Source organism: Ilumatobacter coccineus YM16-304, from assembly GCF_000348785.1.
Classification (GTDB): domain Bacteria; phylum Actinomycetota; class Acidimicrobiia; order Acidimicrobiales; family Ilumatobacteraceae; genus Ilumatobacter_A; species Ilumatobacter_A coccineus.
The window spans coordinates 3,335,849-3,451,191 of record NC_020520.1 but is presented as its reverse complement, the minus strand read 5'-3'; the positions used below and the strand labels follow the sequence as shown (position 1 = coordinate 3,451,191).

Here is a 115,343-nt window from a genome sequence, read left to right as displayed (position 1 = left end):
CGAATGGGCAGACGGTGGTCACAACGGCGGCGACGGGAGACGGGTTCGTTACCCTCGCGCGTGATGGTTGCGGAGCGGGTGGCGTCCCCGAGACGTTCGGCGTCTGGCCGACGGGGAGGAGCGGCACGAGCGCGCGCTGCGCTCGTCGCCGGACTCGTGTTCGCGAGCGTCGGAGTCGCCGCCCACACCAACCCGACGATCGAAGCTGCCGGGATCGTCTTCGTCGTCGACTCGACCGCCGATGACGTCGACGCGGCGCCAGGCGATGGCATCTGTGACACCGGAACCGGTGGGGCGACGCCGGTGTGCACCTTGCGTGCGGCGCTCGACGAGGCCGACGCCCGGCCCGGGCACGACACGATCGAGTTCGCGATCCCCGGGCCTGGCCCGCACCGTCTCGACCCGGCGTCGATGTATCCGCGCATCGACGACCCGGCAGGGGTGACCATCGACGGGTACAGCCAGCCGGGCGCATCGCCCAACACGCTTGCCACGGGCACCGACGCCGTGCTCATGATCGAGATACGCGGCCGAGGGCCCGATGCGATCGACGGGTTCGACATCCGATCGGCGAACAACGTCATCACCGGCGTCTCGATGTTCGACTTCGTCCGCCACATCCGCATTTTCGGTTCGGCGGCGCACGACAACCGGGTCGTCGGCAACTTCCTCGGCACCGACGCGTCGGCGACGTTCGGTCAGGTCGCCCGCCAGACCAACGCCAACGCCGTGCACATCGAGCGCGGCGCCTCGGCGAACCGCATCGGGATGCCCGGCGCTGCCAACCGCAACCTGTTCGCCGGCAACGCCGACAAGGGCGTCGCCATGTTCGACTCGGGTACGCAGTTCAACCTCGTGCAGAACAACCTCTTCGGGCTCACCCCCGACGGATCGGCTCGCCTGACCAACTGGGGTCACGGCATCGACATCAACTTCAACGCCAGCTACAACGTGGTCGGCGGCTGGAACCCCGGCGAAGGCAACGTGGTCGCCGGCAGCGAACTCTCCGGCATCGAGATCTCGCACAACGTGGGCACCGGGGTCACGACCGGCAACCAGGTCGTCAACAACCTGATCGGCACCGTGCCCGACGGTTCGGCGGCACCGATCTATGCCGGCAACCGCGAGTTCGGGATCAACTTCGAAGGCAAGCCGCGCTGTGCCGATTCGTGCCCGGTCGACATCTCGGGCAACCTCGCTGCCGGCAATGTCGTCGTCGGCTCGAACGCCGACGTCATGTTCTGGAAGGGTGCGAACGACAACCTCGTCGTCGACAACATCATCGGTGTCCTCGCCGACGGGTCGCCTGCCGAGTCGTCGGCCGCCACCACGTGGGGCGTGCTGATCCAGGCCGGAGCGTTCGACAATCGGGTCGAACGCAACACGATCGCCGGCGTGCCGCGCGGCGTCATGATCAAACCCGACAACGACTTCCCGAGCGAGTGTCTCGCGAGCGACGTCGTGTGCCCCGAGGACGCGAGCTTCCCCACGTACGGCAACACACTCAGCCGCAACTCGATCCGCGACATCGGACCGGGCCTCGGCATCGACCTCAGCGCCGGCGGTTTCAGCTCGGGTCCCGACGATCCGCCCACTGCCGACGTGCAGGGCGGCATCGCGATCCCGGTGGTCACCGAGGTGACGACCGACGCACTCACGGCCACGACGTGTGCCGGGTGCACGGTCGAGGTGTTCGTCACGCCGACGCCGGCGTGCACCGGCTGTTTCGAGGCATACGGTCGAGGCGAGCGGTGGGTCGCCGACGGAACCGCCGATGCTGCCGGCGACGTGACCGTCACGTTCCGGTCCGACCCCGTCGACGCGTACGTGGTCCTCGCCGGATCGCAGGTCGCCATCCACACGACCGATGCCGCCGGCAACACCTCCGAACACTCGCTGCGCCACACCGTGACCGCCGGGCTGATCGCCCCACCGGCCAGCCCGACCACGACCATCTCGCCGGGCTCGTCGACGTCGATGGTGTCGCTGCCGCCGACCACCATGGCCCCGACCACGACCACCACCACCCTCGTGTCGGCGTCGATGTTCATGATTCGTGGACCTGCCTCGGCCGACGTACGGGCGGTGCGCTGCACGCTCGACGGTACGTGCTGACCTGGGCCGATGATCGCCTGATCGAGCCGATAGCGGCCTCCGTCAAGAGTTGGTCAAGCACGTAGCGTGACCCGTGAACACTGTGCGTCGCTGAGTACGCTTCGCGCATGGGCGGAGGGAGAGTGGCACAGCGCGCTCGACCGACCGTTGCGCGCTTCGTCGTGGCGCTGCTGGCGTCGATGTCGATGGCCTCGCTCGCGATCGTCGTGGTGTCGGAACCCTTCGCACTCGCGGTGGGCGCCACCTTCACGGTGAACTCCACCTCCGACGCATCCGACTCCAACCCGGGCAACGGGGTGTGCAGCACCGGTGGCGCGTCCCCCGTGTGCACGTTGCGAGCCGCGATGGTCGAAGCGAACGCGAACCCCGGACACGACACCATCGAGTTCGACATCCCCGGCTCGTCCAGCCAGGTGCACACGATCCAGCTCGCATCGGCACTGCCGTACATCACCGGTGATGGCGTCACCATCGACGGCTACACGCAGCCGTACTCGTCGCCGAACACCGACCCGTACGCGTCCAACGCCGACATCCGCATCGAAGTACGAGGCGTCGCCCGCCAACCGAGTGTCGGCCTCGATTTCCGTTCGAGTGACAACACGATCCGCGGCCTCGCCCTCTACGACTTCCACAACTCGATTCGGTTCTGGGCCGGCTCGGCGAGTGTCACCGCCGACCGCAACCTCATCGTCGGCAACTTCATCGGCACCAACGCGGCGGGCACGTTCGTCGCCTCGCAGTCGACGACGTCGGGCGACGGAGTCCACATTCAGCAAGGGTCGGCCGCGAACCGGATCGGGGCGCCCGGCAACGCGAACCGCAACGTCATCTCCGGTTCGTCGGGACGTGGTGTCGGTGTGTTCAACCCGGCATCCGACGACAACATCATCGAGAACAACATCGTCGGGCTGAACCCGTCGGGCACCGCGGCGCTGAAGAACCACACGCACGGCATCGACTTGAACTACGGCGCGAGCAGCAACATCATCCGCAACAACGTCATCTCGGGCAACGGCGGTTCGGGTGTCGAGATCTCGCACGATGCGCTCGGTCACGAGGCACACGGTGGCGCTGGTGACACCGAACTGAACGTCGTCGCCGGCAATCTGATCGGCACCGATCCGACCGGCACGATCGCCACCTCGGAACACGGCAACGGCGAGTACGGGGTCGGCCTCGAAGGTCGCGGCCTGTGCGCCACGTTCTGCCCTCCCGACAGCAACGACAACGAGGTGGTCGACAACGTCATCGTCGGCAGCGAGGTCGGCGTCAAGATCTGGCGCGGCTCGCACTCGAACGTCGTGCGCGACAACCACATCGGCGTCCTCGCCGACGGCACGACCGGGTCGACGGCACACACGGAGTGGGGCGTGCTGATCGAAGTCGGTTCGATCGACAACCTCGTCGAAGACAACCGCATCGCTCGGGTCGACACGGGAATCGGCGTACGGCCGAACAGCCAGAATCCGGGCGACGGGATCTACCCCGTGTTCGGCAACACGCTGCGCGGGAACTCGATCGAGTTCGTCGGTCCCGGCCTCGGGGTCGACCTGTCTCCCGACGGGACGCCGACGAACTTCCCCAACGCGCTGCTCGTACAGCACGGTGTGAGCTACGGCGTGATCACCTCGGCCACGACCGACGGGGTGTCGGTCACCGCCTGCGCCGGATGCACCGTCGAACTCTTCGAGACGGCGACGGCGGCAACCGCGTACGGCCTCGGGCGGCGCTCGCTCGGCACGTCGACGGCCACCGGTGGCACGGCCACGTTCGTGTTCCGCGACGACGTCGGCGACCCGTACGTGGTGACCGACGGCGAGTACGTCAGCGCGCTCGTCACCGACCCGAACGGCAGCACCTCGGAGTTCTCACTGCGGCGATCGGTCACGCCCGGAGCCATCGGACCACCGAGCACGACGACGACCACCACCACGACGACCACCACCACGACGAGCACCACGACCACGAGCGTGCCGCCGACCACCACCACGACGAGCACCGTTCCGCCGACCACCACCACCACGACGACCACCAGCACGACGACGACCACCGTGGCGCCGACCAGCACGACCACGACGACGGCACCGGTGGTCACGAGTCCGGCCCCGACGACGAGTGTCCCGGCGGCGCCACCGTCGACGCTCGACGGTCTCGCATCGGTGCGGCATCGACCGACGAAGCCCGAGCGATGCTCGATCAGCGCGGCGTGCTGAGCCGTCGGCGCTACGTTGTCGCCCGTGACTGAGCACGGGGCAGCGGCGGCATTCGGTATCGACATCGGCGGATCGGGCATGAAAGCCGCCGTCGTCGACATCACGACCGGTGAACTGCTCACCGATCGATTCCGGATCGACACACCGAAACCGGCGACCCCCGACGCGATGGCCGACGTCGTCGTGCGGCTCGCCGCCCACCATGGATGGACCGGGAGCGTCGGCTGTGCGTTCCCCGCCGTCGTTCGCAACGGCGTCGTCGGCTCCGCCGCCAACATCGACGAGTCGTGGCTCGACGTCGACGCCGATCAGGTCTTCACCGACGCGCTCGCCGCCGACGTCCACATGATCAACGACGCCGACGCCGCCGGCCTCGCCGAGATGCGCTTCGGCGCCGGTCGGGAGCGCGCCGGTGTCGTGATGGTGCTGACGTTCGGCACCGGTATCGGGTCAGGCCTGTTCGTCGACGGCATGCTGGTTCCCAACACCGAACTCGGGCACCTCGAACTCGACGGCTACGACGCCGAGGTGCGCGCCGCGGCGAGCGCGAGAGAACGCGACGACCTCTCGTGGAAGAAGTGGGCGGCGCGGGTCGAGCGCTACCTGCAGCACGTCGAAGCGCTGTTCTCGCCCAACCTCTTCATCGTCGGCGGCGGAGCCAGCAAGCGGGCCGACAAGTGGCTCCCGGAGATCTCGATCGCCACCGAGATCGTCCCGGCCGCGATGCAGAACAACGCCGGCATCGTCGGCGCAGCGCTCATCGCACCGAAGTAGCCGGGCCGCTTGTTTCTTTTCGTCCCGGTCCAAGGGAAACAAGCGGATGTTTCTTTTCGTCCCGGTCCAAGGGAAACAAGCGGAGCTCTGCGCCGTGCGTCCCGCGGCTCGGTGTCACCCGTCGGTCGATGACCTGGAGCCCGAACGTCGCGCCCGAATCCGGCCGAGCACCGTGCGACTCTCCTGGATGACGCCGGCGCTCGACGCGCGGATCTCGTTGACCTCGGCGCCGATCAGGAGCACGACGCACACCGCCCACAACCACGTGAGACCGAGCAGCAATGCGCCCGCTGCGCCGAGCACTTCGTTGCCGTCCCCGCCGATCAGGCGGACGTACCAGCCGAAGGCGAGCGAGAGCACCAGCCAGCCCACCGCGGCGACGAGCGCACCGGGCAGGTCGTAGCGCCACGGCGTGTGGTGGTTGGGACCGATGTGGAAGATGGTGGCCGCCCACATCACCAGCACGACGAACGCGCCGAGGAGCCGGATGATCGTGGGGATGCCGATTGCGCCACCCACTGCCCAGAGCGCCGTCGACACGGCGACGGCGAACAACGTGCCGATCGCCAGACCGACGGCGAGGAGCCGAGTGTGCGCGAAGTTGCGGCCCGACTCGACGTCGCACACCCGGTCGAGGCCACGGATCAGACCGGCGAAACCGCGCGACAGCGTGAAGATCGACGTCGCGATCGACACGCTCAACACACCGGGCTGGTTGCGACTGAACAGATCGTTGACGGAGTCCTTGAGCGTTTCGGCCTCGCTGGTGAACACCCGGTCGATGAACTCGAGCGACGCTCGCTGCAGTTCGTCGGCGAGTCCGTCGCCGAGCAGCGACACCGACGACAGTGCGGCGAGCAGCGCCGCGGGGAGGCTCAACAAGAGCCAGAACGCGACGCTCGCCGCCTGGTCGAACAATTCGTCGTCACGGATCTCGCGCACCAGTCGGAGGTCGAGCATCCTGTCGAGCCACTGTCGCATCACCGTCGAGTGTGGCGTGGCGAGGGCGAGTTTCCGAGTCCCTCGGCCCAGAGTTCAGACGAGGTAGTGGCGCACCGACAGTCGTTCCGCCGAGTCGTCGTCGGGCACGGGCAGCTGTGCCACCACCCGCAGACTCGGCCACTCGACCGGAGCGAGCTGCTGATACTCGAACGTGAGCTCGCCGGCAGCCGGGTGCTGGAAGCGGCGGAGCCGGGTCTCGAAACCCGACACATCGTGCTCGGGCCACCAGGCCGCGAACTCTGCGCTCTCCTCGCACAGCAGATCGATCAACTCGGTCATCGCAGCGTCGTGGCGGATGGCGGAGGTCGCCGAGCGGAACTCGGCGAGGGCCTGTCGGGCGTGGATGTCCCAGTCGATGATGAGCTCGCGTGTTGCCGGGTCGGCGAACAGCACCCACAGCAGGTTGCGTCGAGGCGGCTCCAGTTCGACGATGCGTGGGTAGAGGCGCTCCTGGGCCGTGTTCCAGGCGACGAACTCCCAGCGCGGGCCGAGGACGTATGCCGGGGCGGGCATCAGCGAGTCGAGCAGCCGGGTCAGGGCGCTCGGTGCCTCAGCCGGAGCGTCGACGTCGGCGGTGCCGGGGTCGGTGAGCGCGAGCAGGTGGTCTTGACCTGCTTCGTCGAGTCGGAGGGCTCGACCGATCGCGAGCAGCACGTCGTCGGAGGCGTTGATCCGTCGACCCTGTTCGAGCCACGTGTACCACGTGACCGACACGCCGGCGAGCAGCGCGACCTCTTCGCGCCGCAGGCCCGGCGTTCGGCGGCCGCGTCCGACGGGCAGGCCGACCTGTTCGGGGCGGATCGCTTCGCGCCGGGCGCGCAGGAACGCGGCGAGCTCTCTCCGATGGTCAGCACCCCCACTCACGGGCACCAGTCAAACAGACGGGGGAGCGATCCGGAGTGGCGAGCCTGGTGCTCAGGATTCCCCGGTCGGCCGGCAGGGCTGACCCTTGAGCGAATCGCACGCCGGGTAGGTCTCGGGAGCGTCGACGCCGGGAACCACGGGCAGGACGAGCCGCGACGGGAAGTCCGGCCCGACGCCGATCTCCACCCGCTCGCCGCCGCTGATCGTGTCGAACACCCAGGTGGCCCGATTGCCGCCCGGCGCGTCGACCATCAGCTGGATCTGCGAGCCCGCTCGGAAGGTGTGCGCGAACGGCAGGATCTCGACGCGGGCGAGCGAGAACGCTGGGTCGTCGCCGTCGGGATCCGGGAGCGGCGCGAGGTCGGCCTCGAGATACGAGCGGACCGGGCGGAGCTCGCTCGACTCGTCGTCGAGCAGCGCCCGGTGGCTCGCGCGTAGCCAGCCCGATTGGACCATCACCTCGTTGCCATCGGGACGGATCTCGGTGAGCGTGACCTCCAGGTCGGTGTCGCCCAGGTTGCTGCTCACCCACAGGTCGGCCGATGCGGAGCCGATCATCACGAGGGTGTCGGCGAGCGGCGCGCTCACGAAGTCGGCGAACGTGCCGGGGGCGGGCTCCTGCCAGTCCCAGACCACGTCGGTGCGCCACAGGTCGGAGGAGTTGCCGTCCCAGAACGTGGCGGGCACGCCATCGGGGAGCGCGAGGTACTCGATGCTCCCATCGGTGGTCTCGGGCTGTTCGAGCAGATTGCCGTCGAGGCCGAGGTGGAACGGTGTCGCCACGGTGCCCGGAATCGGCCACTCGTCGAAGCCGGCGGTGTAGCGAGCGAGCGGTGTCAGCGGTGGCGCCCCGTCGGACGCACCCTGTTCGAACAGGATCTCGATCGAGGGCTCGGCTTCGAAGGCGGCGAGCGCGTCGGCGTACTCCATTCCGGCGAACCGGTCGGTCGGCAACACGAAGTCGCTCGTGCCGAAGATGCCCTCGGCGAGGATGGGGGCGACGAGTCGGGTCGTGGTGAGGTCGGGCGTGCGCTCGGCCACGTACAGCTCGAGGAACTCGATCAACCGCGGGAACACCGCGGGGCTGATCGACTCGGTGTGGAGCCCGTTGAGCAGCGAGACGTAGAGCTGGTCGGTGCCGGTGAACTCGGGGATCATCGTCGGGAATCGTCCGCCGGTCTGTTCGTCTTGCCAGGCGCCCGACATGAAGGTCGGGACCTCGATCTGATCGACGAACGTGCGCGGCGCGATCTCGTCGCCGAGTTCGGTCGTGTAGTACGGCGTGTCCATGATCTCGGCGACGACGTCGGGATTCTGGAGTCGCTCCGACTGGTTGGCGGCACACACCTCGTCGCCGGCGAGGATCTGGTCGGTGACCCAGCCCTGCCCCTCGTCGGTCAACTCGCCGGACGGGTCGATCGCGGGGCGGCCGTCGTCGAGGCGGTCCTGGGTCCACTCGACGGCGAAGCCGGTGTTGAGGATGCCGCCGGGGTAGAGGTTCCCCTGATAGCTGTCGTCGAGCACCGAAAGCGGCGTGATCGCAGCGAGGCTCGGCGGTTGCGTCTGAGCGACGAAGAGTTGGCTGATGCCGGGGTACGAGATGCCGACCATGCCGGCCCGGTTGTTCAGCGCCCACGGCTGTGCGGCGACCGCTTCGATCACGTCGTAGCCGTCGGTGCTCTGCGTGTACTCGAAGAATCGGAACGAACCGCCGCTGCAGCCGCTGCCGCGCATGTTGACCGCAACGTAGGCGTAGCCGAGCGGCGGGAACAGATCCTTGAAGCCGCCTCCGTTCGGGTTGCTCACCGAGTAGCCGGAGTACTCGACGACCGTCGGGTACGGCCCGTCCTCGGCGGGGCCGGGCAAGACGACGTTGACGCTGAGCAGCGTGCCGTCGCGGGTCTCGAGGTAGCCGAAACCTGGTGCGGGCAGTCGTTGCTCGGCGTAGAACGCGGGGTCGGGATGCTCGTCGCGAGCGAGGACGTCGATCGGTTCGGTGACGCCGTCGTCGGTACGGAGTCGGTGATCCAGGTCGGCGTCGAGCCCTCTGGCGATGAACGTGCCGAAGTCGTCGACGGCCCCGGATGCGACCGTGTCGTCGCCGGCCATCACGTCGATCGTGGTGCCGGGTGTGGCTCCGTTCAAGGTGATCTGCTCGACACCGGCGCGCACGTCGAGTTCGATCACCGCAGGTTCGGGTTCGGGTTCGGGCTCGTCGACCGTCGTGGGTTCGGGTTCGGGGTCGGTCGCCGGATCGGTCGTCGGTGCGTCGGTCGGCGTCGTGACCGCGGCGTCGTCGTTCTGGTCGGCCCCGTCTCCGCTGCTCGAACACGCGGCGACGGCCAACGCCATCGCCACGAACGGACCGAACACACGACGCTGCATCGGCGCATCCTCGCGTGCCTCGCGGCGGCGCGCGCATTCGTCGTCGAGAGTTGGTTCCGCGACTCCTGGCGCGGCGTAACCTTCTCGGTCGTGACGAACCTCGCTGCCAACCCGATCGCACCCGACGCCTTCGACCTCGATGCGATGCTCGGTGATCTGCGCGAACTGGTCGAGATCGAGTCGCCGTCGCTCGACGTCGATGCCGTCACCAGGTCGGCCGAGGCACTCGCCGCGATGATCGAACGCCACCTGGGCGGCACCACCGAACTCGTCGAGAGCCCGGTCGGCCCGCACGTCCACTGGAAGGGTGGCGGCACCCCGAAGGTGCTGCTCCTCGGCCATCACGACACCGTGTTCCCGATGGGAACCCTCGCCGAGCGGCCCTTCGACGTGACCGACGGCGTCGCCACCGGCCCCGGTGTGTTCGACATGCTCGGCGGCATCGTGCAGGCACTCCACGGCCTGGCCCGGCTCGACGACACCTCGGGCGTCGAGCTGCTGTTCAGCTCCGACGAGGAAGTCGGCTCGCACCACTCGCGCGAGTTGATCGAGGAACGGGCGACGGCATGCGGCAACGTGCTGGTGCTCGAACCATCGGCCGACGGCGGCACGCTCAAGACGGGGCGCAAGGGCTGCGGCACCTTCGAGGTGATCGTTCGAGGGCGTGCCGCGCACGCCGGACTCGAACCCGAGAACGGCATCAACGCCCTGGTCGAGGCGGCGCACCAGGTCCTCGAGATCAACCGGTTCGGCGACGAGTCGGTCGGCACCACGGTCACGCCCACTGTCGCCACCGCCGGTACCACCGACAACGTCGTGCCCGCCGAGGCCCGCATCCGCGTCGACGTGCGCGTCGAGTCGGCCGACGAGAAGCAGCGCGTCGAAGCGGCGATGGCGGCGTTGTCGCCCGCCGTGTCCGACGCGTCGATCGAAGTGCTGGGTGCGATCGGCCGCCCTCCCATGCCCGAATCGGCGTCGGCCACACTGTTCCCGCTCGCTCAGGAGGTGGCACCCGGCATCGACGGCATCGCGGTCGGTGGCGGGAGCGACGGCAACTTCACCGCGGCGATCGGCGTCCCGACACTCGACGGCCTCGGGGCGGTCGGAGGCGGCGCACACGCCGACACCGAACACGTCGTCGTCGCCACCATGCCCGAACGAGCCGCCCTCATCGCCAACCTCGTCGCCGCCATCCAGTCCTGACCCGCATCATCGGGTGTCTGACACCGTTTGACGGCGGGTGGGGGAGCGTGCGGGTACGGTCGCTGGGATGTTGGACCCGTCGACCCGAACCGTGATGATCAGCGGCGCGAACCGTGGTATCGGTCGCGCTGTCGCCCGCCGACTCCACGCCGCGGGCTATCGAGTGAGCGTCGGTGGTCGCTCGGTCGATGCGCTCGACGAGGCGATGTCGGGCCTCGACGCCGATCGGGTGCTGACGCACCATTTCGACGCCACCGACCCAGCCACGGGCGCAGCGTGGATCGCCGCCACCGTCGAACGATTCGGTTCGCTCGACGTGCTCGTCAACAACGCCGGCATCCTCGACGAGGCGTCACTCGAGGATCTCACCGACGACGGCCTCGACGCGATGTGGGAGGTCAACGTGAAGGCCCCACTTCGGCTCATCCAGGCGGCGCTTCCGCACCTGCGATCATGCGGGTCGGGTCGCGTCGTCAACGTCGCGTCGCTGTCGGGCGTGCGGGTCGCCGGCACATTCGCACCCGGTTACGCGATGACCAAGCACGCGGTGATGGCGCTCACCGAGGCGACGAAACAGGCCGGCTGGGACGACGGCATCCGCGCGATGTCGCTGTGCCCCGGGTTCGTCTCCACCGACATGACGTCGGAGTTCGGCATCGACCAGGAGACGATGATCGATCCCGACGACCTCGCCGAACTGGTCGCCACCACCATCGCGCTGCCGAACACGGCGTCGGTGGCGCAACTCAACGTGGCCTGTCGGCTCGAACCGCACCTCTGAAGGAGCCGGGTGCCTCCCTTGTCGACGACGTGGCGGAAGCAGGCAGCTGCAGGCTGCGTTCAGCGATCGAGTGCCGGGGTGATGTCGCCCGACGTGAGCGTGCCGACGTTGCGGTACACGTCGAGCTTGTTGCGCGTGTCGGCGATGTCGAGATTGCGCATGGTGAGCTGACCGATGCGGTCGAGTGGGCCGAACGCAGCGTCCTCGACGCGCTCCATCGAGAGGCGATCTGGCTCGTAGGTGAGGTTCGGGCTCGTCGTGTCGACGATCGAGTAGTCGTCACCGCGGCGCAGACGAATCGTGACGTCGCCGGTGACGGCCGAGCCGACCCAGCGGAGCAGCGGCTCGCGTAGCATGAGGCTCTGCGGGTCGAACCAGCGGCCCTCGTACAGCAGGCGGCCGAGTCGGCGGCCCATCGTGGTGTAGTTCTCGAGGGTGTTCTCGTTGTGGATGCCTGTGAGCAGCCGTTCGTAGGCGATCTGCAACAGCGCCATGCCGGGGCCCTCGTAGATGCCGCGCGACTTCGCTTCGATGATGCGGTTCTCGATCTGATCGCTCATGCCGAGGCCGTGACGTCCGCCGATCGCGTTCGCTTCGAGCACGAGGGCGACCTGTGAGTCGAACCGTTCGCCGTTGATCGCCACCGGCCAGCCCTCCTCGAACGACACGCGGATGTCTTCGGGCTCGATGGTGACCGCTGGGTCCCAGTGCGCCACGCCCATGATCGGGGTGACGATCTCCATCGACGTGTCGAGTTCTTCGAGCGCCTTCGCCTCGTGCGTAGCACCCCAGATGTTGGCGTCGGTCGAGTACGCCTTCTCCGACGGGTCGCGATACGGGAGGCTGTTCGAGACGAGGAAGTCGCTCATTCCCTGGCGGCCGCCGAGCTCGTCGACGAACTGCGGGTCGAGCCACGGCTTGTAGATCCGCAGGGCCGGGTTGACGAGCAGGCCGTAGCGGTAGAAGCGCTCGATGTCGTTGCCCTTGTAGGTGGAGCCGTCGCCCCACACGTCGACGCCGTCTTGTTGCATGGCCTTGACGAGCAGCGTGCCGGTGACGGCGCGCCCGAGCGGCGTGGTGTTGAAGTACGTCTTGCCGGCGGTGCGGATGTGGAAGGCGCCGCACTGCAGGGCGATGAGCCCCTCGCGCACGAGCTCGTCGCGGCAGTCGACGAGGCGAGCCTCCTCGGCGCCGTAGACCTTCGCCCGGTCGGGCACCGTGTCGAGTTCGGGCTCGTCGTACTGACCGAGATCGGCGGTGTAGGTGAACGGAATCGCCCCCCGCTGACGCATCCAGGCGACGGCGGCGCTCGTGTCGAGCCCGCCGGAGAAAGCGATCCCGACGCGCTCGCCGACCGGAAGCGACATCAACACGTTCGTGTTCATCGCAGTGGTGGCGTCGACGGGATCCTGTGCCGCGTTGGTGTTGGTTGCGTCAGTCATGCGGCTGAGACGCTATCTGCCAGGGTCGGCGCTGACGGAGGTGACGCCGGGCGCCGACGTGTCCGCGAGTCCGACGGAGGGTCAGTGTGACCCGGACGACGGCGGTGCGGGCCTCGCCCAGGCCTCCGACGAGCTCGGCGCGTCGCCCGTCGCCACCCCGTTCGCCTGTGCCGGCTCGTTCACTCGGTCTGGCTCGGTCACGTGGTCCGAGCCGTTGCCCTGAGCGGGCCCCGTCATCTGGTTCGCGCCCGGTTCGGCGAGTGCGAGCCGGTAGCGGCCCGCCAGCGAGGCGACGCTCAACACGACCAACGATCCTGAGATCAGGAGTTCGACCACGGCGAGTCCGACCGAACGTGAGAAGTCGGGGAGTGCGACGAGCGCCGACACGAGAGCCACGCCGATCGAGACGTGGCTGAGACGGCGCACGTTGTACACCGCCGCCATGCCACCGACGATGACGATGAAGAACGGGATCATCCGGATCAGCAGCGGCGTGGGCTGCGAACGGGGTCCGAGCCACCAGGTGGCGATCCCCAACTGCACGCTCGCCTGCCACACGGCGGCGTAGGCGAAGAACGCGAACATCCACCCGAACATCACGACGAACCGCCACGTGAGCGTGAGATCGCCCGGCCGCACCCCGTAGGGCACCGCCGGCGGACCCGACCGCGGCGTCCGCGCGTCGGGAACCGGCGGTGGGAGATCGACAGTCATCGGCAGCGACGCTACCGGTCGGCTGCATCCGAAGTCGGGCAACCACGCGGTACGGTTCGGCCCCGTGGCGAGCGAAAATCACTCCGTGCCCGACGACGGATCCATCGTCGAGGCGCACCCTCGCTCCGGCGACGGCGGTGTGGTCGCCGTCTCGCCGAGTGGGTCGGAGCTGTCGCGATCGCCCGTGCCACCGTTCGAGAAGTTGTCGATCTTCTACCCGATGTGGAACGAGGAGGCGTACATCGAACGGGCGCTCGCCGCCGGGCATCGGGCCTGCAATCGGCTGATCGAGCGCGGCGACATCGGCGACTACGAACTCATCGTCGTCAACGACGCATCGACCGACCGCACCGGTGAGATCGCCGACCGTTGCGCGGCCGACGACCCGCACGTCCGCGTGGTGCACCACCCGCAGAACCGCAAGCTCGGCGGAGCGATCAAGACCGGCTTCGCCGCGGCAACGGGCGACCTCATCCTCTACACCGACGCCGATCTGCCGTTCGACATGGCCGAACTGCCTCGAGCGGTGCGGCTCATGCGTGACTACGACGTCGATCTCGTCAGTGCCTACCGCCTCGACCGCACCGGCGAGGGCTACCTCCGCACCGTCTACACGTTCTGGTACAACCTGCTGATCCGCACGATGTTCGGCGTCAAGGCACGCGACATCAACTTCGCGTTCAAGCTGTGCCGAGCGCGGTTGTTCGACCACGTGGAGTTGCGTAGCGAAGGCTCGTTCATCGATGCCGAACTGGTCATCCGCGCGACCCGGCTCGGCTTCGAGATGCTGCAGTTCGGGGTCGACTACTTCCCTCGCACCAGGGGCGAGTCGACGCTGAGTTCGCCGGGTGTGATCCTCACGATTCTGCGAGAGATGCGCGAACTGCGCAGCGATCTCGACGGAATCGAGAAATTGGTGTGAAACCCGGCGAAACACCGGGCGCGCGAGGTCTGCGCCATCGGTGCGTTCGATAACGTCTTCTGCGATGACTCGGCGATCCGCTGATCGCCAGAAGAAGACCGATTGCACGTGAACCAACCGTCCCGCCGTCCCAAGAGCAAAGCTGCCCAGTGGCTTCCCGCGGGCGCAGCCGCGGCGTTGCTGGCGACCGTCGCGATCGCCGGAGCCGCACTCGGCGGTGGAAGCGGCGGCGATGCGGCTGCCGAACCCACCATCGTGATCGACACGGCAGCGCCGGCGCTCGAGGTGCCCGACTCGATCCCCGAAGTCACCGCCACGATCGAAACGACCGCACCGGTGCAGAAGACCACGATCGACCGGACCCTCACCAAGGGTCTCGCGGGCGACGACGTCCGACAGGTGCAGGAGCGGTTGACCGACCTCGGGTTCGTGCCGGGTCCGATCGACGGGATCTACGGCGATCAGACGATCAAGTCGGTGTGGGCCTACGAGAAGCTCGTGCTCGACGTGCCGAGCAACGCGCCGACCGGCAAGGTCACCCCCGAGATGTGGGACCGGATGCAAGATCCGTTCGTCATCCAGCCGCGTCGGCCCAACGCCCCCAGCACCAACCACACCGAGGTCTACCTGCCCGAGCAGGTCCTCGCCGTGTTCCACGACGACACGCCGGTGATGATCACCCACATGTCGAGCGGTACCGGCGAGCAGTGGTGCGAGGAGGTCACGATCAGCCCGGGTGAATACGGCAACCGTGATGGTGAAGAAGCCATCGTCCGGGGCGAGTGCGGCATCTCCAACACGCCCGGCGGCGTCTTCGAGTTCTACCGCCAGGTCGAGGGCATCCGCGACAGCGCACTCGGCAGCATGTGGAACCCGATGTACTTCAACTACGGCATCGCCATCCACGGCGCACAGAACGTGCCGTTGCAGCCTGCGTCGCACGGCTGCATCCGCATTCCGCTCGGCATCTCCGAGACGTTGCAGAGCCTCGCCAGCATCGGCGACATGGTCTACGTGTGGGATGGCGTGAAGGAGCCCGAAGAGCAGAGCGAGCGCGAGAGCACGCCGACGTTCAACTGGATCGACAAGGAGTGGGCGGCCACCACCACGTCGACCACGCCCGAGACCACGACCACCACCACCGAGGTGCCGGCCACCACCGAGGCCCCGGCCACGACGCAAGCGCCGGCCACCACGCAAGCCCCCGCCACCACCTCCACGGTGCCGGCCGCCACCACGACGGTCGCGCCGGCCACCACCACCACGGTGGCCCCGGCACCCACCACGACCAAGCCGCCGTCGACCACCACCACGGTTCCTCCGAGCAGCTGACGCCCGCGCGGGGTTGGGTAGGTTCGCACCATGAGCGAACCGCAGATGATCGAGTACGACGAGTTCGGGCTGTTCGACGAGAACATCGCCGAGTTCGACCTCGACGTCGCCGAGGTGCCGCCGGTCGAACGAGTCGCGGTCGACGTCGAGCACGATCCGGGCCGGTCGATCAGCGTGCTGCGTTGGGGGAGCGGGTCACCCGAGGTCGTGTTCGTCCACGGCGGCGCGCAGAATGCTCACACCTGGGACACGGTCGCGCTGGCGCTCGGCCGACCGGCGTTGGCCGTCGATCTGCCCGGACACGGGCACTCCGACTGGCGGGCCGATGGCGCGTACAGCCCGGTCAATCTGGCCGACGACATCGCGGGAGTGGTCGCTGCACTCGCTCCTGATGTCAGCCTCGTCGTCGGCATGTCGCTGGGTGGGCTCACAGCGATGGAGTTGGCGGCGCGCCATCCGCACCTCGTCCCGGCGCTCGTGATGGTCGACATCACGCCGGGCGTCAATCAGCAGAAGGCGAAGGCGGTCATCGACTTCGTCGACGGGCCGCAGGAGTTTGCCAGCTTCGACGATCTGCTCGCCCGGACCATCGAGCACAATCCGACGCGCTCGGAGTCGTCGTTGCGTCGCGGGATCCTGCACAACGCCAAGCAGTCGCCCGACGGTTCGTGGCAGTGGCGCTACGACCGTTCGAGCCATGCCAGGTCGCGTCCCGACGAGGCGTCGGGCGACGCACCCGTGGTCGACGCCGGCACGACGCCGATGTGGGACGACTTCGAGTCGGTGTCGTGCCCGTTGACGCTGATCCGCGGTTCGGTGTCGCCGGTGGTCGACGACGACGACGTCGCCGAGGCTCGCCGCCGTCAGCCGGACATCGACATCCGCGTCGTCGACGGTGCCGGCCACAGCATCCAGGGCGATCGCCCCGTCGAACTCACACAGATCCTGACCGACCTCCTCCCGACCCTCTGAGGACCCTGACTCCCCGGTTTTACCCCGCAGATCAATCACGGATGACGGATCCCAGGAGCAAAACGGCACGCGAGGGCCGTTGGGGGTGATTTTTGCCCTGGCCAGATGTGGTCGCGAGGGTCGTTGGGGGTGATTTCTGCCCAGGCCAGATGTCGTCGCGAAGTCCGTTGAGGGTGATTTCTACCCAGGCCAGATGTCGTCGCGAGCCGTTGATGGGTGCCGCCGCAGTGAGCGCCAGCGAGCAAGGCTGGCGTTCGGCCGATCGTGCGTGGGTGCAGGCGGGTCGCGGTGAGGCCGAACCAATCGTTACGGCTGGCGTTCGGCCGATCGTGCGTGGGTGCAGGCGGGTTGCGGTGAGGCCGAACGAGGTATTACGTGCAGGCGGTGATGCCGTTGAGGATGCCTTGGCGGAAGGCGTCGATCTTCTCGAAGGCGCTGCCGTTGATGTTCTCGTCTTGGGAGAGGTCGCCGATGAGGATGGCGGTCTGGATCGCTTCGGTGAGGTCGTTGGGTGAGATCGACGCGGTGCGGCCGGGGTCGCGCGGCTCGGGGAGCAGGATGCGGTTCTCGCCGGTTGTCGGGTCGGTGACGATGACCAGGTTGCCGTTGGCGTCGAGTTCGGGGATGACGGTGCGAACCCAGTTGCCGGTGAGGCAGTCGTTGCGCAGTTGGCGTTCTTCGCCGGTGGCGGTCGAGTTTGCCGAGATCTGGGCTGCTTCGGCCCAGGCGATGCCGAGGATGTAGCCGGGGCCGAAGTCGCCGAAGTCGTCGTAGAGCTGTCGGGCGACAGGTTCGTTGAGGAAGGCGGTGTTCGACTCGAGGCACAGGACGATGCCGTCGTCGTACACGCCGACCGGGTTGGCGCACACGACCTCGGCCTCGGTCTGGGTGGGGACGAGTTCGAGTTGTTCGAAGTTGGGGAACGCAACGTCGAGGTCGTTGTCGTAGAGCAGGTTGAGGTCGGGCACGAGGAAGCTGAAGAGTTCGGCGTTGGCTTCGTCGAAACCGAACGTGGCGTTGCCGCCGCTCTGGAAGTCCTGTTCGCCGAGGAACTGCAACGGCGTGATCGGCAGGGGATCGTCGATGAGTTCGGCGCATCGTGCGAGGCCGTCGCGGAAGCCGACCTGGAACGCTCCGACGCGGTCGAAGCCGGATCCGTGTCCGCCGGGGGCGGTGGGGTCGGTGCCGACGGGATCTTGGACGGTGATCATCGAGATGAGACCGGCGCGGATGTCGGCATCGGTGAAGGGCACGCCCGGTGCCAGGCCGCTGGCGGCGCGTCCGGCCCAGGCGCCGGCGATGCAGTCGGCTTGTTGCTCGGTGGTGACGGTCGCCAGGTTGCGGTCGAGGGCGCCGGTTCGCTGTTGCACGGCGTGTCCGTATTCGTGGGCGAGCACGATGCCGATGGTGGCGGGCCCGAACTCGGCTGCGAGTGAGAAGAGGATCGGGTCGAGCGTGGTGCCGTCGGCGAAGCGGATCGGTTCGTCGCCGTCGTCGTAGACGATGAAGTCGCCGACCGGGCAGTAGAACGCCACGAACTGCTGGAGGTCTTCGTATCGGGTGACCGCCTCGCCGCAGCCGGGGAGCGCGTCGGTCCGTTCGGGGTATCCGGCGTAGACCGAACCCTCGAGCGGCTCCCAGGCGATGCCGAACGCGTCGGGGAACTCCTCGGTGAACCACGCGTCGATGTCGCTGACGGCGGCGAGCAGGAAATCGTCGTACGAACGCTCGGGCTTGTCGGCGCCGAAGTCGATGGCGTCGGGATCGACCACGATGGGTTCGGTGACCGTGGTCGTCGACGGGTCGGTCTGGGCCGTGTCGGGATCGTCCGGATCGGTGGTGACATCGACCTCGACCTCGGTCGGGGTCGTCGGTTCGAAGGGGTCGTCGTTCAACGCCGTCGGGCGGATCTCGTCGGATCGTTCGCTGCTGACGAGCGAGGCGGGGGCGCCGCACGCTGCGAGGACGAGGGTTGCCGAGGCGATGAGTGCGAGTCGTTTGCCCACGACGACGACTCTAGGCAGCGTCGAACCCTGCCGACACGCGGGCCTTACTACGCGAACACTCCTTTCGCGAAACTTTGTGGTTCCTCTCACCATTGGTCCGCGAGTTGACCGAGATTGTTGGTCGCAGATCTCGAACGGATTGAAGTGGCAACGAGGCTGTCGTGCTACGTTGCCGACCTCAGAGGTGTCGTCCGACACACCTTGCACATGACGGCAGATCACAGGGGGATCTATGGCACTACTCGAGGTGAATGACATCTCGGTGCGCTTCGGAGGAATCGTCGCGCTGAGCGACGTCACGTTCGACATCGAAGAAGGATCCATCTGCGGTCTCATCGGGCCGAACGGCGCCGGTAAGACCACGATGTTCAACGTGATCAGCCGGATCTACGATCCGACGACCGGTTCGATCCGATTCAACGGCGGCGACCTGGTCGGCGGATCGAGCGACGTCGCTCCGCACCTGATTTCGCAGGTCGGCATCTTCCGCACCTTCCAGAACCTGGCGCTCTGGGACCGCATGAGCGTGATCGAGAACGTGATGGCGGGTGCACACGTGCGTTCGAAGGGCAACTTCTTCTCGTCGATGCTCAACATCGGCCGCAAGAAGGAAGAAGCCGAACTCGCTTCGCAGGCCTTCACGATTCTCGCCGACCTCGACCTGGCCGGCGTCGCCTTCCAGCAGTGCGCCGGACTGCCGTACGGCACGCTGAAGCGCATCGAGCTGGCCCGGGCCCTCATGGGCAACCCGAAGCTGCTCATGCTCGACGAGCCGGCGACCGGGCTGACCCACAGCGAGGTCGACGAACTGTCGCTGGTCATCCAGAAGATCCGCACCGACTACGACCTCACGATCCTCTTGGTCGAGCACCACATGGGACTGGTCATGAGCATCTCGGAGAAGGTGGTGGTGCTCGACTTCGGCAAGAAGATCGCACAGGGCCTGCCGTCCGAGGTGCAAGAGAACCCGGCCGTCATCGAGGCCTACCTGGGAGCACCCGCATCATGAGCGACAACACCACACCATCGACCGCAGCATCCACGCCGGGCGACCGGGTGCTCGAGGTCACGGGCCTGCGGGGCGGCTACGGCCAGATCCAGGTCCTCCACGGTTTCGACTTCCACGTCGAGACCGGCGAGATCGTGGTCATCCTCGGAGCCAACGGCGCCGGCAAGACCACCACGCTGCGAGCGGTGTCGGGCATGATCCCGGTCGAGGGCAGCGTCAAGTTCAAGGGCGAGGAGATCGGTGGCATCAAGGCCCCCGACATCGTCCGCAAGGGTGTCGCCCACGTCCCGCAGGGTCGTGGCACGCTCAACGAACTGTCGGTCGAAGACAACCTCCGGGTCGGGGCGTACATCCGTGACGACGACGAGGTCGAAGCCGACATGGATCGCTGGTTCGACGTGTACCCGGTGCTCCGTGAGCGCCGCAACCAGCGTGCGGGCAGCCTGTCGGGTGGTGAGCAGCAGATGCTCGCCGTGTCTCGAGCGCTGATGTCGCGCCCGGAACTGCTGCTGCTCGACGAGCCGTCGCTCGGACTCGCACCGCTCATCGTGCAGGACCTCTTCAACCGCTTCGCGGAGATCAACAAGGAGACGGGCATGACCATGCTCGTCGTCGAACAGAACGCCCAGCTCGCGCTGGCGGTCGCCGACCGGGGCTACGTGATCGAGTCGGGTCAGATCTCGTTCGACGGGCCGGCACAGGAACTCATGCACGACGACAAAATCCGCAAGGCCTACCTGGGAGTCTGACGACAGATGGAACTCTTTCTCGCACGCATCTTCGACGGACTGTCGAACGGATCCACCTACGCCTTGATCGCAATGGCACTCGTCATGATCTTCAAGGCGACCACACTCATCAACTTCGCCCAGGGCGAGTTCGCCATGTTCGGCGGATTCATCGTCTGGGTGCTCGCCACGCAGCAGGGCATCCCGATGTGGGGTGCCGTCATCCTCGGCATGTTGATCAGCGCAGTTGCGGCCGCTGGCATCGAACGGACGTTGATCCGTCCGTTCGACCCGGCCGACCACCTGCCACTGGTCATCATCACGTTGGGCTTGTTCCTGATGATCAACGCGATCGCCGGCATCGTCTGGCGCTTCGACCCGCAGCGGTTCCCCGAACTGTTCCCGTCGGGCAGCGTGTTCTCGATCGGCAACGCCAGCCTCTCGTGGTACACGGTGTTCACGCTGATCACGGTCGCCGTGGTCGCCGGTGGCCTCACGCTGCTGCTCAACAAGACCAAGATCGGCCTGGCGTTCCGCGCCGTGTCGTCGAACCTCGAGTCGAGTGAACTCGTCGGCATCAAGGTCGGCCCGACGCTCCAGTTCGGCTGGGCGATCGCGGCGGCTGTCGGCACGCTCGGCGTCTGCGTCTTCGTGGCTGCCCCGATCCGTCAGCTCGAACCGAGCGTGATGGTGTCGGGTCTCATCTTCGCCGTGTCGGCAGCGGCACTCGGTGGGCTCGACAGCCTCGGCGGTTCGATCATCGGTGGCCTGGCCATCGGCCTGGTCCAGAGCATCGCCGTGCCGTACCTGCGGATCCCGAACGAACTCAGCCTCGGTGCTGCGGTGGTGGTGTTGATGCTCGTCTTGCTCTTCAAACCGTCTGGCCTGTTCGGCACGCCGCAGGTGGAGAGGGTCTAGGAGTCGACATGGCAAATTCACCTCGTTTCGAATTCACCCAGGGCACGGCCGGCTATGCCAACTACAAGTGGCTCGGCTGGGGGCTCTTCATCCTCCTGCTGGTGATCGTGGCGTTCGCGTTCAACGACACCGGGCAGATCACCCTCCTCGACAACAAGTACGCGATCGGCCTGCCACGCGTCACCAAGGCGATCTCGTTCATGATCGCCATTCTCGGGCTGCAGGTCGTGGCCGGATTCACCGGCCAACTCTCGCTCGGACAGGGATTCTTCTTCGGCACCGGCGCCTATCTCTCGTCGTGGTTGGTCGCCGACCACAACTGGGCATGGTTCACGTCGCTGCTCGTCGTGATCCCGGTGTGCTTCCTGCTCGGTATGGCATTCGGCATCCCGGCGCTGCGAATCCGAGGCCTCTACCTCGCACTCGTCACGCTGGGCCTGGCGGCCGTGTTCCCGTCGATCGTGCAGCTCAAGGTGCTCGAAGATCAGACCGCCGGTGCCGCCGGCAAGCTCACCGATTCCGATCTGGTGCCGCCCGATTGGTTGCCGCTCGACGGTGCCGCCACGGGCATGCAGAAGATCCCGCTGATCGGCAAGTTCTTCGGCGACGGCGACCTGTCGGGCAAGGAAGAACAGCGCATCTGGACGTTCTTCGTCATGGTGGTCTTGGCGTTCATCTGCTTCAAGATGGTGGGCAACCTCGTCAAGAGCCGTCCGGGCCGAGCACTGCGGGCCGTGCGTGACAACGAGACCAGCGCAGCGGTCACCGGCATCAACCTGTCGTTCTACAAGACGATGTCGTTCGGTGTGGCGTCGGCGCTCGGCGGTGTGGGCGGCATGGTCTATGTCGCCGAACTCGGCATCGCCTCGCCCGGTGACTTCACGCAGTTGATCTCGATCTTCTTCATCGTCGGCATGGTGGTCGGCGGCGTCGGCACGCTGTCGGGTGCCGTCGTCGGCGGGCTCGTCATCGCCTTCATCCCGGCGTGGGCCTCCGACACCCAGAATCTGCCCGGGATTCCCGAGCGCTGGCTGCAGGGTCCGACCGGTCCGCTGATCATGGGCGCGATGCTGATCGTGCTGACGTTCTTCCTGCCTGGCGGCATCATTTCCGGTGTCCGTCAGATCAAGGCCAAGTTCGTTCGGATCCTTCCGAAGATGCCGGCGCTGGCAGGTTCGACAGCGGGTGCTGGCACGCCGCCGCCGGATGAGACTACGGTCACACCCAGCGATCCGTCCGGCGACGCGTGAACCAACGCCCGGATCCACACACATCTCCGACGGTGCTGCCGTCGGTTCAAGAGCTGAACACTCAGCAACAACAACACAAGGGGAGCAATATGCGATCACGTACTACGCGCAGCGTGGCGACGATCATGGCCGCCGGCCTGATCTTCGCTGCATGTGGCAGCGACGACGACGGTGGCGACGCCGACGAACCAGCAACGACCGAGGCCGAAGCACCGGCCGAAGAAGACGCACCAGCCGAAGAAGACGCACCGGCCGAGGAAGACGCACCGGCTGAAGAAGACGCACCGGCCGAGGAAGACGCTCCGGCGGAGGAAGAAGCTCCTTCCGGCGAAGCGCTCGCACTCGAAGGCGCCGTCGAGATCGCAGCGGGAACCACGCTCGACCTCGACGAGTGCCCCGACGACTGGGAAGCAACTCAGGGTGTCGACGGCGACGAGATCCGTATCGGTCAGACGCTCCCGCAGTCGGGTGCGCTCGCCGCATTCGGTGCGATCGGCGAAGGCATGCAGATGTACTTCGACTACATCAACGCCACCGACCCGATCGACGGCAAGGACCTCGTGCTCGTCGCTCGTGACGACGGCTACGAAGCAGGCCGCGCCGTGGCCAACGTCGAAGAGATGATCGACGGCGACGACATCTTCGCCTTCGTGCACAACATCGGCACGCCGGTGAACTTCGCGATCCGTCCGATCACGCAGGAAGCCTGCATCCCGCAGCTCTTCAACTCGTCGGGCTTCCCCAACTGGGGCGACCCGGCGAACTTCCCGTGGACGGTCGGCAACATCCTGAACTACGCCACCGAGACCAACATCTGGTGCACGGCGGTGAAGGACGAGTTCGGTGAAGGCGCAACCGTCGCCGGTCTGTTCATGAACAACGACTTCGGTACGACGTACCAGAACACGCTCAACAACTCCGAGCAGTGTGCTGGCCTCGAGGTCGTGTCGGAACAGCTCCACGACCCGGCAGCCGCCGACGTCACCAACGAGATGACGACGCTCATCGACTCCGATGCACAGGCATTCTTCGCCGGCACGACCGCCAAGTTCTGCTCGCAGACCACGGTGGCGCTCGCCAGCTCCGAATGGCGCCCGCGTACGTACATGTCGTACACGTGCAACAACCTGTCGTCGTTCTTCGAGCCGGTCATCGACGCAGCGGCAACGCTGAGCGCCGACGGCGCCGGCCCGTACCTGGCCAACTCGAACAAGGTGTGTGGTGACCCGGCGTACGCCGACGATCCCGCAATCCAGCAGACCGAAGAAATCCTCGCCGAGTACGGCGACGTCAGCTGTGCTGACGGCTCGTACTCCACGGGTGTGCTCTACGGCCAGATGGTGGCCGACGTCGTCCGCGACGCCGCTGCCATGCCGGGTGGCCTCAACCGAGTGAACCTGATGGCTGCGGTCTGGAACGGCAGCTACACCAACGACCTGCTGCTCGGTGGCACGCTCCAGCTCGACGGTGTCAACGACGCCTACTGGACCGAAGCCGCTCAGCTGCAGGAAGTCGTGGTCAACGACGGGACGCTCGCATTCGAGTCCCGCGGCGAATTCCAGGACTTCGAAGGAACCAGCGGTTCGTTCGGAGGCTGATCACCTGAACATCGCTCGATTCGTCGAGCACTGAATCGTGCCGGCCGGCAGCTCTTCGGAGCTGCCGGCCGGTTGCGTTTTCCACGCCGAGCCGACGCGTGCGTTCGCTGCGTACCGATCGGCTGCAGCGCTCTGAGTACGTTCGACCTCATGGCTGAACCCCTCGTCCTCATCGATGATCCCGCCCCGCGCGTTCGCCGCTTGACGCTCAACCGGCCGACCAAGCGCAATGCGTTGTCGCATGGGCTGCGCACCGAGCTGTTCGATGCGCTGCGCTCGGCCGATCGCTCGCCCGACGTGGGAGCGGTCATCATTCGCGGTGCAGGATCATGCTTCTCCGCCGGGTACGACCTGGCGCAGGATCCGGGCGAACGTCCGCCGTGGACGATCAGTCCGGCCGACGGTGGATGGGCTCGGCACGTGTTGCAGGGCTGGTTCGAGATGATGGACCTTTCGATTCCCCTGGTCGCCCAAGTGCACGGCTACTGCCTCGCCGGCGGCACCGAGCTGGCCACGGCGTGCGATCTCGTGTACGTCGCCGACGACGCGGAGATCGGGTACCCACCGGTCCGCTCGATGTCGAGCCCCGACATGGGCTGGCACGTCTGGTTGATGGGCATGCGCCGCGCCATGGAAGCGATGTTGACCGGCGACTCGATGTCGGGTGCCGAGGCGGTCGAGGCCGGCTTCGCCAACCGAGCGTTTGCTGCGGCCGAGCTCGATGCCGAGGTGCTCGCCGTCGCCGAACGGATCGTCAAGGTGCCCGCCGATCTGCAGGCATTGAACAAGCGCGTGGTGCATCGTGCGATGGAGTCGATGGGCATGCGCAACGGCATGCGGGCGACCGCCGACATCAACGCGATCGGCTTCCACCAGCCGAGCTCGATCGAGTACCACCGCAAGTTCGCCGAAGGGGTCACCAGCGCACTGACCGCTCGCGACGACGACTTCGGCGACTACCGCACGAAGTCGGACTAGACGTGCCGTGACGCGACGAGGCCCGCTCCACCGGTTGGTGAAGCGGGCCTCGTCGACGCGTTCAGCGACTGGTCACTCGTCGAGGTCGCCGAGATCCAGATCGGAGAAGTCGATGCAGTCGAGCATCCCGATGATCAGCCCCTGGCCTTCTTCGCTCAGGCCTTCGGGCATGTCGGGCGAGTCGATGTTGTCGGCGATGAGCTTCGCGTCGCTGTCGGACAGATCGTTGATCTTGCCGCGGACGCAGCTCTCGTCGATGCCTTCGGGCATGTCGCCGCTCTCGAGCATGCTCGCCGCGATCTTGTCCTTGTCGCTGCTGCCGCCACCGTCACCGTCACCGTCGCTGCCGCCGCAGGCGGTGAACGTGAGTGCTCCGACGGCCAGCACTGCTGCAAACTTCTTCATGTCCATGTCTCCTTGTGAGGTTCGTTTCGGGCGACACCTTGGCAGACGCGGGCGATCCGACGCCGGTAATTACGCGCGCGCGACGAACGTCACGTCGACGTGGCTCAGAGCGCCGGGGTGACCGAGAACGAGTTCTCGGCGTCGATCACGGCATCGAACCGGATCGTGCCGATCCCCTCGGCTTCGGCGGTGCACGTGTACTCGCTGCCGACGTCGGTGCTGTCGGGCGAGGTGCACGACGCGTCGGAGATGTCGGCACCGTCGAAGAGCGCTTCGACGTCGCTGTCGTCGTTGATGAAGTCCTCCGTCTGGCCCTTGAAGTCGGAGGCGTCGGTCGTGCACGCGGCGACGAGAAGAGCGGCGGGCACGGCGAGGAGGAGACGGCGCATCTTCCCGAGAGTACTCAGGCGGTCGCTGGTTTGCGAGCGGCGCGAGCGATGCGGATCCGGTCCCACATCACCACGATCAGCGCGGCCCACACGAAGGCGAATCCGATCACCCGGTCGAGCGGCATGTCTTCGTCGTAGAACGCCCATCCGAGCGCGAAGTTGATGACGGGCACGATCAGGTTGAGTGGGCCGAGCAGCGTGAACGGGATCGATTGAGCGGCCGACGCGAACAACATCAGGGGTATCGCGGTGACCACTCCCGTTCCGATCAGGAAGCCCCAGTCGCCGAAGTCGGCCGACGACACGGCGCTGTCGGCCCGACCGCTGATGGCAACGAGCAGGATCGCGGCGGGGACCACGAGCACGAACGTCTCACCGGCGAGGCTGTTGACCGCGTCGAGTCGGATACGGCGCTTCGACAGGCCGTAGAGGGTCCACGTGGTCGCGATGAGCATTGCGATCCACGGTGGGCGACCGTACGACACGGTGAGCGCGGCCACGGCGACCGCGGCGAGCGCGAAGGCGAGTCGCTGCGCGGCGGTGGGCGTCTCCTTCAGGACGAACACACCGACCGCCATGGTGCCGAGTGGGGCCATGAAGTAGCCGAGCGCCGTCTCGATGACCCGGTCGTTGACGACTGCCCAGACGTAGCTGCCCCAGTTGGCGGTGAGCAGCAGTGCGGCGGCGGTGAGCCGGCGGAGGCGCACGATGTCACGGAAGGCTTCGAGGATCGTGGGCCACATGCCTCGGGCCGTGGTGATGATCGCCATGACGATGCCGGCGAACAGCATGCGCCAGCCGATCAACTCGAGTGCGTCGAACGCGCTGAGCTGCTTCCAGTAGATGGTGAGCAGTCCCCAGATCAGGTAGGCGGTGAACCCGATCTGCACCCCTCGGCCGGTCGATGTGTCCGCCGCCGCAGGCGCCGCTGAAACCGTCGTCACCAGCACACGTTACGCCAAGCCTCCCCACTCGGGTGTTTCGATCACCCGGGTGTTTGGCGACCCACAGGGGGTCGCCAAACACCCCGGTCAGGCGGCGACCTCACGGCACCGGACGGAGTACAGGGCTGACAATTCGTCGCACGTTGCCTCGAGGTCGAGCAGGTCGAGACCGGTGATCCGTTCGATCTGCCAGCCGATGAGGCGAGCTCGACGGTCTCGCCGTTTGTCGTTGGTCGATCCGATCACCCCGAGGTGGCTGGGATGGACGTCGACCTCCACGCCCCAGCGGGCGCTCGGCACGCTCAGGTCGAGTCGAGCCCGCTGCCCGTCGGGGAAGGTGAGCCACTGGGCATTGGTCTCGACCGGCACACCTCGTCGGCGTAGCGCGTCGGCGACGCGTCGTTCGGCGTCGGATTCGGTGGGCGTCTCCGTCAGCGTGTTCAGCGTGTTGACGAACCGATCTGAGCCGCGGCGAGCGGGATGGAAGAGCCGCGATCCGACGCGGACGAGTTCGCCGACGGTGACGTCGTGCTCGTGCAACAGTTGATCGACGACCGAGCGGTGGGCGTGGTCGTCGAGCCAACCAGCCAGATCGAACGCCAGCCGGACCGGGTGAGCGATGCGGATGCCATCGTTTCGAACGATGACATCCGCAGGCGACACCTTGGTACTGCGGCGAAACCGAACGCCTGCGTGCTCGACGTGGAGCGGGTGCTTGGCCGACATGGTGATCGGCGAGCGTCGAGGCATCTTTCGCAGGCCCATGAGGGTGCCTGCCGTTGGCCCGGTGACGAACGCTGACGGGTGAGCGAGGCTGAGCTCGACGCAGCGTTGCTCGAGCGTGCGCGGTGACGAGCCCAGTCGGTACACGCTCTTGTAGTCGGCAATGAGGACTTCGGCGCGGTCGAGGCGCCTGATGGTCTTTCGACCGACGCCGCTCGCGACGAGTTGTCGAATGCTGATGACGCCGTGCTGTCGGGCGGCGAGCCGCTGTGCGGCGGACGTGAGGTCGGCCATGGTGGTCCCCTTCGCGAATGTTGGCGGAGAGGGAGTCGGGGGTCGCAAGCTACCGACGAATCGTCGAACCACGCCATGGCGCGCGGAACGGCGCGCGAGCCCGGTGTCGGGTGTTTCGACGGCCCCTGTGGGTCGCTGAACACCCGGGTGACGGAAACACCCGGGTGTCGTACGCTGGATGGGGTGGATGTGGTGATCTCCGATGATCCGGCGCACGATGCGGCAGCAGCGATTGCGCTGCGACTTCGCTCGGCGATCGATGCGTCGGGAGTCGCGTCGCTTGCGGTGAGCGGCGGCTCGACAGCGCCGGGGCTCCTGGCCGGGCTCGTCGACGCCATCGACACCGATCGAGTCTCGATCTTCCAGGTCGACGAGCGGGTCGCCCCCGACGGCGATGCCGACCGCAACGCGGAGCAGTTGGCGGCCCTCGATCTCACAGCGGTGTTGATGCCGGTGACCGATGGCGACCTCGACGCCGCTGCGGCGGCGTACGCGACCAGGCTCCCGGAGCGGCTCGACGTGGTGCACCTCGGGCTCGGCGACGATGGGCACACGGCATCGTGGCCGCCGGCGCCGCATCCCGATGCCGGCATCGTCGACGACGATGGAGCCGTGGCGTGCGTCGGCGAGTTCAACGGTCGACGCCGGATGACGTTGCTGCCCGAAGCGGTCAACGGCGCTCGGTTGCGCGTCGTGCTCGTGACCGGGGCCGGGAAGGCCGACGTGGTTCGGCGATGGCTGATCGACGGCGACTCGTCGCTCCCGATCTCGCGGGTCGCCGGCGACGACACGATCGTCTTCCTCGATCACGCCGCGGCGTCGCTGCTCGATGGCTACGGTCAAGCGACGATGACCACGCTCGACGACCTCTCCGACCTGCCTCGCCCCGCTCATCTCCGAGAGCTCTTCGCCGACGACCCCGGTCGAGCCGAGCGATACACCACCACCGCGGCCGACCTGCGTGTCGACTGGTCGAAGAACCCGATCGACGACACCGTGATCGCGTCGCTGCTCTCGCTCGCCGAGACGAGTGGCGTGGCCGTTCGTCGTGACGCCATGTTCGCCGGTGAGCACGTCAACGTCTTCGAAGATCGCGCCGCCGCTCACGTCGCGCTGCGCATGCCGAAGGGCTCGACGTTCATGATCGACGGTGTCGACGTCGTGCCCGACGTCCACGAGGTGCTCGAGAAGATGGCCGCGTTCTCCGACCGGGTGCGCGCCGACGACACGATCACGCACGTCGTCAACATCGGCATCGGCGGATCCGACCTCGGCCCGGCGATGGCCTATCAGGCGTTGCGCCCGTTCCGCCACGAGCGGATTCGCTGTTCGTTCGTGTCCAACGTCGACGGTGCCGACATCGACGCCGTGCTCGCCGACTCCGACCCGGCATCGACGCTGTTCATCGTCGCGTCGAAGACGTTCGGCACCATCGAGACGCTCACCAACGCGCGGACCGCTCGAACGTGGCTCGTCGACGCACTCGGCGAGGCAGCCGTCGCCGATCACTTCGTCGCGGTCTCGACCAACGCCGAACGGGTCGCCGACTTCGGGATCGACACCGCCAACATGTTCGGGTTCTGGGACTGGGTCGGCGGCCGCTACTCGGTCGACTCGGCGATCGGGCTGTCGCTGATGATCGCGATCGGACCCGACGCATTCCACGACTTCCTCGCCGGCTTCCACCAGATCGACGAGCACTTCCGCACCGCACCGTTCGCCGAGAACGTCCCGGTGCTCATGGCGCTGCTCGGCGTGTGGTGGGCGAACGGGCTCGGCTACGACACCAAGGCGGTACTGCCGTACAGCAACGATCTTGCGCGCTTCCCGGCGTACCTGCAGCAGCTCGACATGGAGTCGAACGGCAAGTCGGTCGACCTCGACGGTCGGCGAGTGCAGCACCACACCGGACCGATCATCTGGGGGGAGCCCGGCACCAACGGCCAGCACGCCTTCTACCAACTGCTCCATCAGGGAACCCGGGTCGTGCCGTGCGACTTCATCGGCTTCGTCAAGGCCGAGCATCCGTACCAGGAGCACCACGATCTGTTGATGGCCAACCTGTTCGCCCAGTCGGAAGCGCTGGCCTTCGGGCGGACGAACGACGCCGAACCGCACCGCAACTTCGAGGGCAACCGACCCAACACGGTGATCCTCGCCGAACGGCTCACCCCGTCGGTGCTCGGACAACTCATCGCGCTGTACGAACACATCGTGCACGTGCAGGGCACGATCTGGGGGGTGAACAGCTACGACCAGTGGGGCGTCGAGCTGGGCAAGGAACTCGCCAACCAGATCACCCCCGAACTCGTCGGTGAACCGTCACCCGACGATCACGACAGCTCCACCAACGCACTCATCGCCCACTACCGCTCCCACCGCTGAGCCGGGCCAGATTGCCCGATTGCTGCGTCAGCCCTCAGCGCTCGTTGCCCGAAGGCAACTCGGCCTCATGCTTCCTTGCACTCGAACAATCTGATCCCGGCTCAGCTTGCTGATCTCGCGACCGGGTGGGTTGGGGCCGCTCGGTGCGCCACGACGCGCGTTTGCCGCGACGGACACCCGCGCATCTCGTTCTCAGGGGCGCTTCGGTCGTCGATGGGCTGGGTGTGGGGTCGAAGTGCGATGATGGGCGCATGTCTGAACAGACCGTGGTCGGGTTCGATGTTCCCCTCGTGGAAGCGTGGATGGCCGAACACACGCGGCTCGAACCGCCGTGCCAGTGGGTGCGACTCGAAGGCGGACACTCGAACCTGACGTACGAGCTCACCGACTCGGCAGGGGAGCATGCGGTCATCCGCCGCCCGCCGCAGGGCGAGTTGCTCCCGAAGGCGCACGACATGTGGCGCGAGTTCCGGATCATCGACGCGCTGTACCCGGTCGGGGTGCCCGTGCCCGAACCGATCGGCTACTGCGACGATCGCGACGTGTGCGACAAGCACTTCTACGTCATGGGCAAGGTCGCCGGCGAAGCGCTCTACACCGCCGAACTCACCGCACCACGTCTCGACGAGGAGGCCCGCTCACGGGTGGGCGAGTCGTTCATGTCGGTGTTGGCGCACCTGCATTCGGTGGTTCCGGCCGACGTCGGGCTCGACGACCTCGGCCGTCACGACGGGTACGTCGCCCGTCAGATCAAGACGTGGTACGGGTCGTGGACCGCTTCGGCGGAGGCTGCGGAGTACGACTCGCCGCGATTGCATGCGCTGCACGATCACCTCGTCGCCAACCTGCCCGAGCAGGGCCCGGCCCGCGTGGTCCACGGCGACTACGGCGTGCACAACGTGATGGTCGACGACTCCGGCGTGATCGCCGCGGTGCTCGACTGGGAGATCGGCACGCTCGGCGATCCGCTGGCCGACTTCGCCTACGCGCTCAATGCGTGGGCCGAGTCGTCGGATGGTCCGCTCGCGGCGGCCACGGCGCCGACCACGCTGCCGGGCTTCGCGTCTCGTCACGACCTGGTCGGCTACTACGCCGACCGCACCGGTGCCGACATGTCGAACCTCGGGTACTACCGGGCGTTCAACTCGTTCAAGACGGCGTGCATCATCCACGGCGTGTACGCCCGCTACAAGTTGGGCATGAAGTCGACCGACGGCGTCGACATGCCGGCCCTGTTCGACCGCATCGTCGTCAGCATCGACCGAGCCGAAGCCTTCATCGCCCAGTAGCGAGGCGACCCCGCCGCCAAGAACCAACCACCACCGGCCCCGGCGAGTTCAGCTTGCAGTTTGGTGTCGCTGGTGGTCGAGGTCAAGGCGCGAGACGACGAGGGATGCCGCCGTTGAGAGTCGGTCGCCACCGGCTCCGGAGTCTGGCTCTCTGAGACCGGATCATGGTTCGTCGGGGGCAAGGCGCGTGGCGAGGCCGTGTACTGGACGTACACAACGAGCTCACGGAACGCAGCCCCCGGCGAAGCTGGCCGGTCTCAGCGGGCGACGACCATGCGGTTGGAGGACCAGGTGGCGGCCATGGCCGGTGCGGCGGTCTGTCCGCCGTCGACCACGAGCGTCTGTCCGGTGATCCAGCTGCCCGCCTCGGAGAAGAAGAACAGCACCGCTTCGGCGATGTCGTAGGGGGTGCTGCGTCGGCCGAGGAGCGGGGCCTTGTCGAGGCGGTTCTCGATGGCGGCGACGTCGTCGGGGTCACCGGTGGTGACGTGCGCGGTCATGGCGGTCGGGATCGACCCGGGGGCGATGGCGTTGACGCGGATCTCGTTGGCCTGCAGTTCGGCGGCGGCGGAGCGGGCGAGGCCGATCACACCGGCCTTCGCCATGGCGTAGGCGTGCGGTCCGAGGCCACCCTGCACTCCGGCGACCGACGAGGTCATGGCGATCGAGCCACCGTTGCCGGCGGCGATCATCGTGCGCGCCGCGTGCTTCGTGGTGGCGAAGACGCCGCGCACCAGCACGGCCATCGTCTTGTCGAAGTCGTCCATCGGCGTGCTCTCGATCGGACCGGCGGCGCCGACGATGCCGGCGTTGGCGAACGCGCCGTCCATCCGACCGAACGTGGAGACACCGAGGTCGAACGCGGCGGCGACCTGTGCTTCGTCGGTGACATCGCATTGGGCGAACACGACGGCGTCGCCGAGCTCGGCGGCCAGCGCTTCACCGCGCTCGGTGCCGTAGTCGGCGATCACCACGCGGCCGCCCTCCTGGACGAGGAGACGAGTGGTCGCCTCGCCGAGTCCGCTTGCTCCGCCCGTGATGACGGCCACCTTGTCTGCGTATCGATCTGCCATGAGCCGAACGTACCCATCGGCGGGTCGGCGGCGGCGAGTCGGACCGACGCGAACCGCTCCCTGGTGCCGAGCGCGACGAAAGGTGGTGGCCGGCGGGTGTCCGCGGCGCCTGCGATGGCGTCTGAGTGCGGGGTCTGGGCAGGGGCTCTGTCAGACTGGCGCGATGCGTGACTACACCAACATCTACATCGACGGCGCTTGGGTCGCCTCTGACGGAAGCGGCTCGATCGAGGTCGTCAACGCCGGAACCGAAGAAGTCATGGGATCGATTCCCGATGGCACGGCGAGCGACGTCGACAAAGCTGTCGCCGCGGCGAAGGCTGCGTTCGACTCGTGGTCACAGACCCCGGTCGAAGAACGCCAGAAGTACCTCGTCCGCCTGAACGAGGCGCTCCAGGCTCGTTCGGCCGAGATCGCGCAGACCATCTCGGGTGAGGTCGGCATGCCGATCACCTGGTCGACGATGATCCAGGCCGGGTTGCCCGCCGGCAACATGCAGACCTTCGCCACGCTGCTCGACACGTTCGAGTTCGAAGAGGAGATCGGCAACAGCCTCGTCGTGAAGGAGCCGGTCGGTGTCGTCGGCGCGATCACGCCGTGGAACTACCCGCTGCACCAGATCATCTGCAAGGTCGGCGGTGCGTTCGCAGCCGGTTGCACCGTCGTGCTCAAGCCGTCGGAAGTGGCGCCGCTCAACGCGTTCATCCTCGCCGAGATCATCCACGAGGTCGGTTTCCCGTCGGGCGTGTTCAACCTCGTCACCGGTACCGGTCAGGTCGTCGGTGAAGCGATCGCTGCGCACCCCGACGTCGACATGGTGAGCTTCACCGGCTCGACCCGCGCCGGCAAGCGCGTGGCCGAAGTCGCCTCGCAGACCGTCAAGCGCGTGTCGCTCGAACTCGGTGGCAAGTCGGCCAACATCATCCTCGACGACGCCGACTTCGAAGCCGTGATCCCCAAGGGCATCTTCGCCTGCTACCTCAACTCGGGCCAGACCTGCACGGCGCACACCCGCATGCTCGTCCCCAACAGCCGCTACGACGAAGCGGTGCAGATCGCTGCCGCCGCAGCGGAGGGCATGCAGGTCGACGACCCGACCAAGGAGGGCATGCACCTCGGCCCGCTCATCAGCCAGGCCCAGTGGGACCGTGTGCAGAGCTACATCCAGCAGGGTGTCGACGAAGGCGCGGTCGTCGCGGCCGGTGGCCTCGGCAAGCCCGAGGGCAAGGAGACCGGCTACTTCGTGAAGCCGACCGTGCTCGCCAACGTCACCAACGACATGACCGTCGCCCAGGAGGAGATCTTCGGCCCGGTGCTGTCGATCATCGGCTACGACGACGATGACGACGCCGTGCGCATTGCAAACGACAGCCTCTACGGCCTGTCGGGCGGTGTGTGGTCGGGCGACAAGGACCGTGCCATGGCCGTCGCTCGCCGGATGCGCACCGGCGCGGTCGACGTCAACGGCGGCAGCTTCAACATCGCCGCCCCGTTCGGCGGCTACAAGCAGTCGGGTTACGGCCGCGAGAACGGCGTCTACGGCATCGACGAGTTCCTCCAAACCAAGTCCCTCCAGCTCTGACCGATTCGGGCCAGCTTTCCCGGAGGCTGCGTTCCGTGAGCTCGTCATGTACGCCCAAGTACACGTCCTCGCCACGCGCCTTGCCTCCGGAAAACCGTGATCCCGAATCAGTGTGAATGACGAGGATTCCGGGCCGGGTGCTGGTCTCGCTTCGATGGCGGGACGGGCTCTGGTTTGGCTGACTGAATCCGATTGAACTGGAACCGCCGCTGCCCACTGGGTGGCGGCGGTTCTGGTTTTCGCCGCGGTGAGGTTTCGCTCAGACGTCGGCTTCGGTGACCGTGGGGGAGCCGGCGGGGACCTCGAAGGTCTTCCAGGTGCGCACGTCGCTGTCGGGGTCGCCGATCTCGACGACCTGGCGGTACTCCGCTCGCCACGTGGTGGGGCTGATCGTGTGGCGGGTGTAGCCGCGGAACTCGAGTTCGGCGTCGACGATCGCCGGGATGCTCTTCACCACGTCCACGAGCGCCGGGTCGACGTTCTGCCCCGACGAGATGCCCGTCGTGACGAACTCGATGCCGTGCGTCCCGGCGGCGTCGAAGATCTCACCGACGCCGGCGAGGTGGATGTCGCCCGTGATCGTGACGAAGTTCGATGGGGCTGCGGCGAGCAGTCGGTCGCGCGCCGCTGCGTAGCCGTCCCACTGGTCGTAGTTGAGGATCGCGCCGACGTCGCCGAGGCGCGTGTCGCCGAACACGGTCTGCTGGGCCAGACAGTTCCACGTCGCCTCGCTGGTGGCGAATCGTTCGATCGCCCATGCTTCCTGTTCGGCGCCGAGCATCGAGCGGCCGGGGTCGTCCCAACCGTCGACCGGTGGACCCGGATCGAGGATGACGTCGCTCAACTGGTCGTCACGGAACTGGCGTCCGTCGAGCGCCGAAATGCGGAGCAGTTCACCGACGTCGAGGCCCCGGTGGATGGGATACGGCGTGGTCGGGTCGGCGAGGTCGGGCGGCGGCAGACGGGTCGGCGTGTTCTCCCACCAGGCCTGGTAGGCCTGCGAGCGTCGCACGGCGAACTCGGCGGGATCGGCGTCGTCTTCCGACACCAGACCGGCATAGTTGTTCTCGACCTCGTGGTCGTCCCAGATGGCGAGCCACGGTGCCGCAGCACGTGACGCCTGCAGTTGTGGGTCGCGGAGGTACTGGGCGTATCTGGCGCGGTACCCGTCGAGGTCGACGGGTTCGAACGGATCGTGGAGTCGCACGATGGTGTCGCTCAACGCCGGCGAGAACCCTTCGTAGATGAAGTCGCCGAGGAACACGACGAGGTCGGGTCGCCACTCGGCGATGTCGCGGTGAGCGGCGTAGAAACCCGACTCGTAGTTCTGGCACGATGCCGCAGCGATGCGGAACTCGGAGGTCGTCGGGTCGATGGGCGCCGTGGTTCCCGCCGGGGACTTCCAGCCGCCCGCACTGAACTTGAAGATCCCAGGGCTGTCGGTCTCGACGATCACGTGCACCGATCCGCCGAGCGACGCATCGGTGCGCACGACGCCCTCGATGGCACCCGACCCCGAGTCGGGTGCATACGCCCACGCGACGTCGATTCCGTCGGCCGGGAGGTCGCCGTCGAGCCGGGTCCAGATGACGACCGACGTCGCATCCGGGTCTCCCGACGCGACACCGAAGGTGAAGGGATCGACGTCGAGATGGATGCCGTCGGGCTCGGGCTCCGTGGTGGTGGTGGCTGCCGGCGCATCGGTGGTCGTCGTGGAGGTGGCCGGGGGAGCGGTCGTGGGCGATGCCGTCGTCGAGGAACCGGACGGTTCGGTCGACGCCGAGGGGCTGGCGGCCTCGTCGCCGTCGCTGCTCGCGCAGGCGCCGAGGCCGATCGATGCCGAGAGTGCGAGGAAGCGTCGTCGCGAGAGCTGCATGTAACGAGTGTCTCACGTCGTCCGCCTCGCTGCGGAGAGCGTGGGATTGGGAGAATCGCCCCATGACCGATGTCGAGAATGTCGCCGAAGACGTGTCGCTGGAGGGTTTCAACCCGTTCGACCCAGCAACGCAGCAGTGTCCGCACCAGTACTACGCCAAGATGCGGGAGACCACCCCCGTGTTCCAGGTTCCCGGCACCGACATCTACATGGTCACGCGCCACGACCTCGTCGTGCCGATCCTTCGCGACACCGCGACCTTCTCGTCCAACTTCTCGACCGCCGGCATGTCGCCCGACAAAGAACTGGTCGAGAAGATGAAGGAGATCATGGCCGAGGGGTGGCCGCCGGTGCCGACGATGCTCACGATCGATCCACCGCACCACACGCGGTTCCGTGGCACGGTCGCCACCTACTTCACACCCAAGACGATGGCGACGCTGCGCGAACCGGTGACCGAGATCGTCAACCGGCTCATCGACGAGCTGCCCGCCGACGGTGAGGTGTTCGACGCGGTCACCCAGCTCAACGTCCCGGTGCCGATCGAAGCGATCGCCACGGTGCTCAACGTGCCGGTCGACATGATGGCCGACTTCAAGCGTTGGAGCGACGACTTCATCGCCCCGATCGGGTCGAACCCGAGCGACGAGCGCCGTCTCGAAGCGCTGCGCGGCACCGTCGAGTTCCAGCACTACTTCGCCGAGCAGCTCGAACGGCGCCGCGTCGAGCCGATCGGCGACCTCATGAGCGACCTGGTGCAGTCTCGTATCGAAGCCGACCCTGGCGACGCCGAGAAGGGGCTCGACGTCGACGACGAGGGCAAGCGCGAGCTGACGATGTCGGAGATGTTGTCGATCGTGTCGCAGCTGCTCGTTGCCGGCAACGAGACCACCACGAAGGCGCTCACCGAAGGCGTGCGGCTGCTGGCCGAGCACCCCGACACGTGGGCGAAGCTCCGTGCCGATCCGGCGGGCTACGCCCCGACCGTGGTCGAGGAGGTGCTGCGCCTGTCGACGCCCACCCAAGGCATGTTTCGTGTGGTCACGGCCGACACCGAGATCGACGGTGTGCCGGTGCCGAAGGGCGCACGCCTCGTCGTGATGTTCGCCGCGGCCAACCGCGACCCCGAGGTGTTCCCCGATCCCGACGCGTTCGATCCCGACCGCGAGGGCCTCATGAAGAAGCACCTGGCGTTCGGCAAGGGCATCCACTTCTGTCTCGGTGCCCCGTTGAGCCGTCTCGAGATGACGATCGTGTTCGAGCAGCTCGGCCGCCGCTTGGAGTCGATCACCCTGGCCGACGACAACGAGTTCATGTACTTCCCGAGCTTCATGTTGCGCGGTTTGACCGGACTGAACGTGTCGATCACCCGCGCCGCCTGACTGTGCTCGTAGCCTCCCTGACGTGACCAGCACAGACGCGAAAGAACAAGCCATCAAGAGCATCGCCCGCGTGGGCGTGATCGGATGTGGACAGATGGGCGCCGGCATCGCCGAGGTGTCGGCCCGTGCGGGCATGGACGTGGTCGTCCACGAGATCGACGCAGCGACGGCCGAGCGTGGCCGCAACCGGATGATCTCGTCGTTCGACAAGGCCGTCGCCCGCAACAAGATGACCGAGGAAGAGCGTGATGCCACGATCGCCAACCTCACCTTCACGACCGATCTCGCCGACATGGCCGATCGCCGCATGGTGATCGAAGCGGTTATCGAAGACGAAGCGCTCAAGACCCAGGTGTTCTCGACGCTCGACAAGGTCGTCGAAGCCGACGACGCGATCCTCGCCAGCAACACCAGCTCGATCCCGATCATGAAGCTCGGCATGGCGACCGAGCGCCCCGAGAACGTCGTGGGCATCCACTTCTTCAACCCGGTACCGGTGCTCAAGCTCGTCGAACTCGTCACGAGCCTGATGACCTCGAAGCAGACCATCGAGCGGTCGGAGCGCTTCGCCGACGACATCCTCGGCAAGATCGTCATCCGCAGCAAGGACCGCGCCGGGTTCGTGGTCAACGCGCTGCTGATCCCGTACATCCTCTCCGCGATCCGGATGATGGAGTCGGGGTTCGCCACGGCCGAAGACATCGACCACGGCATGGTCGAAGGGTGTAACCACCCGATGGGGCCGCTCGCCCTCGCAGATCTCATCGGCCTCGACACGACCGCTGCGGTCGCCGAGTCGATGTACGAAGAATTCAAGGAGCCGCTGTACGCAGCCCCCGCCATGCTCTCTCGCATGGTCGAGGCGGGTCTGCTGGGTCGCAAGACCGGCCGCGGCTTCTACGACTACTCGAAGTAAGGAACTCTCATGGCAGGCGAACGCGTTCTGGTGGCAAAGGTCGGGCTCGATGGGCACGACCGCGGTGTGAAGGTCGTCGCGCGCATTCTGCGTGACGCGGGCTTCGAAGTGATCTACACGGGTCTGTTCCAGACCCCCGACACGGTGGCTGCGGCCGCGGTCGACGAAGACGTCGACGCGATCGGTCTGTCGATGCTGTCGGGGGCGCACATGACCTTGGCTCCGCTGGTGGTCGAGAAGGTGCGCGAGCGTGGCGTCGACATCCCGGTCATCGTGGGCGGCATCGTCCCCGACCAGGACGTCGACGAACTGATGAAGCTGGGCGTGGCGAAGATCCTCACCCCCGGAGCAACGGCCGATCAGGTCGCCGGGGCCATCCGCGAGGCCATCGACAACCAGTAGTCGGGCCCAGGTCGACGGGTCTCAGCCGCCGGTCTCGGTCGCCGGGTCTCAGTCGTCGCCGAGTCGTTCGACGATGGTCGGCAGCAGGTACTCGAAGCGTTCTTGGAGGTCGTCGACGTCGATCTCGATCGCGCCCTCACCGGTGGCGAACACGCCGATCATCACGTCGTCGTCGAGCCAGTCGACCGCGCACGAATCGAGCGCTGAGGTGTCGGCATCGGCGCACACGCGATGGAATCGCCCGCCGCGGTAGAGGCGCGACTCGTCGACGTCGACGGTGACGCCGTCGAGCGACCCGGTGGCCAGGTCGCTGGTGAACGCAGCCAGGTCGGCGGGTGCGTCGAGGAAGACGAACCCGGCGGTGGCGCCGGACTCGTCGACGAGTTCACACGCGATGCCGGCAGCGGGCGTGCTGTCCGTGGAGAACGTCGTCGAGCGAGACGCACCGACGAGCGCGTCGCGGACGAGTTGATCGTCGAGGAGTTCGAACGAGTCGGCGAGCAGCGTGGAGAAGTCGGCGACCGGGCACTCGTCGAGATCGACGTCGGCGCCGTTCGCATCCAGGAGCGCACGGATCCGTTCGGCGGCCGGCTCGGTGTCGAGGTCGGGCACGCCGTCGTCACACCCGACGGCGATCAATGCGACGGCGCCGACGACGGCGAGGAGACGGTGTTGCATCGCAGCGATGGTACGGGCAGGTGACTGGTGGCCGCGGTCAGGCCCGCGGTCCCGCCGCGCCGCTCGGGCGACGGTCAGGCGTCGCGCAAGTCTTCCTTCCAGGCGCGAAAGCGATCGTGGGTCGCCCCGCTCGGGCCGGTTCCCGACGCGCTGCCGTCGGGGAAGAGTCGCAGCGTGTACTCGGCTCCGGTCGTTTCGTGAGCCGCCCAGTAGCGAGCGTCGCCGTGCTTGGCCGGCCCAGCGCGCCAGAGGATCCACGGGCCGATGCGCCGCTTGTACTCGGCGACCGGACGGTCGGGCAGGTCGTCGCCGAGCGCGCGGAGCGTGTCGGGCGCCTCGATCCAGGCGCCGGCCGGGATGTTGCGATCGCGGATCGGGGTGGGAGGCAGGTCGGCGGTGTGCACCGGTGTGTCGTCGGTCGGCCGCTCGTCGTATCTCATCGAAGCGTGCTCACCAGCCGCGTTCGATCCACTCGTCGAGGTGCGGGCGTTCCTCGCCGATCGTGGTGTCGTCGCCGTGGCCGGGCAGGACGATCGTGTCGGCGGGGAACGTGAACAGCCGGTCGGTGATCGAACCGATGATCGTGTCGAAGTCACCGAGGTCGGTCGCGGTGTTGCCGGGTCCGCCGGGGAACAACGTGTCGCCGGTGAAGAGCAGCGGGGTGCCGGCGAGCTCGAACGAGATCGAGCCGGGCGTGTGGCCGGGATTGTGGATGGCGTTCATCCGCAGCTTGCCGAATTCGATGACTTCGGTGTCGTCGAGGAACACGTCGTAGCCGACGTCGTCGAGCATCGGAGCGTCGAGCTTGGTGACGGCCACCTCGTAGCCGGCTTCGCGCATGGCGGGGATCGCCTGGATGTGATCCCAGTGCCCGTGGGTCTCGAGTACCCGCTTGACGCCGAGGGTGTCGCACAGGTCGAGCAGCATCTCGTGTTCGTTGGCGGCGTCGATGAGCACCGCGTCGCCGGTGAGCTTGCAGCGCACGATGAAGACGTTGTTCTCGTACGGGCCCACGACGACTTTGTGGACCTCGGCGTCGGCGTTGGCCCAGTGGAGCGTGCCGGGTGAAGGACTCGACGATGTAGCCATCACTCGAGTGTGCCAGACGGTACCGTGCAGGCGTGGCACGTCGTACGAAGATCGTTGCAACCATCGGACCCTTGAGCAGCAGCGACGAGGTGATCTCCGACATGATCGAAGCGGGGATGGACGTGGCGCGCATCTCGCTCGCGCACACCCCGCTCGACGAGGCGCTCGACATGCACCGCCGCGTGCGCGCTGCCGCCGACCGCCTCGGTGCGGTCGTGGCGACGATGGTCGACCTGCCTGGGTCGATGATCCGCATCGGACGGCCGCATCGCGATGGCATCGAACTCGAGACCGACGCGCTCGTCGATCTCGTGGTGGGCAACGACGAGTCCACCGTCGAGCGGGTCACCGTCGACTATCCGCATCTGCTCAAAGACTGCAGTGTGGGTGATCGCATCTCGATCGGCGACGGCGAGCAGGTTGTCGTCGTGGTCGAGTCGATGACCGCGACGACGGTCCGCGCTCGGGTCATCTCGGGCGGGCCGCTCAACGGTCGTGCCGGGGTCAACATCCCGTTCGCCACCAACGACCTCGGTGCGGTCAGCGACATTCACCTCGACGAGGTCGAACGCTTCGTCGAAGAAGGTGTCGACATGGTGTCGCTGAGCGTGCGCTCAGGCGCCGAGCTTCGGTCGCTCGCACTCGAGCCGCATCCGCGCGGTCCGATGCTGATCGCCAAGGTCGAGTCGGCGTCGGCGGTCGAAGAACTCGACAGCATCATCGAAGCGGCGTCGGCGGTGCTCGTGGCCCGTGGTGGCCTCGGGATGAGCACGGCGCTCGAATCGTTGCCGTGGACGCAGAAGAAGATCATCCGCGACTGCATCGCGGGCGGGTTGCCCGTCATCACTGCCGGGCAGATGCTCGAGTCGATGGTGGTTGCTCCGACGCCGACCCGTGCCGAGGCGACCGACGTCGCCAACGCCGTGTTCGACGGCACCTCCGCGGTGATGCTGTCGGCCGAGACCGCGATCGGCGGTCGACCGGCGGCTGCGGTCGCCACGATGGCCCGCATCGCCGAGACGGCCGACGACGAGTTCGATCACCAGGCGTGGGCCGAACAGATCGCCGAGCTGCGCATGGCAGGGCACGACGAGTCGGCGATGATCACCGACGCCATCACCATTGCCGCGGCCGGAGCGATGGAGTCGCTGCACGTTCGAGCGTTGCTGTGTCTGTCGGAGTCGGGCCTCACGGTTCGCTCGATGGCCCGCTTCCGCCCCGGCGTGCCCATCCTCGGTTTCAGCCCGAATCCGCGGACGGTGCGTCAGTTGGCGTCGAGTTGGGGCGTCACGCCGCGCCTGCTCGAGACCGACAGCCCCGACTATCAGGAGCGCGTTCGCGTGGCGTTGAGCCGGGCGAAGCGCGAAGGGCTGGTGGCGCAGGGCGACATCGTCGGTGTGGTCGCCGGTCTCTCGCAGGCCGCACGAGCCACCGACACGTTCCGCCTGCTACGCGTCAGCTGACGCTCGCTCAGGTACTGATCACGTCGAAGCCGAGCCCGAGCGCGGCGCCGATGTGCGTCGGGTCGAAGGTGACGAACCGGATGGGGGAGGGGAGTCGTTCGGCGGCCGCGAAGTGGATGGCGTCGCTGAGCCGAACCGGTTGCGTGCGCGCAAGCGCAGCGGCCCGGTCGAGACAGCGTTGGTCGACCGGCACGACGTGCAGGTGATCCCACGCGAGCCGGATCGCGTCTTCCAGGTCGAGGCGCAGGATCGGCTCGTCGATCAGTCGGTCGATCGCGGGAAGTGCTTCGGTCAGCGCCATCGCCGACGCCGCCCACACCTCGTCGGTCGCCATCGCTTCGAGCGTGACGGTCCGCTCGCGCCCGTCGATCGCCAGCGCCAGCAGCGCGGAGGTGTCGAGCACCACGGTCATGCCGTCACCGCCCGAACTCTGGTCTGGTCCGGCTGGGCCTCGGAAACCGGAACGGAGGCGGACCAGACCGGAGTGGCGTGCGGTGGTCGGATCATCCGCGGAGCTCGCGGAGGACTTGGTCGATGCGGACGCCGGCCCACACCTGCACCGGGTCGGGGGCTCGCCACGTGCTCGATCGACGTGGCGGGATGACGGCGCGTGAGCCGATGAGCCGGTCGAGGTCGGGGGCGTCGGCGTCGAGGGGGCCGAGTTGGGCGACCGGGCGACCCGACGACGTGATGACGGTGCGCTCGCCCGACGTGGCGCGACGCACCGCATCGCCGAGCTCGGCGCGCAACTCTCGAATTCCTGCCGACCGTGTGTCCACATGTGTACACAAGCAGATTTGTGTGCGTCTCGCAAGCGCGCCACACTCTGCTCCATGAACTTTGCATTCACCGAAGAGCAGGAAGAACTGCGCAGCACCGTCCGCGCCTTCCTCGAGAACAAGTCGTCCGAAGAAGCCGTCCGCGAGCAGATGGAGACCGAGCAGGGCTACGACGCCGCCGTCTGGCAGCAGATGGGTGAGCAGATGGGCCTCCAGGGCCTCGCGATCCCCGAAGAGTTCGGTGGCTCGGGCTACAGCTTCGTCGAGCTCGGCATCGTGCTCGAAGAGATGGGCCGTGCGCTCCTGTGTGCACCGTTCTTCTCCACGGCCGTGCTCGCGGCGCAGACGCTCATCCACTCGGGTGACGACGCCGCCAAGCAGGCGCACCTCCCCGGCATCGCCTCGGGCGAGACCATCGCCACCGTCGCCTACGTCGAGCCCTCGGGCAAGTGGGACGAGTCGGGCATCACGATGGAAGCATCGGGTTCGGGTTCCGACGTCACGCTGAGCGGCACGAAGTCGTTCGTCATCGACGGTCACGTCGCCAACCTCATCATCGTCGCTGCCAAGTCGGGCGCCGGCACCAGCCTCTACGCCGTCCAGGGTGACGCATCGGGTCTCACCAAGACCTCGCTGTCGACCATGGACCAGACCCGCAAGCAGGCGAAGCTCGACTTCGACAACACGCCCGCGACGCTCATCGGTGAAGAGGGCAAGGGCTGGGAGATCCTCTCGACCGTCCTCGACCTCGTTGCGGTCGGCCTCGCCGCCGAGCAGGTCGGTGGGGCTCAGATGGTGCTCGAGCAGGCTGTCGAGTACGCCAAGGTCCGCGTGCAGTTCGGTCGCCCGATCGGTTCGTTCCAGGCCATCAAGCACAAGTGCGCCGACATGCTCCTCGAAGTCGAATCGGCCAAGTCGGCTGCCTACTACGGCATGTGGTGCGCCGCCGAGATGAACGACGAGCTCGCCTCGACCGCGTCGCTCGCCAAGGCGTACTGCTCGGAGGCGTACTTCCACGCCGCAGCCGAGAACATCCAGATCCACGGTGGCATCGGCTTCACCTGGGAGCACCCGGCACACCTGTACTTCAAGCGTGCGAAGAGCTCCGAGCTGATGTTCGGTGACCCGACGTACCATCGCGAGCAGCTCGCTCAGCGCATCGGTATCTGAGTCGTCGCCGCTTGTAGCTCAAGCATCTGACCAACGCCGGGTCATTCGCTCCTTCGAGAGCGGAGGCCCGGCGTTGTCGCGCCCGCCGTCCGGTCGACCACCACTCGGGTGTTTCCCTGACCCGGGTGTTTCGCTGCCCACAGGGGGTCTCGAAACACCCGAATGGTGATGTTCGGTACGGTTGCGCCCAGAGCCGGCGAACGGTTCGGGTGTTTGCGTGACCCGGGTGTTTCGCTGCCCACAGGGGGTCTCGAATCACCCGGGTGACGGAAACACCCGGGCTGGGTCAGGGGCGGCCGCGGAGCTTCTTGTAGAGGGCTCGGCCCTGGTCGCCGGCGAGGTCGGCGATCTTCGCGCGGACCGTGCCGTACGTCTGGGCCACGGTCGACCCGGTGGCGCTCTCGGCAGCCTGCTGTGCGGCCGCGAGTTGTTCGCGTAACTGCGCGTTCTCGTGGGCGAGGCCGGTCGCTCGCTCTTCGAGGCCGGCGAGGTGGTGGCGGCGCTCTTGTTCGGCGTGTTCGGCGATGCCGATGTCGGTGGCCACTCGGCGGTCGCGTCGAGCGGTGAGGCGCGTCGTGAGCGCACCGGCCGACACGCTGGCGAGCGGGCTCGACGGAGCGGAACTCGACTGTGGTTGGAACTGCCACTCGTCGGTGATGCGGGCGGCGGTGATCGACTGGTCGGAGAGCATGAGCCGTTGCAGGCCGGCTCGGTGGTCGAAGCGCTCGCGCTCGCTGTCTGACCACTCGGGTTTGCGGAGCACGAGGATGGTGTCGCCCCACTCGCCGTTGCCCCAGTCGGTGAACGACTCGACGACCTCGCACTGCGCGTAGCGGGCGAGCGCCGCGAACCCGTCTGGGTAGAAGCGCCAGCAGTCGACGGGGAAGCGGTGTTCGTGGCCGCTCGACGGAGCGATGATGGCGGTGATGCCGCCGGGCTTGAGCACGCGGACGACTTCGAAGATCGTGACCCAGAAGTGTTCGATGTGTTCGAACGCCTGACCCGACACGAACAGGTCGATCGACTCGCTCGGGAGTTCGGCCCATCGGTACGGGTCGGCGAGCACGATGTCGACGCCGCGTCCTTCGACGATGTCGACGCCGCGGTAGGTCCACGCCGGGTCGTCGAGATGGGAGCGGTACGAGAGCGACTCGGCGCCGATCATCTGTGCGCCGAAGTCGATGATCTCCAAGGGCGTGCCGCGGTGGTCGGCGAGGTGGACCTCGACGAACTCACCCATCATTTCGTGTGAACTGGCATGCATCGGGCGCGACTGTACCCGCCGCTTCGACCGACAGTTCGGGTTCGTAGACTCCGAGTGTGGATCTGATCACCATCGTCTTCGCCGTCGTTGCTGCCCTGGGCGTGTTCGTGATCGCTGCCGTCACGATCGGGCGAGAGGCGCATCGTCTCGACGCCGTCGCGCCGCGGGCGGTGTACGCCCTCGACGAGGCCGTCGACTTCGTGTGCGATCGGCTGCCGGTCGAGAGTCAGGCACGGCTCACACCGGGCGAGGTCGAGCAGCTACTCGCGTTCCACATGCAGTGGTTGCACAGCCAGGGATTGCAGCCCGACAAGGTCGTCGATCGCCCGCAAGACATCACCGACACGGTCGTGGTGACCGAAGACAGCCTCACCGCCTACCTGATCGGTGAGTCGGAGCGCAACGACGTCGACCTGCTCGACGACGTCGACGCGGTCAACGTCGTCGAGGCGCACCTGCAGTACTTCGAGGCCATCGGCGCCGTCGGCCCGCAAGCCCCGCTCGACGACGTGATCGACGACTAAGGGAGAGACGATGGCTGACGGCTTCAGCGATCGCATCGTGGTGATTGCACACCGTGACGAATCGACCACTGCAGAGGTCGTCGGTGCATTGCACGACGGGGGCTTGAGTTCGGTGATCGACGTGGTGCGATCTGATGATGCCGCCGGTGTGACGTCGATTGCCCGAGATGCAGCATCTCAGGGAGCGCGTGCGGTCGTGGCGATCGGGGGCGATGGAACCGTCAACCTCGTGGCTCAGGGACTCATGGGCTCATCGACCCCGCTGGCGGTTGCTCCGGCCGGGACGGTCAATTTGTTGTCGCAGTTGACCGGTCTCGATTCGTTCGCCTTCACCGTCGAGGCGCTGAAGGCGGGGGACGTCCGCTCCATCGACGTCGGCGACGTGACCACCGACGCAGACAACGGAGGGTCAACCAGCAGCCCGTTTCTGCTCAACGCGAGCAGCGGCTTCGACGCTGCGGTGATCGAGGATGCTGACGACCACAGCCACGCCCGATTCGGGCGCCTCAGATTCGCCACCGCGGGTCTCAAGCGGCTGCGCCGTTCCCAGCCCCGCCAACTGTCGGTGCACGTCGACGGAGAGTTGTGGTTCACCGGCAGGGCGATGAGCGCGATCGTCATGAACTTCGGTCAGCGAGTGACCGCAGACCTCGACGTCGCGCCCGATGCCGAGCCCGACGATGGATTGCTCGATGTGCTCGTCGTTTCGTGTTCGACGCTCCGACGGTTTCTCACCGTCGTGATCCGGCTCATCGCCGGTCGGGCGGTCGATCCCGCCGACGTGCTGCGAACTCGCGGGGCAGCAGTCGATGTCGAGTGGGTTCGGGCGGAGGCGGTGCAACTCGATGGTGACGTGAGCGCTCATACGCGAATTCTGCGACACCGTGTTCGCCCGTCCGCACTCGAGGTGTACCACCGCCCTCCTCGTGGCTGACACCTCCGGACCGTTCAGGATCGGACGGACATGGCGACGGTAAGGTCTTCGGTCGCGGCGCGGTGGTCGCTGACGCACGACGAGGAATGGCACGCTGAACAATCTCACTGGCTCGGGTCCGTCGACGGAACCACCGGGCACTAGGTCGCAACTCGGGTTCCGAACTCACGTCGTCTCACGGGGTTTTCGCGGCCACCCGACGAGATTGGTCGTTGCCGTCGGAGTCGCGTTGCTCGCTGTAGCGATCTGTATCGCTCATCGGAGCGGTCTCCGTCATGACTACATCGACTTCACGGTGAGTTGGCGGGCGACGAACGGGGGAGTGAGTCCGTGGGAATCGCAACCGTACGCCTACGGACCGGTCTTCAATCTCTTCGCTGCCCCGGCTCGAATCGACGAACTCGGGCCCAAGTATCTGTTCGTCATCACCTGGGTCGTGACAGCGGCGATCCTCATGGCGAGAGCCACGCGCCGGTCGACGACGCGAGCAGTCGCGGTCGCCCTCATGCTGGTGGTGAACCCGCTGACCGCCATCTCGGTTGCCGTCTTCGGCCTTTTCGACGTCGTGGTCGGAGCGATCTCCCTCGGAGCGGTCGTGCTGTGGCGACGGGATCGCCCCGCAGCGGCAGGCGTCTGCCTGGCGATCGGCGTGTTGCTCAAGCTGTTTCCGGCGGTTCTCGTTCCGGTGCTGGTGGCATCGGGCTGCCGAGCCGGACGGCGAGCCCACGTCGTGAAGTCCGTTCGGTTTCTCGTGGCCGTCGGTGCCAGCACCGCGGTCGGCTTCGGCCTCAGTGCCCTCATGTGGGGTCCTCGAAGCGTGACCGAACCGTTGTCGTTCGGCGCCCAGCGAGGTCCCAAACTCATGTCGATCTTTCGGTACCTCGATGGGCGGTACCGTCCGATCGGCTCGTCGGATCTGGACGTGAGTTGGCTGAGCGTGCCGTTGATCGTCGTCAGCATTCTGGCGATCTCGGTGTGGGCGTTTCGGTACCGCGTGGATCCGGTCGTCGCGAGCGCCACGGCCATGATCGCAACGTTCAACTTCTACAAGGTCGGTCACCAACAGTTCGTGGTCGTCGTCATGCTGTTGTTGGCCCTCTGGGTCGCCGAGGCAGCGACGATCCCGACGCGACAGCGCGCTGCACTCGCGCTCTATTCGTGTTGGTATGGACTCGCTCAGGCTGGCTACCTCTGGACAGCGGTCGCGAACGACGCCCAGTACGGGTTCGTGGGCGAGTGGTCGTGGGTTCGCGAAGTCATTGGAGCTCCCACCTTTCTCATTGCGTCGTGGCTGATCTACGAACTCATCGCCCTCCCGATGCGGTCGACGCCGGGGGCGTCGCTCGAGCCCGGCGTCGGTGAGCACCCGATCATCGTTGTGTGACGGAGTGGGGCGCCACTTCCGCGAATCGCAGTCGACAGCGCGAAGACGGGTCGGATACTGTGCCCAGTACCAGAGAGAAGATGTGGTCCAGGGCACTTTGCTCCCTCGTTTCCCCTGGTAGATGGCCTGATCGACGGTCGGCGTTCGGGTTCCAATCGCTCAATTGCAACCGTGGTGCAACCGGTGAGGTCAAATCGCCTGTGAGAGCACCGCTGTGCTGCATGCAACACACGCGCTCAAGTTTGTTGCATCAGGTTGGTTGCAAGCGGCCGACATTGGTGTAGTTTGAGGCTCGCTCGTTGGCACGAGGGCACCGAGCAGATATACCGGACGTAGCTAAGACCGTCGCTCGTTTCATCGAGGCGGACGGCACGGGTTCATCGGCTCGCAGCACGCTGCGAGTGTCGGAGAAAACGGGTTGAGCAATCACACCACCGATTGATCGGTGTTGGAGTCGCTCCCCGCATCGGGTTCCTCGTGGGCGTCTCCGACACAGGAGATACCCGTGACAACCCAGAACACCCCGCTCAGCGTGGCACAGGTCCACGAGCGCTATCCGTTCTTGTCGGAGGACCGAATCCGCCGCCACCTCAAGCACGAGGTGCCGTACATCCAGACATCGCCACGAGCGCCGATGTTCTTCTGGCCCGCCGACATTGATCGGTGGATCGCTCAGAACACCGTGAGGCCCGCATCGTGAGGCGGCGACGATCCCGCGCGGCCGGATCACCGGGCAAAGGCAATCCGACCGCAACCAGCAACGTTGCTCGCTACGGGAGCGAGATTGACCGTACAGAACCCTCGGTGCCGACGCGAGTCATGTCGCCAGCCGAGATGTGGAGCCGTGGCTACCGACCGGGACGGTCGATCGAGTTCCACCCGGCCGTGACCGACATGCTGGCCAGCTCTGACATCGGCCCCTTCGTTGCGGATGCTCGGGGCTACGAATGGGTGACCGATCGTGGTCGGCTGGACGAGCTTGGATTCTCTGCTCGACAAGCGGAGCTTGTACCCGGTCTGTTGATCCCGACGCACGGTGTCGTGGCGGGCGCAGGTGACGTCGGGTATCAGTTCCGGCCGGAGAAGCCCCGAGTCATCGAGCGCGAGGGCAGCGAGCCGAAGGTCATCAAGTACGAGTCTCGCGACGGGTTCGCGAATCGTCTCGACTGTCCGCCGCTCTCTCGCCACTTGCTAGACGACCCAAGCACCGTTCTCTACTGGACCGAGGGAGCCAAGAAGGCAGACTCTGCCGCAAGTCGCGGGCTGTTGTGCGTGACCGCACCCGGCGTTGACCTCGGACCGGAGGCGCTGACCGATCTCGACTCGATCCCGCTCGACGGGCGACCCGTGTTCATCGCGTTCGACAGCGACGTGATGACCAAGCCCACGGTCCGCGACGCCTTGCAGCGGCTCACAGTGCACCTGGCATCCCGAGGCGCGTCGGTGAGATGGATCGAGCTACCGGAGCTTGCTGCACCGGAGGACATCTTCGGCGAGCCGTCGAAGACTGGGCTGGACGACTACTTCGCACGAGGCGGCACCGTCGACGCCTTGTCGCTGCACCAGCGGGTGCCGCGTCTCACCGTGAGGAACGACGGCGATTTTGAGCAAGCCGTCGACACGCTGACGCTCGGTCTGCAAGTGCAGAACGATCCGCCCGCTCTGTTCAACCGAGGCGCGCTCATTGAGGTCGACGCCGACAGTGTGCGAGAGGTCAGTCACTTGCGCCTTGAGGTGTTGATCGGTCGGTCCGTAGATTCAACCAAGACGGTCAAGGGCGGACCGGTGCCGGACCATCCGAGTCAGCGGCTCGCGAAGGCCGTGCTGCACAACGCAGACAGGTGGCGGTTCCCGCAACTCGATCGGGTGACGAGAGGGCCGACGTTCGCGCCGGATGGCACGCTGAGGGTGAAGCCCGGCTACCACGCATCGAGCCGAACGCTGTACCTGCCGAATGAGCTCGTGACGATCGGACCGATTGCACACCCTTCGCGATCCGAGATCGACAGCGCGGTCGAGCTGATCACCGGCGACTTGCTCGGACAGTTCCCATTTGTCGCTGAGGCTGATCGTGCTCATGCAGTTGCTCTTGCGCTGTTGCCGCTCGTGCGCGATCTGATCGACGGCCCGACTCCCCTGCACGGCATCGGTGCCCCTGGCGGCGGTGCGGGCACTGGCAAGACCAAGTTGGCCGCATCGACTCTTGCACCTGCGCTCGGATCAGTGGGCGAGGGTCTAGGCGCGCCACCGTCGAGCAACGAAGAGATGTCGAAGCAGATCACGGCCGTGTTGGTCGAGGGGCACGAGCTGGTCATGTTCGACAACGCTGATCGCGAGGTGAACTATCCGGCGCTTCAAGCGGCTCTCACCACGATGGTCTGGACCGGCCGAATTCTCGGAGAGACGCGGACCGTCACCGTTGCCAACCGCGCCACGTGGGTCATCACGGGCAATGCGTTGCGGTTCGTGTGGGACTTGGCCCGTCGCGTTCTGCCGATCAATCTCGACGCCGGGATGGAGCGGCCGATGGACCGCACCGGCTGGCGTCGTGAGTTGCCCGCATGGGCCATCGGAGAAGGTCGAGCGGACCTACTCCACGCCTTGTGCGTTCTCGTGACGGCATGGCTCGCACGAGGCCGACCGGCGCCACCGCCGAGCGTCCCGGCGTTCGGCAGCTTCGAGCGATACCGAGACGTGATCGGCGGGATTCTCGCAGTCGCAGGGATCGGTGGGTTCCTCGGCAACATCGACCAGCACTCCAAGAGCGACGAGGCAGCGAACCGGCGCGAGGTCGTGTTCTGCGCCGTCTCGGAGGTCCATCGCGACAACTGGTTCACGGCTGGCGATGTCGTCGCACTCATCGGCAAAGACGACGAGTCAGCAGCGCTGTTCGACAATCACGGTCGCCCCGGCCACTCGCTCAATACCAAGGTAGGCAACTTCCTCAAGGGCGAGACTGGCTCGTACGCCGATGGTCGACGCCTTGTCCGATCGGACGACAAGTACCAGAACCGATGGCGATACCGACTTGAGGAGGTCGGCTCGTGACCCGCTGGTTACCCCTCCGTTACCCCTCGGTCGGGGCGTTTGCCCTGGTAGACGACCGAATCCGTTACCCCGGTGACCCATGTGACCCCTCGCCGCCGACGTACATACGGGTGGCGATGCGGCGTGTCTGGCAGGGAGTCGTGTGTCTCTCTATCTATATCTCTAGCAAATGGGGTAACGGGGGTAACAGGGGTAACAAAGCCCTGGTAGATGGCCTCTTCTGTGGCCGACAGGGGTCACCAACGGGTAACGGCTGGGGTAACGGCGACTTGGGCCACCCGCCGTCTCGCCTTCTGCGTAGCGAAGAACAACAGGGAGGTTCGCGATGACGCGTCGCAACGTCAGTCTCGGTCGGAAGAACACGGCCATCATCAACGGTGAGGTCGACCTGTCGACGTGGGCGCTCGATGAGCTGATCCGCGGTCGACAACGAGACAAGAACGGAAACTGGGGTGGACGCGATCCCGTCGTCTACCCGGCGAACATCTATCACGAGTTGAAAGCTCGACTGTTCGTCGAGGCCGACCGTGCGTTGGCCGAGCACGTGCTGCCCGCCATCCACGAGCTTGCACGCATCGCACGTGGCGACGGCGAGCCGGCGAAACCCGGCCAGGTGCAAGCGTGCGAAATGATCCTGCGCTACTCCATCGGTGCAGCGTCGGCTGCCCACGTCCTGGAACGCATCACCGAGGCGGGAGAACCTGCCGCTTGGGAGGCGGCGATCACGGCCGGGATTGTGGCGCTGCCCGATGAGACGGGCGTCATCGACACCACGGCGAGAACGATCCCCCGCCAGCCTGGTGAACGCGAGTGGTGGCACGACGACGAGCCCGAGCAGACACCGAAGAAGAAGACGCCCGTCAAGCCCAAGAGAGCCAAGTCATGAGCGGCGACGAGTGGCGGCGACGGGCTGCCTGTCGAGGTCTGAGTCCCTCGTTGTTCTTCCCCGAGCGCGGCGAGTCGAACGTCGAGGCGAAAGCAGTCTGCGCGTCGTGCTCAGTATCGATTGAGTGCCTGAACGAGTCGCAGATTCGATATCTCGGCATCCCCACCGCCGGCATTTGGGCAGGGACGACAGCGCGCGAACGATCGTATTTCAAGACAGATGACCAACCGATTGATCAAGGAATGGCGTCGTGATGAAATCCGACTTACTGTTGTTTTCTCTGCCGAGGTCGCGCAACATGCGCGCCATGGAAGCAAATACACTAAGAAACGTCATAGTCTATTTGCGGGTGTCGACCGATGAGCAAGCTCGCGGTGGTCTAGGAATTGCAGCTCAGCGAACAACGATCGAGCAGCAGGCCGAGCACCGAGGCTGGATCGTCACCTACGCCACGGACGACGGCTACACAGCGTCCAACTTGAAGCGTCCGGCGTTGCTCGCAGCTCTCGACTCGCTGCGTAGCGGTGAGGCCGACGCGCTCGTGGTCAGCAAGCTCGATCGACTCAGCAGGTCACTGATGGACTTCGCATCGCTCATGGAGACGGCGCGCTCCGAGGGCTGGGCCGTGATCGCGCTCGATCTCGGCGTGGACATGAGCACCCCCGCCGGAGAAATGCTCTCGAACGTCCTCGCGTCGTTCGCCCAATACGAAAGGCGGTTGATCAGCCAGCGGACCACGGACGCGCTTGCGGAGCTACGAAGGCAGGGTGTGCAGCTCGGTCGCCCGAGGGTTCTGAACGACGATCTCGTGGCGACGTGTGCCGCCTGGCGAGCGGTGGGATGCACGTACGCATCGATTGCCGACCGACTCAACGACGACGGCACGCCGACCGCTCACGGCGGCGAGCGCTGGCACGCCAGCACGGTCCGAGCAGTTCTCAAGAGTCACGAGCGCCGTCAGGAGGCAGCGGCATGAGCGCAGTGAAGAACGGCATCGGCAGCTACACGACCAAGGCCGGAGTCCGTCGCTACAAGGTCGTGATGAAGGTCAACGGCAAGACCACGACCTACGGCAAGTTCGCAACCAAGAGTGAAGCCGAGCGGTTTCGAGATCTGCGGCGAGCGGAGGTTGTGACCGGCGACTGGATCGACCCGAAGAAGGGCCGGACTTTGTTCGGCGAGTACGCGTCGTCATGGGTCGAGAGCGAGGACCTTGAGCGCACCACGAAGGCGATGTATCGACGGATGCTCGACGGTCGTCTGGCGTGCTGGCATGACGTGCCGCTCGGTCAGATCAATAGCGCCGACGTGCGCGCTTGGGTCGGCGAGATGCGCAACACGCCGTCGAAGAAGACTGGCAAGCCGTTGGCGCGTGCGACGGTGGTGAAGACGTACACGCTGCTGCACAAGGTCATGTCGGTGGCGGTCGATGACGGACTGATCCGAAGCAACCCGTGCCACGTCAACTTCAAGAAGGAGAACCCCAAGCGGTTCTACTGCCCGAGTCCAGACGATGTGCTGGCTTTGGCCGACGAGGTGCCGCACCGCTACCGAGCGCTCATCTTGATCGCAGGGTTCGGCGGGTTGCGGTGGGGCGAGTGCATCGGACTCACGAGACGTTGGGTCGATCTCGACGCATCGACCGTCAGTGTCCGCCAGACCGTCGCCGAAACCGCCGATGGGGAGATGTACCTACAGGAGCGAGGGAAGACCGACGCAGCCGTGAGAGACGTGTATGTGCCCGCTGTGGTGCGGCAGGCGCTTGCTCTGCACCTGGCGACCTACGCCGACCCTGGACCCGACGGGTTGTTGTTCCCGGCGACTCAGCGGAGCCGGACCAAGACGCCGTACGTCCGACGTGAGAACTTTCGCCGGCAGGTTTGGCTCAAGGCGCAGAAGTCGCTCGATCTCCCGCCGATCCGGTTCCACGACTTGCGTCATGCGGCAGCGACGTTGCTCGCGCAGTCGGGCGCGACGACCCGAGAGCTGATGGAGCAGATCGGCCACGTGAACCCCGACGCTGCGATCAGGTACCAGCACGCCACCGAGGATCGTAGGAAGGCGATCCCGGCCAAGCTCGATGCACTGATCCCCACCGACAGCGTTCAATCGACAGGCACCGACAACGTGATCCCGCTGCGTTGAACGGCGCGCATACCGGCGTTTACGAGCCCTTCGACTTGTTCCGAATGTTGATTGCTACCCGCCCAACCCACACGATCGTCTTGTATCCGAACTCCGTCGGGGAGAGGTCGTGCGGCCCGAAGCTCTGCACGCTCTTGACTTTCGTGATGCCGACACCCGCCCAACCCTTGGTGAGAGACACAACCGCCTTCGGCAGTTCCTCGCCGCTTGAGAGTCGGTCGACAATGAGCTGCCGCAGGTTGCCGTCCGAGGTGAACTTGAGAAGCCCCATAGCGACCAAACGCTACTGACTGACAAGAGAAACGGCCCGCTCCCCGAGTTGATCGGAGGGCGGGCCGTTGCGGTCAGTCGAGTCGTTTGAACACCGGATCGTTGTCAGCATCGAACCGGCCGGATCGTCGGCGCACGCGCTGACGCCAGATCGTGCGAAGGCGGTGGGCGAGTCTGCGGAGCGCGCTCACTTGGCGGCCAGCACCTTGTCTGCCTTGACGCTGCGGGACTTAGAGCCGTCGTTGAAATTCACCGTCTCATTCTTGACGGACGTGACCTTGGCGACCGGGATCGTCTCCACCTTGTCGCCCTGACGCTGAACCGAGATCGTCTTGCCAACGATGGCCTTGCGAACGCCTGCGAGGTCGAGGCCGTTGAGCAACACCGGCACGAGGCCCGAACCGTTGCGACCGCCGCCCGACTTGAGACGGGACTCGGTGTGCGGGCGAACGAGCGCTGTGTAGGCGCGTCGTGCGGTGCCGGGTGAACCGATGCCGAGGGCGTCAGCGACCTTGGCCCACGAATTCTGTTCGTCGTCTCGCAGCTTGGTGATCTCGTCGGCGCTGACTTCGACGCCCTTGACGGTGATGGTGGTGGTGCTCTGCTTGTTGCTCATGTACTTCATGAAACAGAATCCGCTACACATTTCGAGACGATCGGTGCGAACGGAACACAACCGGAAACGAAGCACTCGCGATGGATCGAACTGTCATGTCTCGATACATGCCATTGCGTAATTGAAAGTTGCAATGACTGGCATCGAGGACGAGCATTCTGCACTATTTGTGCGACGAGATACCCAACAACTTGTTGCACAAACAGATGCCAGGACCCACACCCATATTCCAAGAACGGATCGACGTACGCGTCAGCCGACGCCAACGCGCCCAGATCGACGCCGCCGCAGCCGCCTGCGGACTCAGCGTGTCGCAGTTCATCCGCGAACTGGTCGTGGGCGCTCTCGACATCTACGACCACCAGGAGAACCAACATGCCAACACGAAGTGACCCCATCCGCCGACAGATCGAAGCGCAAGCCGCAATCTCCGACGAGGCCACGGCGGCAATCAACGACGCCGACGACGCCTTGGCCCAAGCCGAGGAACGCATCCGCCGCCGCACTGCTCGCAACCCTGAGCGGTCCGACCTCGCCAAGTTCCCCGAGCTTGGAAAGCGGGGTGCATGATGCCTGCTCGCACCGTCGCTGACGCACGACAAGTTCTCGACGACTACACCCCGACACTGACGCCCGAGGCTCGCAAGCAGTGGACGAGTGAGATCGCATCGGCCGAGGCCGAGATGCGCGACCGTGGCATGGCCGCAGTCGATCGCATGACCGACGAACACGTACCCGCAGCCCGAGCCATCAGCGAAACACTCGCCACCACCCGCGACGAAGCGCGCCAGCTCACCGACGACATCCGCAGCGGACGCATCAGCGACACCGACGCAGCCGCCCGACTGGAACAACTGCGCTCACAGGTCCGACGCTCACGCACCGCCGGCGAAACCCTCACGGCAAAGGCCGACGCGATCGACGCCATCGAGGCCGACCCGATCGCCCACGCCGAAGCCATGGCCGCACGGTTCCCAGCAGCCCGCCTGCTCCACAACTTCTCATTCTGACCACCACCGAAAGGACACCACGGACATGACCGCTCCGAACGTGCTCGCCTCCGAGCAGACCACCGAAAACACAGATACGTATTTCACTCGCATCAGCGAGGCCAACGTGCCCCAACCCGTCATGGTCCTCCTGCGGAACCTGCAAACGCAGCTCACCGACGCCGAGGCCCGCATCACCGCATTGGAGAACGCATGAGCACCGACGACAACGAAGCCGATCTGATCGCAGCTCGCAAGCGCCTCGCAGAACAGGACGCCAAGATCGAGAAGCTGCGCAGCGAGATCAGGCTGGACGGGTTCCTCAATAGCCACCGCTACGCATCCGACCAGCACCAGCAGAACCAGCAACCGCTGCTGCCGGTGTTCGACCATCCCGGCTACGTGGCCGAGCTGGCGAAGTCGATGCCCGAGCACGCATGGCGCTGGCTACAGCACCACGAAATGCCACCAACCGTTGATCAGCTCTGCGCATCATTCTCTGAGGAGGTCCGGCACACCGTCGAGAGTCTGCGCCCGGTTCTCGCCACCGCCCTGGACGATCCCGACGTACCGATCCATCTCGAGAACTACGCAGGCGACTTCTACGTGGAGGTGGCCGACGACGAGCACACCCAACAGCGCATGGCCGACGCGTTCGATCGCTACGAGAACCGAGACGACGCACTGATCGCCGCCCACGACTACATGCGGTTGGGGGACCCCGACCCATTTGGTCTCATCGAGGAAGCCGAGGCCCAACGATGAAGCAACGAACACCCGTCGCTCGTTTCGTGTACGACGCTCTGCCCGTCGCGCTGATCCCGTCGACCGCAGCGCGTGACGAGGACGCTGACGACGAGCAGAGCGACACAGAAGGCTCAGATGGCGCTGACGGTGCCGAGGGTTCGTCGGACGAGGGAGACGACGACCCACATAGCGATGCGGACGACCCTGACGAGGACGATCCCGAGGTCATCGGCAACCCAGCGGCCAAGCGCCATGCCGAGGACGCCAAGAAACAGCGGCTCAAGGCCAAGGAGGCAACCGAGCGAGCCGACGAGCTTCAACGCCAACTCGACGCAGCCCCCGGTATCGCAGCCATCAACGAGGCCAACCAACGCGCCGACTTCTTTCGACTCGCAGCCACCGACGTGGACGATCTCGACGCAGCCTGGAAGCTCGCTGACCTCTCACTCATCAGCACCGACGACAGCGGCACCACGACCGGCGTTGACGCTGCGGTGAAGCAGCTCAAGCAGAGCTACCCACACCTGTTCGGCGACCCGACCGACGACGCCCGAGGCCGCACAACCGACGTGCCGGGGTCGAAGCAAGGCGGATCACCAAGCAACGGACGACGAGTCAACTCCAGCTCGACACCGCGGAGCCAGCTCGACGCCAAGTTCCCGGCGTTGGCTCGCACCCGGCCGAGGTAGTCCAGACGGGATTCCCCATGCGGGCGGCGACTCGCGCGAAGCTGGGTGAGTGGATTTCACACACAGCTATCGCGAAGTCTTTCCTGCTGATGTCCTCGATCGCTACGACTGGCTGGAAACGAGAAACGCTTCAGCAATTGTCGAAGCGACCAACGCTGAGCAGTTCGGGGACTTGGTGGCGGCACTTCGCGCTTTCGCCGTCGATCCCGCTCTTGACATCTTCCCAACCGGCGGTAACGAGTCCAACACTGCCGCCCGGCTCAACGCAGGGCTGCGCGACCGCGGGTGGCGCGAAGGCAGCTACACGGTTGCCCTTACCGCTGAGCTGAGAATGCTCGCCTACGGCGAGGACGAAGGTGCACAAGTCCTGCCGATCGAGAACGAAGCGGCTTCGTACCTCATCGACAACATCAAGGGTCGAATCGCGGTTGACGTCGAATGGCATGCCAAGGATGGGAATCTCGACAGAGACCTGGCGGCTTACAGAAGCCTCTACAACGAGGGAATTATCGACGCCGCCGCGATTATCACGATGCATCGCGCTGAGATGAGGGCTTGGGCTCGGCGGCTTGATCCCGAGACAACCAAGTTCAACACGTCGACCACAACCAACTTAGAAAAGGTGACTCCTCGCCTGGAGCGCGGTGACTCAGGCGGTTGCCCGGTGTTGATCGTCGCGGTGTGCCAGCGAACGGTCTAGGAGGCACCGCCGTACGCGGAATGCTGTTTACCGCGGGGCACGACATCCTCGGCAGCCTCGTTGCCCCACACGCTCCAGTTGGGCTGCGGATAGCGGGCGAACATCTCCAGGTATGGGCCGGGGGAACAGGCTTCGATGATCGGGTACAACTCATCCGGTTTGCGGGAGTGTTCGCGCTTCTGGGTCTCGATCATGTTGACCTGACGCCTACCGGGCGCGTCGGTACGGAGCTTGCCTCGCACCCCGAAGAGAATCGGCTCTGTCACATTGCGGAAGTAGAAGCCGACCCCCCGTCCATCGGGACCGCCGTCCTTGCGCCGCTTCGCCCAGACGAGCATCGTCTTGTATGTGAACCCCCACCCCTCCATGACTTGAAGCCCCTCAGCGATGAGTGCGTTCGGAACCCAGAGGTAGCAGTGGGACTTGTCGGCCATCACGTCTCCGACGGGGAGCGCCGCGATCTCCTTCCAGTCCATTGTGTCGTAGCGATCAAGGCGCTTGTGCTCGGGAGCCACCTTGCCGGTTCGATTCATGAACCGCCACGGCGGGTCGGCAAGCAGTGTCCCGAAGGGGCCGCCGGTCAGGTCATCAAGGTAGCTCATGCCTACATCATGGCCCAGGGGTGTTGCACAGTTCCGCTTCCCCTGTTGCATCACCAGCCAGTGCAACCGGATCGGAGGTGGTCGACATCTCCAGATCGGCTTCCCATTGCAACCGCTATGCAACCGACGAGCCCACAACAGCCCAAACGAGCTACAACTGTCCACAACGCAAAACCCCTGGTAGAGCTAACCGACGAGACAAAGCCGCAGGGTGTCGTCTACTGTCTTAATCACCAGAGAGAGGAGGTGGTCCAGACAATGCCAGACAATCATTACGGGACCCTGGAGGTGGTTGGCCGCTAGGTCAACAGGCTGGACCGGCCTGGCGAATTCCCGCCAACCCCCGCTGACACTCATCGCCGCAATTGGTCCCAGCGGTGTGCAGGCAGATCGACGATGGTCGTGACGCAGGTTCATGGTGAGGTCAGTCCCAAGCAGTCCGATCAGTGCCCAGCCCACCCGGGCTGGGCACTGTCGCGTCCGGGCACGATCGCCAGATGAAACGACAGGCATCGCCACGGTGACCTCTGGGTGATGCAGCGGTGAACGCTCGGCGAATGCGGCATCGATCCGGCCTTCCGCGGAACGGCCCGTCGTTAGGTTCAGCCCATGATGAGTCAGGGGCCGCCGAGCGAGCAGCGACATGAGGTCGTCGACCCCCAGTCCGGCGACATGCTCCGACTCGCCGACGACGTCAGCCTCACCCGTTTCACGGTCGCCGGCCTGCGGTCGGGCAGCTCGCTGACCATCGGCGCGGGCTCGCGTCTCAAAGACGTCGTCGTCAAGTTCAACGGCGTCGGCAACCGGATCGTCATCGGCGAGGCGGTGGAACTCACGGGAGCGATCACGGTGGGAGGCGGCACCGACGTGCACATCGGAGACCGTTCGACGTTCGGTCGTGTGGAGATGGTGGCGCACCGCAGCCCGATCACGATCGGAGCCGACTGCATGTTCTCGTTCGGGATCGAGTTGCGGACCACCGACACGCACGCGATCGACGACGCCGATTCCGGCGACCGGATCAACGGTGAACGATCGATTCACATCGGCGACTACGTGTGGGTCGGCAAGAACGCCTCCGTGCTCAAGGGCGTCACGATCGGGACAGGAGGGATCGTCGCAAAGGGAGCGGTGGTGTCCCGCGACGTGTCGGGTCGGGCGGTCGTGGCGGGCAATCCGGCGCGCACGGTTCGTACGAACGCGGTGTGGACACGCTTCGAGGGCACCGGTCGATGGCAGGACGATGCGGTCGCGACGTCCTACGCCCCGGTGGTCGAAGCAGGGGAACGCCCCGCCGACGAGCAGCGGGAGGAGCCGACGGTCGACGTTGCTCCGGCGCCGATGCCTCACGAGGTGAACGTCGGGTGACCGCGGCTCGCTGCCATCCGTTGGTCGCCCTCGTCCCGCTGCGCGCCGGGTCGAAAGGCCTGCCCGGGAAGAACACCGCGCTGCTCGCTGGTCGTCCGCTGTACGAGCACACGCTCCATACGGCACTCGACGCCGGAATCGGCACCGTGGTCGTCACCACCGACATCGACTCGGTGTTGGGGGCACCGGTCTCGCCGTCGGTCGAGTTGATCGAGCGACCAGCCGACCTCTGCGGCGACGACACACCGATGGACGCAGTAGTCCGCCACGCGATCGTCCAGATCGGTCGACCCTGCACCGTCGTACTCCTTCAGGCGACCTCGCCGCTGCGGGCGGCGAGCGACATCTGCGCCGCCGTCGACCAGTACCGGGCGTCCGACGTCGACCTGGTGATGTCGGTGTGCGAAGCCGACCGGAGCGTCCGGAAGTGGGGCGAGGTGGTCGACGGGCGTTTCGTCCCGATCTCCACTGCCCGGGAGTGCTTCACGAATCGCCAGCAGCTCGAGCCGATTCACCGTCCGAATGGAGCGATCTACGTGTTCGACGGCGACTGGTTTCTCGAGAACGGCGGCTTCGTCACAGCGTCGATCGGCGCGTACGTGATGTGCGAGCCGTCATCGGTCGACATCGACAGCGCCGCCGATCTCGCCGCAGTCGAGCGGTTGCTCGCAGAAAGGAAGTCAACATGAACGAGGTAGTGATCGGTGATCGACCCGTGGGGCCCGCTCATCCGCCGTTGGTGATCGCGGAGATCGGTATCAATCACGGAGGCGATCTCGCCGTCGCGAAGCAGATGGTGCACGCCGCGGCGTTCGCCGGTGCCGAGATCGTGAAGCATCAGACGCACATCGTCGACGACGAGATGACCGATGCGGCGCGGTCGATCCATCCTCCGAACGATGCTCGGTCGATCTGGGACGTCATCGCCGATTCGGCGCTCACGCTGGACGAAGAAGCGGAACTGAAGGCGTTCACGGAGTCGCTCGGGTTGATGTATCTGTCGACGCCGTTCTCCCGCGCTGCTGCGGACTTCCTCGAGTCGCTCGGCGTGGTCGCCTTCAAGATCGGGTCCGGCGAGATGACGAACCACGCGCTGCTCGATCACGTGTGTGGGTTCGGGCGACCGATCATCATGAGCACGGGAATGCACAGCCTCGACAGCGTTGAACGGTCGGTCGAGATCATCCGAGGTCACGGCGTCCCGTTCGCGATCCTCGAGTGCACGAACCTCTATCCGTCGCCTCCCGAGATCGTGTCACTTCGCGGCATCACCGACCTCAGGGAGCGGTTCTCCGACGCCGTGGTGGGCTTCTCCGACCACAGCATCGGTCCCGACATGGCACTGGCGAGCGTGGCGCTCGGTGCGTCGATCGTCGAACGCCACTTCACCGACTCCCGCTACCGCGAAGGACCGGACATCAGCGCATCGATGGACCCGGCTCAGCTCCGCCACCTCGTCGATCGCAGCCGTGAGATCTGGCAGGCGACACGGAACCCGAAAGAGCGCACCGCCGCCGAGGAGTCGGTGTATCGATTCGCGAGGAGTTCGGTCGTCGCCGACCGCGACCTCGTCGCCGGCACCGTCGTGACCGCGGACGACATCTGGGCCAGACGACCGGGTTCGGGTGAGATCGCCGGTGACGAGTTCTTCGACGTGATCGGTATGCGGCTCACACGCGACGTGGTGCGCAACGAGATGCTGAAACGGAGTGACCTTGAGCGCTGACCCGATCACCGTGGTGCCCGAGCGTCGCTCGATTCTCTTCGTCACCGGAACGCGAGCCGACTTCGGCAAGATCGAGCCGCTTGCCGCTGCCTGTCGCGACGCGGGCCACGACGTCTCGTTCTTCGTCACCGGTATGCACATGCTTCGTCGATACGGCGAGACACGCCTCGAGGTGCGGCGCTTCCCGGGCGCAACGGTGCACGAGTACGTCAACCAATCGCACGGCGACCCGCTGGACCTGGTCTTGTCGAAGACGGTCATCGGGTTCTCCGACTGGATCGACGAGCATCGGCCCGATCTCGTCGTCGCGCACGGCGACCGCGTCGAGGCGCTCGCCGTCGGCCTGGTCTGTGCGATGCGCTACGTGCCGTGCGCGCACATCGAGGGTGGGGAACTGTCGGGAACGATCGACGAGCTCTTCCGGCACTGCAACACCAAGCTCAGTCGCCACCACTTCGTCAGCAGCGAGGATGCCAAACGGCGGGTCGTGTCGTTGGGGGAGTCCCCCGACGACGTGCACGTCATCGGGTCACCCGAGCTCGACGTGCATGGAGCGCCGTCACAGGTCTGCCTCGACGAGGTGAGGGCGCACTACGAGATCGGGTTCGAGGAGTACGGCATCGTGGTCTTCCACCCGGTCACCTCCGAGGCCGACACGATCGGTGCCCAGGCAACGACGTTGTTCCGTGCGCTGGTGGCGTCGGGGCGATCGTTCGTGGTCATCGCACCGAACAACGATCCCGGATCGAACGAGATCTTCGCCGAGATCGAACTGCTTCCATCGGATCGATTCCGGGTCGTGCCCTCGATGCGGTTCGCGCACTTCTCGCGGTTGATGAAGTCGGCATCGGTCATCGCCGGCAACAGCAGCCTCGGCGTGCGCGAAGCGCCGTTCCTCGGCGTGCCGAGCCTCGACGTCGGAACCCGCCAGCAGGGCCGTTCGGACGCGCCATCGATCACGCACGTCGACGCGTTCGACCAAGCTGCCATCGAGCGTGCGCTCGAGGTCCAGTGGGGTCGTCGCTTCGAGCGCAGCGACTCGTTCGGCGCCGGGAACGCTGCGGCGAGCTTCGTGGAAGTCCTCGAACGCAGTGACTTCTGGGAGCGGCCCCGCCAGAAGCAGTTCTTCCAGCGATGAGCTCAGCGTCGGATCGCTCCGAACGTCGTCTCGACGCACTGTTCGTCGTGTCGAATCTCGGCCAGGCGCGCAGCGTGGCTGCGGTACTGGCGGAGGACGGCGTTGCACGTTCGGCGCTCGTCGCAACACTGGCGACGCCGCGCAATCTCGAGCTGCCTGCGAAGATCCAGCAGTTCTTGCAGCGATCGGGCATCGAGTCGGTGACGGTGCTGTTGCCCGACTTGCCGACGCACCCTCGAATCGCCACGGTGCGTCAGGTCACCGAGGCCTACGAGGACCTCGCGGCACGGCGGCCGACCGACGCCCTCTGGATCTCGAACTTCAATGCGCACTACGGCGTGTTGGCATCGATCTTTGCCGCCGCTGGCTCGCGCATCTGCTACCTCGAAGAAGGGCTCGGTTCGTATCGAACGCTCGACGATCCGATCTTCGGGCGGGCCGATCCGACCACCGCTCGTTCGCAATTCGCCGCGGCCGTACGCCGAGCCGTTCGTCAGCGATTGGGCTGGTCGATCGTGTATCGGTGGCCGGTGGCGATTCGCCGGTTCCTGCGGAGCTGTCGGCAGCTGGGTGTCGACGTCGCTGCGCACGCCGGCACGTTCCGGTCGTCGAGGAGCGGCTACTCCGAGCGCCTGGAGCATCGGGTGTCGCCGCACGGCGCTCGGTTTCTCGAGCCGTGGACGAGGTTCGACGAGGTTCGTGTCGTCTTTCCGAGCTTGCTCGACCCGCAGATCTTCGACCTCGACCGGACGAAGCCGATCGAGCTGCGCCCACCGGCGGCAGAGGTCGATCGGGCGGCCGCGGTGTTGCGGACGCTCGATGCGCAGTGTGCAGACGTCGACACGCTGTACGTGTCGCAGCCGTACGGCAACCGAACGCGCGACTACTACGAGATGGTCGCTCAGGTGATCTCGGAGCATGTCGGCGACCGGGTGTTCGTGAAGTTCCATCCGCGCGAACGACTGCAACAGCGGGGCTATCTCGTGGAGGCGCTCGACCGCCGAGGGGTGGAAGCCGTCGAGTCCGCCGCCGCCGAGCAGTTCAACGCCGAGGCGCTGCTGGCCACCGGACGGTTCGAACGCTGCCTCGGCATCACCAGCTCGACGTTGCTCTATGGCGAGCGCTACTACCCGTCGGTCGAGTTCGTCGCACTCGGCCACGAGTTGATCGCCGAGATCGAAGCGAGCGGCCCCGCCGGCGACCAGTGGCAACAGTTGCTGTCGGACGTGGCGCTGCTCGATGACGTCGTTGCCCGCGTGGCCAGCGGCGACTGAGCTGCGGTCACCTCGACCAGGTCACCTCGACCAGGTCACCACGGCCAGGTCACCACGGTTCGAACCGTCGCTCAGGCGATGAGCGTCGACGGTCCGTCGGAGCGGTCGTCACGACGCCGATCGAGCAGCTCGAGGTAGCTGTCGGTGTCGAGATCCAGGAGTTCACCGATCGCGCCGGGGGCGTCGACGAGGCCCGATCGTCGCAGCGATCGTGTGAACGCATGGTCGCCGGCGAGGTCGTGTGAAGCGTTGACGTCGGCTGGTCGAAGCTGGTTCGGTTCGTAGATGGCGGACAGCTCGCTCTGGTAGCCAGGCAGGTACTTGTCGGCACCGACGAAGAAGTCGATACCCGTCACTGTGACGGCGGCGGGCCGGTAGGCCAACACGTCGAACAGAATGCGCTGCACGGCGAAGCGAGTGCCGATGAAGGTGTTCTGGTCTTCGGTGGGCATCACCCGGATCTGGCGGTGCCCCATGAACCATTCGGTCGGGCCGTTGAGCATCGAGGGACGCACGACCATCATGTCGTCGGGGTGGGCTGTGAGCGAGCGATCGAGCGCGGTTCGGTCGAGGCGTGCTGACGAGTCGGCGACATAGAAGACGATCGGCGTGCCGGTTGCCGTTCCAGCCGTCTCGCGCCGACGAGTGGTCACGATGACGTCTGCCTGCTCGTACTCCTCGTCGGTCGGTCGCCGAGTCTCTGTCGGGCCGACGACCAGCACGTTGCGGCCCGTGATCAGTTCGCCGAATCGGTGCTCGGGGCGTGGGGTGGCGGACTCGAGACAGGTGCGGAACGAGACGTGACGTTCGGGTCGGCCGAGCGAGAGTTCGAGGTCGGCGCGCAGCTTGCGACGAACGAGGCGCTCGTAGGCAGAGGCGCCGACGATCCATCGCTGCTGGAGGCGTTCGAGGGCTTCTTCTTCACCGTGCACGTAGCTGCTGGCGCGGATCCACTCGGCATGCCGGCGTACCGGATCGTGCCACGATGGTGTCGTCTCGGCGATCCGTTTCGCCAACGCCAGCTTGGTGGCGCGGGCGTCGCTGTGGCGTCCCTCGGCGGTGAGCTCGGCGAACCGGATGGCCGACCGGCCGTGGAGCGGGTCGCACGGGCCGGCGGCGATTCGTCGGGCCTCGTCGAATCGGCCGACTGCGACGAGCCTGGCGATGGCACGAGCCTTGTGCGCTTGGTCTCCGGGGTGGGAGGTGGCGTACCCCACGAGGCGCATGATCAGTTCGTCGTGTTCGTCGCTGGTGAGTGCGCCTCGCGCCTTCTCAACTCGTTCGAGGACGTCGATGTTGAGACGGTCGTCGTCGATGCGCAGCGCTTGCGCTCGGGCTTCGGCGGTTCGGCCGAGCGTGGCGAGGGCTCGTGCTCGTTGTGTGGCCGACCTGATCGTTCCGGAGACCAAGGCGTGTTCGATGGCGGCGGAACGAGCTGGCACCAGCCCCGGCTGGGTCCCGACGTACGGGACCTTCGTGACGCCGCGTCGTGCTCGTTCGAGTAGCAGGTCTGCGTGGAGCATTCGCGCCGGGGGCGAGCCCGCTGTGGCGGCGCGCTGGACGAGGTCGAGCGCCCAGTCGGGGCGGTCGACGCGATCCGCGATGCCCGCCAGCTTGACCAGCGCGGGTGGCGAGACGCGGCTCGGTGGCACTTCGGCCTCGGTTCGCTCGGGAAGGCGGCTCACCATGCGTGCGAGTGTTCTGCGCCCTGCCCCCAACACCTGGCGTGGGCTGACCGTTTCGTCGGACGCTGTCGATCGATCGAGGAGCGGAAGCGTGAGCACGGTCTGAGTGTGGTTGCCACGGTTGACGCTGACGGAAACTCGAGGTGAGCACCACGTGAATCTTTCGTGCCGACGCCGAGCACGTGCGCTCGCGGTTCGAATCGGTGCTGCGGCGTGAGTTTCTGGGGTTGCCATGGGTTCGATGGGGCCTCGTCCGGCTAGCTTTCATGGGGTGATGGATCACCACCCGAAGTTCGAGGGATTTCGCTTCATCGGCGACAAGCGCACGCAGTTGGTCTACGACCTCACCACGTGGGACGACGACGACGTGATCAACGAGATCGCCGACGAGGGTGTCGGCCTGGGATTCGGACCCGACACGCTCGACGAAGCTCGCAACCGTGGCTACACCCTCGCCACCGTCGGCAAGAAGCGCTTGAAGCGCAAGCCGCGCGCCTGACGCGACGAGACATCGCATGCCGGGGATGGACGAGACCTTCGTGTCGAGCGGCCTCAAACTGGCATGTCATCTCGGCAAGCCGCCCGGTGAAGTGAGCGCCGGTCCCGGCGTCATCCTGTGCCACGGGTTTCCGATCGCCTCACTCGACGCCGAGCGCTCCGGAGGCACGTTCCCGCAGCTGATGGACCGCGTGGCCAACTCGCTGGGTTGCGTCACGATGACGTTCAACTTCCGCGGCTGCGGACAGAGCGAGGGCGACTTCTCGCTGCAGGGATGGGTCGACGACCTCCGCCACGCCATCTCTCACCTGATCCGCACATCCGGCTGTGATGGCGTGATCCTCGTGGGGGCGAACACCGGCGGTTCGATCGCCATCTGCGTCGGCGCCGATGACCCGCGAGTGGTGGCGGTCGGCCTCCTCAGCCCGCGAGCCGACTTCGACGACTGGGCGGAGCACCCTCGACGATTCCTCGAACACGCTCGCGAGGTCGGTGCGATCCACGACCGCAAGTTCCCGCCGTCGGTCGACGAGTGGACCCGGGAGTTCCGCCGGTTCCGTCCGGTTGCCTCGGCTCGACGGTTCGCGCCGCGGCCGATGCTGGTGATGCATGGCGACGAGGACGACAGCGTTCCGGTCACCGAATCTCGCCAGTTGGTCAACGCTCACGGCGACGCCGAACTGAGCTTGCTGCAAGGCGCCGGCCACCGGCTCCGTCACGATCCTCGGGCCGTTGCAATCCTGATGGGCTGGCTCGACCGCATGCGCTCCGTCGAACGCCACCCCAGCGCCGATGCCGGGTCGCGCAACACCGCCGACGACTGACCTCGCCCGAGGTGGTCGGGTGGCGTCGTCGCCGTCGGATCAGGTGGTCGCGTTGAACTGCTTGAGGTGCCAGGCGTAGGCGGTTTCGGCGATCTCGGTGAGTCCGTACCGGGCTTTCCATCCGAGTTGCTGCTCGGCGTACGACGGGTCGGCCACCGTGGCCACCGGGTCGCCGGCGCGGCGAGGGGCGACGTCGTACGGCACCGCCTTGCCGGCGGCCGCAGCGGTGGCTTCGAGTACGTCGAGGACCGACGAGCCGACGCCGGTGCCGACGTTGACGGCGATCGTGTCGCCTCCGCCTGCCAGGTAATCGAGTGCTTTGACGTGGGCGGCTGCGAGGTCTTCGACGTGGATGTAGTCACGGATGCAGGTGCCGTCGGGCGTGTCGTAGTCGTCGCCGAACACTTGGAGGCGTTTGCCATCGACCAGCACGGCGTTCATCACGTGGGGGAGCAGGTTCTGTGAGTACGCCGGATCCTCACCGATCTGGCAATCGAAGCTGGCCCCGGCAGCGTTGAAGTAGCGCAGACACACCGAGCGGAGCTCGCTGGTCTTGCCGTACCAGGCGAGGATGCGTTCGATCATGGCTTTGGTCTCGGCGTACACCGACTCCGGGTCGATCGGCGATGCCTCGGTGACCGGGTTTTCCGGGGGAGTGCCGTAGACCGAGGCCGACGACGAGAACACCACGTTGTGGACGCCGGCGGCTTCGCACGTGTCGATCAGGTCGATGGAACCGGCAACGTTGTTCCGGAAGTACATACCAGGTCGTTCCATCGACTCGCCGACCGCCTTGTACGCGGCGAAGTGCACGAGCTGTGTGACACCGTGCTCGCGGCAAGCCTCGGTGACGAGATCCCGATCGGTGATTTCACCGACGACGAGCGGGGTGCCGGCAACGCGTTCGGCTCGGCCGTTCTCGAGTGAGTCGATGACGACCACCTTGCGGCTCGCATCGTGCAGGGCGCGGACTGTGTGGGAGCCGATGTAGCCCGCACCGCCGGTGACAAGGACGGTGCCGTCGAGTGCAGACCTCATGGCGATCAGGGTAGTGGTGGGTCGGGCATCGTGGGGTACAGGGTAGGGAGCAGCGACCTCGCAGCGCTCGTGCGGAGTCATCTGGGCGCGAATCGGCAGCGGCTATGCTTGGCGACTCATCGCCTCCCCACTCTGGGCCACCGAGTAGAAAGTACTGTCTGATGCCGCTTCCTCCGGCCCCACTCGATCACGACGCGCTCTATGACGCCGTCGCCACCGCCGCCTCCACGTTGGTTTCGTACATCCCCGACCCCGGCGACGACGAACTCGCCGAGGAGCGGGGTGTCTTCGGTACCAACGAGCGCGAACTGACGCACATCAGGTCGTTCATCCCGCCGGGTCGGCTCGCGCTCGACATCGGTGCCGGAAGCGGTCTGTACACCTATCGAATCGTGTCGAAGGCGGGCCGCTGCATCGGTTTCGAGCCGAGGTCGAACGCTGCGCGGGTCACCACACAGCGAATGGAGCCGTGGAGTCGGAGCCTCACGGTGCTCAATTGTGCGATCAGCGAATCCGATGGGACAGCGACGCTCCGCGTGCCGACCAAGTACATCGGCTGGGCCACCATGGACGAGCGCAACTCTCTGGAGTCGCTCGACGATCGGGAGTGCGAGACGCTCGAGGTGGCCACACTCGTGGTCGATCGGATGCGGTTGCACGATGTCGGGTTCGTGAAGATCGACGTCGAGGGGCATGAAGGCCCAGTCTTGGCATCCATGGTGGACACGATTCGACGTTGCCGGCCACGGTTCTTGATCGAAGCCACGAACATCACTGGTGGCACCACCGTTGCGGAGATCTTCGACTTCTTCGAATCGATGCAGTATCGGGGGCTAAGGAGCGTCGACGGGCAGTTCGTGCCGACCGACTTGGAGGAGTACCTCGAGTCCCGTGCGGTGAATGCGGCGTTCGTTCCAGCCGAGTCAAAACAACCGTTGGTCCTGGACTGACGCCACGATTGAGGAATCACATTGGCACATCAAGGAAAAACCGCCTTCGTCACCGGTGTGACCGGCCAGGACGGGGCGTATCTCGCCGAATTGCTGCTCGGACACGGCTACCGAGTACTCGGTCTCAGGCGCGGCAACTCAGCGCACGACTTGGCGCGACTCGAATGGGTCGGTGTTCTCGACGACGTCGAGTTGGTGAGCGGCGATCTCGGCGACGAGAACTGTCTCGCCCGACTCATTCGTGACCACCAGCCCGACGAGGTGTACAACCTCGCTGCTCAGAGCTTTGTGGGTTCGTCCTGGGACTCCCCGTTTGCGACCTCTGACACGAATGCGATGGGAACGTTGCGCCTCCTCGACGCGGTCAGGAGCTATTCGCCTCACTCGAAGTTCTACCAGGCGTCCACCTCCGAGCTCTTCGGCGAGGTGCGTGAGACTCCGCAGAACGAAATGACGCCGCTCAATCCGAGGTCGCCGTACGGAGTTTCGAAGGCGTTCGGTCACTACATGACTCGGAACTACCGAGAGTCGTTCGGCCTGCACGCATCATCGGGAATCTTGTTCAACCATGAGAGTCCGCTCCGGGGATTGAGCTTCGTCACACGAAAGATCAGCGCAGGACTCGCACAGTACAAGGCAGGCGTCGGCGGCCCAGTCTCACTCGGCAACCTCGACGCGCAGCGCGACTGGGGATATGCCAAGGAATATGTGGAAGGCATGTGGCTGATGCTTCAGCAGCCTGAAGCAGACGACTATGTGCTCGGCACCGGACGGTTGGCGTCGGTGCGGGACTTCTGTTCGGCGACAGCGCAGGCCCTCGAAATCGACGTCGACTGGTCAGGCGAGGGCATCGCTGAAGAAGGTCGTGATCGGTCCAACGGGGAGGTCGTGTTCAAGGTGGATCCCCGGTTCTTCCGGCCTGCCGAGGTGGAGCTCCTGCTCGCAGATCCGAGCAAGGCCGAACAGCAGCTCGGTTGGAAAGCGCAGACTGACTATCGAGAACTCGCTGTCCTCATGGCGGAGGCCGACATCGCTGCAGCCGGGCGAGCGGGAACGCGGGTCGATTCGAGGTGAGTGAACGGCAGCTCGAGGATGAGTGCGCAGAACTCATCCGCCAGCTCGGAATCAAGAACATTCTGATCTGGGGATACCGCAACCGGCACACGTATCACTTCATTCATCAGGGCTTCTTCCGGGCGTTCCAGTGGTTGAGCAATGCAACGGGAGTGAACGTCGAGTGGCGCGATGACACCGAAGATTTCACCCCAGTGGGTCCGTCGACGCTCATCCTGACCATGATGAACCAGCCTCGGATCGACGAGAAGGTCGAGTTGGCATCGGATTCGCTGCTGTGGATACACAAGTCCGGCGAGCCGGTCGAACACTATTCCAGGTTCATGGACGCACACGGTCGAGGCCAGGTCCTCTTCTACGACGAGTTCCGGCGTCACCGTGATTACGACGCCAACGATGTGTACCCAGTCCTGAAACCCGTTCTCGCTCGGGTCGACCCTCCGGTCCCGGTCATTTACGATCCGAATTCCCAACTCCACTGGTACGTGCCGTCGATCGGTCAGGCGACCCTCACTTGGGGAACCGATCTGCTCCCGCACGAGGTGCTCGCTCGCCGAGACGAACTGACCGATTTGATGCGGCTGCGGGCCTCGGCGAGGAAGGTCTGCTGGGTCGGAAGCGTCTGGAAGCCGAACTACGAGCGTATGGCCGCTGTCGTCGAGGAGTGTGAGACCAGGGGGATGCACTTCGTGCAGTACGGAAACTTTGTGATCCCCGAATTCTCCGAGGCGCTGAAAGAACGTGGCCTCGATCCGTCGAGAGTGATCAACAAGCGCTATGTCCCACTTGAGGAGAACGTCGATCTGGTGGGTGCAGCGGTGCTCGCTCCTGCGATCCAGGGTGACAATCAGCTCTCGACGGACGGCAGTCCGAGTTACGTGCCCTGCCGGCTCTACAAGAACATCAGCTACGGCCAGCTCGGTGTCTCGAACAACCCGACATCCGAGCTCCTCTTCGGCGATCTGGTGGTTCACGGGTCCGAGATGGGCGAGTTGATCGAGGCCTCGTCGGAGGCGCTCGGTGCCGACGACCTCGAGGATCGAATCGTCGAGAGCATGGAGGTGGTTGCCCTGGAGCACACGTACATCTCTCGAATCCACTTCCTGCTCGAAGCCTCCCTGGCCCGACGGGAATACTGCGCGTGAGGCCGGGCAGCCAGCCAGGACACAGGGAGGGGCCCCAGAAGCCAGCGGCTGGAGCCATGAAGCTTCCGGCGTCGTGCCGGTCACCGATCCAGTATCGTTCCGGTCGATGAAGCCGACAGGAGGCAGCGGCGTCGTCGAGACCCAGATCGTGCTCGACGGCACCGATCCGAAGCTCACCGACCCATACATTCATGGTCTCTCCGATCACTGGCGATCGAAGTCGGAGATCATCGTCACGAGAGTCAACCGTGCCGAGGCGCACGCGGCGGCACTGTCGATTGCAGCAGCGTGTTCCGGCCAGCTCGTCATCGAGAAGCGGCGCCGTGAAGGACACCGCATCGCCAGAATCACCCCTGCTCCGAGGGTGAAGTTGCCAAAACCGATCGCTCGACCAGATCGTCCGGCCAACGTTCCTCCCGAACTGAAGATCGAGCCTCCAACCGCAGTCGGGAACGACTACCGGGATCGAATCCGTCATGCTCGAAGTGGGCCGATGCCATCCGAGCCGATCTCGGTCGTGATCCCCGTGTACAACCGGCGAGTCATGCTCGGCCGCACGCTGGCGTGTCTCTTGCATCAGACCTACCCGCTCGACCTGATCGAGGTGGTCGTGGCGGACGATGGCAGTTCCGACCGGCCCGACGAGGTGCTGGACACCTTCAGCAACCGCTTCGGCGCGGTGAAGTACGTCCGCCAGGATGACGATGGCTATCGGCTCGCAGAGGTCCGCAATCTGGGCGTGAGGAGCGCTACGCACGACAACGTGATCATTCTCGACTGCGACATGGCGCCGGTCCCGCGACTGGTCGAACTGTTTGCGCGTCATCTCGTCACGTTCCCCAACGCGCTCTACTGCGGCCATCGGCGCTACGTCGACGCGAACGCGGTGACCGTGGATTCCGCCCGACGGTCGATCAATCCGATGCTGGCGTTGCACGACATCGAGACGGCGAACACCCAGGCCGGTCGGGACGAGGCCAGTCGCACCACCGATTGGCGGTTGCCGATCTACGCCGCCACGGGTGACGTCCGGTTCGAGAAGTACCCCTTCCGAGTGGTCTGCGGAGGCAACATCGCCTTCACCAAGGGCCTCTTCGACGTCGCTGGCGGGTTCGACGAAGACTTCACGGACTGGGGCGCCGAGGACGCAGAGTGGGGCTTCCGAGTCTGGAATCGTGGCTTCTACATCGTGCCGGTGGTGGACGCATGCGGCCTTCATCAAGAACCGCCTGGTGGTCGCAACGAGACAGACCGCGAGGCCGGACGCACGAACACGACACCGGTGCTGGTCGATCGCTGTCCGGTCCTGTATCGGAAATCAGGTAACGCTGGAGGTCATACCGTTCCGCTCGTGTCGATCTATGTCCCGGCCTACAACGCTGAGGACACGATTGTCACCGCAGTGCAGAGCGCACTGGATCAGACAGTCCGGGACCTCGAGGTCTGCGTCGTCAACGACGGGTCGACCGACCGCACCCTGGAGGTGTTGCACGACCACTTCTCGGGTGTCCCGCAGGTGCGTATCGGCGATCAGCCGAACGGTGGCATCGGTTCGGCGTCCAACCATGCCGTACGCATGTGCCGAGGTGCTTTCATCGGCCAACTCGACGCAGATGACGAACTGCGACCAGATGCCGTGGAGCTGATGCTTGCACCGATGCTCCGGGACACGCGGATCGGAGTGTCGTACGGCTCGCACGTGAAGATCGATGGTGACGGCAAGACCATCGGCAAAGGCTGGGTGGCTCCGAAGTACTGCCGCTTCAGGCTCATGCACAGCATGATCGTGCACCACTTCAGATTGTTCCGCGCACGAGACTGGTACCGCACCGATGGCTTTGCCGAGGACATCCGCAACGCGGTCGACTACGACATGTTCCTGAAAATGGCGGAAGTGACCGAGATGATCCATGTCGACGAGCGTGTCTACAGATATCGGATTCACGATCAGAGCACGTCTCGGAAGCACCGAGCCACCCAATACCGGAATCATGCGGTCGTCGTCGCTCGTGCGCTCGAGCGCCGAGGCCTCGCGAACGACTGGCAACTGGAGTCGCTCGACGCTGCCGATCCGCGCAAGTACCGATTCGTGCGAACGCCCGATCCTCAGCGAACTCGGCTTCCGACAGGACGCGTCAGAGTCTCGGGTGACGGACCAGACCTCGTCGACCGCGTCTCGGCTCTCTATCCAAACTGGACGGTGGAGAACACCGAGGACCCATCGCACATCGACATGCTCAGTCCCGAACTGTCGAAGGGGCGGGCACGCACATGCGCTGATCTAGTCAGATCATCGCTTCCCGATACGCAAGTAGTAGTGGAGACAACGACATGAACGGAATCCTTGCACGCCTGAAGCGAGTGATCGGACGCGTTGCGACGTGGTACGTGTCGCCCACTGGGCTGATCTCTGCAGCGGCCCTCATCGCATCGCTGATCCTCTCCGCCACTGGGCTCGAAGGTGCCGCCATCTGGGTGCTCATTGCGTGGCTTGGAGTTCTCCTGCCGTACAAGCTGGGTCGCGAGCGGGCCGATCGAGCACAGCAGTTCGCTGCGCTCTCGAAGCGCATGGGGAGCGTCAACCGAGGTGTAAAGAAGGTGAGAGCAGAAACGGCGTCTGTGCGCACGGAGCTCTCGGTCATACCGACGCTGGAAGAACTCACCGACTGGCAGGAGGCGGTCGAGCGTCGGGCAGCGTCCGCCGAGTCGAAGGTGATGGCCTTCGATCAGCTCAGAGCCTCGGTACGCCTTCAGCGAGAGGCGACGCGGACGCTGCACGACGAGCACGCATTCCTACGCGATGGCCTCAAGACCGAGATCGAAACCCTGCAGTCGGGATTTGCGGAGTTGAAGGCGTCTTTGATGTCCGATGCCGCAGCGTTGCGTGCGGAGTCGAACTCGCTCACGCGAAACTCCGAGGCCGGTATCGCGTCGATCAGGGAAGAAACGAGCCGCCAGATCACCCAGCGGACTCAGCAGATCGAACGAAAGTCGACCGCTGACCTGGCCGCGCTCGTTGCTCTCTACACCCTGCTCGGTGCCAGGTCGTCACTTCCGTCGTTTGCTTCGTGGGCGCTCTCCCCCGCCGCCGCGCTGGCGGTCGCGGAAGTGGTGGTCGAGACCGAGGCGCGACTGGTGGTCGAGGCCGGAAGTGGTTCATCGACCGTCGTGGTGGCTCTGGCGCTCGCCAAACAGGGAAGCGGCCGCGTGGTCGCACTGGAGCATGATGCTGCGTTTGCCGAGAAGACCAGGCGCGATCTCAGGCGGCATGGCGTCGGGGACTACGCCGAGGTCGTTCTCGCACCCCTGGTCGAGTACGTGCTGCACGGTGACTCGTATCGATGGTACGACCTCGCCGCGATCGACATCGATGGTCCGATCGATGTCCTTTTGGTGGACGGGCCTCCGGGAGCGACGGGTCCCCTCGCTCGGTATCCCGCCGTTCCGCTCATGGCGGAGCACCTTTCCCACGATGCGGTCGTCCTCCTCGACGACGTTCAGCGCGACGAGGAGCAGGAGATCGCCCGCCGTTGGGGCGAGCAGTTCGAACTCGGGTTCGAAATGGGTCTCGCCGATGGCGACCTTGCCCGGGGACGTTTCCAGCGACCCCTGCGCTCAACTCCCGAGAGAGCGACCGAGGAGCACACATAACGCTCGTCGCAATCGGTCGTCGGCGACCGCGAGAGGTGAGTGCTCGCTTCTCGGCGGCCGTTCGAGCGACCGATTCGCGCTGCGGCAGATCATGGTGCAAGCGGCGTCAGCGCTGAAGGGCTTCGGGTACGCTTCGGCGGCGTGAAACCCGAGTCCAGAGCATCAGCGACAGCGAGGAGCTCTCGAAGTTACGAAACTCCGATGCCAGAAACCGAGATTCGTTTGGGGGTTGTGGGGACTGGTTATGTCGGTCTCACGACGGGTGCGTGTTTTGCGCACATGGGTCATCGTGTGGTGTGTGGTGACATCGATCAGCGCAAGGTCGATCTGTTGAACGACGGTCACATTCCGATCGTGGAGGATGGGCTGGAGCAGATCGTGAACGATGCTCGTGGTGTTGGTCGGTTGGAGTTCGTGTTGGGGTCGCGGGCGGCCGCCACCGATGCCGACATCGTGTTTTTGTGTGTGCCGACGCCTCAGGGTGATGATGGGAGTGCGGATTTGTCGTACATCCAGCAGGCGGCGCGTGAGATCGCTCCGATTTTGAAGCCGGGTGCGGTGGTGGTGAACAAGTCGACGGTTCCGGTGGGGTCGACGGTTGCGGTGGAGCGTGAGTTGCAGCGTGATGATGTGTTCGTGGTGTCGAATCCGGAGTTCTTGCGTGAGGGCACTGCGGTTCGTGATTTCTTGCAGCCTGATCGTGTGGTGATTGGTTCGGCGGATCGTGGTGCGGCGGAGAAGGTTGCTGAGTTGTATGACTCGATCGACACGCCGATCATCATCACCGATCCGGCGTCGGCGGAGACGATCAAGTACGCGGCGAACGGGTTCTTGGCGATGAAGATCTCGTTCGTGAACGCGGTTGCGGCGATGTGTGAAGCGGTTGGTGCTGATGTTGCTGCGGTGGTCGACGGGATTGGTTCCGATACTCGTATCGGTGGTCAGTTCTTGAAGCCGGGCCCGGGTTGGGGTGGTTCGTGTTTCCCGAAGGATTCGCGTGCGTTGGTGAAGATCGCCGAGGAGCACGGCTACAACTTCTCGATGATGAAGGGTGTCATCGACGTGAACACCGAGCAGCGTGGTCGGATGATCGACAAGGTCGCGAAAGCGGTTGGTCGTCATCATTCGAATCTGTCGGGTGTGACGGTCGGTGCGATGGGCTTGACGTTCAAGGCCGGCACCGACGATCTGCGTGAGTCGCCGGCGATGGCGATCATTGCGGATCTGCGCCGCGCTGGTGCTCGTGTGCGGGCGTTCGATCCGACGACGTGTGGTGAGTTGTCGCCGCATCAGGAATCGACGCTCGACGGCATCGAGTTGACCAAGGAGTTGATCGATGTTGCTGATGGTGCTGATGTGATCTGTGTGTTCACCGAGTGGCCCGAGTTCGCGAAGGTCGATCTCGATCAGGTCGCGGCGCGTGCCGGGGCAGGTACGACCGTGGTCGACATGCGCAACCTGTTCGACCCGTTCGCCGTCAAGTCCGCCGGTCTCGGCTACGACGGCGTCGGCCGCAACTGACCACGGACAGCAGCGCGCACGTTGCGAACGGGCGGGAGGCGCTCCGCCGAACGCCTCCGGTGCTGATCGAACCGACTCATTCGCAGATGGTGCCGAGCCGTTCGGCTCCGACCGTCGCGGCGGCTCCACCACGCACCCCGCTGACCGACCCGTCGACCGGGTCGCTCGGGGGAGCGGGCGGTCCTGGCGTCACGGTGCACGACACGAACGGCACCGGCCAGACCAGCTTCTCGAGCACCAGTCCGTCCTTGCGTTTCAGGGTGACCGTCTCGCCGGCATTTGTCAGAATCGGCGCAGTCTTGTTCATGTAGAGCGTCTGGCCGCTGTTCGTGCCGCGTCCGACGTAGATGCGCAGCACGCTGTTCGCCCCGATCGAGTGATGAGGCTCGAAGTGGTATGCATACGGAAAGGTCTCGATGTAGGTGCCGTACAGCTTGATTCGACGATCACCGTTGTTGATCAGATCGATCCACTCGCCGTTGATGTTCGTGTTGTCATCGCCCGCAGCGTCGGCGTTCATGCCGAGCGTCAGGTCGGTGTACCGGTTGACGCAGTCGAGTCGGCACCGGTAGGCGAAACTGTCGCGAATGTCGCCGTCGGGGTCGAAGAGATAGACAGATTCGCCGAGATCGTTGTCGAAGATCGGGTGGTCCATGTTCCAGTACTTGTGGACCGCGTTGTCGGTCCCTCGGCCGATGTGGAGGCGAACGTAGGCGCCAGGCTGGACCGTCGTCCCTCGAGCGAAGTCGTAGAAGCGTGTCGATGAATCACGCACACGCCATCCGGCCAGATCGAGCGGCTCGTTCGACGGGTTGTAGACGTCGATCCACTCGCCGTTGACGTTCTTCGAGTCGTCTTCCTCGGCGTCCCACCGAACGTGGAGGTTGACGCCGGAGTCTTGAGCAGGCCCACTGCCGCAGGCGTCGTCATCCCACACGCCGATGCCCTTCGACTTCGCTTCGGCAGCGAGATCGAGGTACTTGGCGTTGCGGGCGTTCTCGGTCGGGTGGGGGTAGGGGGTGACGAGGCCCAGTTCGAGCATCTCGGCTCCGATGTCGTCGCCGTCGAGGTCGACGAATCGTGCCGGTCGTCCGAAGTTCAACGTGACGCTCGGGTCCTTCGCCGTGAGTTCGACGTCTCGGCCCTCGATGCGCTCCTTGAGCCACACCTTCGCGGCCTCGGCGTGGCATTCGCCGGTCTCGGTCGAGTTGATCCCCAGCATTCGGACTCGTTGGACCTCGCCGAACACTTCGGCGTCGAAGGTGTCACCGTCGGCGATCTTCACGACCTCCGTCGTCGTCGTGGCAGCGTCGATCGAATTCATCGGGCCGAACAACGAGACGGCTGCACCGAGCGCGGCGAAGATGCCGAGGGGTCGCTTCATGGCAACAGTCATTTGACCACGCCGACGGCTGCGATGGTGGTCGCGCCAGGGTCAGTGGTGAGCGCGAACCGCGCGCTGCAAGATGTCGACGAGGCCATCGGTGTCGTACACCACCGGGTTGTTCCCGAGGCGCTGAACGTTGACCGATGCGGCCATGTCGGCGAGGTCGGCGTCATCGACATCGCCGACCATCGAGAGGTTGAACGGCAACCCGAGGTCATCGAGGAGTTCGATGAACGCAGCGCGAGCTCCGGCTCCATCGGGGGCGCCGAGCAGCGCAGTGATCCGTTGCAACGATTCGCCATGGTCTTGCATCGACACGGAATCTTGAAGTCTTGAGCCGTCAACCGTCACGTGGTCCTCGATGAAGTGACCCAGCGTGAGCGCCGCAGCGTTTCCGTGGTCGACCCCGTACCGCTTGGTGATGGCGTACGACAGCGCATGTGCAGCGGTCGTCTTCGAGATGTCGATCGCTCGTCCCGCGAGGTGGCTGCCGAGCTGCATGGCTGCCGCGTGAGCGTCATCACCGGCGACGAACGGGCGGATCGACGGGAGGAGGAGCTCCATCGCGAAGTCGGCGTAGCGACGGCTGCGACGGGTGGCGCCCGAGGCCCATCGACTCTCGATCGCCTGACAGACGGCGTCCATGCCCGACGTGGCCCGCTGGTGAGCGCTACCGCTCGTGGTGAACGTCGGATCGAGAGCGACGGTGTCTGCTCGCAGCACGGGGCCGGCAACGGAGTACTTCGCGTCGCCGATGTAGACAACGGCGAAGTGCGTCGCTTCGCTCCCGGAACCGCTGGTGGTCGGAGCGAGGCCCAATCCGACTGTCCGCTCACCGAGCGGGCTTCCGGCGTCGATGCGCTCGAGGAGCGCATCGTGAGCGAGATTCGACGGATATGCGCACAGCAGCTTCGCCATGTCCATGACGCTGCCGCCGCCGACACCGAGGATGTAGTCGGGCTGGAACTCCTCGACGATCTCGAGCCCGGTGAGCAGTTCGACCGAATCGGTGTTGGGGGAGACGTCACTCCACCGGCGGACGTCGGCGTGCTCGGCCAGCCGAGCGACCTGAGACTCGGCGCCCGACTCGGTGAACGAACGGCGCCCGGTGACGAGCAGGACACGTACGGTCCCCGCGTCGATCAACTCGTCGGCGAGCCGGGCCAACGCGTGCTCGCCGGAGTGATGGCGGCTCGGGGGCGGGACGTCTGCCACGCTCAGGCCCCCATGAAGCGATCGCGTGACTCGCGAGGCGTGCGAGTCGGCCGCCCGAGATCCGGACGGCTGCCAGGACGGACGAGTAGTTCGACCAGCGAGGGTCCACCGGCGGCGCTCATGGTCGAAGCGATGGCCGGAAGGTCGGCGAGCGACGACGCAGTCTGCGCAGAGCGGTAGTTCATCGCCAGGGCGACCGCCGGGATGTCGACGACGTTGATCGACGTCGGCTGGCCGCCGACGCTGTCGTGCACTCCGTTGTTGAACAGCGCATGGCGCAGGTTCGGCGTGCCGTGGTCGCCGATGGTCGCCATCGTTCCCGTGTGCATCAACATGGCACCGTCGCCATCGAAGCACCACACCTCCCGGTCGGGTTCGGCAGCCGCCACCCCGAGAGCGATGGCACTGGCGTGGCCCATGCCTCCGACGGTCAGGAAGTCGGACGCTCCGTCGGCACCGCTCTTCTCGCGCAACTCGAAGAGTTCGCGGCTGAGCATGCCGGTGGTCGACACGATGAGTGCATCGTCGGCAACGACGTCGAGCAGCGCAGCAACGGCCTCCTCGCGAGAGGGGAGGTCGGGCGTGGCGTCGTTGCCCTTCGTGCCGCTGTAGAGCTCGAACGTGTCCTTCTCGACGAGGAGCACATACGGCGACTGTTCGGCGATCGCCGTCTCGTGGGCGGTGGTGAACGCAGCAAGAGCCCCGGCCTCGTCGTGGGGAACCACCGCATAGGGAAGCTCCATCGCATCGAGCATGGCTGTCATGACCCGACCCTGCGTGACGTGCTGCGGTTCGTCCTTCACACCCGGCTGTCCGCGCCAGCCCACCATGAGGATCATCGGAATGCCGTAGACGGCGCGATCAGCCAGCGACAGCAGCGGGTTGACCGTGTTGCCGATACCCGAGTTCTGGAGGTACACCAACGCCGGATTTTTCGTGCGCATGTAGTGACCGAGAGCAACAGCCACCGAGGCGCCCTCGTTCGAGGTGATGATGTGGCTGCTTCGCGGCAACTCGGCCATCACGTACTGACCGAACGGCTTCAGCAGGCTGTCGGGCACGCCGACGAACAGTGAAGTTCCGAGACCCCTGAGGTGCTCGACGACGTTGCGCGGGTTGATCATGTTCGTTCTCCGTGGTGGTGGTGTTTTCGTCGGTCGTCTCAGCGCGCTGAGATGTTCGGCTCGTCGATGACGTCGCCACTTCTGGCGACGATACGCCCGTCGACGATGCCGAGCGCGACCGTCGACTCGTCGAAGAAGGCCACGTCGCATCCAGCGGCGAGCAGTGCGCCGACATCGGTCGACGACAACATGGTGTCGAGATGACGAGCAAGCACGATCGCCTGTGGCCCGTCGGCAAGGAGCGCATCGACGTCGAGTCGCTGATTGCTCGCGACCGGGGCGCCCGACGCGGAGGTGACCCGGTCGATCGCACCAGCAACCGTCAGCCGGTCGTTCATGTCGGACCCGATCACGGCGAGTCGCACATCGGGGGTCAGGCTCAGGGCCGACTCGATGACACGACGCTGGCGAGGACCATACGAGTCGAACTCGTCGACGACGATGATCGGGCGTGGTGCCCACGCAGGCTCGTCGATCGGTGCGACGGTGGGCGCGACCCCGACCGGCAGACGATCGGTCACGTCGAGATCGAACGAGCGGGCCAGGGCGTTGGCCGCCGCCGCGCTGTAGTAACGCCAACCACGGCGCAGCGCACGTGCGAGCCGCTTCGACAGGTACGATATCGCCTCGGGTCCTCGTCCGTAGGCGACGCACGGCTCGTTGTACGACAGGTCGTAGAAGATCGCCGGGTCGCGCCAGTTGCCGTAGTTCTCGTCGAGGTGCTTCTCGTAGGTGGCGGGGATGAGGAAGCGCTCGCCCAAGAACGGGTACTCCATCAGCTCGAAGGGCGTGAAGTACCAATTGTGGATGCTTCGGAAACCCTTCGACAGGAAGTAGCCGCGTTCGCGGGTGGTCAGGAAGAAGTCGATCTGCACGCCGGTCGGACTGGCGACGCCGACCTTGAACTCGAAGTCCTGCGTCAACTCGAACTCGGTGCCCTCGAAGAGTGTTTTCACCTCGTCGAGCGTGATCTCGTCGGCGAAGATCCCGACGTCGATGTCGTAGTCACTCGCGATGAAGCCGCCTTCGCGAACACACCCGAGCAGCGTTCCTCGATCGAGGAAGAAGCGCTTTCCCGCAGCGTCGAAGATCCGCTTGCAGCCGAGCAGCGCGTCGCGCGCATCGTGGTAGTTGAAGTGTTTTTCGCGGCTCTGGAAGGTGCCGGTCCGCTCGTTGAGCGTGTGCTGCATCCCGGCGTGTACGAACTCGACGACGGCGGCATCGTCGCAGCCGAGACCAGCGAGCCGGAAAAGCATCGCGTTCATGGTCTCGAGATCATCGAACGAGTCAGCTGACGGGATCGCTCGCTTGATCAACGCAGCGAGCGCGTCACGCTGCTCGTCGGATTCGAGGAGCGCAACGATGTCGACCTCGGCATAGGTCGGAAGGGGAGCGCGGTCGAGAAGCTGCTCGAAGAACCGTACGTACGCTTCGACGCTCTCGACTCCATGTCTCGACTCGACGCTCGACACGTGCGACGAGAGCGGCTCCGGCACGTCGAGTTGCGCGAGCCGAGCGGCGGGGGAGCGCAGCGATCGGGTGACGACGGTGATCGGGTTCGTGCTCATCGTTTCACCGGCATCTCGATGGAGGCGTGCACCGTGGTCGTCGCGACTGCGAATCCTGGGATCGGTTCGGCGAGATCGTCGGGCGTCTCGATGAGTGTGGCGTGATCGACGGACGCGAGTGAATTGGCGAGTGCGAGTCGCTCGTTCGCGTCACCGTCGAGCCGATGCCCGACGACACCCGCAACGACGAATACACCATCGCTCGTCTGCTCGTCGAGCCACGTGATGAACTGGGCGTCGACGGCGTCGAACGCTGCGACGACGAGATGAATAGGACGTCCATCGACTTCTCGCTCGGTGAGTGGCGTGGCGAGCACTTTCCTCGGCACACCTCGCGGAACGAAGTTGGAGTACTCGATGCCGAACCGGTCGCGCATGATCGCCGACCACTCGTCCGCGTAGTGCCGACGGCCGGTCGCGAACGTGTCGCGCATCTTCGAGTACACGTATAGGAGTCCGTCGAGCGATCGGTCGATCGTCGTGTTCGGGGCATCGAGCACCGCGTCGTAGAAGAACGGCGCCGTCCGCCACTGACCGAACCGCTCGTCGAGATATCGGTCGGTGTCGCTCGGGCCCGGAAACGTCCCGATGCCGAAGTCGTGTGCTGCCACCTCGAACGGCGTGTACCAGCGGGTGTAGCGGCCGTCACCGTGCGACAACCTGCCACCGTCGACCCGGCAGCACACCACCGTGGCGAGCGCATCGGTCGGTGTGTGCCGGACCACGACGTGGTCGCCGCGACGGCTGACGAGGGTGAACGCCGACGGAAGGCCGGCGACGAGGCCATCGACTCCGCCGAAGGTGGAGAACTCGATGTTGCCGAAGCGAGCGCGCTCCACGTCGGGGTGGGCGGCGGCGAGCAACGACGCTCCCGACAGGAAGCACGATGGTGGGCCTTCCTGAGCGAACAGATCGGCGGCGACGGCGCGCAGCGTCGCGTCGCTGAACAGTTGATTCTCTGCCTCTGTCTGCTCGCGTCGCTCGACCGCGCTGGTCACCAGCGCCTCGAGCAGGGGCCGCAGTGCCGGTGACTCGCTCGGCACGCGCTGATTGGTCAGCAACCATTCGAAGACCTGCGAGAAGCCGTCGTTGACGAATCCTCGGCGGATCTCGGGCTCGAAGAAGGCGACGAGATCGGCAGCGTCGTCGTGTCGAACTTGCTCCACGTCGTAGCCACCGAGTTCGAGCGCATCCCACATCAGCTGGTCGGGGATGTCGGGTTGGAACTTGTTGAGCAACGGCGTCATCGCCGACTTGTTCCCGGAGGCGACAGCGGCCAACAGGCGGTAGGTCGCGATCGACGAGCGGACGCCCAGCGTCTCGGTCAGCTGCGCCGCCCGGGCCAGCAGCGCCTCCGACGCCCCGGCCGCACGGGCCCGGGCTTCGAGACGCGGCAACAGCACTCCCGCCGCGACTCGAGGCCGGACGACGGCGTCGAACGTGAGCTCCGCGACGCGCCGGCCGGGCCGCTCGTTCTCGCGAACGAACGCACCCAGCTTGGTCACGAGTGGTTTTCCGGAATGATGGTGAGTACCTCGTTGATGCTGGAGAGGTACGGGTCGGCCTCGAGCGCGCGGCTGTTCTCGAGCACGGTGGTCGCCACCTTGTTCATCTGCGGGTACGCCGAACGGAGCATGTGGTTCGCGTAGATCACGACGTTGACGCCGCGATCGGCGAGCTCTTGCTCGGTCACCTGGTGGTAACTCGTCGGCACGGCCACGATCGGCACCGACTTGGAGAACTTCGCTGCATGGTCGCAGAACTCGAAGATCTCGTCGGGGCTCTTCTGGCGGCTGTGGATCATGATCGCGTCGGCGCCGGCGTCGATGTAGGCCTCGGCCCGCTCGACGGCGTCAGCCATCCCGGCTTCGAGGATCAACGATTCGATGCGGGCGATCACCATGAAGTCTTCGGTGATCTGCGCCAGCTTGCCGATGCGCAACCGCTCCGAGAAGTCGGCGATGCTCGACTGCGTCTGGGCGACGTCGTTGCCGAAGAGCGAGTTGCGCTTGAGGCCCTCTTTGTCTTCGATGATGACGGCAGACACACCGAGTCGCTCGAGCGAGCGGACGGTGAACGAGAAGTGCTCGGGCTTGCCACCGGTGTCGCCATCGAAGATGAGCGGCTTGGTGGTGACTTCGAAGATCTCGTTGATCGTCTGGAGGCGCGACGAGATGTCGACCGCCTCGATGTCGGGCTTGCCGCGCGAGGTCGAGTCGGTGAGCGACGACGACCACATGCCGTCGAACTCGACGGTGCGCCCATCTCGCTCCGCCTTGGTGTTCTCGACGACGAGCCCGGAGAGCCCGGAGTGGGCTTCCATGATGCGTACGATGTCTTTGCTGTCGATCAACCGGCGCAGTCGGGAGAGTCGAACGCTCGGGGTGGTGCCGATCTGCTTGACCGACGCGTTGAGCTGCGTCGACGAGATGCCCTCGGTGTAGGGGACCTCGACGAGCTTGCCGCCCCACTGGGCGAGTGCGTCGATGACACGCTGGCGCGTCGCCCGCTGCACGCCGGTCTGCCAGTCGTCGCCGTGCACGACGATGTCGGGACGCAAGCTCTCGAGGTTCGGCACGTAGTCGAGGGTTTCCTGCGGGACGACCCGATCGACGGTCTTGAGGTTCTCGACCACGACGCGCCGTTGGTCGTAGGTCATGTGGGGGAGCCGCTTGTACGACGCGACCGCCGAATCCGTCAACAGCCCGACGGTCACGCTGCCGTGCTGAGCAGCCTGTTCGAGCACGTTGATGTGACCGGGGTGGATGAGGTCTGCGCTCATTCCGACGTATACGGTGGGGCGTTCTGGCATTGCAATCCTTTGTTGGAAATCGACCCTGGAAGGCTAGCGGTCCTGGGGGCGTTCGTCGTCCGAGCCGAAGCCGACTCGCACTCGGCGTGTGGTTACCCTGTCGTGGTGCATGTCGTGATCTTGGCCGCAGGAATGGGTTCCCGTCTCGGGCGTCCCGAACCGAAGCCGCTGACACGACTCGCTTCCGGGCGATCGATTCTCGAACAGCAGCTCGCTGTCCTCGGTGGACACTCGACGGTGTGGCGGCCGACGATCGTCGTCGGATTCAAGAAAGACCTCATCATGGAGGCGTTTCCCGAAGCGTCGTACGTCTACAACCAGCGCTTCGATCAGACGAACACGAGCAAGAGTCTCTTGCGTGGTCTCGAAGCGACCGGCGACGACCCGGTGCTGTGGATGAACGGAGACGTCGTCTTCGACGAGACCCTCATGGCGTTGCTCGACCCACACCTCGACGCAGAGACGACCTTCGTCGCCGTGAACCGAGCGGAGGTGGGCGACGAGGAGGTGAAGTACCGCACGAACGACGACGGCCACATCACCGAATTGTCGAAGACCGTCGTCGACGGCCTGGGCGAGGCGGTCGGGGTGAACTTCGTGAGTGCCTCGGACAAACACGCGCTCATCGAGAGCCTGCGGGAGTGCGACCCGAACGACTACTTCGAACGGGGTGTCGAGATGATGATTCACCAGATGGGACGCAGTGTTCTCGCCGCCGATGTGTCGGAGGCGTTCTGCATCGAGGTCGACTTCGAGAGCGATCTCGAGACGGCGAATCAGATCATCAGAGCCCGCTGAGGCACGAGACGCGGTCAGCGGGTGGGTCAGCTCGCTGGATCGACTACGCCCACTTGTCGCAGATCATGTAGTGAGAAGCGTTCTGCCGCTCATCCTCGGGCGGGAGCTCCATGTAGTCGCCGTAGATCGTGGTGAGGATGCGCTCGGACTTCTGAGGACACGGACGCGGCTTGCCTTCGAACTGCACCATCGACGGTTCGCCGTACCAGTCCTCGGCGAAGGTCTGCTTGAGGTGGCTGTACGAACTCGACCAGTTGACGAGGTACGTGGCTTCCGGGTCGTCGTTGCTCAGTGTCGCAAGCGACCGGATCCAGTCCTGGAACACGGTCATCGGGATGAACTCGAGTCCTGCCGGCATCGCTGCGGTCTTCTTCTTGCCCGGGTAGCCCGCCTTGACGAGCATGGCATTGCGGAGCACGCGAATCTGCTTGGCGACAGCGTCCTGCTCGGGGCTGTGCGCGTGGGCGACGCGATCGAGCGGGAAGATGTCCATTCTCGGCCCGGAGAACTGGTGCTCCACGGTCGGGGGGAACGTGTTCCGGAACCCGTTGTGCGCACGGGCGACCACCTTGGAGAACGGCAGGTGATAGTTCGGGTCGGTCACGTGGTTCCACATGCCATACCCGGTCGGCCACGCATCGGATGGCAGTGCGAGCAGTCGCTCGTAGTCATCACGTGGCATCGACACGTCGATGTCGTCGTCCCACGGGATGTAGCCCTGATGCCGCACCGCTCCGAGCAAGGTGCCTTCGGCGAGGTAGAAGCGGAAGCCATGCTCCTTGCACACGTGTTCGAAGGCCTCGAGCACCTTGAGTTGCTCGGCTTGGAGGTCCGGAATCCGGTGCGCAGGCATCTGGTAGTGGGTGACGTAGCGACCGAGCGGCTCGAGGGGAGTGGCGGCCGGCGAATCCCAGTACACCCACGACGGGTCGGGAGTTCTCCACGACGGGCCGTACTTCTCGGTCAGCAATCGTTCGTAGTCCTTCGGGACCGGCACCTCGTGGCCCTGCACCTCGAGCATCTCGGTGCCGACGATCTGGCTGTAGTTCATCTCCGTCGCGAATCGGGCACGCAACGGCAGGCCCGCGTCCGGGAGGTAGTGGAACAACCAGCAGCGTGACTTGCCGTCGACGTTCTCGTAGAAGTTGATGTCGAACTTGACGCTCTTCTGTCCGTACTCGTCGAGGCTGTGGAACGAATACTCGACCACGCGCTCCTCGAACAGATACGTCCGATAGTGAACGAATCCTGCATCGAGTAGTGCTGCGTACACATCGAGCTTCTCGTCGTCGTCGGCGAATGCTCCGATGTCGAGATCGAGATCGTGCCGCATGAAGCCGCCATCGCGGACGAAGCCGAGCAGCGTTCCGAAGTCGGCGAAGTAGGAGACGCCGGCCTTCTGGAACGAGGCGTCGAGGCGATCGAGCACCTCGAAACCGTGCTTCTGCAGCCCCTTTCGCTTCTTGACGAGCTTCGCTTCCTCTTTGCCCGCCGCGACCTTTCGTTGCTTTCTCGTTGCGGGCGACGCAAACAGCTTGGTGGCCTTGCGTTGCGTCTTGCGCGCCTTGAGGAGCAAACGGCGAAACGACGACAGACCGACCTGCGGCACGAAGATCAGGACGAACATCAATGGGAGGCTCTTGCGTGCCCGCCACCAGACCGGGACACCTGCACCCGCCGACTTGTACTTGTAGCGGGCCTTCCAGCCCGGAAACTCGGTGTCGAGGTACTGGAAGGCTCGCCGAACGAAGGCCCACGAGAGGCGCTTCTCGGCCCATGTCAGTTTCGGCTGCTGGTAGCCCTTGTCGGTGTTCTCCAAGAAGAGTTGGTAGCGGCCGATGATGTGGGTGCGCACCAACTGTTCGAGCACGTGATCGATCCTCGGATGACCGATCTTCTTGTCTCGATAGAAGTCGAGAATGCTGTCGCACGACTTGAAGATGTCGAAGATCTTCGGTGACAGCGTCGTGGTGATCGCTCCCGATCGGTTGAAGCGGTAGTGGTAGAAGTTGTCTTGCAGACAGCTCACCCGGTTGGCCGCGTACATGATGTTGTAGATCAGGGCCGAATCCTCGAACCATTGCCCGATCGGGAACTCGAATCCCCACTCGTCGAAGAGTCGGCGATGGAAGAGCTTCGTGCAGGCGTACGAATGGCTCGAGAACAAGATGTGCGGATTCTGCGTGACGCTGTTGCCGAAGTTGGAGATCGACCCGCGGAGGTCGATGTTGCGTGCGGCGTCTTCGACCTCGACGTCGTCTTGGTACATGTGCAGCCGAGCACCGCACACCACCGCTTCCGAGTCGGTTTCGATGGCCCGCTCGTACATGGCTTCGAACATCTCGGCGTCGACCCAGTCATCGCTGTCGACGAAGCCGATGTACTCACCGCGAGCACGGCCAATTCCGAAGTTGCGGGCGTCGCTGAGCCCGCCATTCGGCTTGGTGAACGAGCGAATGCGGTCGGGGTGCGCGCTCGCATACTCGGCGAGTATGCGACTCGAGTCGTCGGTCGAACCGTCGTCGACAGCGATGATCTCCAGGCTGTCGAGCGTCTGGCCGAGCAGGGAGTCGAGGCAGTCGGCCAGGTACTCCTGAACGTTGTAGACGGGAACGATCACGCTCACGTGCGGGCGCGAGCGATCGTGATCGGATCGGGGTGCGTCTTCGCTCAGTCGCGATTGTTCCATGGGTATCGAGGAGCTTCCTTGGTGGGTCTCTTGAGTGCAGCGTGCGCCACGCGTGTCCGACGTCAGCGTGCCGAGCGCCTGTCGCCCGGCGAGGTGATCGAGCCGGCGCTGCACTCAGCGACGGGTGACCCGCCGGAGCCTAGTGGTCTCAACGCTGAGGCGGATGGGCAGCCCGCCCTTTGCGGCTGGGCGATGCGGCTCGCTGTGCGGCTTCAGAGCAGGCGAGACGCGGCCAGGAAGTCGGTCACGTCGATCCCGAAGTTGTCGCGCAACTCTCGCGCGGCTGACTCGAGGAGCCATCGATCGTTTGTGCGAAGAGCGATGACGCAACGCGAGTGGAGGTGCAGGAGGGCGTCGGCGTTCTGCCGGTAGACCCGATTCGGCGTGTCGAAGCTGATGTCGTAGAAGGCGACGGGTCGGCTCCAGTCGCCATAGTTCTCGTCGAGGTAACGCTTCGGGTCGTCAGGCGTGAACAACCGATGGCCCTTCATCTCCATCGGTGCGAGGTCGAACGGCGTGTTCCACCATTCGTGGACGAGCGAACCGTGCCAGAACTTGCCGTCTCGCCTCGTGTGCGGGAAGAGGTCGGTTCGCGCGCCTGAGGAGTGGAGTGCCACGATCCGGTCACCCTCGACGGTGGTCTCGTAGCCCATTCTGCGGACGAAGTCCGGAATCGTCGCCAGGTCGGTGTCGGGCATGAGCCCGAGGTCGATGTCGTAGTCGTGGGCCATGAAGTCGCCATCTCGCACGATGCCGAGCAGCGTGCCCGACATGAGGAACGGGCGCACGTCGATCTCGGCCAACCGTTCGGTCAACTCTGCTGTGATCTCGAGTTGGAGTTCGGGTGCGATTCCGCCCTTGCTGGCGCTGGCGGTCGTCGCCTTCCGATGCAACAGCGTCTGGATGTCGCCTTCGACGTCGCGAGCCAGGTCGACCAACCGCCGGTCGGGTACGAGACGCAGCAGTTGTCGCGCCGCCACATCGTCGCCGGGCTGCGACTCCAGCCGATGCTCGACGGCCCGACGGGCCGCATCGAGAGCATGCTCGCTGGTCAAGTGCTCGGCGGGATCGAAATGTGTCGGGAGGTCGGATGACTCCTGCGTGACGCGACGAGCCCACATGATCATCTGAGCCGTGCGAGCCGTGGGGCGACGGTCGCGGCCTTCTACCGCCTCGTCGACGACCGGCTCGACGGCTCCCGAGCGTCGGGCGCCGAGCGCGAGCAGGCGAACTGTCAGCGTGCGAACGAACGATGAGCGATCGATCAGTCGGAGGACCCGATCGCGGAGCAGCGACAGCACGCGGCTATCGGCTCTCGTACTGTGCAAGGACGTCGGCGACGTCGCCGTCGGCCATGAGGACGCCCTTCTCCAGCCAGATCGCACGCGTGCAGCTGTCGCGGATCTCGTTGAGGTTGTGGGTCACCATCAGGATGGTGCCCGCTTGGTCACGGATCTCGTTGACGCGCTCCAAGCTCTTCGAGCGGAACTCCTTGTCGCCGACGGCGAGCGCCTCGTCGATCAACAGGATGTCGGGGACGCGAAGCGTCGCGATCGAGAACGAGAGCCGTGCCCGCATGCCGGACGAGTAGGTCTTCATCGGCCTCCCCATCGCCTCGCCGAGGCCGGAGAACTCGATGATGTCGTCCATCTGCGCCTCGATCTCGCTCTTGTCGAGCCCCATGGCGAGTCCACCGAGCAGCACATTTCGGTACCCGGACAGCGACGGCTTGAGGGCACCGGACACGCTGAGCAGCTGAGCTTCGCCGCGGATCTTGATCGACCCGGACTCGAGCGCCTGCAGACCGGCGACAGCGCGCAGCAACGTCGACTTCCCCGAGCCATTCGAACCGACGATGCCGACGGCCTCGCCGATGTGCACGTCGAACGACACATCCTGAACGGCGTGCACGATCGTGGAGTGGCGACGGCGGAAGCCGCTGCTCACCATGTCGCGCATCGAGTAGTTGCGTTCCTCGTAGACGCGGTACTTCACATCGGCCGAGTCGACGCTCACGCTGATCGGAGCGTTCATCTGGTGAGGAGCTGGGGCGGTCGCCGACGTCTCAGTCACGCGCATAGCTCGATTCGGCGGCTCGGAACCAGATGAATCCGAGCGAACAGAGGAGGATCGACCACGCAAGGGCCGACACGACGAGTGATCCGTCGAGTGAACCGCCGAGGAGTGTCCAGCGGGCGATGGTCAAGAAGCAGTACATGGGGTTCAGCTTGAAGAGCAGGGCGACCGTCGGGTTGTTCTCGACGTAGGCGTCGACGTTGTAGATGACCCCGGAGGCATACAGGAGAAGTCGGAAGAAGAACGGCAGCAGCTGCGTCGTGTCACGGAAGTGGGTGGTCATGCGAGCAGCGACCATCGCCGCCCCGAGGTTGAAGACGAACTGGACGCCGACCAGTACGGGGAACAGGATCCACGTCCATCGAGCCGTGGTGCCACCGATGAGCAGGATCACGTACATCATGGCGAAGGTCGACAGCGACGACAGGAGCTCGGTGACCGTCGAGGTGATCGGCAGGATCGCCCGCGGGAACCTGACCCCTTTCAACAGACCTTTGTTGCTGACGATCGACTTCGCGCCGTCGGTGGTCGCCTTCTGCGTGAACTGGAAGACGAAGAGTCCGATGGTGAGGAACATCAGGAAGTTGTCGACACCCCTGGTGGTCTTCAACAAGAGCCCGAAGATGAGGAAGTAGACCGTGATGCTGAGCAACGGGTTGAGCAGGTGCCACAGGTTGCCGAGCACGTTGAGCACCTGGCGGCTCCGCAGTTCTTGCTTGGCGACGTACCAGATGTAGCTCCGGCGACGGATGACGTCTCGGAGGTACGGACCGAGCCGGTCGGACTCGTGGGCATCGCGCAGCTCGGGCACGCCCACTGGCGAGGTTGCAGCCATCGACGACAGACTACCGACGCGTGTCGGTCACCGAACGTGCATCGCCCCGAGAGCGACCCCGCCGTCGATGTTGCGCCGCTACCTTGTGGGGGTGGCCCAACGCGTCGAAACCCTGGTCAACTGGGTTGTGTTGACGATGGGGGACCGCCCCACTGCTGTGGAGCAGGCGATCGAGTCGCTGCGCGGCGATGCGGCAGAAGTCACCGTCGTCGTGAACGGGATCGCCGACGGGCGCCCCGCTGCGAGCACGACCCACGTCGACCACGTCATCGAGTTGCCCGCCAACGTCGGGGTACCGGCAGGCCGCGACCGCGGTGTCGCTGCGACCGCCAGCGACGTGGTGGCGTTTCTCGACGACGATGCCGTGGCTCCGCCGGGAGCGACTGAACGCATCGTCGAAGAGTTCTCCGCCGATGATCGGCTCGGAGCGGTGTCGTTGCGTCTAGTCGACGAAGACGGAGACACGAGTCGTCGTCACGTGCCCCGCCCCGGAGGTCGAGACGCCGACCGGTCCGGTGAGGTGGCGCTGTTTCTCGGAGGAGCGTGCGCCATCCGACGCGAGGCGTACGACGATGTCGGCGGCTACTTCACCGATCTGTTCTACGGGCACGAGGAACTCGAGCTCTCGTGGCGACTGGTCGAGCGGGGTTGGAAGATCCGGTACCTCGCCGACGTGAAGGTGTTCCACCCGAAGACGACGATCGAACGACACGCGCACGGCTGGGAGCTCACCGGACGAAACCGGGTCTGGATCGCTCGCCGAACGTTGCCATGGCCGGTCGCGATGATCCATGTGGCGGCCTGGCTCGTGCTCGGGATGCTTCGCGCGCCGAAAGGTGAGAGTCGCAAGCGCTACCTCGCCGGCTGGCGGTCGGGCTGGAAGGCCGATGTCGGCCGCGATCCGATTCGCTGGCGGACCGTCTGGCACCTCGCCAGACTCGGCCGCCCTCCGATCATCTGAGAGTCGTCACGTCGGGCTGGTGGTGTAACCCGTGAGGTCGGCGGTGATGTGGGTGGCCGTCTGGGTGTAGAGGCAGATCGTCCCGTGCTCGCCGACCTTCGCGATGATCTCGTTGCCGACGACCGTGCCGGCAGTCGGGAAGTTGAGTGACGCCGCCACGGGCCGCAGGCTGCACGGATAGGCGGTGATGAACCCGCGTCCGTCGGGGCGCACGGCGGTGACGTTGACCACCACGGCGTCGACGCCGTCAGTGGGAACGCCGGCCCTGCCGAGCACAGGGATCTCGAACACATGGCCCGCGCCGATGACGCCACGTCCGGAGGCGATCTCGTCGAACGTGCCGTCGCCACCGCGAGTGCGCGTCTCGCCGATTCGGATCGGCACGAGTGGGACGAACCCGGGATCGTCCTCCACGTAGCCGACGACGTCGGCGGTCAGATGTGTGTCACCGAACGACGTCAGACAGAAGGCGCCGTCGGTGCTCTTGATGATGATCTCGTTGCCTGCGACCGATCCGGGTAAGTAGTTCAACGCCGAGGTGATCTCCTCTTCGTCGCACGGGTAGGCGCGGATGTGGCTCCGCTGCAGCGGATTGATCGCGGTGATGTTGACGACGACCGCAGCGACGTTCGAACTGGGAACATCACCGCGGCCGGCGACCTCGATTCGAACTTCGTCGCGATCGAGCATGCCTTGGCCGAGACCGATGCCGTCGATCGTGGACGCGCTGTCATCGGTGCGGGTGTCGAGGAATCGGGCGGGTTCGAGCGGGCGCACAGCGCTGTCGTCGGGGACGTATCCGACGGCGTCGACGGTCACGTCGGTGTCTGCAGAGGAGTAGATGCAGATCGAGCCGTCGTCGCTCAGCTTGGCGATGATCTCGTTGCCGACGACGGTGCCGGCGTACGAGTAGTTGAGCGAGGCGGTAGTCGGCCGATCACCGCACGGGAACGCAGTGAGGTAGCCGCGCGACTCGGGATTGATCGCGGTGATGTTGGCGACCACGGCGGCGACTTCGTCGTCGGGTACCCCGGCGCGACCTGCGATCGTCACCTCGACGGTGTCGCCTGCGCCGATTCGGCCGATCGCGTCCGACACGCCGTCGACGGTGCCGGGTGACGGCATCGTGCGGGTCTCCAAGACGCGTGCGGGCGTGAACGACCTGATCGGTGCAGTCGATTCGACCTCGACCGCACGTAGCTGGATGCCCAACACGCGGCCCTGCGAGGTCCGGTAGATCATCGAACCTGCCGACGTGGGCCCGTCCTGACCGAAATCGTCTCCCCACTCGTCGATGGGCTCTCTGGCAACCCAGGCGAGCCCGAGGATTTCGCCCGGAGCGGTTCCCAGAGCGCTGTTCGCGGCCGTCACCTCGCCCGTCAGTGGCTGACCGGCGGCTCCGAACGTCACGGCCCCACGGCCATCATCCCAGTAGGTGCTCGCCGCGATGAAGCCGAGATCTCCCACCGCGTCGATCGCATCGCGGTCTTGAGCGCCGATGCCGAGCCGATCCCCTGCGTGCGAGCCGAGAAGGCTGTTCGACTCCGACACGGGGCCGTTGATGCCGGTCGACCCGTCGATCCAGGTGACCGCGCCGGCGTCATCGATGCCGTCGCGGTCCCAGTTCCACGAAGCGACGACGGCGTCGCCATTGGGCAGAGCGGCGAATCGTTGCGCGCTGATGGTGCCGACGCGATCGTTCGCCGACGAGCCGACCAAGCTGTTCGACTCCGAGACCCGGCCGACGATGCCTGTGGCACCGTCGCCCCACGTCACGGCGCCGGCGTCGACGACGCCGCCGTTGTCCCAACCGGTCGTCCCGACGAGATAGTTGCCGTTCGCCAAGGGCCGAACCTGCCGATCGATGTGGATCCCAGGGGCGCCCACGCTGTCGCCCGGCGAACTGCCGATGAGGCTGTTGGTCGCCGAGACGGCTCCGGAAATTCCGACCGTCCCGTCTCCCCATGTGACGGCGCCGGCATCGTCGACGGGGCCGTCGTCCCACCGGTCGCTGATGACGAGATAGTTGTTATTCGGCAACACGACGAGTCCGCGGCCGACACGATCGTCGGCTGAGGAGCCGACCAGACCGTTTGCTGCCGAGACGGTTCCGCTCGTGCCGATGGTCCGGTCGACCCACACCACTGCACCGGCGTCAGAGGCCGCTCCGTTGTCCCACTCGGGAAGTGCGATCACGGCATTGCCGTCACCGACCTCCACAGCCCTCCGGAGCTGAGGGTCGTCCGGTGGCGAGGCATACGTTCCGCCGTCGAAGTCGCCAGGTGTCGACCCGATCAGACTGTTCGACGCTGAAACGGCTCCCGAGTACGGCCCCGCACCGCTCACGAACGTCGCAGCGCCGACCTCGCCGTTGCCACCGTCGCGCCAGGACGGGCTCACGGCGATGTAGTCGCCGGTGGAGAGCGTCGAGACGAGGGCGCCGACGTGGTCGCCGGCAGACGTCCCGACGAGACTGTTGGCGATCGACACGGCTCCGACGGTTCCTCCGTCGCCGTCCATCCACGTGACCGCTCCCGCATCGACGACGCTTCCGTTGTCCCAGTTCCGGCTCGCGACGACGAAGTCGCCGTTCGCAAGAGACGCTGAGGCGTCGAAGAACCCGCCGATCCGGTCTCCGGCGGTAGAACCGACCAGGCTGTTCGACGGGCCGACTTCTCCCGTCGTCCCCGCTGCGCCGTCGCCCCACGTCACCGCTCCGGCGTCGGCCTTCGAGCCGTTGTCCCAGAGCGGTCGTCGAACGACGTAGTCGCCATCGGAGAGCGGTTCGACGAACAAGCCGATGGTGTCGTCCTCGTCGATGGCCGGAATACGGGATTCGTTCTTCGAGACACCGACCGAACTGTTCTCCGCCGACACGACGCCGGTGACGCCCCGTGTTCCGCTTCCCCAGGTGACGGCGCCTGCGTCTTCGATGTCACCGTTGTCCCAGTACGGGCTCAGTACGACGTAGTTGCCATTGGTGAGTTCGACAATCGTGTCCTGCTCGCCGATGGGTGCCCCGACGAAATCCTCCTGCGAACCGACCAAGCTGTTCTCGGCCGAGACCGGGCCGACGGTGGTGCCGGCGCCGCTCGACCACGTCACCGCGCCAGCGTAGACACCGGGCTGGCTCTGCCAGTGCGGGCTGCGAACCAGATAGTGCCCGTTCGAGAGCGGGACGACGCCGTTGTAGCGGTGGCCGACCACTGAGTTCGACAGTGTGCCGACGAGGCTTCTCGACGGACCGATCTCGCCGGTGGCGCCGACCAGGCCGCTGCCCCACGTCGCCGCCCCCACGTCGATCGCCGAGCCGTCGTCCCAATGTGGCGACGCGACCACGTAGTCGCCGTCGGCGAGTCCCGTGACCTGCGAGAATCTGAGGTCGAGCGTCGTCGAGCCGACGAGGCTGTTGGCACTGCTGACTGGTCCGGTGACGCCATCCTCGCCGTTGCCCCATGTGACCGCCCCGGCGTCGGCGACTCCGTCGGAGTCCCAGTCGGGAGTCGTGATCACGTAGTTGCCGTTGTCGAGGACGACGATCCGGCTGTTGTCTCCGACGAGGTCGCCGGCTCGTGCACCGATGAGGCTGTTGGCAGCCGACACCGTGCCCGAGAGGCCGGCGCGACCGTCGATCCATGTCGCGGCGCCGACGTTCGCGCCACCGGGTCCGTCCCAGAGGCCCGACAGAACAACGACGTCGCTGGTGCCGACCTCGTAGGCGAAATTTCGCCCGACACGATCATTGGGTGACGAGCCGCTGACCCGACTGATCAGCCCGTTGGTGAGACCGTCGTACAGGTAGACGGCACCGACGTTGGGGACGTCGCCATCGTCCCAGCCCTGGTCGACGACGACGTAGTTGCCGTTGGACAGGACAACCACCCGCTCGCCGAACTCCTCGCTGCCCGGTGGCGCCTCGATCTCGAACGGGAGCACCGCCGCATCATCGGGTGCCGCGGCGACACCGCCGTCGGAGATCGCCACGGACCCGGACGCCACGAGCGATGCCGTGGCAAGGGTGGAGATGAAACGACGAGCGGGCATGCGAATGACACTAGGCGCGCCATGGTTCGCCTGTTCTGAATTGAACGTTCGTGGCGGCGATCGGCACCGTGCGTCGAAGTTTCCGATCATCTGAACGACGATCGTCGACGCACCGCCACCGTTAACCTCCTGGCCATGCGTTCGAAGCTGTTGCGACTCCGCGGACTCGTGCAGCGATATCGGGTCGATCGTCGGCTCCCGCCGCAGGTCCTCGACCTCTTCCGCGAGACGACGGCACTGCGGCGACGCGAGGCCGCCGATCGACGTCACGCCGATGCGCGCAAGACGCTCTCGGCCGACGGTGAGGTGGCTCGGCTCGGCCGCTCGTACGTCGCCGTTGCCGGACCGCTCTCGATGTCGACCGCCGATCTGGGCCACGCCATCGCCACCGACGTCGTCGACACGTTGCGCTCGAACGGCCTTGCGCCGTTCGCCGTCGATCGTTCCGGGGACGGCCTTCAGTTCGGCATCGATCTGGCAGAACGCCCGGCCGCGCTCGAGGCGTTGATCGCCAGCCTGGGAGGCCACGGCTGGCACCTCCGTTGGTACGACGGTTCGAAGAACGGTCTCGTCGCCGTCTCCGACGCCGCTGGTGAACGGAGCGTTCATCGAGCCCGTGCCTGGGAGGTCTTCCGGGCCCACTCGTGGGGCGACACGGTCGTCGGATCGGAGCAGGCGACCGAGATCTCGTTCTGGCAGATCGGTGCGTCGGGACGCGCCGAGCGAATCGGCACCCGTGGGCTCGAACGCTTCGACGTGCGCTCGCAGCCCACGGTCGAAGTGATCGACGGTCGCGAGTACCCCGGCAACACGGCATTCCCCGTCGGGGCCAACTTCGAGCACGTCGCCGACCCGATCGACATCGTGTACACGTGGGTCGACGGTTCCGACCCGGAGTGGGTCGAGGCGTTCAGGGCGACCGCTGCAGCGGCGGGTCGCTCCATCGACGAGGTCGCCCTCGACCCGGCCCGTTATCGGACCCGCGATGAACTGCGCTACTCGCTTCGATCGGTGTGGGCGCACTGTGGCTGGGTCCGCAAGATCTGGATCGTCACCGCCGGTCAGGTACCCGACTGGTTGGTCGAAGACGATCGTGTCACGCTGGTCGATCACACCGAGATCCTCCCGGCCGACGCACTCCCGACGTTCAACTCGCACGCCATCGAATCGGCGCTGCACCACATCGACGGCCTCGCCGAACACTTCATCTACTTCAACGACGACATGGCCATCGGGCGCCCCGTTCGCCCCGAACTGTTCTTCACCCCCAACGGGCTGGCCCGCGTCTTCCAGAGCACTGCGCGCGTCGAAGGCGTCGAGGACGAGAACACGCTGGCCGTCGACACCGGAGCGATCCGTGGTCGGGAGCTTCTCGCCGAACGGTTCGGTCGCGTCGTCACAGCGAAACCGCTGCATGCCCCGTACCCGCTGCGTCGCAGCACCATGCAGCGGATGGAGACCGAGTTCGCCGACATCGTCGGACGCACCGCGCACAGTCGCTTCCGGTCGCCGACCGATCTCAGCATCGCCGCCTCGTTCGCGCAGCACTACGGCCTCGCCACCGCCGACAGCGTCCTGGGCGAGATCGCGGAGGAATACGTGCACGTCGAGTCGGGCCGTCTGCAGTGGCACCTCGACCGGATTCGACTGAGCCGGGCCTTCGACACGTTCTGCATCAATGAGACGCAGGACGGCGCCGGGGGAGCGGCTGACCGTGAAGAACGCATCGCCGCGTTCTTCGAGGAGATGTTCCCGATCGCGTCGCCGTGGGAACGCACGTGAAGCTCGACGCCGTCGTCAAACGGGCCTGGCGAGGCATCGCCGATGCGAAGCGAATCGCTACCCGGAGCGGATCGGCCCGGTCGGCGCTCGCGTCGCTGGGCACACCGAGCCGTGGCGAAGCGGCTGCCTGGCTGCACGCGACGTCGAAGCACCACGACGACTATCGCGCTGCCCACCCGGTTGCGGCTGGTCGCGTCGCCGTCGTCTGCGTGTCGAGCCGACCGCATCTCGTCGACGCCGTCGTCGCGAACGTCGCGGCGCAGACCGAGGTCCAGCCCACCGATCTCGACGTCGTCTACGTCGCCAACTACGACGTTGCCGACCCCAACGACATCGACGAGGTCGGCCTCCACGGGCGGTTCGGCCAGTTCGCCAACTTCCGTCTCATCGTGCCGGCCGCCGGCACCTCGCTCGGCCACGCGCTGAACAGCGCGATGGCAGCAACCGACGCTCGATTCGTGGCCAAGTTCGACGACGACGACCTGTACGGCCCGCACCACCTCGCTGACTCACTTCGAGCACACGGCTACGCCGGCGCCGGCGTCGTCGGCAAGCACACGTACTACGCACACCTCGCCGAGCGCGACGAGACGGTGCTCCGATTCCCCGGTCACGAGTTCTCCTACAGTTCGACCTTGGCCGGCGGGACCCTGGTGATCGATCGCGACCGAGTCGGCGACCAACAGTTCGACGACCTCTCCCTGGGCGAAGACCGAGCCTTCCTGGCCACGTGTCACCGCCGCGGAATCTCGACGTTCTCGGCCGACCGGTTCAACTTCACGCAGATACGGTCCACGCACAACACCTGGCAACCCGGGCATGATGCCTTCATGGTCGGCACACAGCCGGCCGACGCCGGCGGACCCGAGCACCGCATCGACCGCTGACCACTTCTCTCCATGTCGTACACGATCCCTCTTCCCGCCGGCGGCGCTCGCGACACGCTCGACGTCATCGACCCGTTCTCGTCGATGGTGCAGCGCTTCCTTCGACGCGAAGGACTCGCGGCCTACGAACCCGAGACAGCGGCCACGCTGTTGAGCTTGTTCGACATGCAGACCGGACCGTTCACCTACTACGACGTCGGGTCGAACATCGGCCTCTACTCTCACCTCTGCGCAGCACTCTTTCCCGACGCCGACGTGCACGCGTTCGAGCCGACGCCCGAGATCGCTGCGATCTCGCGCTCGATCGCCGAGGCCAACGGCCTCGACGTGCAGGTCGTCGAAGTAGCGGTGTCCGATGGTTCCGGTACCGCCGATCTGCACCTGTCGCAGACCTCTGACGCATCCAACTCGCTGGTCGAGGGGTTCAAGGAATCGTCTGGCTCGGTGACGGTGCAACGGATTCGCCTCGACGACCACCGAGCACGCACCGGTCGTCCGCCGACCGTGCTGAAGATCGACGTCGAGACGCATGAGCCCGAAGTGCTGGCCGGGGCGATGGAGATCATCGCGAACGATCGCCCGTACGTGATCATCGAAGTCTTGCGTCGGCGCGGCACCGACCAGGGCGCGGCGATCCAGGCAGCCTTCGATGGACTCGGCTACACCTATTACCCGCTCACGGCGATTCCGACGTGGAAGTCCAAGACCAAGGTCAAGGGATCGGGCACGGTCGAACGCGACTGGCTTTTCGCCCCAGAGCCTCTTCCCGACGACTTCGCGGATCGTTGGGTGACGTGGCAGAGCCGCTTGGCTGCCTGCACCTCGAGCCGCAATTCTCGCCCTCCGATCGGTGGCGCTGCCGTAGCTGCGTACCGACGCGGCGGACCGGTCGAGCTGCTGTCGAGCTGCCGCCGCTTCGTCGGCGAAGACTTGGTTCCGACTCTTCGGCGTCGCTTCGCACGGAGCAAGCCGAATGGCGATCCGTCGCTCGACGAATGACGTACCGAATCGCGCTCCCTGTCGGCGGTCGGCTGCCCTCTCTCGACATCATCGACCCGAACTCCAGCGCCGTGCAGCGGTTTCTGCGTCGAGAGGCGTTGGCCGGATACGAACCGTCGACTGCGGCGGCGCTGCTTGCATCGTTCGGGCGAGCCGGGGCGGGGTTCAGTTTCGTCGACGTGGGCGCGAACATCGGTTTGTACTCGGCGCTGTGCGCTGCGCTGTTCGAGCCCAGCCACGTCCTGGCTCTCGAGCCGACGCCGAGCATTGCTGCGATCGCCCGTCAGATCGCAGATGCGAACGGCTTGACCATCGATGTGCAAGAACTCGCCGCATCATCATCGGCGCGAGTCGCCTCGTTACACCTCGCGGACGCGGCAGACGTCTCGAACTCCCTCGAGTCGGGCTTCAAGGCGAGCGAACAGAGCGTCGAGGTGCAGACAGTTCGTCTCGACGATCTCATCGAATCGACGCATGCGGCCCCGCTCGTGATGAAGATCGACGTCGAAGGGCACGAGGCGCCAGCGCTCGAAGGTGCCAGAACCGTGCTCGAGCGTCGGCGCCCGGTCGTGGTCGTCGAAGTGCTGAATCGCCGCAACGGGCGGCTCGCCGAAGCAATCTCCGCAGCGATCGCCGGGCTCGGCTACCGAGCCTACGAACTCGCTCCGCAGCCCACGTGGGACGAACACGACGGCCCCGTGAGCGTCGGCGAGCATCGCGACTGGCTCCTCCTTCCCGACCCGATCGACGACGCGTTCATCGAGGCATGGTCGCGCTGGAGTGAGCGCTTGAGCGCGTGCACGCCTGATCGAAGCTCGCGGCTCCCGATCATTCGGACGACGCTCGCTGCCTTCCGGCGTGGTGGCGTCAGCGAGGTCAAGGCTTCGTTCGATCGGTTCCGCAGAGCATCACGCCGCGCGACCTGATTCAGCGCTTCGCGAAACCGCGTAGGAGGCCGGCGGCCCACGTGGTGTGGATCACGCCGAGGACGCCGGCGGTGAGCGCTGGCCGCTTCGACGAACGGGTCGACACGGCCATCGCTCCGGCGTAGGCGATCGGCACGATCAACGCGGGCCGCCACTTCGTTCCGACGACGAGACCCAGCACGACGCCGAGCACGCCGAGCGGTGGGATCACCTGTCGAACGCGGATCGAGTGAGGGTGCTTGCGCATCACCACCGACTTCCACCAGCCGTACTCGTAGTACTGCTTGGCCAGCGCCTTCCACGTTCCACGAGGCGTGTAGCCGACCGACAGCGCCGGGTCGAACCACACGGTCCCGCCGGCGGCTCGCAGCCGGATGTTGAGCTCGTAGTCCTGATTGCGGACCAGGCTCTCGTCGAACAGCCCGACGGCCTCGATCGCCTCGCGGTCGAACACGCCCAGGTAGACGGTGTCGACCGACCTCGCCTCGGTGCCGAGTCGGTACGACGCCCCGCCGGTGCCGAGCAGCGACGTGGTCGCATCGGCCACTGCTTCTTCGAACGGCGTCGTGGCCTCGGGGCGCTGCACGCCGCCCACGTTCGCCGCTCCCGTCGTGCGCAGCGCGGTGACGGCGTGCTCGATGTAGCCCGGCGACAGCACGCTGTGGCCGTCGACCCGAACGATCACCGGCGCCGACCCGGCGCGGATCGCCAGGTTGAGCGCAGCAGGCGTCTTCCCCGTCGGGTTCGCCACGACGATCAGATCGTCGGCATCGGCTGCCATCGAGTCGGCCAACGCCTCGGTGCCGTCGGTCGACGGCCCGACCCCGAGAATGATCCGGAGCGAACCCGGATAGTTCTGTGCACGCACGGAGTCGATCGCCGTCGCGAGATACGGGGCTTCGTTGCGGATCGGCATCACCACGTCGACGTCAGGCCAGAGATCAGGCCATGCGGGGTCGTCCCGCCACGAAGTCGGCATCGTCACACTCGACGCGACAGCACGACCCAGATCGTGCGGAACAAGATCTGCACGTCGAGGACGAGTGACCAGTTGACGAGGTACTGGATGTCGTAGCCGAGCTTGAATTCGGCGTCGGTCCCGTACCGCCCTTGCACCTGTGCGAGTCCGGTGAGCCCGGGTGGGAGTTCGCTGCGGCGGACGTAACCGGGCACTCGCTCTTCGATCGCCGAGACGAGTTCGGGTCGTTCGGGGCGAGGGCCGACGAGCGACATCTCGCCCTTCAGCACGTTCCAGAGTTGCGGCAGCTCGTCGGCGCGCATCGCCCGCATCCACCGGAGTGCCGGGACGATGCGGTCGTCGTCGAGCGTCGCCAGGCGGGCCCGACCGTCTTCCTCGGCGTTGTGGACCATCGTGCGGAACTTGATGCAGTCGAAGTTGGCGCCGTCACGGCCCACTCGCTTCTGCCGATACAGCACGGGTCCGCCGGCAAACACGCGGACGTAGAGCGCGAGCAGCGCGATCAGGGTGATCCAGATGGGGGAGAACGCCACGGTGAGCACGAGGTCGAAGATGCGCTTGAGGCGAACCTTGTGGGTCGGCACGGTGTGCCCGCGCAGCGCCACGAAGGGCATACCGCCGATCTCGCGCACCGACTTGAGCCCGAGCAGGGTCTCGCGGGCGCTCACGCGTTGGAGGAAGCCGACGCCGGCGAGTTCGAGCGAGTTGAGCGGCTCGGGATAGATCGACCCGAACGCCGTGACGTCGAGCAGCAACACGTCGGTGGCGTCGTGGGCGACCACGGAGTCGGTGAGGCGGTGCGGGCGGACGACGCGGTCGACGACCACGGCGTTTCGGTCGCTCTCGGCGAGGTGCGCGGCGGCGAGGTCGATGGCGGCGGGCTCACCGGTGAGCACAACGCGCGGCGGTCCCTGTCGACGAACGGCGAGTCGGCGTGACAGCGCTCGGTTCCCCGCCAGCACGAACGAGGCGAGCAGCAGGAAGACCGCCAGGTTGAGACGCGGCATCAGATACCGGTCGAGCGCGACGAACGCGAGGCCTTGCACGCCGACGCCGATCGCGGTGGCGACGAATGCCTTCGGGAACCACGCTTTGCGCCCGAGCCGCGGTTCGCGCTCGTAGAGGCCGGCGAAGTAGTTGACCGTGAGGTGGATCGCGGTGGCGATCGAGAACCCGACGGCGTAGTGAGTGAGCGGGTACGTGTCCCAGTCGAATCCGAACCCGAAACGCACGAAGCTGATGACGCCCATCAGCACGAACAGGGCGATGGCGTCGAGCGCTCCGAGCATGCGGAACCCGCGGTTCCACAGGAACGTGAGCGGCCGCGAGAACACGGTCACGAACCGCTCGACGACTGGCGAGAAGGGTCGTGAGTCAGGCGACACGGGGACGCGCGACACAGCCATGTCGCGAGGCTAACGCCGTCTGGAGGCGCCGATCGCTCACGCCGTCAGGAGCGGGCCACGTCATCGGCCGGGTTTCCAACCGCTCGGGAGGTCGGCCTCGGTGGCGTAGATCTCGTTGCCGTCGAGCTTCCACGCCGGTTGCAGCGTGATCAGGCCGTCGGTCTCGGCGCTGGTGCCGGCCATCACGTCGAACGACGCAGCGTTCTGCAGGTGGTCGAACACGTGGGCTCGTCCGAACTTGGTGATCTCGGTGTGCAGGACGTACGGCCCGGGAAGCAGCGGGATGTCGCGGACGGAGATGTCGACGGTTCCCGACCCGCCGAGGGCGCGAGGCACGGCGTTGGCGTCGCGGCTCGACGGTGAGGTGACGATCGGCCCGGCGAGGCTGGCGATGCGGATCGCGAACACCGGGGTGTGTACGGCGCGTTCCGATTCGTAGTGGAGGCGGAACGTGACGTCGTCGCCGGTGCGGAGACGGTCGACCGGCCGGCCGCCGACGAGGATCTCGGCCTTGGTGACCCGGATGGGGCCGTCGCCTCGGCGGATGCCGCCGCCTTCGGGCGACTCCTCGCCGCCGAGCATCGCTTCGTTGTACTCGTCGATGACGTCGGCGGGTGGGCCGTCGGCTTTGATCTGCCCGTGGTCGAGCCAGATGGCACGGTCGCAGAAGTGGCGGACGCTGCCGGTGTCGTGCGTGACGAGCACGAGGGTGCGGCCGTCTTCACGGAACTGCACGAACTTCTCCATGCACTTCTGCTGGAACGTGACGTCGCCGACGGCGAGGATCTCGTCGATCAGCAGTAGTTCGGGGTCGACGTTGATCGCGACGGCGAACGCAAGGCGAACGTACATGCCCGACGAGTAGGTCTTGACCGGTGAGTCGATGAATTCTTCGAGGCCGGAGAAGGCGACGATCTCGTCAAACCGTTCTTCGATCTCTTTGCGGGCCATGCCGAGGATCGACGCGTTGAGGAACACGTTGTCGCGGCCGGAGAGTTCGGGGTGGAAGCCGGCGCCGAGTTCGAGCAGCGCGGCCATGCGCTTGTGGACGTTCACCGACCCGGAGTTGGGGGTGAGGATCTGGGCCATGCACTTGAGCAGTGTCGACTTGCCCGATCCGTTGTGGCCGATGATGCCGACGGCGGAGCCGGTGGGCACGTCGAACGACACACCTTTAAGCGCGGTGAACACCTCGTAGCGGTTGCGGCCGCCGGTGGTGACGAGTTGCTTGAGCGACGACGCCTTTTCGGAGTGCACTCGGAACGTCTTGACGAGATCGACGACGCTCAGCGCGATGTCCGACGACGCCACCGACCCATCGCGAGACAACAGACTCATGAGCACACCGCCATGCGCGTGGAGCAGCGGGTCGATGACGTCGCGTCGCGCCACGGAGCCTGGCGCGCGGCGTGCGCGGTAGGGGAACGCCGTGTTCCGGTGGCCGGGCAACGCATTGGCGTCGCGTCAGAACACCGAGCCTGAAGCGCGGCCTGCGTGGCCGGGGAACGCCGTGTTGCGGTGGCCGGGGAACGCCATGACGGCATCACAGTTCCTCCGCGAATCTCGGGGAGAGCCGGCTGAAGATCCAGGCGCCGATGGCGAGGGTGACGACGGCGATGACGCCGAGGTGGAGCCAGCGCCAGATGCTGGGCAGGTGGCCGCCGTAGAGCACCTGTTGGAAGGCGCGGATGAAGCTGCCGGTGGGGTGCCAGTTGCTGACGGTGTCGAGGAGTTCGTTGTCGATGTTGGCGGGGACCCAGATGATCGGTGTCATGTAGAAGAGCACCTGGGAGGCGATCGACCAGAGGTAGTTGACGTCGTGGAAGAACACGTTGGCCGCCGAGAGTGCGAGGGCGACGCCGGTGGTGAACATGGTGAGCAGGGCCACGAGCGCGAGCGTGGGGATGAGCCAGGGCAGCACCATCTGTCCGGCGACGAGGATGGCGACGGCGAGCACGGCGATCTCGATGAGGAACGTGACGAGTTGGGCGATGATGATCGACAGCGCCAGGTGTTCGTGGGGGAACGCGACCTTGGTGATGAGGCTGCCGTTGCTCGACACCGACGCGATGGCGGCGGTGACCGAGATCGAGAAGAACTGGAACGGGAGCAGACCCGACAGCAGGTAGAGCGGGAAGATCTCGAGGCCCGATGGGTTGCCGCGAGGAGCGGGCTGGTTGAAGGCCACGGTGAACACGAAGGTGAAGATCACCATCTGGCTCAACGGGTTCAGCAACGTCCAGGCCCAACCCAGTACCGACTTGCGATACCGAGTGCGCAGCTCTTTCAGCGAGAGCAGGTAGAGCAGATTGCGATGAGCAAACGCTGTCCGGAGCGACATACGGCTGGCAACGCTATCGACCCACGTCGCCGAGCAGGGCGATCGCCCTCGGCGCTCGCCGCAGTGGCCTCTTCGCTCGGAGTGGCATCGGTACACTCCGCCAGGTGATCGACGAGCAACAGGAGGCCGCTGCGGCCGCGTCCGGATCTCTCGACGAACTGTCGCAGCTGCGTGCCGAGAACGCTCGTCTCCGGGCGCTGGTCGGGCCGGTCGAGCAGAGTTACGAGGAGCTGCGTGCCGAGCTCGCCGACGCCGCCGAAGCGGTGCGTGTGGCCGAGGCCGCCAACGGCGAGTTGCGCGGCGAGATCATGGAGCTCACCGTGGCGTTGGGGCAGGCGCGGCACAACATGGGCAAGGTCAGCCGGATCATGGTGCAGCGGTCGCGTCGTGTGGTCGGTCGTCTGATCCGTCCGATTCGTCGCCGGCTCAACGACCGCGGGTCATGACCAGCGGGCGAGCCGGCACGGTGCCGGTGTCGATCATCACGCCGGTGTTCGATCCGGAGCCGGCCCACCTCGCGGCCTGTCTCGATTCGGTCCGTCGGCAGACCACCGGCAACCTCGAACACATCCTCGTCGACGACGGCTCCACTCGGGCCGACGTGGTCGACATGCTCCGCGCCGCCGCCGACGAACCCCACGTCCGGCTGATCTCGCGAGAGCAGCAGGGTGGCATCGTCGCCGCGACCAATGACGGGCTCGCCGCTGCGGTGGGCGAGTTCGTCGCGTTCCTCGACCACGACGACGTGTTGCATCACGACGCCGTCGAGACGATGCTCGCTGCGGTCGATCGACCCGACCGGGGGCAACGTCCGGGCACACCGGTCGTTGCGGCCGACGTCGTCTACAGCGACCACGACTTCCTCGACGCCGACGGCGAGCATCTCGGGCCGTGTCTCAAGCCGCAGTGGTCGCCCGAGCGACTCCGCAACCAGAACTACATCACGCACTTCGTCATGGCCCGTCGTTCGTTGATCGACGAGGTCGGCGGCATCCGCTCCGGGTTCGACGGGGCGCAGGATCACGACCTGATGCTGCGTCTGGGGGAGCGGGCTCGACGCATCGCCCACGTGCCCGAGATCCTCTATCACTGGCGGCAAGCACCGTCGAGCGTCGCTGCGGGCGGCGATGCGAAACCGTGGGCGTTCGATGCCGGTCAACGCGCCGTGCAGGAGCACTGCGATCGCATCGGTCTCGACGCCACCGTCGAGCGAACCACCCACGAGGGGATCTACCGGATCGACCGGAAGGTGCCCGACCCGGCGCCGCTCGTGAGCGTGCTCGTCCCGACCCGCGGCTCGTCGGGGAAGGTCTGGGGCGTCACTCGCAACTTCGTGGTCGAGGCGGTGCGCAGCATCGTCGACCACTCGACGTATCCCAACCTCGAGTTCGTCGTGGTCGTCGACGACGACACGCCGACCCCGGTGATCGCCGCACTGCGTGACGTGTGCGGTGACCGGCTCACCCTCGTCGAGCATCACGGCGTGTTCAACTTCTCGGTCAAGATGAACGAGGGCGCGGCGGCAGCGTCGGGCGAGTACCTGCTGTTCCTCAACGACGACACCGAGTTGATCGAACCGACGAGCATCGAGACGCTGGTCGGGATCGTGAGCGGTCCCGCCGAAGGTCTCGACGGCTCGGCGGGCGAGGTCGGCATGGCGGGCGCCAAGTTGTTGTTCGATGACGGCACGATCCAGCACGGCGGGCACATCTACTTCTACGGGCCGCACCATGCCTGCACCGGATGGTCGGGCACGTCGCCGGGTCCGCTTCCGCTCAAGCCGCTCGCCGTCGAACGCGAGTGCAGCGGTGTGACCGCAGCGGTCGCGCTCGTGCGCGCCGACGTCTACGACGAGATCGGTGGGTTCCCCGAGGAACTGCCCCTCAACTACAACGACGTCGACTTCTCGCTGAAGATCCGAGCGTCGGGTCGCCGCATCGTGTGGACGCCGCACGCGTGTTGGTACCACTTCGAGAGCCGCACCCGCGTCGGCAAGGTCATCCCCGAGGAGACAGCGTTCATCCACGATCGCTGGGCGACCGAGATCGACAACGATCCGTACTACAACCCGCGCCTGTCGCCGCAGTGGTTCGACTGGTTGGAGTGGCCGATCGACGAGCCGATGCAGGTCGGCGTGGTGCGCGACCACAGCGAACCGAGCGGGTTGTTCGGCAAGGTCCGCGACGCGGTCGCGAGTCGACTGGGTCGAGGCTGACGTGTCGCTGGGGGAGCGCGTCGGGTTGGTGGTGACCACGCACGAAGGTCCGGGCCCGCGATTGCAGCGATGCCTCGCGGCGATCGCAGCATCCGACCCCGATGTGGCGGTGGTCGTGGTCGACAACAGCGGCTCCGAGGCGTCGCTCACCGATGCGCCGTGTGCCAACATCGAGCACGTGCGGGTCGACAACCGAGGATTCGGTGCTGCCGCGAACGTCGGGTTCGCTCATCCCGCCGTGGCCGACGCCGAACTGATCGGCCTGCTCAACGACGACGTGGTCGTCGGCGACGCCTGGCTCCGGCCGCTCGTCGAGTGCCTCGACGCCGAGCCGGCGGTCGCCGCGGTGCAACCGATGCTCGTGCTGGCCGACACCGACCCGCCGCTCGTCAACAGCCTCGGCGTCGAACTCGACCGATTCGGCGCCGGCAGCGACATCGGATATCGAACGACCGAATCTGAGGTGGCCGACCGAGGGCCACGCCGTGTCGACATGGTCACCGGGGGAGCGCTGCTGCTCCGCCGAGCCTTCCTCGACGACGTCGACGGCTTCGACGAGCGGCTGTTCCTCTACTACGAAGACGTCGACCTCTGCCGCCGCGGCAGCGAGCTCGGGTGGGAGTTCCGGTGCGTATCGGCGTCGCGGGTCGAACACGAGATGGGTGCGAGCACCGGCGACCTCGGCGACGACCGCACGTTCCTGCAAGAACGCAACCGGCTCGTCACCGCCGCACGATTCGGATCGGCGGCACTGATCGGCCGAGCGATGTGGTTGTCGATCAAGCGACTCCGCCACGAGCCGCGTCGCGCTCACCGCCACGCGTTCCTGCACGGAATCGCACGCATGCCGCGAGCGCTGTACGAACGCGGCGTGGCGACGTGGAGTCGACGATGATCGGTCCGCGTCAGTCGTGGAAGTCGTCGTCGGGCGCCTCGCTCTTCGTCGTGCTCGGCGTACTGCTGCTCGTCTGGATCTTCGCCGTGCCTCCGTCGGGCGGCCCCGACGAGCCGAGCCACATGGTTCGTGCCGGCGCGTTGATCCGAGGAGAACTCGAAGGTGACGACGTGCCCGGCCAGGTGCTGCCCGCGTACGAGCTGCCGGGCGAGATCGGCTTCCCCGACCCTGGCTGTTTCGTGTTCCCTGCCGAACCCGCATCGTGTGCGAACGACCTGCCGATTCCCGAGGGCGACTTCTACCTGTTCACGAAATCCGACGACTATCCGGTGTGGGGGCACCTGCCCGCCGGGTTCGGCACGCTCGTCCCCGGCTCGGCCAACCGCTGGGCCACGCGCACCACCGACGCGATCATCCCGCTCCTCCTGCTCGGCGCCGCCCTGCTCGCAGCGAGCCGGCGTGGCCCGCTCGCCGGCGCCTCGACACTGCTGGCGGTCACCCCGCTGGCCTGGTTCACCTTCGCCGTCGTCAACCCGTCGGGGCCGGTGATCGCCGGCGGCCTCGGCTTGTGGACGGCGCTCGTCGCCCTCGCCGAACCGTCATCGCCGGTGCCGTCGTCGGGTCGCGAAGCGAAGCGATCCGGCCGTGGTCACCGGCTCACCCCGTGGCTCGCCGCGCTGAGCTGGGCGGCGATGGTGCTGCCCCGACGCGACGGCCTGGTCTACGGCTGCCTGATCCTCGCGTCAGCGTTCTTGATCCTGGATCTCGATGTTCGTTCGGCCGCGCGACGACTCGGCAGGCCCGCGCTCGCTGTTGCCGCGGTCGCAACGGCGGCGACCCTCGCGTGGGCATCACGTAGCGACACGGTCGGTTCGCTCGCCTTGTTCGCTGCGCCGCTCGCGCCGGTCGCTGCGCTCGGGCTGCGTCGCATCGCCGGCACTCGGTTCATGGCCGGCCGTCGTCGCCAAGCCATCGGCGCAGCGGTTGCCGTCGTGGTCGCCGTGCTCGGCTCGCTCGTCGTGATGAGTCGTCGGTCGGGGGGATTCGACCGAGCGGTGCTGCGCGACGTGATCGGCCAGACCGGGCTCAACCTCAACGAGGCGATCGGTGTGCTCGGCTGGGACGACACCCCGATCCCGACGAGTGCCGTCTACCTCTGGCTCGTCGTGCTCGGCATGCTGGCAGGCGCCGCCCTCGTGCTCGGCAGTCGACGGCTGCTGCTCGGTGCCGCCGGGATCGTCGGCGTGGCCGTGCTCACCTCGTGGACGCTCACGATGGTGCAGAACTCGACGCCGCTCTACTGGCAGGGTCGCTACTACCTGCCGCTGCTCGTCGGCGTTCCGATACTGCTCGGCACGATCCGTGTCGACGCGGCAACCGGCCGACGCCTCGCGTACGTCGTCGCCGGGTCGTCGATGCTGGTCGTCAACCTCGCCCTCGCGCAGACGATGCGCCGCTTCGGCGTCGGCAACGCCGGCTCGCTGTCGCCCACCGACTGGAACACGTACGACACCCCGGTTCCGCCCGTCGTACTGCTCGTCGTGCACGTCGTGTTCTCGGCGGCGTTGGTCGTGTGGATCATGCGGCGCGGGTCGGTCGAGCAGACGCCCCGACCCGGCGTGAACGTCGTCGGCTATCACCACATCGCGAGCGGCCTCGGCGAGATCGCCCGCGAACTCCATCGCTCGCTCGTCGCCGCGGGCGTGCCGTGCACAACGGTCGACATCGCCACCAGCGACAGCCCGCAGCACCGGGCGCCCCGTTCGGTGCCCCACACGCTCTACGACACCACGATCGTCGTCGGCGCCGCGCTGCAGACCCCCACGATCGTCAACGACCTGCCCCAGGTGGTGGCCGGCGGCCAACGACTCATCGGCTACTGGTTCTGGGAGCTCGGCACCGTGCCGCACGACCACCGCCAGGCGATCGATCTCGTCGACGAGATCTGGACACCGACCGAGTTCGTCCGATCCGCCTACGCCGCGGCGGTCGACGAATCGCAGACACCGGTCCGGCTCCTCCCGACCTCGATTCCGCAACCATCCGTCGTCGACTCCGACGTCGAACGCTGGCGCCGAGAACTCACCGGCGGACCCGGCGACACCCTGTTCGTCGTCAGCTTCGACCTGTTCAGCGTCGTCGAGCGCAAGAACCCGTTCGGCGCGATCGACGCCTTCAAGCAGGCGTTCGACGACGGTCGTCGCAACGTCCGGCTCGTCATCAAGACGATGAACGGCGATCAACGACCCGACGACCTGCAGTGGATTCGTGACGAGGTGGCCGGCGACACACGCATCACGATCGTCGACCGGTTCGTGTCCGACGGCGAACTCGACGCGCTCATCGCCGCCGCCGACGTGTATGTGTCGCTCCACCGCAGCGAAGGGCTCGGACTGCACCTTGCCACGGCGATGTGGCTCGGCACGCCGGTCATCGCCACCGGATGGTCGGGCAACCTCGACCTCATGGACGCCGACTCGGCCGCGCTCGTCGACGCTCGACTCGTTCCGGTCACGAACGGGCGCGGCGCGTACCCCGACAACGCCACGTGGGCCGACCCCGACATCGACCAGGCCGCCGAGTGGATGCGACGCCTGGCGACCGAGCACATTCTCCGAGCCGAGATCGTCGAGGCCGCCCGCGAACGGATGCGATCGCAGCCCGATCCCGACGAGATCGGGGCCGCGATGTGGGCGGCGATCGATGGCGACCGGAGCGGGAGCCGGAACGGTACGGTGACGGCGTGAACAGCTTGAAGTCGCGGCTTTCGTGGATGGTGTCGGGCCCAGCGCGGCTCGACGAGATGCAACGGACGATCCAGGCCCTGCAGCAACAGATCAGCGACCTGCATGCCGCCCAGGACGCGCAACTCGCCGACATCCGCAGCAAGGTCTCGACGGTGCTCGACGACGTCACCGCTCGGCTCGCAGCATTGGACGAGCGAGACGGAGCGAGCTGACATGGAGCTCGATCTCGAGCTGCTCGGCGATCGCATCGGGTATCACGACGAGCGCGTCCCCTTCATCCTGCTCTGGTCGGAGAAGGCGGGCTGCACGGCGCTGCTCACCTGGTTTCTCCATCACGCCGGTCACCTCGACGAAGCGTCGAACTACGGCCGCTGGGTGCACCACTGGGAGATCGACGTGATGCGCAAGCAGCCGCGCTACCTCGAACGGATGCGCGAACGGATCCTCGACGGCGTGCCCGTCTACAAGCTCGTCCGCAACCCCTACGAACGCGCCGTCAGCTCGTACCTCACGCTGCTCGAGTTCCCCGACGACGCCCAACACCTCACGATTCCGATGCGTGCCGCCGTCCGACGCATGGTCTACGGGCGTGACGACGTGGGGTACTCGTTCTCGATCCGCCAGTACCTGCGCTGGCTCGCCGACCAAGACATCGATCACATCGACGGCCACCATCGCTCGCAGACCACGGCGCTCGACGCCCGACTCGAAGCACTCGGCATCCCGGTCACGCTCCTCCGTCTCGAACAGTTCGACGACGAGCTCCGCTCGCTCGAGATGCGGCACGGCCTCACGCCGGTCGATCGTTCCGAGCTGACCGCACCACCGCATCACGTCGCTCGCGCCGACCAGCCGTTCCCCGACCGGTCGGCGATCGCCGACCTGCAGCCGGCCATCCCGCTCGTGCCTGGCACCGTGATGCCGCTGGCCTCCGACTTCATGACCGACGACGTGGTCGACGCCATCGCCGGCATCTTCCACCGCGACATCGCCGCCTTCGGCTACGAGCGACCGGCGACCACGGTCTCGTGATGGACCACCTCGTCGACGGCGTCGACGTCATCGTCACCGTGCCGCCTGGATCGCGGCGACCCGACGCGCTGCTCGCGGCGGTCTCGGCGGCGCACCCCGACTGGAACTGTCGACCGGTGTGGGCGGGCGATCCGCAGCTCCGTCCGAAGCTGGTCGGCGGACAACGATGGCTCGACGCGAGCGTCGACGAAGCCGACCTCCTGCGTGTCGATCCCGACGGTCTGCCGTGGCTCGCGGCGCTCACCGCCATCGGCTCGATCGAACGCCCCACGATCGTCATCTCGTGTGGTGCCGCCGTGCTGGGCGAACTGACGTCGCTCGTTCCCGCCGATGGCGAGATCGTGGTGGTGCCGAAGCTGCTCGATCCGCCGGTCAACGACGGCACGCTCCACCCCTCGCTCGAAGTGCTCGCGGAAGACGGTGCGGTGAGTGCCTCGGTCGCCGCGTTCGGTCGCGGCAGCGACGCCGCAGCCGCCTGGATCCGGGAGTCGCTGCTCGTCCCGACTCGTCTCGAACACGCCGTGGCCGCCGGACGGGTGCTCGAACTGGCCGCCGAACTCTTCCCGTCGCGCCGCTGTCTCGACGACCGCATCGGCGCGTCGGTGTGGCGCTGGCCCGACGACAACCCGGTGCTGCTCGACCTGCCCAACTTCGACAGCGAACGGTTCTGGCTCGCCGACCCGACGCTCGACGGCCGGCCGCGGGTGACCCTCGGCGTGCCCGCCCGCATGGGCACGATCAACCGCGCCGCCGACCAACTGGCCGGTGCGACCGAACCGTTGCGGCTTCCCGGCGGCATCGAGATCGACAAGGCGATCCGCCGCATTGCTCGGCACCATCGTGCGCTCCCAGCGCGGCCCTGGAGCGATGCCGCGGCCTTCCGGCGTTGGCTCGACGAGCAGTACTGGGAAGATCTGCACTGGTCGCGCGGTGACCTCCAGGCGATCTTCCCGCACCACACCGGCTCCGACGCCGACCGGTTCTCGGCCTGGGCACAGCGCGCCGCCGCCGACGGTGATGCGCCGCTCATGGTCGACCCTGGCGTGTTGCGCTCGTCGTCGTCGGTCGTGCAGACCGGTGCACGTCGTGACGGCGTCAACCTCGTCGGCTACTTCAAACACCAGTCGGGCGTGTCGAACGTCGGTCGCCGCGTGGCCGGCATTTTCGACCGCCACGGCATTCCGTACACCACCGTCGCGTACGAGCGAACGTGGAGCCCGCCGATCGTTCCCGAACCGGAGACCGATCAACGCATCGAGTTCGCCGATTCGCTCGCGTTCGTCAACGGCGACCAGTTCAACCATCTGCGCAACGACATCCCGCAGATGTTCGGCCCCGGCCGTCAGGTGGTCGGCATGTGGTCGTGGGAACTCGAGACGATCGAAGGTGCGACGCCCGTCGGGTACCAGCACGCCGATCAGATCTGGGGCACGACGACGTTCATGGCCGACCCGTTCCGCCATCTTCCGGTGCAGGTCGAACACGTCCACGTCCCGTTCACCGAGCCGACGCCGTCGACGCGTCGCCGCACCGAGTTCGCACCGCTCGCCGATGCCGACGATCGGTTCGTGTTCGGTGTCGTGCTCGATCACTTGAGCATCACCGAACGCAAGAACCCGGTGGCCGCGGTCCGTGCGTTCCGCCGTGCGTTCCCGACCGCCGATGCCACCGGTTCGGGGCCGATGCTCGTCGTCAAGACGATCAACGCCGAACGCTGCTGGGAGGACCACGAACGCCTGCTCGTCGAAGCATCGGGCCGCTCCGACATCGTGATCTGGAACGAACTGCTCCCCATCGCCGATCACGTCGCCCTCATCGGATCGTTCGATGCGCTCGTGTCGCTCCATCGCAGCGAAGGCGTCGGACTGCACCTGGCCGAAGCGATGTGGCTCGAACGCCCGATCATCGCCACCAACTACTCGGGCAACCTCGACTTCATGGACGCGGAATCGGCGCTCCTGGTCGACGTCGACATGGTGCCGGTCGGCCCTGGCCTGGCTCCGTACCCGGCCGACGCGCTGTGGGCGGCGCCGCGACTCGACGATGCCGCAGCCGCGATGCGTCGACTCGTCACCGAACCCGACCTCGCCGCCTCGGTCGGTGCCGCCGCCCGCCGCAAGATGCTGTCGATGCCCGGCGAAGCCGAATTCGTCGCCAGAGTCGTCGACCTCCTCCACCTCGACCGCTGAAAGCTGATTACATCGCTCCCGGAGCGGTGTAACCAGGTTCTGCGCAAAGTTGATGACGCGGCTCCCGGAGCGATGTCATCAACTTTGGCCTCACGACCACTGTTTGCAGGTGGGACGCCGCTGACGCAGAAGGAGTGGGCAATCTTCTGACAGTACAGTTGGTTACGCGGCTCCCGGAGCGATGTAACCAGGTCCTGCGCAGAGTTGGTGACGCGGCTCCGGGAGCGGTGTAACCAACTTGGTCAGAAGGTGTAGTCGAAGCGGGCGAGGTCGTCGGCGAAACCGGCTTCGACCATGGCCCGGGTCTCGTCGGTGTACATCGACCGGTAGTTACCGCCGCTCGTTGCGTTCGTGACCCCGACGTCGACGTGCCAGCCGACCCCGAGGCTGCTGAGCAGACGGTTCAGATCGTCGTCGATCGACTCGATTCGCAGGTACGTGAGCGACGGATGGTCGCGGTACCCGTCGAGATAGCGACCGGCGAGCGAGCCGTTGCGGATCTCACACTCTCGCCGCACGAACTCGTCGAATCCGTCGGCGGCGCGATCGAGATCCCAACGCCTCGACTTGATCCATGCGGGCGCGGCCTCGCCGAGATCGTGGAGTTGCTGTAGCACGGTCAGGCGGTAGCGGTACCCCGACACGATCCAGGCGAACGGGTTGCGCACCGTGATCGCCAGGTGCATCGAGCGAATCGT

103 protein-coding genes and 1 pseudogene (1 of these 104 cut by a window edge) are annotated in these 115,343 nt (G+C 66.0%); 65 read left to right on the top strand and 39 right to left on the bottom strand.

All coding sequences use genetic code 11. From position 1 onward, the window contains the following. The first annotated feature begins 63 nt into the window (after positions 1-63). The 3 genes from YM304_RS15510 (at position 64) to ppgK (ending at position 5,105) form a co-directional block, all read left to right on the top strand. The gene (locus tag YM304_RS15510; RefSeq protein WP_162142085.1) at positions 64-2,115 is read left to right on the top strand and encodes a CSLREA domain-containing protein; all 2,052 of its coding nucleotides are present in this window, start codon (positions 64-66) and stop codon (positions 2,113-2,115) included. Between the two features lie 107 nt (positions 2,116-2,222). Next, positions 2,223-4,331 carry a CSLREA domain-containing protein gene (locus tag YM304_RS24820; protein WP_015442651.1) on the top strand — a complete coding sequence of 703 codons (2,109 nt, stop codon included), beginning with the start codon at positions 2,223-2,225 and terminating at the stop codon, positions 4,329-4,331. A 24-nt stretch (positions 4,332-4,355) separates the two neighbouring features. Continuing rightward, a complete protein-coding gene (ppgK, locus tag YM304_RS15500) occupies positions 4,356-5,105 on the top strand; it encodes a polyphosphate--glucose phosphotransferase (RefSeq protein ID WP_015442650.1) in 750 nt (249 codons plus the stop codon). 114 nt (positions 5,106-5,219) lie between these two features. Here the strand turns inward: ppgK and YM304_RS15495 are convergent, their stop codons facing one another. Genes YM304_RS15495 through YM304_RS15485 form a run of 3 tightly spaced genes read right to left on the bottom strand, consistent with a single transcriptional unit; the run spans position 5,220 to position 9,356 of the window. Continuing rightward, positions 5,220-6,086 carry a YihY/virulence factor BrkB family protein gene (locus tag YM304_RS15495; protein ID WP_015442649.1) on the bottom strand — a complete coding sequence of 289 codons (867 nt, stop codon included), beginning with the start codon at positions 6,084-6,086 and terminating at the stop codon, positions 5,220-5,222. Between the two features lie 54 nt (positions 6,087-6,140). After that, positions 6,141-6,971, bottom strand: a complete 831-nt coding sequence (locus tag YM304_RS15490) for a helix-turn-helix transcriptional regulator (protein WP_015442648.1) — start codon at positions 6,969-6,971, stop codon at positions 6,141-6,143. A gap of 51 nt (positions 6,972-7,022) precedes the next feature. Continuing rightward, positions 7,023-9,356 carry a CocE/NonD family hydrolase gene (locus tag YM304_RS15485; protein ID WP_015442647.1) on the bottom strand — a complete coding sequence of 778 codons (2,334 nt, stop codon included), beginning with the start codon at positions 9,354-9,356 and terminating at the stop codon, positions 7,023-7,025. Between the two features lie 144 nt (positions 9,357-9,500). Between YM304_RS15485 and YM304_RS15480 the strand changes: the two genes are divergently transcribed. After that, positions 9,501-10,559, top strand: coding sequence for a M20 family metallopeptidase (locus YM304_RS15480; protein WP_051071596.1), 1,059 nt, complete (start codon positions 9,501-9,503; stop codon positions 10,557-10,559). 67 nt (positions 10,560-10,626) lie between these two features. Further along, on the top strand, positions 10,627-11,340 hold the full coding sequence (locus YM304_RS15475; protein ID WP_015442645.1) for an SDR family NAD(P)-dependent oxidoreductase: 714 nt from the start codon (positions 10,627-10,629) through the stop codon (positions 11,338-11,340). Between the two features lie 59 nt (positions 11,341-11,399). On the opposite strand, the gene argG is transcribed toward YM304_RS15475, so the two are convergent. Together argG and YM304_RS15465 are read right to left on the bottom strand one after the other, a co-directional pair. Next, on the bottom strand, positions 11,400-12,725 hold the full coding sequence (gene argG / locus YM304_RS15470; RefSeq protein ID WP_015442644.1) for an argininosuccinate synthase: 1,326 nt from the start codon (positions 12,723-12,725) through the stop codon (positions 11,400-11,402). 138 nt (positions 12,726-12,863) lie between these two features. After that, positions 12,864-13,496 (bottom strand): hypothetical protein, encoded by a 633-nt coding sequence (locus YM304_RS15465; protein WP_015442643.1) that lies wholly within the window; start codon positions 13,494-13,496, stop codon positions 12,864-12,866. Positions 13,497-13,560: 64 nt separating this feature from the next. Between YM304_RS15465 and YM304_RS15460 the strand changes: the two genes are divergently transcribed. From YM304_RS15460 to YM304_RS15450, 3 genes are all read left to right on the top strand, one after another. Continuing rightward, positions 13,561-14,418, top strand: a complete 858-nt coding sequence (locus YM304_RS15460; protein ID WP_197536888.1) for a glycosyltransferase family 2 protein — start codon at positions 13,561-13,563, stop codon at positions 14,416-14,418. 108 nt (positions 14,419-14,526) lie between these two features. Further along, positions 14,527-15,750 (top strand): L,D-transpeptidase family protein, encoded by a 1,224-nt coding sequence (locus tag YM304_RS15455; protein WP_015442641.1) that lies wholly within the window; start codon positions 14,527-14,529, stop codon positions 15,748-15,750. Positions 15,751-15,780: 30 nt separating this feature from the next. Then, positions 15,781-16,722, top strand: a complete 942-nt coding sequence (locus tag YM304_RS15450; RefSeq protein ID WP_015442640.1) for an alpha/beta fold hydrolase — start codon at positions 15,781-15,783, stop codon at positions 16,720-16,722. A 371-nt stretch (positions 16,723-17,093) separates the two neighbouring features. Here YM304_RS15450 and YM304_RS15445 read toward each other — a convergent pair whose 3' ends face one another. Next, positions 17,094-18,728 (bottom strand): neutral zinc metallopeptidase, encoded by a 1,635-nt coding sequence (locus YM304_RS15445; protein WP_015442639.1) that lies wholly within the window; start codon positions 18,726-18,728, stop codon positions 17,094-17,096. 232 nt (positions 18,729-18,960) lie between these two features. Here YM304_RS15445 and YM304_RS15440 point away from each other — a divergent pair, with 232 nt between their 5' ends. The 6 genes from YM304_RS15440 (at position 18,961) to YM304_RS15415 (ending at position 25,209) form a co-directional block, all read left to right on the top strand. Beyond that, complete coding sequence (locus YM304_RS15440) at positions 18,961-19,737, top strand: ABC transporter ATP-binding protein (protein WP_015442638.1); 777 nt, start codon at positions 18,961-18,963, stop codon at positions 19,735-19,737. Further along, on the top strand, positions 19,734-20,486 hold the full coding sequence (locus tag YM304_RS15435; protein ID WP_015442637.1) for an ABC transporter ATP-binding protein: 753 nt from the start codon (positions 19,734-19,736) through the stop codon (positions 20,484-20,486). Before YM304_RS15440 ends, YM304_RS15435 begins: the two co-directional genes overlap by 4 nt. A gap of 6 nt (positions 20,487-20,492) precedes the next feature. Next, complete coding sequence (locus YM304_RS15430; RefSeq protein WP_015442636.1) at positions 20,493-21,383, top strand: branched-chain amino acid ABC transporter permease; 891 nt, start codon at positions 20,493-20,495, stop codon at positions 21,381-21,383. Positions 21,384-21,391: 8 nt separating this feature from the next. Further along, positions 21,392-22,633, top strand: coding sequence for a branched-chain amino acid ABC transporter permease (locus YM304_RS15425; RefSeq protein ID WP_015442635.1), 1,242 nt, complete (start codon positions 21,392-21,394; stop codon positions 22,631-22,633). Between the two features lie 89 nt (positions 22,634-22,722). Then, on the top strand, positions 22,723-24,231 hold the full coding sequence (locus YM304_RS15420) for an ABC transporter substrate-binding protein (protein ID WP_015442634.1): 1,509 nt from the start codon (positions 22,723-22,725) through the stop codon (positions 24,229-24,231). Positions 24,232-24,381: 150 nt separating this feature from the next. Continuing rightward, positions 24,382-25,209 carry an enoyl-CoA hydratase-related protein gene (locus tag YM304_RS15415; RefSeq protein WP_015442633.1) on the top strand — a complete coding sequence of 276 codons (828 nt, stop codon included), beginning with the start codon at positions 24,382-24,384 and terminating at the stop codon, positions 25,207-25,209. A 72-nt stretch (positions 25,210-25,281) separates the two neighbouring features. Here the strand turns inward: YM304_RS15415 and YM304_RS15410 are convergent, their stop codons facing one another. The 4 genes from YM304_RS15410 to YM304_RS15395 all read right to left on the bottom strand — a co-directional run bounded on the left by YM304_RS15410 (position 25,282) and on the right by YM304_RS15395 (position 27,964). Further along, on the bottom strand, positions 25,282-25,614 hold the full coding sequence (locus tag YM304_RS15410) for a hypothetical protein (RefSeq protein WP_162142001.1): 333 nt from the start codon (positions 25,612-25,614) through the stop codon (positions 25,282-25,284). A gap of 104 nt (positions 25,615-25,718) precedes the next feature. After that, the gene (locus YM304_RS15405) at positions 25,719-26,003 is read right to left on the bottom strand and encodes a hypothetical protein (RefSeq protein ID WP_015442631.1); all 285 of its coding nucleotides are present in this window, start codon (positions 26,001-26,003) and stop codon (positions 25,719-25,721) included. A 14-nt stretch (positions 26,004-26,017) separates the two neighbouring features. Beyond that, positions 26,018-26,947, bottom strand: a complete 930-nt coding sequence (gene rarD, locus YM304_RS15400) for an EamA family transporter RarD (protein ID WP_162142084.1) — start codon at positions 26,945-26,947, stop codon at positions 26,018-26,020. 87 nt (positions 26,948-27,034) lie between these two features. Next, positions 27,035-27,964 (bottom strand): type IV toxin-antitoxin system AbiEi family antitoxin domain-containing protein, encoded by a 930-nt coding sequence (locus YM304_RS15395; RefSeq protein ID WP_015442629.1) that lies wholly within the window; start codon positions 27,962-27,964, stop codon positions 27,035-27,037. Between the two features lie 75 nt (positions 27,965-28,039). Between YM304_RS15395 and YM304_RS25785 the strand changes: the two are divergent. The 3 genes and pseudogenes from YM304_RS25785 to YM304_RS15385 form a co-directional block, all read left to right on the top strand. Then, positions 28,040-28,738, top strand: a pseudogene (locus YM304_RS25785) (6-phosphogluconolactonase); the annotation flags it as partial. A 75-nt stretch (positions 28,739-28,813) separates the two neighbouring features. Continuing rightward, positions 28,814-30,349 carry a glucose-6-phosphate isomerase gene (pgi, locus tag YM304_RS15390; protein WP_041300155.1) on the top strand — a complete coding sequence of 512 codons (1,536 nt, stop codon included), beginning with the start codon at positions 28,814-28,816 and terminating at the stop codon, positions 30,347-30,349. Between the two features lie 251 nt (positions 30,350-30,600). Next, entirely contained in the window at positions 30,601-31,638 is a 1,038-nt protein-coding gene (locus YM304_RS15385; protein ID WP_015442627.1) for a phosphotransferase family protein, read from the top strand. A 257-nt stretch (positions 31,639-31,895) separates the two neighbouring features. On the opposite strand, the gene YM304_RS15380 is transcribed toward YM304_RS15385, so the two are convergent. Then, positions 31,896-32,711 (bottom strand): SDR family NAD(P)-dependent oxidoreductase, encoded by an 816-nt coding sequence (locus YM304_RS15380; protein ID WP_015442626.1) that lies wholly within the window; start codon positions 32,709-32,711, stop codon positions 31,896-31,898. A 163-nt stretch (positions 32,712-32,874) separates the two neighbouring features. On the opposite strand from YM304_RS15380, the gene YM304_RS15375 reads away from it, so the two are divergent. Then, the gene (locus tag YM304_RS15375) at positions 32,875-34,293 is read left to right on the top strand and encodes an aldehyde dehydrogenase family protein (RefSeq protein ID WP_015442625.1); all 1,419 of its coding nucleotides are present in this window, start codon (positions 32,875-32,877) and stop codon (positions 34,291-34,293) included. Positions 34,294-34,552: 259 nt separating this feature from the next. On the opposite strand, the gene YM304_RS15370 is transcribed toward YM304_RS15375, so the two are convergent. Further along, positions 34,553-36,169 (bottom strand): alkaline phosphatase D family protein, encoded by a 1,617-nt coding sequence (locus YM304_RS15370; protein WP_015442624.1) that lies wholly within the window; start codon positions 36,167-36,169, stop codon positions 34,553-34,555. Between the two features lie 62 nt (positions 36,170-36,231). Between YM304_RS15370 and YM304_RS15365 the strand changes: the two genes are divergently transcribed. From YM304_RS15365 to YM304_RS15355, 3 genes are read left to right on the top strand one after another with little or no spacing between them, the layout of a single operon-like run. Beyond that, entirely contained in the window at positions 36,232-37,551 is a 1,320-nt protein-coding gene (locus tag YM304_RS15365) for a cytochrome P450 (protein ID WP_015442623.1), read from the top strand. Between the two features lie 22 nt (positions 37,552-37,573). Further along, positions 37,574-38,467 (top strand): 3-hydroxybutyryl-CoA dehydrogenase, encoded by an 894-nt coding sequence (locus YM304_RS15360; RefSeq protein WP_015442622.1) that lies wholly within the window; start codon positions 37,574-37,576, stop codon positions 38,465-38,467. Positions 38,468-38,476: 9 nt separating this feature from the next. Next, on the top strand, positions 38,477-38,869 hold the full coding sequence (locus YM304_RS15355; RefSeq protein ID WP_015442621.1) for a cobalamin B12-binding domain-containing protein: 393 nt from the start codon (positions 38,477-38,479) through the stop codon (positions 38,867-38,869). 48 nt (positions 38,870-38,917) lie between these two features. Here YM304_RS15355 and YM304_RS15350 read toward each other — a convergent pair whose 3' ends face one another. From YM304_RS15350 to YM304_RS15340, 3 genes are all read right to left on the bottom strand, one after another. Beyond that, entirely contained in the window at positions 38,918-39,547 is a 630-nt protein-coding gene (locus YM304_RS15350; protein WP_015442620.1) for a hypothetical protein, read from the bottom strand. A 74-nt stretch (positions 39,548-39,621) separates the two neighbouring features. Then, on the bottom strand, positions 39,622-39,987 hold the full coding sequence (locus YM304_RS15345) for a hypothetical protein (protein WP_015442619.1): 366 nt from the start codon (positions 39,985-39,987) through the stop codon (positions 39,622-39,624). A gap of 10 nt (positions 39,988-39,997) precedes the next feature. Then, a complete protein-coding gene (locus YM304_RS15340; protein ID WP_015442618.1) occupies positions 39,998-40,636 on the bottom strand; it encodes an MBL fold metallo-hydrolase in 639 nt (212 codons plus the stop codon). Between the two features lie 32 nt (positions 40,637-40,668). Here YM304_RS15340 and pyk point away from each other — a divergent pair, with 32 nt between their 5' ends. After that, a complete protein-coding gene (pyk, locus tag YM304_RS15335; RefSeq protein WP_015442617.1) occupies positions 40,669-42,099 on the top strand; it encodes a pyruvate kinase in 1,431 nt (476 codons plus the stop codon). Between the two features lie 7 nt (positions 42,100-42,106). On the opposite strand, the gene YM304_RS25080 is transcribed toward pyk, so the two are convergent. Both YM304_RS25080 and YM304_RS25075 read right to left on the bottom strand, forming a co-directional pair. Continuing rightward, positions 42,107-42,511, bottom strand: a complete 405-nt coding sequence (locus YM304_RS25080) for a type II toxin-antitoxin system VapC family toxin (protein WP_015442616.1) — start codon at positions 42,509-42,511, stop codon at positions 42,107-42,109. A 91-nt stretch (positions 42,512-42,602) separates the two neighbouring features. Beyond that, positions 42,603-42,848 carry a type II toxin-antitoxin system prevent-host-death family antitoxin gene (locus tag YM304_RS25075; RefSeq protein WP_041298356.1) on the bottom strand — a complete coding sequence of 82 codons (246 nt, stop codon included), beginning with the start codon at positions 42,846-42,848 and terminating at the stop codon, positions 42,603-42,605. 84 nt (positions 42,849-42,932) lie between these two features. Here YM304_RS25075 and YM304_RS15320 point away from each other — a divergent pair, with 84 nt between their 5' ends. Further along, positions 42,933-44,048 (top strand): acyl-CoA dehydrogenase family protein, encoded by a 1,116-nt coding sequence (locus YM304_RS15320; RefSeq protein WP_041298355.1) that lies wholly within the window; start codon positions 42,933-42,935, stop codon positions 44,046-44,048. A 286-nt stretch (positions 44,049-44,334) separates the two neighbouring features. Here YM304_RS15320 and YM304_RS22770 read toward each other — a convergent pair whose 3' ends face one another. Then, positions 44,335-45,312, bottom strand: a complete 978-nt coding sequence (locus tag YM304_RS22770) for a methyltransferase domain-containing protein (RefSeq protein WP_015442613.1) — start codon at positions 45,310-45,312, stop codon at positions 44,335-44,337. A gap of 56 nt (positions 45,313-45,368) precedes the next feature. Between YM304_RS22770 and YM304_RS15310 the strand changes: the two genes are divergently transcribed. The 9 genes from YM304_RS15310 to YM304_RS15270 all read left to right on the top strand — a co-directional run bounded on the left by YM304_RS15310 (position 45,369) and on the right by YM304_RS15270 (position 54,233). Beyond that, positions 45,369-45,836, top strand: coding sequence for a hypothetical protein (locus YM304_RS15310; protein WP_015442612.1), 468 nt, complete (start codon positions 45,369-45,371; stop codon positions 45,834-45,836). Positions 45,837-45,846: 10 nt separating this feature from the next. Then, entirely contained in the window at positions 45,847-46,770 is a 924-nt protein-coding gene (locus YM304_RS15305) for a diacylglycerol/lipid kinase family protein (protein WP_015442611.1), read from the top strand. 322 nt (positions 46,771-47,092) lie between these two features. Then, a complete protein-coding gene (locus YM304_RS15300) occupies positions 47,093-48,154 on the top strand; it encodes a glycosyltransferase family 87 protein (protein ID WP_041298354.1) in 1,062 nt (353 codons plus the stop codon). A gap of 505 nt (positions 48,155-48,659) precedes the next feature. After that, positions 48,660-48,854: a hypothetical protein gene (locus tag YM304_RS15295; RefSeq protein ID WP_041298353.1), complete on the top strand. Its 195-nt coding sequence runs from the start codon at positions 48,660-48,662 to the stop codon at positions 48,852-48,854. A 194-nt stretch (positions 48,855-49,048) separates the two neighbouring features. Then, the gene (locus YM304_RS15290; RefSeq protein WP_231897656.1) at positions 49,049-51,202 is read left to right on the top strand and encodes a DUF3854 domain-containing protein; all 2,154 of its coding nucleotides are present in this window, start codon (positions 49,049-49,051) and stop codon (positions 51,200-51,202) included. A gap of 325 nt (positions 51,203-51,527) precedes the next feature. Continuing rightward, positions 51,528-52,088, top strand: a complete 561-nt coding sequence (locus tag YM304_RS15285; RefSeq protein ID WP_015442607.1) for a hypothetical protein — start codon at positions 51,528-51,530, stop codon at positions 52,086-52,088. Then, complete coding sequence (locus tag YM304_RS25780; protein ID WP_041298352.1) at positions 52,085-52,342, top strand: WhiB family transcriptional regulator; 258 nt, start codon at positions 52,085-52,087, stop codon at positions 52,340-52,342. Before YM304_RS15285 ends, YM304_RS25780 begins: the two co-directional genes overlap by 4 nt. Further along, entirely contained in the window at positions 52,342-53,064 is a 723-nt protein-coding gene (locus YM304_RS15275; protein ID WP_231897655.1) for a recombinase family protein, read from the top strand. The genes YM304_RS25780 and YM304_RS15275 overlap by 1 nt, the downstream gene beginning before the upstream one ends. Next, the gene (locus YM304_RS15270; protein ID WP_015442605.1) at positions 53,061-54,233 is read left to right on the top strand and encodes a tyrosine-type recombinase/integrase; all 1,173 of its coding nucleotides are present in this window, start codon (positions 53,061-53,063) and stop codon (positions 54,231-54,233) included. Before YM304_RS15275 ends, YM304_RS15270 begins: the two co-directional genes overlap by 4 nt. A 19-nt stretch (positions 54,234-54,252) precedes the next feature. Here YM304_RS15270 and YM304_RS15265 read toward each other — a convergent pair whose 3' ends face one another. Together YM304_RS15265 and YM304_RS15260 are read right to left on the bottom strand one after the other, a co-directional pair. Beyond that, complete coding sequence (locus YM304_RS15265; protein WP_041298351.1) at positions 54,253-54,504, bottom strand: hypothetical protein; 252 nt, start codon at positions 54,502-54,504, stop codon at positions 54,253-54,255. A 186-nt stretch (positions 54,505-54,690) separates the two neighbouring features. After that, positions 54,691-55,119 carry a hypothetical protein gene (locus tag YM304_RS15260; protein ID WP_162142082.1) on the bottom strand — a complete coding sequence of 143 codons (429 nt, stop codon included), beginning with the start codon at positions 55,117-55,119 and terminating at the stop codon, positions 54,691-54,693. 206 nt (positions 55,120-55,325) lie between these two features. On the opposite strand from YM304_RS15260, the gene YM304_RS25775 reads away from it, so the two are divergent. From YM304_RS25775 to YM304_RS15235, 7 genes are read left to right on the top strand one after another with little or no spacing between them, the layout of a single operon-like run. Next, entirely contained in the window at positions 55,326-55,511 is a 186-nt protein-coding gene (locus tag YM304_RS25775; RefSeq protein WP_015442602.1) for a plasmid mobilization protein, read from the top strand. Then, entirely contained in the window at positions 55,495-55,689 is a 195-nt protein-coding gene (locus YM304_RS15255) for a hypothetical protein (protein WP_015442601.1), read from the top strand. Before YM304_RS25775 ends, YM304_RS15255 begins: the two co-directional genes overlap by 17 nt. Continuing rightward, a complete protein-coding gene (locus tag YM304_RS15250; RefSeq protein ID WP_015442600.1) occupies positions 55,686-56,129 on the top strand; it encodes a hypothetical protein in 444 nt (147 codons plus the stop codon). Before YM304_RS15255 ends, YM304_RS15250 begins: the two co-directional genes overlap by 4 nt. A gap of 25 nt (positions 56,130-56,154) precedes the next feature. Continuing rightward, positions 56,155-56,325, top strand: coding sequence for a hypothetical protein (locus tag YM304_RS24815; RefSeq protein ID WP_015442599.1), 171 nt, complete (start codon positions 56,155-56,157; stop codon positions 56,323-56,325). Beyond that, positions 56,322-56,873: a hypothetical protein gene (locus YM304_RS15245; RefSeq protein ID WP_015442598.1), complete on the top strand. Its 552-nt coding sequence runs from the start codon at positions 56,322-56,324 to the stop codon at positions 56,871-56,873. Before YM304_RS24815 ends, YM304_RS15245 begins: the two co-directional genes overlap by 4 nt. After that, positions 56,870-57,544, top strand: a complete 675-nt coding sequence (locus YM304_RS15240; RefSeq protein WP_015442597.1) for a phage scaffolding protein — start codon at positions 56,870-56,872, stop codon at positions 57,542-57,544. The genes YM304_RS15245 and YM304_RS15240 overlap by 4 nt, the downstream gene beginning before the upstream one ends. Before the next feature lie 49 nt (positions 57,545-57,593). Then, entirely contained in the window at positions 57,594-58,244 is a 651-nt protein-coding gene (locus tag YM304_RS15235; protein WP_015442596.1) for a BglII/BstYI family type II restriction endonuclease, read from the top strand. On the opposite strand, the gene YM304_RS15230 is transcribed toward YM304_RS15235, so the two are convergent. Further along, entirely contained in the window at positions 58,241-58,846 is a 606-nt protein-coding gene (locus YM304_RS15230; RefSeq protein WP_015442595.1) for an MT-A70 family methyltransferase, read from the bottom strand. The genes YM304_RS15235 and YM304_RS15230 overlap by 4 nt on opposite strands. A 609-nt stretch (positions 58,847-59,455) precedes the next feature. Here YM304_RS15230 and YM304_RS15225 point away from each other — a divergent pair. The 5 genes from YM304_RS15225 to YM304_RS15205 are packed head-to-tail and all read left to right on the top strand — an operon-like array spanning position 59,456 to position 64,352. Then, positions 59,456-60,214 (top strand): acyltransferase, encoded by a 759-nt coding sequence (locus tag YM304_RS15225; RefSeq protein ID WP_015442594.1) that lies wholly within the window; start codon positions 59,456-59,458, stop codon positions 60,212-60,214. Further along, the gene (locus YM304_RS15220; protein ID WP_015442593.1) at positions 60,211-60,903 is read left to right on the top strand and encodes an acylneuraminate cytidylyltransferase family protein; all 693 of its coding nucleotides are present in this window, start codon (positions 60,211-60,213) and stop codon (positions 60,901-60,903) included. Before YM304_RS15225 ends, YM304_RS15220 begins: the two co-directional genes overlap by 4 nt. Then, on the top strand, positions 60,900-61,940 hold the full coding sequence (locus tag YM304_RS15215; RefSeq protein ID WP_015442592.1) for an N-acetylneuraminate synthase family protein: 1,041 nt from the start codon (positions 60,900-60,902) through the stop codon (positions 61,938-61,940). Before YM304_RS15220 ends, YM304_RS15215 begins: the two co-directional genes overlap by 4 nt. Further along, complete coding sequence (gene neuC / locus YM304_RS15210; RefSeq protein ID WP_197536887.1) at positions 61,930-63,078, top strand: UDP-N-acetylglucosamine 2-epimerase; 1,149 nt, start codon at positions 61,930-61,932, stop codon at positions 63,076-63,078. Before YM304_RS15215 ends, neuC begins: the two co-directional genes overlap by 11 nt. Continuing rightward, complete coding sequence (locus YM304_RS15205) at positions 63,075-64,352, top strand: polysialyltransferase family glycosyltransferase (protein WP_015442590.1); 1,278 nt, start codon at positions 63,075-63,077, stop codon at positions 64,350-64,352. The genes neuC and YM304_RS15205 overlap by 4 nt, the downstream gene beginning before the upstream one ends. Before the next feature lie 71 nt (positions 64,353-64,423). Here YM304_RS15205 and YM304_RS15200 read toward each other — a convergent pair whose 3' ends face one another. Further along, entirely contained in the window at positions 64,424-66,040 is a 1,617-nt protein-coding gene (locus YM304_RS15200; protein WP_154723483.1) for a hypothetical protein, read from the bottom strand. Positions 66,041-66,311: 271 nt separating this feature from the next. On the opposite strand from YM304_RS15200, the gene YM304_RS15195 reads away from it, so the two are divergent. Then, entirely contained in the window at positions 66,312-66,536 is a 225-nt protein-coding gene (locus YM304_RS15195) for a hypothetical protein (protein WP_015442588.1), read from the top strand. A gap of 25 nt (positions 66,537-66,561) precedes the next feature. Next, positions 66,562-67,359 (top strand): alpha/beta hydrolase family protein, encoded by a 798-nt coding sequence (locus YM304_RS15190; protein WP_041298349.1) that lies wholly within the window; start codon positions 66,562-66,564, stop codon positions 67,357-67,359. A 39-nt stretch (positions 67,360-67,398) separates the two neighbouring features. On the opposite strand, the gene galE is transcribed toward YM304_RS15190, so the two are convergent. Further along, positions 67,399-68,397, bottom strand: coding sequence for a UDP-glucose 4-epimerase GalE (galE, locus tag YM304_RS15185; RefSeq protein ID WP_015442586.1), 999 nt, complete (start codon positions 68,395-68,397; stop codon positions 67,399-67,401). 161 nt (positions 68,398-68,558) lie between these two features. Here galE and YM304_RS15180 point away from each other — a divergent pair, with 161 nt between their 5' ends. The 6 genes from YM304_RS15180 to YM304_RS15155 all read left to right on the top strand — a co-directional run bounded on the left by YM304_RS15180 (position 68,559) and on the right by YM304_RS15155 (position 76,738). After that, positions 68,559-69,347 carry an FkbM family methyltransferase gene (locus YM304_RS15180; RefSeq protein ID WP_015442585.1) on the top strand — a complete coding sequence of 263 codons (789 nt, stop codon included), beginning with the start codon at positions 68,559-68,561 and terminating at the stop codon, positions 69,345-69,347. A gap of 21 nt (positions 69,348-69,368) precedes the next feature. Then, positions 69,369-70,421 carry a GDP-mannose 4,6-dehydratase gene (gmd, locus tag YM304_RS15175; RefSeq protein WP_015442584.1) on the top strand — a complete coding sequence of 351 codons (1,053 nt, stop codon included), beginning with the start codon at positions 69,369-69,371 and terminating at the stop codon, positions 70,419-70,421. Continuing rightward, positions 70,418-71,566: a hypothetical protein gene (locus tag YM304_RS15170; RefSeq protein ID WP_015442583.1), complete on the top strand. Its 1,149-nt coding sequence runs from the start codon at positions 70,418-70,420 to the stop codon at positions 71,564-71,566. The genes gmd and YM304_RS15170 overlap by 4 nt, the downstream gene beginning before the upstream one ends. Positions 71,567-71,672: 106 nt before the next feature. Beyond that, positions 71,673-73,901, top strand: a complete 2,229-nt coding sequence (locus YM304_RS15165; RefSeq protein ID WP_051071454.1) for a glycosyltransferase family 2 protein — start codon at positions 71,673-71,675, stop codon at positions 73,899-73,901. Further along, positions 73,898-75,217 carry a class I SAM-dependent methyltransferase gene (locus YM304_RS22765; protein WP_015442581.1) on the top strand — a complete coding sequence of 440 codons (1,320 nt, stop codon included), beginning with the start codon at positions 73,898-73,900 and terminating at the stop codon, positions 75,215-75,217. Before YM304_RS15165 ends, YM304_RS22765 begins: the two co-directional genes overlap by 4 nt. Before the next feature lie 201 nt (positions 75,218-75,418). After that, a complete protein-coding gene (locus YM304_RS15155; protein ID WP_041298348.1) occupies positions 75,419-76,738 on the top strand; it encodes a UDP-glucose dehydrogenase family protein in 1,320 nt (439 codons plus the stop codon). Between the two features lie 76 nt (positions 76,739-76,814). Here the strand turns inward: YM304_RS15155 and YM304_RS15150 are convergent, their stop codons facing one another. The 6 genes from YM304_RS15150 to aepX are packed head-to-tail and all read right to left on the bottom strand — an operon-like array spanning position 76,815 to position 84,844. Continuing rightward, positions 76,815-78,122, bottom strand: a complete 1,308-nt coding sequence (locus YM304_RS15150; protein ID WP_041298347.1) for a lamin tail domain-containing protein — start codon at positions 78,120-78,122, stop codon at positions 76,815-76,817. Between the two features lie 51 nt (positions 78,123-78,173). Then, positions 78,174-79,340, bottom strand: a complete 1,167-nt coding sequence (locus YM304_RS15145; RefSeq protein WP_015442578.1) for a phosphonoacetaldehyde reductase — start codon at positions 79,338-79,340, stop codon at positions 78,174-78,176. 2 nt (positions 79,341-79,342) lie between these two features. After that, positions 79,343-80,464, bottom strand: a complete 1,122-nt coding sequence (aepY, locus tag YM304_RS15140; protein ID WP_015442577.1) for a phosphonopyruvate decarboxylase — start codon at positions 80,462-80,464, stop codon at positions 79,343-79,345. A 38-nt stretch (positions 80,465-80,502) separates the two neighbouring features. Next, positions 80,503-82,032, bottom strand: a complete 1,530-nt coding sequence (locus YM304_RS15135) for a hypothetical protein (protein ID WP_015442576.1) — start codon at positions 82,030-82,032, stop codon at positions 80,503-80,505. Beyond that, entirely contained in the window at positions 82,029-83,537 is a 1,509-nt protein-coding gene (locus YM304_RS15130) for a hypothetical protein (RefSeq protein WP_015442575.1), read from the bottom strand. The genes YM304_RS15135 and YM304_RS15130 overlap by 4 nt, the downstream gene beginning before the upstream one ends. Then, entirely contained in the window at positions 83,534-84,844 is a 1,311-nt protein-coding gene (aepX, locus tag YM304_RS15125; RefSeq protein ID WP_015442574.1) for a phosphoenolpyruvate mutase, read from the bottom strand. The genes YM304_RS15130 and aepX overlap by 4 nt, the downstream gene beginning before the upstream one ends. A gap of 102 nt (positions 84,845-84,946) precedes the next feature. Here aepX and YM304_RS15120 point away from each other — a divergent pair, with 102 nt between their 5' ends. Further along, entirely contained in the window at positions 84,947-85,642 is a 696-nt protein-coding gene (locus tag YM304_RS15120) for a phosphocholine cytidylyltransferase family protein (RefSeq protein ID WP_015442573.1), read from the top strand. Between the two features lie 43 nt (positions 85,643-85,685). On the opposite strand, the gene YM304_RS22760 is transcribed toward YM304_RS15120, so the two are convergent. From YM304_RS22760 to YM304_RS15100, 4 genes are all read right to left on the bottom strand, one after another. Beyond that, positions 85,686-88,331, bottom strand: coding sequence for a LicD family protein (locus YM304_RS22760; protein WP_015442572.1), 2,646 nt, complete (start codon positions 88,329-88,331; stop codon positions 85,686-85,688). A 212-nt stretch (positions 88,332-88,543) separates the two neighbouring features. Next, positions 88,544-89,632, bottom strand: coding sequence for a hypothetical protein (locus tag YM304_RS15110; RefSeq protein WP_015442571.1), 1,089 nt, complete (start codon positions 89,630-89,632; stop codon positions 88,544-88,546). A 4-nt stretch (positions 89,633-89,636) separates the two neighbouring features. Next, positions 89,637-90,347, bottom strand: coding sequence for an ABC transporter ATP-binding protein (locus YM304_RS15105; protein ID WP_197536885.1), 711 nt, complete (start codon positions 90,345-90,347; stop codon positions 89,637-89,639). A 49-nt stretch (positions 90,348-90,396) separates the two neighbouring features. Beyond that, positions 90,397-91,242, bottom strand: coding sequence for an ABC transporter permease (locus YM304_RS15100; RefSeq protein WP_015442569.1), 846 nt, complete (start codon positions 91,240-91,242; stop codon positions 90,397-90,399). 91 nt (positions 91,243-91,333) lie between these two features. Here YM304_RS15100 and YM304_RS15095 point away from each other — a divergent pair, with 91 nt between their 5' ends. Then, the gene (locus tag YM304_RS15095; protein ID WP_041298346.1) at positions 91,334-92,203 is read left to right on the top strand and encodes a glycosyltransferase family 2 protein; all 870 of its coding nucleotides are present in this window, start codon (positions 91,334-91,336) and stop codon (positions 92,201-92,203) included. Positions 92,204-92,209: 6 nt separating this feature from the next. Here YM304_RS15095 and YM304_RS24810 read toward each other — a convergent pair whose 3' ends face one another. Further along, positions 92,210-96,247, bottom strand: coding sequence for a hypothetical protein (locus YM304_RS24810; protein WP_015442567.1), 4,038 nt, complete (start codon positions 96,245-96,247; stop codon positions 92,210-92,212). A 135-nt stretch (positions 96,248-96,382) separates the two neighbouring features. Between YM304_RS24810 and YM304_RS22755 the strand changes: the two genes are divergently transcribed. The 4 genes from YM304_RS22755 to YM304_RS15070 are packed head-to-tail and all read left to right on the top strand — an operon-like array spanning position 96,383 to position 100,841. Further along, positions 96,383-98,029, top strand: a complete 1,647-nt coding sequence (locus YM304_RS22755) for a stealth family protein (RefSeq protein ID WP_015442566.1) — start codon at positions 96,383-96,385, stop codon at positions 98,027-98,029. Then, complete coding sequence (locus YM304_RS15080; RefSeq protein WP_015442565.1) at positions 98,026-98,916, top strand: hypothetical protein; 891 nt, start codon at positions 98,026-98,028, stop codon at positions 98,914-98,916. Before YM304_RS22755 ends, YM304_RS15080 begins: the two co-directional genes overlap by 4 nt. A 12-nt stretch (positions 98,917-98,928) precedes the next feature. Next, entirely contained in the window at positions 98,929-99,915 is a 987-nt protein-coding gene (locus tag YM304_RS15075; RefSeq protein WP_015442564.1) for an FkbM family methyltransferase, read from the top strand. Then, positions 99,912-100,841 carry an FkbM family methyltransferase gene (locus tag YM304_RS15070; RefSeq protein WP_015442563.1) on the top strand — a complete coding sequence of 310 codons (930 nt, stop codon included), beginning with the start codon at positions 99,912-99,914 and terminating at the stop codon, positions 100,839-100,841. The genes YM304_RS15075 and YM304_RS15070 overlap by 4 nt, the downstream gene beginning before the upstream one ends. Position 100,842: 1 nt before the next feature. On the opposite strand, the gene YM304_RS15065 is transcribed toward YM304_RS15070, so the two are convergent. The 4 genes from YM304_RS15065 to YM304_RS15050 form a co-directional block, all read right to left on the bottom strand. Next, positions 100,843-101,820 carry a glycosyltransferase family 2 protein gene (locus YM304_RS15065; RefSeq protein WP_015442562.1) on the bottom strand — a complete coding sequence of 326 codons (978 nt, stop codon included), beginning with the start codon at positions 101,818-101,820 and terminating at the stop codon, positions 100,843-100,845. A gap of 2 nt (positions 101,821-101,822) precedes the next feature. Continuing rightward, positions 101,823-103,226, bottom strand: coding sequence for an exopolysaccharide biosynthesis polyprenyl glycosylphosphotransferase (locus YM304_RS22750; RefSeq protein ID WP_051071451.1), 1,404 nt, complete (start codon positions 103,224-103,226; stop codon positions 101,823-101,825). 60 nt (positions 103,227-103,286) lie between these two features. Beyond that, positions 103,287-104,564 carry an ABC transporter ATP-binding protein gene (locus YM304_RS15055; protein WP_154723480.1) on the bottom strand — a complete coding sequence of 426 codons (1,278 nt, stop codon included), beginning with the start codon at positions 104,562-104,564 and terminating at the stop codon, positions 103,287-103,289. Positions 104,565-104,769: 205 nt separating this feature from the next. Further along, complete coding sequence (locus YM304_RS15050) at positions 104,770-105,567, bottom strand: ABC transporter permease (RefSeq protein ID WP_015442559.1); 798 nt, start codon at positions 105,565-105,567, stop codon at positions 104,770-104,772. Positions 105,568-105,671: 104 nt separating this feature from the next. Here YM304_RS15050 and YM304_RS15045 point away from each other — a divergent pair, with 104 nt between their 5' ends. The 7 genes from YM304_RS15045 to YM304_RS15015 are packed head-to-tail and all read left to right on the top strand — an operon-like array spanning position 105,672 to position 114,645. Beyond that, complete coding sequence (locus YM304_RS15045) at positions 105,672-106,013, top strand: hypothetical protein (protein WP_015442558.1); 342 nt, start codon at positions 105,672-105,674, stop codon at positions 106,011-106,013. Next, positions 106,010-107,782 carry a glycosyltransferase family 2 protein gene (locus YM304_RS15040; protein WP_015442557.1) on the top strand — a complete coding sequence of 591 codons (1,773 nt, stop codon included), beginning with the start codon at positions 106,010-106,012 and terminating at the stop codon, positions 107,780-107,782. The genes YM304_RS15045 and YM304_RS15040 overlap by 4 nt, the downstream gene beginning before the upstream one ends. A gap of 31 nt (positions 107,783-107,813) precedes the next feature. After that, positions 107,814-108,677: a glycosyltransferase family 2 protein gene (locus tag YM304_RS15035; protein ID WP_162142081.1), complete on the top strand. Its 864-nt coding sequence runs from the start codon at positions 107,814-107,816 to the stop codon at positions 108,675-108,677. Further along, on the top strand, positions 108,674-111,424 hold the full coding sequence (locus YM304_RS22745; RefSeq protein ID WP_154723479.1) for a DUF2142 domain-containing protein: 2,751 nt from the start codon (positions 108,674-108,676) through the stop codon (positions 111,422-111,424). The genes YM304_RS15035 and YM304_RS22745 overlap by 4 nt, the downstream gene beginning before the upstream one ends. After that, a complete protein-coding gene (locus tag YM304_RS15025) occupies positions 111,421-111,636 on the top strand; it encodes a hypothetical protein (RefSeq protein ID WP_154723478.1) in 216 nt (71 codons plus the stop codon). Before YM304_RS22745 ends, YM304_RS15025 begins: the two co-directional genes overlap by 4 nt. A gap of 1 nt (position 111,637) precedes the next feature. Then, positions 111,638-112,456, top strand: coding sequence for a hypothetical protein (locus YM304_RS15020; RefSeq protein ID WP_015442553.1), 819 nt, complete (start codon positions 111,638-111,640; stop codon positions 112,454-112,456). Beyond that, positions 112,456-114,645, top strand: coding sequence for a glycosyltransferase (locus YM304_RS15015; protein ID WP_015442552.1), 2,190 nt, complete (start codon positions 112,456-112,458; stop codon positions 114,643-114,645). Before YM304_RS15020 ends, YM304_RS15015 begins: the two co-directional genes overlap by 1 nt. 242 nt (positions 114,646-114,887) lie before the next feature. Here YM304_RS15015 and YM304_RS15010 read toward each other — a convergent pair whose 3' ends face one another. Further along, positions 114,888-115,343 carry the 3' portion of a hypothetical protein gene (locus YM304_RS15010; protein WP_015442551.1) on the bottom strand. Its footprint extends 204 nt past the window's final position, so 456 of the gene's 660 nt are visible here — the last part of the coding sequence; its start codon lies off the right edge, out of view; it ends in the stop codon at positions 114,888-114,890.

Coding starts and splice junctions, on each gene's coding strand:
- YM304_RS15480 (WP_051071596.1), top strand. CDS start 9,501: ATGCTCGGTGATCTGCGCGAACTGGTCGAGATCGAGTCGCCGTCGCTC.
- YM304_RS22770 (WP_015442613.1), bottom strand. CDS start 45,312: ATGCATGCCAGTTCACACGAAATGATGGGTGAGTTCGTCGAGGTCCAC.
- YM304_RS22745 (WP_154723479.1), top strand. CDS start 108,674: ATGATCGGTCCGCGTCAGTCGTGGAAGTCGTCGTCGGGCGCCTCGCTC.
- YM304_RS22765 (WP_015442581.1), top strand. CDS start 73,898: ATGAACGGAATCCTTGCACGCCTGAAGCGAGTGATCGGACGCGTTGCG.
- YM304_RS15345 (WP_015442619.1), bottom strand. CDS start 39,987: ATGAGATACGACGAGCGGCCGACCGACGACACACCGGTGCACACCGCC.
- YM304_RS15340 (WP_015442618.1), bottom strand. CDS start 40,636: ATGGCTACATCGTCGAGTCCTTCACCCGGCACGCTCCACTGGGCCAAC.
- YM304_RS24810 (WP_015442567.1), bottom strand. CDS start 96,247: ATGCCCGCTCGTCGTTTCATCTCCACCCTTGCCACGGCATCGCTCGTG.
- YM304_RS15355 (WP_015442621.1), top strand. CDS start 38,477: ATGGCAGGCGAACGCGTTCTGGTGGCAAAGGTCGGGCTCGATGGGCAC.
- YM304_RS15275 (WP_231897655.1), top strand. CDS start 52,342: ATGAAATCCGACTTACTGTTGTTTTCTCTGCCGAGGTCGCGCAACATG.
- YM304_RS15190 (WP_041298349.1), top strand. CDS start 66,562: ATGGACGAGACCTTCGTGTCGAGCGGCCTCAAACTGGCATGTCATCTC.
- YM304_RS22760 (WP_015442572.1), bottom strand. CDS start 88,331: ATGGAACAATCGCGACTGAGCGAAGACGCACCCCGATCCGATCACGAT.
- YM304_RS15180 (WP_015442585.1), top strand. CDS start 68,559: ATGCCGCTTCCTCCGGCCCCACTCGATCACGACGCGCTCTATGACGCC.
- YM304_RS15395 (WP_015442629.1), bottom strand. CDS start 27,964: ATGGCCGACCTCACGTCCGCCGCACAGCGGCTCGCCGCCCGACAGCAC.
- YM304_RS15380 (WP_015442626.1), bottom strand. CDS start 32,711: ATGGCAGATCGATACGCAGACAAGGTGGCCGTCATCACGGGCGGAGCA.
- YM304_RS15435 (WP_015442637.1), top strand. CDS start 19,734: ATGAGCGACAACACCACACCATCGACCGCAGCATCCACGCCGGGCGAC.
- YM304_RS15150 (WP_041298347.1), bottom strand. CDS start 78,122: ATGAAGCGACCCCTCGGCATCTTCGCCGCGCTCGGTGCAGCCGTCTCG.
- YM304_RS15065 (WP_015442562.1), bottom strand. CDS start 101,820: ATGCCGACTTCGTGGCGGGACGACCCCGCATGGCCTGATCTCTGGCCT.
- YM304_RS15410 (WP_162142001.1), bottom strand. CDS start 25,614: ATGAAGAAGTTTGCAGCAGTGCTGGCCGTCGGAGCACTCACGTTCACC.
- YM304_RS15245 (WP_015442598.1), top strand. CDS start 56,322: ATGAGCACCGACGACAACGAAGCCGATCTGATCGCAGCTCGCAAGCGC.
- YM304_RS25080 (WP_015442616.1), bottom strand. CDS start 42,511: ATGACCGTGGTGCTCGACACCTCCGCGCTGCTGGCGCTGGCGATCGAC.
- YM304_RS15385 (WP_015442627.1), top strand. CDS start 30,601: ATGTCTGAACAGACCGTGGTCGGGTTCGATGTTCCCCTCGTGGAAGCG.
- YM304_RS15375 (WP_015442625.1), top strand. CDS start 32,875: ATGCGTGACTACACCAACATCTACATCGACGGCGCTTGGGTCGCCTCT.
- YM304_RS15440 (WP_015442638.1), top strand. CDS start 18,961: ATGGCACTACTCGAGGTGAATGACATCTCGGTGCGCTTCGGAGGAATC.
- YM304_RS15430 (WP_015442636.1), top strand. CDS start 20,493: ATGGAACTCTTTCTCGCACGCATCTTCGACGGACTGTCGAACGGATCC.
- YM304_RS15205 (WP_015442590.1), top strand. CDS start 63,075: ATGAGCTCAGCGTCGGATCGCTCCGAACGTCGTCTCGACGCACTGTTC.
- YM304_RS15450 (WP_015442640.1), top strand. CDS start 15,781: ATGAGCGAACCGCAGATGATCGAGTACGACGAGTTCGGGCTGTTCGAC.
- YM304_RS22755 (WP_015442566.1), top strand. CDS start 96,383: ATGCGTTCGAAGCTGTTGCGACTCCGCGGACTCGTGCAGCGATATCGG.
- YM304_RS15405 (WP_015442631.1), bottom strand. CDS start 26,003: ATGCGCCGTCTCCTCCTCGCCGTGCCCGCCGCTCTTCTCGTCGCCGCG.
- YM304_RS15485 (WP_015442647.1), bottom strand. CDS start 9,356: ATGCAGCGTCGTGTGTTCGGTCCGTTCGTGGCGATGGCGTTGGCCGTC.
- aepY (WP_015442577.1), bottom strand. CDS start 80,464: ATGATCAACCCGCGCAACGTCGTCGAGCACCTCAGGGGTCTCGGAACT.
- YM304_RS15165 (WP_051071454.1), top strand. CDS start 71,673: ATGAAGCCGACAGGAGGCAGCGGCGTCGTCGAGACCCAGATCGTGCTC.
- YM304_RS24815 (WP_015442599.1), top strand. CDS start 56,155: ATGACCGCTCCGAACGTGCTCGCCTCCGAGCAGACCACCGAAAACACA.
- YM304_RS15260 (WP_162142082.1), bottom strand. CDS start 55,119: ATGAGCAACAAGCAGAGCACCACCACCATCACCGTCAAGGGCGTCGAA.
- YM304_RS15365 (WP_015442623.1), top strand. CDS start 36,232: ATGACCGATGTCGAGAATGTCGCCGAAGACGTGTCGCTGGAGGGTTTC.
- YM304_RS15230 (WP_015442595.1), bottom strand. CDS start 58,846: ATGAGCTACCTTGATGACCTGACCGGCGGCCCCTTCGGGACACTGCTT.
- YM304_RS15320 (WP_041298355.1), top strand. CDS start 42,933: ATGAACTTTGCATTCACCGAAGAGCAGGAAGAACTGCGCAGCACCGTC.
- YM304_RS15240 (WP_015442597.1), top strand. CDS start 56,870: ATGAAGCAACGAACACCCGTCGCTCGTTTCGTGTACGACGCTCTGCCC.
- galE (WP_015442586.1), bottom strand. CDS start 68,397: ATGAGGTCTGCACTCGACGGCACCGTCCTTGTCACCGGCGGTGCGGGC.
- YM304_RS25780 (WP_041298352.1), top strand. CDS start 52,085: ATGAGCGGCGACGAGTGGCGGCGACGGGCTGCCTGTCGAGGTCTGAGT.
- YM304_RS25775 (WP_015442602.1), top strand. CDS start 55,326: ATGCCAGGACCCACACCCATATTCCAAGAACGGATCGACGTACGCGTC.
- YM304_RS15350 (WP_015442620.1), bottom strand. CDS start 39,547: ATGCAACACCGTCTCCTCGCCGTCGTCGGCGCCGTCGCATTGATCGCC.
- YM304_RS15070 (WP_015442563.1), top strand. CDS start 99,912: ATGACGTACCGAATCGCGCTCCCTGTCGGCGGTCGGCTGCCCTCTCTC.
- YM304_RS15100 (WP_015442569.1), bottom strand. CDS start 91,242: ATGGCTGCAACCTCGCCAGTGGGCGTGCCCGAGCTGCGCGATGCCCAC.
- YM304_RS15135 (WP_015442576.1), bottom strand. CDS start 82,032: ATGAGCACGAACCCGATCACCGTCGTCACCCGATCGCTGCGCTCCCCC.
- YM304_RS15250 (WP_015442600.1), top strand. CDS start 55,686: ATGATGCCTGCTCGCACCGTCGCTGACGCACGACAAGTTCTCGACGAC.
- YM304_RS15225 (WP_015442594.1), top strand. CDS start 59,456: ATGATGAGTCAGGGGCCGCCGAGCGAGCAGCGACATGAGGTCGTCGAC.
- YM304_RS15305 (WP_015442611.1), top strand. CDS start 45,847: ATGGCTGACGGCTTCAGCGATCGCATCGTGGTGATTGCACACCGTGAC.
- YM304_RS15290 (WP_231897656.1), top strand. CDS start 49,049: ATGCTGGCCAGCTCTGACATCGGCCCCTTCGTTGCGGATGCTCGGGGC.
- YM304_RS15055 (WP_154723480.1), bottom strand. CDS start 104,564: ATGAGTCTGTTGTCTCGCGATGGGTCGGTGGCGTCGTCGGACATCGCG.
- YM304_RS15255 (WP_015442601.1), top strand. CDS start 55,495: ATGCCAACACGAAGTGACCCCATCCGCCGACAGATCGAAGCGCAAGCC.
- YM304_RS24820 (WP_015442651.1), top strand. CDS start 2,223: ATGGGCGGAGGGAGAGTGGCACAGCGCGCTCGACCGACCGTTGCGCGC.
- YM304_RS15075 (WP_015442564.1), top strand. CDS start 98,929: ATGTCGTACACGATCCCTCTTCCCGCCGGCGGCGCTCGCGACACGCTC.
- YM304_RS15475 (WP_015442645.1), top strand. CDS start 10,627: ATGTTGGACCCGTCGACCCGAACCGTGATGATCAGCGGCGCGAACCGT.
- YM304_RS15510 (WP_162142085.1), top strand. CDS start 64: ATGGTTGCGGAGCGGGTGGCGTCCCCGAGACGTTCGGCGTCTGGCCGA.
- YM304_RS15495 (WP_015442649.1), bottom strand. CDS start 6,086: ATGCGACAGTGGCTCGACAGGATGCTCGACCTCCGACTGGTGCGCGAG.
- YM304_RS15425 (WP_015442635.1), top strand. CDS start 21,392: ATGGCAAATTCACCTCGTTTCGAATTCACCCAGGGCACGGCCGGCTAT.
- aepX (WP_015442574.1), bottom strand. CDS start 84,844: ATGCCAGAACGCCCCACCGTATACGTCGGAATGAGCGCAGACCTCATC.
- YM304_RS15420 (WP_015442634.1), top strand. CDS start 22,723: ATGCGATCACGTACTACGCGCAGCGTGGCGACGATCATGGCCGCCGGC.
- pgi (WP_041300155.1), top strand. CDS start 28,814: ATGACCACGCTCGACGACCTCTCCGACCTGCCTCGCCCCGCTCATCTC.
- YM304_RS15415 (WP_015442633.1), top strand. CDS start 24,382: ATGGCTGAACCCCTCGTCCTCATCGATGATCCCGCCCCGCGCGTTCGC.
- YM304_RS15215 (WP_015442592.1), top strand. CDS start 60,900: ATGAACGAGGTAGTGATCGGTGATCGACCCGTGGGGCCCGCTCATCCG.
- YM304_RS15270 (WP_015442605.1), top strand. CDS start 53,061: ATGAGCGCAGTGAAGAACGGCATCGGCAGCTACACGACCAAGGCCGGA.
- YM304_RS15465 (WP_015442643.1), bottom strand. CDS start 13,496: ATGACTGTCGATCTCCCACCGCCGGTTCCCGACGCGCGGACGCCGCGG.
- YM304_RS15015 (WP_015442552.1), top strand. CDS start 112,456: ATGGACCACCTCGTCGACGGCGTCGACGTCATCGTCACCGTGCCGCCT.
- YM304_RS15050 (WP_015442559.1), bottom strand. CDS start 105,567: ATGTCGCTCCGGACAGCGTTTGCTCATCGCAATCTGCTCTACCTGCTC.
- YM304_RS15195 (WP_015442588.1), top strand. CDS start 66,312: ATGGATCACCACCCGAAGTTCGAGGGATTTCGCTTCATCGGCGACAAG.
- YM304_RS15265 (WP_041298351.1), bottom strand. CDS start 54,504: ATGGGGCTTCTCAAGTTCACCTCGGACGGCAACCTGCGGCAGCTCATT.
- YM304_RS15285 (WP_015442607.1), top strand. CDS start 51,528: ATGACGCGTCGCAACGTCAGTCTCGGTCGGAAGAACACGGCCATCATC.
- YM304_RS15370 (WP_015442624.1), bottom strand. CDS start 36,169: ATGCAGCTCTCGCGACGACGCTTCCTCGCACTCTCGGCATCGATCGGC.
- YM304_RS15155 (WP_041298348.1), top strand. CDS start 75,419: ATGCCAGAAACCGAGATTCGTTTGGGGGTTGTGGGGACTGGTTATGTC.
- YM304_RS22750 (WP_051071451.1), bottom strand. CDS start 103,226: ATGGCTGTGTCGCGCGTCCCCGTGTCGCCTGACTCACGACCCTTCTCG.
- YM304_RS15200 (WP_154723483.1), bottom strand. CDS start 66,040: ATGGTGAGCCGCCTTCCCGAGCGAACCGAGGCCGAAGTGCCACCGAGC.
- YM304_RS15040 (WP_015442557.1), top strand. CDS start 106,010: ATGACCAGCGGGCGAGCCGGCACGGTGCCGGTGTCGATCATCACGCCG.
- YM304_RS15020 (WP_015442553.1), top strand. CDS start 111,638: ATGGAGCTCGATCTCGAGCTGCTCGGCGATCGCATCGGGTATCACGAC.
- argG (WP_015442644.1), bottom strand. CDS start 12,725: ATGAACACGAACGTGTTGATGTCGCTTCCGGTCGGCGAGCGCGTCGGG.